The organism is Brachybacterium alimentarium (genome assembly GCF_002332425.1).
GTDB classification, from domain to species: domain Bacteria; phylum Actinomycetota; class Actinomycetes; order Actinomycetales; family Dermabacteraceae; genus Brachybacterium; species Brachybacterium alimentarium.
Window position 1 is genome coordinate 1 of the sequence record NZ_NRGS01000019.1, and the last position, 113880, is coordinate 113880.

The 113880-nt window shown below is 70.3% G+C and carries 96 protein-coding genes and 1 pseudogene; 48 read left to right on the forward strand and 49 right to left on the reverse strand.

The window, feature by feature from the left end:
* The 3 genes and pseudogenes from CIK71_RS11425 to CIK71_RS11435 all read left to right on the forward strand — a co-directional run.
* Positions 1–1171 (forward strand): HNH endonuclease signature motif containing protein (locus CIK71_RS11425; RefSeq protein WP_141393716.1); only part of this gene is annotated, 1171 nt, incomplete at its 5' end.
* A gap of 274 nt (positions 1172–1445) precedes the next feature.
* Complete coding sequence (locus tag CIK71_RS11430) at positions 1446–3521, forward strand: oxidoreductase (RefSeq protein ID WP_096165810.1); 2076 nt, start codon at positions 1446–1448, stop codon at positions 3519–3521.
* A 131-nt stretch (positions 3522–3652) separates the two neighbouring features.
* Positions 3653–4110: pseudogene (locus tag CIK71_RS11435) on the forward strand (nucleoside deaminase).
* A 38-nt stretch (positions 4111–4148) separates the two neighbouring features.
* On the opposite strand, the gene CIK71_RS11440 reads toward CIK71_RS11435, so the two are convergent.
* Positions 4149–6095: a penicillin-binding transpeptidase domain-containing protein gene (locus CIK71_RS11440; RefSeq protein WP_096165811.1), complete on the reverse strand. Its 1947-nt coding sequence runs from the start codon at positions 6093–6095 to the stop codon at positions 4149–4151.
* Positions 6096–6140: 45 nt separating this feature from the next.
* On the opposite strand from CIK71_RS11440, the gene CIK71_RS11445 reads away from it, so the two are divergent.
* From CIK71_RS11445 to CIK71_RS11485, 9 genes are all read left to right on the forward strand, one after another.
* Positions 6141–7052: a PfkB family carbohydrate kinase gene (locus tag CIK71_RS11445; RefSeq protein WP_096165812.1), complete on the forward strand. Its 912-nt coding sequence runs from the start codon at positions 6141–6143 to the stop codon at positions 7050–7052.
* Positions 7053–7178: 126 nt separating this feature from the next.
* Positions 7179–7697, forward strand: a complete 519-nt coding sequence (locus tag CIK71_RS11450) for a glutathione peroxidase (RefSeq protein ID WP_096165813.1) — start codon at positions 7179–7181, stop codon at positions 7695–7697.
* A gap of 59 nt (positions 7698–7756) precedes the next feature.
* On the forward strand, positions 7757–8887 hold the full coding sequence (locus tag CIK71_RS11455) for an SPFH domain-containing protein (protein ID WP_096165814.1): 1131 nt from the start codon (positions 7757–7759) through the stop codon (positions 8885–8887).
* 10 nt (positions 8888–8897) lie between these two features.
* Complete coding sequence (locus tag CIK71_RS11460) at positions 8898–10370, forward strand: arylsulfatase (RefSeq protein WP_096165815.1); 1473 nt, start codon at positions 8898–8900, stop codon at positions 10368–10370.
* Between the two features lie 134 nt (positions 10371–10504).
* Positions 10505–11632, forward strand: a complete 1128-nt coding sequence (locus CIK71_RS11465) for a hypothetical protein (protein WP_245857516.1) — start codon at positions 10505–10507, stop codon at positions 11630–11632.
* 20 nt (positions 11633–11652) lie between these two features.
* Positions 11653–12171 carry a hypothetical protein gene (locus tag CIK71_RS17740; RefSeq protein WP_096165816.1) on the forward strand — a complete coding sequence of 173 codons (519 nt, stop codon included), beginning with the start codon at positions 11653–11655 and terminating at the stop codon, positions 12169–12171.
* Between the two features lie 86 nt (positions 12172–12257).
* Complete coding sequence (locus CIK71_RS11475) at positions 12258–14957, forward strand: PD-(D/E)XK nuclease family protein (RefSeq protein ID WP_096165817.1); 2700 nt, start codon at positions 12258–12260, stop codon at positions 14955–14957.
* Positions 14954–18232: a UvrD-helicase domain-containing protein gene (locus CIK71_RS11480; RefSeq protein ID WP_096165818.1), complete on the forward strand. Its 3279-nt coding sequence runs from the start codon at positions 14954–14956 to the stop codon at positions 18230–18232. The genes CIK71_RS11475 and CIK71_RS11480 overlap by 4 nt, the downstream gene beginning before the upstream one ends.
* Positions 18216–18872: a nucleoside/nucleotide kinase family protein gene (locus tag CIK71_RS11485; RefSeq protein WP_096165819.1), complete on the forward strand. Its 657-nt coding sequence runs from the start codon at positions 18216–18218 to the stop codon at positions 18870–18872. The genes CIK71_RS11480 and CIK71_RS11485 overlap by 17 nt, the downstream gene beginning before the upstream one ends.
* Before the next feature lie 62 nt (positions 18873–18934).
* Here CIK71_RS11485 and CIK71_RS11490 read toward each other — a convergent pair whose 3' ends face one another.
* From CIK71_RS11490 to CIK71_RS11515, 6 genes are all read right to left on the reverse strand, one after another.
* On the reverse strand, positions 18935–22522 hold the full coding sequence (locus tag CIK71_RS11490; protein WP_096165820.1) for a beta-galactosidase: 3588 nt from the start codon (positions 22520–22522) through the stop codon (positions 18935–18937).
* A 75-nt stretch (positions 22523–22597) separates the two neighbouring features.
* A complete protein-coding gene (locus CIK71_RS11495) occupies positions 22598–23095 on the reverse strand; it encodes an FBP domain-containing protein (protein ID WP_096165821.1) in 498 nt (165 codons plus the stop codon).
* Between the two features lie 257 nt (positions 23096–23352).
* Positions 23353–24237 carry an aldo/keto reductase gene (locus CIK71_RS11500; RefSeq protein WP_096165822.1) on the reverse strand — a complete coding sequence of 295 codons (885 nt, stop codon included), beginning with the start codon at positions 24235–24237 and terminating at the stop codon, positions 23353–23355.
* A gap of 9 nt (positions 24238–24246) precedes the next feature.
* Positions 24247–25299, reverse strand: coding sequence for a LacI family DNA-binding transcriptional regulator (locus tag CIK71_RS11505; RefSeq protein WP_096165823.1), 1053 nt, complete (start codon positions 25297–25299; stop codon positions 24247–24249).
* 35 nt (positions 25300–25334) lie between these two features.
* Positions 25335–26984, reverse strand: a complete 1650-nt coding sequence (locus tag CIK71_RS11510; protein ID WP_241963998.1) for a fucose isomerase — start codon at positions 26982–26984, stop codon at positions 25335–25337.
* Positions 26985–27010: 26 nt separating this feature from the next.
* The gene (locus tag CIK71_RS11515; protein WP_096165824.1) at positions 27011–28144 is read right to left on the reverse strand and encodes a glycoside hydrolase family 172 protein; all 1134 of its coding nucleotides are present in this window, start codon (positions 28142–28144) and stop codon (positions 27011–27013) included.
* A gap of 325 nt (positions 28145–28469) precedes the next feature.
* Here CIK71_RS11515 and CIK71_RS11520 point away from each other — a divergent pair, with 325 nt between their 5' ends.
* The 5 genes from CIK71_RS11520 to CIK71_RS18180 all read left to right on the forward strand — a co-directional run bounded on the left by CIK71_RS11520 (position 28470) and on the right by CIK71_RS18180 (position 33310).
* A complete protein-coding gene (locus tag CIK71_RS11520) occupies positions 28470–29819 on the forward strand; it encodes an ABC transporter substrate-binding protein (protein WP_096165825.1) in 1350 nt (449 codons plus the stop codon).
* Positions 29820–29822: 3 nt separating this feature from the next.
* Positions 29823–30752 (forward strand): carbohydrate ABC transporter permease, encoded by a 930-nt coding sequence (locus tag CIK71_RS11525; RefSeq protein WP_241963992.1) that lies wholly within the window; start codon positions 29823–29825, stop codon positions 30750–30752.
* A 3-nt stretch (positions 30753–30755) separates the two neighbouring features.
* Entirely contained in the window at positions 30756–31652 is an 897-nt protein-coding gene (locus tag CIK71_RS11530; RefSeq protein ID WP_096165826.1) for a carbohydrate ABC transporter permease, read from the forward strand.
* 264 nt (positions 31653–31916) lie between these two features.
* On the forward strand, positions 31917–32861 hold the full coding sequence (locus CIK71_RS18175) for an ABC transporter substrate-binding protein (protein WP_176485623.1): 945 nt from the start codon (positions 31917–31919) through the stop codon (positions 32859–32861).
* Positions 32789–33310, forward strand: a complete 522-nt coding sequence (locus CIK71_RS18180; protein ID WP_158541934.1) for an extracellular solute-binding protein — start codon at positions 32789–32791, stop codon at positions 33308–33310. Before CIK71_RS18175 ends, CIK71_RS18180 begins: the two co-directional genes overlap by 73 nt.
* 397 nt (positions 33311–33707) lie before the next feature.
* Here CIK71_RS18180 and CIK71_RS11540 read toward each other — a convergent pair whose 3' ends face one another.
* The 5 genes from CIK71_RS11540 to CIK71_RS11560 form a co-directional block, all read right to left on the reverse strand.
* Positions 33708–34427, reverse strand: coding sequence for a PepSY domain-containing protein (locus CIK71_RS11540; protein ID WP_096165827.1), 720 nt, complete (start codon positions 34425–34427; stop codon positions 33708–33710).
* 291 nt (positions 34428–34718) lie between these two features.
* Entirely contained in the window at positions 34719–35663 is a 945-nt protein-coding gene (locus tag CIK71_RS11545) for a phosphotransferase family protein (RefSeq protein ID WP_096165828.1), read from the reverse strand.
* Between the two features lie 177 nt (positions 35664–35840).
* Positions 35841–36590 (reverse strand): SDR family oxidoreductase, encoded by a 750-nt coding sequence (locus tag CIK71_RS11550; RefSeq protein ID WP_096165829.1) that lies wholly within the window; start codon positions 36588–36590, stop codon positions 35841–35843.
* A gap of 35 nt (positions 36591–36625) precedes the next feature.
* On the reverse strand, positions 36626–37732 hold the full coding sequence (locus tag CIK71_RS11555) for an enolase C-terminal domain-like protein (protein ID WP_096165830.1): 1107 nt from the start codon (positions 37730–37732) through the stop codon (positions 36626–36628).
* Complete coding sequence (locus CIK71_RS11560) at positions 37729–38586, reverse strand: glycoside hydrolase family protein (protein ID WP_176485624.1); 858 nt, start codon at positions 38584–38586, stop codon at positions 37729–37731. The genes CIK71_RS11555 and CIK71_RS11560 overlap by 4 nt, the downstream gene beginning before the upstream one ends.
* A gap of 529 nt (positions 38587–39115) precedes the next feature.
* Between CIK71_RS11560 and CIK71_RS11565 the strand changes: the two genes are divergently transcribed.
* Positions 39116–40435: a DUF4185 domain-containing protein gene (locus CIK71_RS11565; protein ID WP_096165832.1), complete on the forward strand. Its 1320-nt coding sequence runs from the start codon at positions 39116–39118 to the stop codon at positions 40433–40435.
* Between the two features lie 4 nt (positions 40436–40439).
* On the opposite strand, the gene CIK71_RS11570 is transcribed toward CIK71_RS11565, so the two are convergent.
* The gene (locus tag CIK71_RS11570; RefSeq protein WP_096165833.1) at positions 40440–41015 is read right to left on the reverse strand and encodes a helix-turn-helix domain-containing protein; all 576 of its coding nucleotides are present in this window, start codon (positions 41013–41015) and stop codon (positions 40440–40442) included.
* 163 nt (positions 41016–41178) lie between these two features.
* Between CIK71_RS11570 and CIK71_RS11575 the strand changes: the two genes are divergently transcribed.
* Positions 41179–42492: an MFS transporter gene (locus CIK71_RS11575; protein WP_241963991.1), complete on the forward strand. Its 1314-nt coding sequence runs from the start codon at positions 41179–41181 to the stop codon at positions 42490–42492.
* Between the two features lie 99 nt (positions 42493–42591).
* On the opposite strand, the gene CIK71_RS11580 is transcribed toward CIK71_RS11575, so the two are convergent.
* The 6 genes from CIK71_RS11580 to CIK71_RS11605 all read right to left on the reverse strand — a co-directional run bounded on the left by CIK71_RS11580 (position 42592) and on the right by CIK71_RS11605 (position 50209).
* On the reverse strand, positions 42592–44427 hold the full coding sequence (locus CIK71_RS11580) for a glycoside hydrolase family 3 protein (RefSeq protein ID WP_096165834.1): 1836 nt from the start codon (positions 44425–44427) through the stop codon (positions 42592–42594).
* A gap of 10 nt (positions 44428–44437) precedes the next feature.
* Positions 44438–45805, reverse strand: coding sequence for an exo-beta-N-acetylmuramidase NamZ family protein (locus tag CIK71_RS11585; RefSeq protein WP_245857519.1), 1368 nt, complete (start codon positions 45803–45805; stop codon positions 44438–44440).
* Between the two features lie 156 nt (positions 45806–45961).
* Positions 45962–46384, reverse strand: coding sequence for an RbsD/FucU domain-containing protein (locus tag CIK71_RS11590; protein ID WP_096165836.1), 423 nt, complete (start codon positions 46382–46384; stop codon positions 45962–45964).
* A 140-nt stretch (positions 46385–46524) separates the two neighbouring features.
* Positions 46525–47496 carry an ABC transporter substrate-binding protein gene (locus CIK71_RS11595; RefSeq protein WP_096165837.1) on the reverse strand — a complete coding sequence of 324 codons (972 nt, stop codon included), beginning with the start codon at positions 47494–47496 and terminating at the stop codon, positions 46525–46527.
* Between the two features lie 173 nt (positions 47497–47669).
* Complete coding sequence (locus CIK71_RS11600; protein ID WP_096165838.1) at positions 47670–48689, reverse strand: ABC transporter permease; 1020 nt, start codon at positions 48687–48689, stop codon at positions 47670–47672.
* Positions 48686–50209, reverse strand: a complete 1524-nt coding sequence (locus CIK71_RS11605; RefSeq protein ID WP_176485625.1) for a sugar ABC transporter ATP-binding protein — start codon at positions 50207–50209, stop codon at positions 48686–48688. The genes CIK71_RS11600 and CIK71_RS11605 overlap by 4 nt, the downstream gene beginning before the upstream one ends.
* A gap of 576 nt (positions 50210–50785) precedes the next feature.
* Between CIK71_RS11605 and CIK71_RS11610 the strand changes: the two genes are divergently transcribed.
* Complete coding sequence (locus CIK71_RS11610; RefSeq protein ID WP_096165903.1) at positions 50786–51724, forward strand: formylglycine-generating enzyme family protein; 939 nt, start codon at positions 50786–50788, stop codon at positions 51722–51724.
* Positions 51725–51833: 109 nt separating this feature from the next.
* Here the strand turns inward: CIK71_RS11610 and CIK71_RS11615 are convergent, their stop codons facing one another.
* Entirely contained in the window at positions 51834–52475 is a 642-nt protein-coding gene (locus CIK71_RS11615) for a TetR/AcrR family transcriptional regulator (protein WP_096165839.1), read from the reverse strand.
* A gap of 112 nt (positions 52476–52587) precedes the next feature.
* The gene (locus CIK71_RS11620) at positions 52588–53928 is read right to left on the reverse strand and encodes an MFS transporter (protein WP_176485626.1); all 1341 of its coding nucleotides are present in this window, start codon (positions 53926–53928) and stop codon (positions 52588–52590) included.
* Positions 53929–54196: 268 nt separating this feature from the next.
* On the opposite strand from CIK71_RS11620, the gene CIK71_RS11625 reads away from it, so the two are divergent.
* Entirely contained in the window at positions 54197–54406 is a 210-nt protein-coding gene (locus tag CIK71_RS11625) for a hypothetical protein (RefSeq protein ID WP_241963986.1), read from the forward strand.
* A gap of 41 nt (positions 54407–54447) precedes the next feature.
* Here CIK71_RS11625 and CIK71_RS11630 read toward each other — a convergent pair whose 3' ends face one another.
* The 5 genes from CIK71_RS11630 to CIK71_RS11650 all read right to left on the reverse strand — a co-directional run bounded on the left by CIK71_RS11630 (position 54448) and on the right by CIK71_RS11650 (position 59320).
* A complete protein-coding gene (locus CIK71_RS11630) occupies positions 54448–55431 on the reverse strand; it encodes a S66 family peptidase (protein WP_096165842.1) in 984 nt (327 codons plus the stop codon).
* A gap of 34 nt (positions 55432–55465) precedes the next feature.
* Complete coding sequence (locus tag CIK71_RS11635; protein WP_176485627.1) at positions 55466–56023, reverse strand: GNAT family N-acetyltransferase; 558 nt, start codon at positions 56021–56023, stop codon at positions 55466–55468.
* Between the two features lie 83 nt (positions 56024–56106).
* Positions 56107–57393, reverse strand: a complete 1287-nt coding sequence (locus CIK71_RS11640; protein WP_096165904.1) for an alpha/beta fold hydrolase — start codon at positions 57391–57393, stop codon at positions 56107–56109.
* Positions 57394–57398: 5 nt separating this feature from the next.
* Positions 57399–58457 (reverse strand): LacI family DNA-binding transcriptional regulator, encoded by a 1059-nt coding sequence (locus tag CIK71_RS11645; protein ID WP_096165844.1) that lies wholly within the window; start codon positions 58455–58457, stop codon positions 57399–57401.
* On the reverse strand, positions 58454–59320 hold the full coding sequence (locus CIK71_RS11650) for a DeoR/GlpR family DNA-binding transcription regulator (RefSeq protein WP_096165845.1): 867 nt from the start codon (positions 59318–59320) through the stop codon (positions 58454–58456). The genes CIK71_RS11645 and CIK71_RS11650 overlap by 4 nt, the downstream gene beginning before the upstream one ends.
* Before the next feature lie 293 nt (positions 59321–59613).
* Here CIK71_RS11650 and CIK71_RS11655 point away from each other — a divergent pair, with 293 nt between their 5' ends.
* From CIK71_RS11655 to CIK71_RS11670, 4 genes are read left to right on the forward strand one after another with little or no spacing between them, the layout of a single operon-like run.
* A complete protein-coding gene (locus CIK71_RS11655; protein ID WP_096165846.1) occupies positions 59614–60537 on the forward strand; it encodes an SIS domain-containing protein in 924 nt (307 codons plus the stop codon).
* A 20-nt stretch (positions 60538–60557) separates the two neighbouring features.
* Positions 60558–61523 (forward strand): ROK family protein, encoded by a 966-nt coding sequence (locus CIK71_RS11660; protein WP_176485629.1) that lies wholly within the window; start codon positions 60558–60560, stop codon positions 61521–61523.
* Positions 61520–62533, forward strand: a complete 1014-nt coding sequence (locus CIK71_RS11665; RefSeq protein ID WP_096165848.1) for a 1-phosphofructokinase family hexose kinase — start codon at positions 61520–61522, stop codon at positions 62531–62533. Before CIK71_RS11660 ends, CIK71_RS11665 begins: the two co-directional genes overlap by 4 nt.
* Positions 62524–63378, forward strand: a complete 855-nt coding sequence (locus CIK71_RS11670; RefSeq protein ID WP_096165849.1) for a class II fructose-bisphosphate aldolase — start codon at positions 62524–62526, stop codon at positions 63376–63378. Before CIK71_RS11665 ends, CIK71_RS11670 begins: the two co-directional genes overlap by 10 nt.
* Positions 63379–63389: 11 nt before the next feature.
* Here CIK71_RS11670 and CIK71_RS11675 read toward each other — a convergent pair whose 3' ends face one another.
* Positions 63390–64130: a GAP family protein gene (locus CIK71_RS11675; RefSeq protein ID WP_096165905.1), complete on the reverse strand. Its 741-nt coding sequence runs from the start codon at positions 64128–64130 to the stop codon at positions 63390–63392.
* 102 nt (positions 64131–64232) lie between these two features.
* On the opposite strand from CIK71_RS11675, the gene CIK71_RS11680 reads away from it, so the two are divergent.
* The 4 genes from CIK71_RS11680 to CIK71_RS11695 all read left to right on the forward strand — a co-directional run bounded on the left by CIK71_RS11680 (position 64233) and on the right by CIK71_RS11695 (position 68873).
* Entirely contained in the window at positions 64233–65663 is a 1431-nt protein-coding gene (locus CIK71_RS11680) for a sensor histidine kinase (protein WP_096165850.1), read from the forward strand.
* Entirely contained in the window at positions 65660–66496 is an 837-nt protein-coding gene (locus tag CIK71_RS11685; RefSeq protein ID WP_245857522.1) for a response regulator, read from the forward strand. The genes CIK71_RS11680 and CIK71_RS11685 overlap by 4 nt, the downstream gene beginning before the upstream one ends.
* Before the next feature lie 365 nt (positions 66497–66861).
* Positions 66862–68430, forward strand: coding sequence for an MDR family MFS transporter (locus tag CIK71_RS11690; RefSeq protein ID WP_096165852.1), 1569 nt, complete (start codon positions 66862–66864; stop codon positions 68428–68430).
* A 251-nt stretch (positions 68431–68681) separates the two neighbouring features.
* On the forward strand, positions 68682–68873 hold the full coding sequence (locus tag CIK71_RS11695; RefSeq protein ID WP_096165853.1) for a hypothetical protein: 192 nt from the start codon (positions 68682–68684) through the stop codon (positions 68871–68873).
* Between the two features lie 12 nt (positions 68874–68885).
* Here CIK71_RS11695 and CIK71_RS11700 read toward each other — a convergent pair whose 3' ends face one another.
* Together CIK71_RS11700 and CIK71_RS11705 are read right to left on the reverse strand one after the other, a co-directional pair.
* Positions 68886–70304 carry a DUF1990 domain-containing protein gene (locus tag CIK71_RS11700; RefSeq protein ID WP_176485630.1) on the reverse strand — a complete coding sequence of 473 codons (1419 nt, stop codon included), beginning with the start codon at positions 70302–70304 and terminating at the stop codon, positions 68886–68888.
* Positions 70305–71004: 700 nt separating this feature from the next.
* Positions 71005–72138: a 3-deoxy-7-phosphoheptulonate synthase gene (locus CIK71_RS11705; RefSeq protein WP_096165855.1), complete on the reverse strand. Its 1134-nt coding sequence runs from the start codon at positions 72136–72138 to the stop codon at positions 71005–71007.
* A gap of 393 nt (positions 72139–72531) precedes the next feature.
* Here CIK71_RS11705 and CIK71_RS11710 point away from each other — a divergent pair, with 393 nt between their 5' ends.
* Positions 72532–74481 carry an aconitate hydratase gene (locus CIK71_RS11710; RefSeq protein ID WP_096165856.1) on the forward strand — a complete coding sequence of 650 codons (1950 nt, stop codon included), beginning with the start codon at positions 72532–72534 and terminating at the stop codon, positions 74479–74481.
* A 13-nt stretch (positions 74482–74494) separates the two neighbouring features.
* Here the strand turns inward: CIK71_RS11710 and CIK71_RS11715 are convergent, their stop codons facing one another.
* Positions 74495–75649, reverse strand: coding sequence for a methyltransferase (locus tag CIK71_RS11715; protein WP_096165857.1), 1155 nt, complete (start codon positions 75647–75649; stop codon positions 74495–74497).
* Positions 75650–75890: 241 nt separating this feature from the next.
* On the opposite strand from CIK71_RS11715, the gene CIK71_RS11720 reads away from it, so the two are divergent.
* Together CIK71_RS11720 and CIK71_RS11725 are read left to right on the forward strand one after the other, a co-directional pair.
* Complete coding sequence (locus CIK71_RS11720) at positions 75891–76097, forward strand: CsbD family protein (RefSeq protein ID WP_096165858.1); 207 nt, start codon at positions 75891–75893, stop codon at positions 76095–76097.
* Between the two features lie 128 nt (positions 76098–76225).
* The gene (locus CIK71_RS11725; protein ID WP_096165859.1) at positions 76226–76930 is read left to right on the forward strand and encodes a dihydrofolate reductase family protein; all 705 of its coding nucleotides are present in this window, start codon (positions 76226–76228) and stop codon (positions 76928–76930) included.
* A gap of 139 nt (positions 76931–77069) precedes the next feature.
* Here CIK71_RS11725 and CIK71_RS11730 read toward each other — a convergent pair whose 3' ends face one another.
* From CIK71_RS11730 to CIK71_RS11750, 5 genes are all read right to left on the reverse strand, one after another.
* Positions 77070–78005, reverse strand: a complete 936-nt coding sequence (locus CIK71_RS11730; protein WP_176485631.1) for a sugar-binding transcriptional regulator — start codon at positions 78003–78005, stop codon at positions 77070–77072.
* A 76-nt stretch (positions 78006–78081) separates the two neighbouring features.
* Positions 78082–78819: a glycerophosphodiester phosphodiesterase gene (locus CIK71_RS11735; protein WP_141393717.1), complete on the reverse strand. Its 738-nt coding sequence runs from the start codon at positions 78817–78819 to the stop codon at positions 78082–78084.
* Positions 78820–78837: 18 nt separating this feature from the next.
* Positions 78838–80235 (reverse strand): ABC transporter substrate-binding protein, encoded by a 1398-nt coding sequence (locus tag CIK71_RS11740; RefSeq protein ID WP_096165862.1) that lies wholly within the window; start codon positions 80233–80235, stop codon positions 78838–78840.
* A 29-nt stretch (positions 80236–80264) separates the two neighbouring features.
* Positions 80265–81206 carry a carbohydrate ABC transporter permease gene (locus CIK71_RS11745; RefSeq protein WP_217990171.1) on the reverse strand — a complete coding sequence of 314 codons (942 nt, stop codon included), beginning with the start codon at positions 81204–81206 and terminating at the stop codon, positions 80265–80267.
* On the reverse strand, positions 81206–82165 hold the full coding sequence (locus CIK71_RS11750; protein ID WP_096165863.1) for a carbohydrate ABC transporter permease: 960 nt from the start codon (positions 82163–82165) through the stop codon (positions 81206–81208). The genes CIK71_RS11745 and CIK71_RS11750 overlap by 1 nt, the downstream gene beginning before the upstream one ends.
* A 596-nt stretch (positions 82166–82761) precedes the next feature.
* Here CIK71_RS11750 and CIK71_RS11760 point away from each other — a divergent pair.
* The gene (locus tag CIK71_RS11760) at positions 82762–83220 is read left to right on the forward strand and encodes a hypothetical protein (protein WP_176485632.1); all 459 of its coding nucleotides are present in this window, start codon (positions 82762–82764) and stop codon (positions 83218–83220) included.
* A gap of 128 nt (positions 83221–83348) precedes the next feature.
* Complete coding sequence (locus tag CIK71_RS11765; RefSeq protein WP_096165865.1) at positions 83349–84110, forward strand: SDR family NAD(P)-dependent oxidoreductase; 762 nt, start codon at positions 83349–83351, stop codon at positions 84108–84110.
* Between the two features lie 86 nt (positions 84111–84196).
* On the opposite strand, the gene CIK71_RS11770 is transcribed toward CIK71_RS11765, so the two are convergent.
* The 4 genes from CIK71_RS11770 to CIK71_RS11785 form a co-directional block, all read right to left on the reverse strand.
* A complete protein-coding gene (locus CIK71_RS11770; protein WP_096165866.1) occupies positions 84197–84811 on the reverse strand; it encodes a hypothetical protein in 615 nt (204 codons plus the stop codon).
* Between the two features lie 190 nt (positions 84812–85001).
* Positions 85002–85319 (reverse strand): hypothetical protein, encoded by a 318-nt coding sequence (locus CIK71_RS11775; protein ID WP_096165907.1) that lies wholly within the window; start codon positions 85317–85319, stop codon positions 85002–85004.
* A 70-nt stretch (positions 85320–85389) separates the two neighbouring features.
* The gene (locus CIK71_RS11780) at positions 85390–86283 is read right to left on the reverse strand and encodes an alpha/beta hydrolase (protein WP_096165867.1); all 894 of its coding nucleotides are present in this window, start codon (positions 86281–86283) and stop codon (positions 85390–85392) included.
* 198 nt (positions 86284–86481) lie between these two features.
* Positions 86482–87360: a hypothetical protein gene (locus CIK71_RS11785; protein ID WP_141393718.1), complete on the reverse strand. Its 879-nt coding sequence runs from the start codon at positions 87358–87360 to the stop codon at positions 86482–86484.
* Between the two features lie 579 nt (positions 87361–87939).
* Between CIK71_RS11785 and CIK71_RS11790 the strand changes: the two genes are divergently transcribed.
* From CIK71_RS11790 to CIK71_RS11815, 6 genes are all read left to right on the forward strand, one after another.
* Positions 87940–88773 carry a sensor histidine kinase gene (locus tag CIK71_RS11790; protein WP_096165869.1) on the forward strand — a complete coding sequence of 278 codons (834 nt, stop codon included), beginning with the start codon at positions 87940–87942 and terminating at the stop codon, positions 88771–88773.
* Complete coding sequence (locus CIK71_RS11795; protein ID WP_096165870.1) at positions 88766–89512, forward strand: response regulator transcription factor; 747 nt, start codon at positions 88766–88768, stop codon at positions 89510–89512. The genes CIK71_RS11790 and CIK71_RS11795 overlap by 8 nt, the downstream gene beginning before the upstream one ends.
* A 153-nt stretch (positions 89513–89665) precedes the next feature.
* Positions 89666–91090 carry an MFS transporter gene (locus CIK71_RS11800; protein WP_096165871.1) on the forward strand — a complete coding sequence of 475 codons (1425 nt, stop codon included), beginning with the start codon at positions 89666–89668 and terminating at the stop codon, positions 91088–91090.
* A 24-nt stretch (positions 91091–91114) separates the two neighbouring features.
* Positions 91115–92149 carry an ABC transporter substrate-binding protein gene (locus CIK71_RS11805; RefSeq protein ID WP_096165872.1) on the forward strand — a complete coding sequence of 345 codons (1035 nt, stop codon included), beginning with the start codon at positions 91115–91117 and terminating at the stop codon, positions 92147–92149.
* Between the two features lie 398 nt (positions 92150–92547).
* Positions 92548–93759 carry an ABC transporter permease gene (locus CIK71_RS11810; protein WP_141393719.1) on the forward strand — a complete coding sequence of 404 codons (1212 nt, stop codon included), beginning with the start codon at positions 92548–92550 and terminating at the stop codon, positions 93757–93759.
* Positions 93756–94817 (forward strand): ABC transporter ATP-binding protein, encoded by a 1062-nt coding sequence (locus CIK71_RS11815; protein WP_096165874.1) that lies wholly within the window; start codon positions 93756–93758, stop codon positions 94815–94817. Before CIK71_RS11810 ends, CIK71_RS11815 begins: the two co-directional genes overlap by 4 nt.
* A 52-nt stretch (positions 94818–94869) precedes the next feature.
* On the opposite strand, the gene CIK71_RS11820 is transcribed toward CIK71_RS11815, so the two are convergent.
* Positions 94870–95736 (reverse strand): arylamine N-acetyltransferase family protein, encoded by an 867-nt coding sequence (locus CIK71_RS11820; protein WP_096165875.1) that lies wholly within the window; start codon positions 95734–95736, stop codon positions 94870–94872.
* A gap of 321 nt (positions 95737–96057) precedes the next feature.
* On the opposite strand from CIK71_RS11820, the gene CIK71_RS11825 reads away from it, so the two are divergent.
* Entirely contained in the window at positions 96058–97476 is a 1419-nt protein-coding gene (locus CIK71_RS11825; protein ID WP_245857525.1) for an FAD-binding oxidoreductase, read from the forward strand.
* A 105-nt stretch (positions 97477–97581) separates the two neighbouring features.
* Here the strand turns inward: CIK71_RS11825 and CIK71_RS11830 are convergent, their stop codons facing one another.
* The 4 genes from CIK71_RS11830 to CIK71_RS18225 all read right to left on the reverse strand — a co-directional run bounded on the left by CIK71_RS11830 (position 97582) and on the right by CIK71_RS18225 (position 100969).
* On the reverse strand, positions 97582–98235 hold the full coding sequence (locus CIK71_RS11830) for a VOC family protein (RefSeq protein ID WP_096165876.1): 654 nt from the start codon (positions 98233–98235) through the stop codon (positions 97582–97584).
* A gap of 177 nt (positions 98236–98412) precedes the next feature.
* Positions 98413–100239 carry an ABC-ATPase domain-containing protein gene (locus tag CIK71_RS11835; protein WP_096165877.1) on the reverse strand — a complete coding sequence of 609 codons (1827 nt, stop codon included), beginning with the start codon at positions 100237–100239 and terminating at the stop codon, positions 98413–98415.
* 128 nt (positions 100240–100367) lie between these two features.
* Positions 100368–100811, reverse strand: coding sequence for a Fic family protein (locus tag CIK71_RS18050; RefSeq protein WP_176485633.1), 444 nt, complete (start codon positions 100809–100811; stop codon positions 100368–100370).
* Positions 100790–100969, reverse strand: a complete 180-nt coding sequence (locus CIK71_RS18225) for a Fic family protein (protein ID WP_338022875.1) — start codon at positions 100967–100969, stop codon at positions 100790–100792. Before CIK71_RS18225 ends, CIK71_RS18050 begins: the two co-directional genes overlap by 22 nt.
* Before the next feature lie 275 nt (positions 100970–101244).
* Here CIK71_RS18225 and CIK71_RS11845 point away from each other — a divergent pair, with 275 nt between their 5' ends.
* A complete protein-coding gene (locus CIK71_RS11845) occupies positions 101245–101922 on the forward strand; it encodes a YitT family protein (RefSeq protein ID WP_096165878.1) in 678 nt (225 codons plus the stop codon).
* Positions 101923–102008: 86 nt separating this feature from the next.
* Here the strand turns inward: CIK71_RS11845 and CIK71_RS11850 are convergent, their stop codons facing one another.
* The gene (locus CIK71_RS11850) at positions 102009–103439 is read right to left on the reverse strand and encodes a plasmid pRiA4b ORF-3 family protein (RefSeq protein WP_096165879.1); all 1431 of its coding nucleotides are present in this window, start codon (positions 103437–103439) and stop codon (positions 102009–102011) included.
* A 111-nt stretch (positions 103440–103550) separates the two neighbouring features.
* Here CIK71_RS11850 and add point away from each other — a divergent pair, with 111 nt between their 5' ends.
* Positions 103551–104564, forward strand: a complete 1014-nt coding sequence (add, locus tag CIK71_RS11855) for an adenosine deaminase (protein ID WP_096165880.1) — start codon at positions 103551–103553, stop codon at positions 104562–104564.
* Between the two features lie 87 nt (positions 104565–104651).
* On the opposite strand, the gene CIK71_RS11860 is transcribed toward add, so the two are convergent.
* Positions 104652–105512 carry an alpha/beta fold hydrolase gene (locus tag CIK71_RS11860; protein ID WP_096165881.1) on the reverse strand — a complete coding sequence of 287 codons (861 nt, stop codon included), beginning with the start codon at positions 105510–105512 and terminating at the stop codon, positions 104652–104654.
* 114 nt (positions 105513–105626) lie between these two features.
* Between CIK71_RS11860 and CIK71_RS11865 the strand changes: the two genes are divergently transcribed.
* Positions 105627–106136, forward strand: coding sequence for a CGNR zinc finger domain-containing protein (locus CIK71_RS11865; protein ID WP_096165882.1), 510 nt, complete (start codon positions 105627–105629; stop codon positions 106134–106136).
* Between the two features lie 49 nt (positions 106137–106185).
* Here the strand turns inward: CIK71_RS11865 and CIK71_RS11870 are convergent, their stop codons facing one another.
* The 3 genes from CIK71_RS11870 to CIK71_RS11875 form a co-directional block, all read right to left on the reverse strand.
* Positions 106186–107505, reverse strand: coding sequence for a sulfatase family protein (locus CIK71_RS11870; protein ID WP_096165883.1), 1320 nt, complete (start codon positions 107503–107505; stop codon positions 106186–106188).
* A gap of 2 nt (positions 107506–107507) precedes the next feature.
* Positions 107508–107660 carry a hypothetical protein gene (locus CIK71_RS17525; protein ID WP_176485634.1) on the reverse strand — a complete coding sequence of 51 codons (153 nt, stop codon included), beginning with the start codon at positions 107658–107660 and terminating at the stop codon, positions 107508–107510.
* Positions 107661–107846: 186 nt separating this feature from the next.
* The gene (locus CIK71_RS11875) at positions 107847–108929 is read right to left on the reverse strand and encodes a LacI family DNA-binding transcriptional regulator (protein ID WP_096165884.1); all 1083 of its coding nucleotides are present in this window, start codon (positions 108927–108929) and stop codon (positions 107847–107849) included.
* 292 nt (positions 108930–109221) lie between these two features.
* Here CIK71_RS11875 and CIK71_RS11880 point away from each other — a divergent pair, with 292 nt between their 5' ends.
* The 4 genes from CIK71_RS11880 (at position 109222) to CIK71_RS11895 (ending at position 113787) form a co-directional block, all read left to right on the forward strand.
* Positions 109222–110634 carry an FAD-dependent oxidoreductase gene (locus CIK71_RS11880; protein WP_096165885.1) on the forward strand — a complete coding sequence of 471 codons (1413 nt, stop codon included), beginning with the start codon at positions 109222–109224 and terminating at the stop codon, positions 110632–110634.
* A gap of 170 nt (positions 110635–110804) precedes the next feature.
* The gene (locus CIK71_RS11885; RefSeq protein WP_176485635.1) at positions 110805–111998 is read left to right on the forward strand and encodes an extracellular solute-binding protein; all 1194 of its coding nucleotides are present in this window, start codon (positions 110805–110807) and stop codon (positions 111996–111998) included.
* The gene (locus CIK71_RS11890) at positions 111995–112924 is read left to right on the forward strand and encodes a carbohydrate ABC transporter permease (protein ID WP_096165887.1); all 930 of its coding nucleotides are present in this window, start codon (positions 111995–111997) and stop codon (positions 112922–112924) included. Before CIK71_RS11885 ends, CIK71_RS11890 begins: the two co-directional genes overlap by 4 nt.
* Positions 112924–113787 carry a carbohydrate ABC transporter permease gene (locus tag CIK71_RS11895; RefSeq protein ID WP_176485636.1) on the forward strand — a complete coding sequence of 288 codons (864 nt, stop codon included), beginning with the start codon at positions 112924–112926 and terminating at the stop codon, positions 113785–113787. Before CIK71_RS11890 ends, CIK71_RS11895 begins: the two co-directional genes overlap by 1 nt.
* Positions 113788–113880: the final 93 nt, after the last annotated feature.

Here is a 113880-nt window from a genome sequence, read left to right on the forward strand (position 1 = left end):
CTCCTGGGACCTGGCCTCGATTTCCAGGGACCAGTTCGGTCGCCACCTCAACACCCTGGTCGCGATGGTCACCGCCGGCACGGTCCCCACGCCCCCGCGCATGCAGCGCCGGATCGACCTCGATGTCCACGGTCCCGCCGCGGGACTGGCCACCTTGTCGGTGACCGGACCGATCCTGGAGATCAAGGACCTCGCCCACCGCCTGGACACCTGCGCCCACACCCTCCAAGCAGCCCAGCGCCACGCCCTCGACCACGGTGACGAGGAGATCCCGTTCGACCTCGACGGGACCCTGCACACCCTGGGCAGGCCCCTGTCACTGGCCGCTCTGCGCTACGCGGTCCTCACCCACTCGCTGCTGGACATGGACCCGGTGCCCGCCCCGAAAACGTCCTACACCCTCCTGGTCACCGTCCCCGCACTGACCCTGCTGGGAGTGTCCAATGCTCCCGGGATGCTCGAAGGCGCGATCCCGGTCCCCGCCGACCAGGCGCGAGCCCTCGCCGCGGGACAGGCGGTATGGCAGCGGATCCTCACCGACCCCACCACCGGTGCCTACCTCCCGGTAGCTGCAGAGACATATACGCCGACCAAGCAGATGCGGCTCCAACTGCGTCTGCGCCACCCGGTCTGCGCCGCGCCCGGCTGCACCCGCCCCACCGTGCTCGCCGCGGAAGACGACCACATCGAGGAATACCACCACGCTCAACCCGCGCTCGGCGGCCCCACCACGCTGGACAACCTCCACCGCCTGTGCTGGCTGCACCACCAGATCAAAACCGACGGCCACATCGACCCCGAACGCCCCACGACCAGCGATGACCCGGAGATCACTCCCCCGCCACTCGGCCTGATCCCCGAACACCACCCCACCGTGTTCCCACCACTGGAGACCCAATGGGTGATCGACGCGGAGATCCGTGCCCGCACCCGCGAGGACACCGACCTGCTCACCCCCTTCCTCGCCCGCGCACTGGACCACGCCTGGACCACCCACCTCCGCGCCCACGACGACGCCCTCCGCACCGCCACCACCGAAGCCGCACGTCCCCGCCACGACCGGATCATCGAACAACGCCAACAGATCCACACCCGCCGACCCCTCACCCGCCGACACCCGAAATACCCCGACCCCACCCCCGACCACTACAACAACCCACCCCCATTCTGAGCACAGCTCTGCGTGCCGTGCCTGGGCCGTGCCGTCGTGCCGCGCCGTCGTGCCGCGCCGTGCCGCGCACTGTGCTGCGCGTCGCCGTGCCGCACTCCACATCGAGAATCGATCTAGGCACTGGCCTCGAGTGCCGCACGGGAGCACGAACTACCGCCTGGCCTCCGGCTTCACCGCACAGTTGATTACTACTCGGGAACTTCCGTCGGCACCACGCCATGCCGGAATCGGTGCGGAGGGGCCGAACCCGTCCGTACCCTGGCAGAATCGCCACATGTCGACGCCGCTTCCTCACCCCACCGGGCCTCGTTCGTTCCCGACGCTCCTCTCCCCGTTGGACCTGGGCCGCTTCGAGGTGCGAAACCGGATCGTCATGGGCTCGATGCACGTGGGGCTCGAGGACAAAGCGTCGGACGCGACGAAGCTCGCCGCCTACCTCGGCGAGCGCGCACGCGGCGGCGTCGGCCTGATCGTCACCGGTGGCTTCTCCCCCGATCGCACCGGACGCCTCACCCCGCGCGGCGCACAGGCCGACGAACACACCCTGCGGGGGCACGAGGTCATCACCCGCGAGGTCCACGAGGCCGACGGGCGGATCCTGCTCCAGCTGCTCCACGCCGGCCGCTATGCCTTCCACCCGCTGGCTGCCTCGTCCCGCCGCGGGAAGTCACCGCTGTCCCCCTTCCGTTCCCGCCGGCTCACCCGCCGGGGAGTCACCCGCACCATCGAGCACTTCGCCGAGGCCTCCCGTCTCGCGATCGAGGCGGGCTACGACGGCGTCGAGATCATGGGCTCCGAGGGCTACCTCCTGAACCAGTTCCTCGCCCCGGCCACCAACCGTCGCCGGGATCGCTGGGGCCGCGGCGCCGAGGGCCGTCGGGCGCTGCCGCTCGCGATCGCCGGTGCCGTACGCGAAGCGATCGGCGAGGATGCCCTGCTCAGCTACCGGATCTCGCTGTTGGACCTCGTGCCTGACGGACAGACCTGGGCGGAAACCGCTACGCTCGCTCGCGGCCTCACCGAGAAGGGCGTGGACGTGCTGTCCACCGGGATCGGCTGGCACGAGTCCCGAGTGCCCACGATCGTCACCTCCGTGCCTCGCGCGGCCTGGACCGAGCAGACCTCCCGCCTGCGCGAACTCGTCGACGTTCCCGTCGTCGCCTCGAACCGCATCCATGACCCGTCCGTCGCGGAGCAGATCCTCGCGGACGGGCAGGCCGACCTGATCTCCATGGCACGTCCCCTGCTGGCCGACCCGCACCTGCCCGCGAAGCTCGCCGACGGCCGCGCTGCGCAGGTCGTCGCGTGCATCTCCTGCAACCAGGCCTGCCTGGACAAGGTGTTCGACGGCAAGCGGGCCAGCTGCCTGGTCAACCCCCGCGCCGGGCACGAGACCGAACTGGTGCTGACCCCGGTGACGCAGCGCCGTGCCCGGAAGGTCGCCGTCGTCGGTGCCGGGCCCGCCGGGCTCGAGGCCGCCCTGGCCTCCGCCGAGCGCGGGCACGTCGTCACCCTCTACGAGGCCACCGGTGAGATCGGCGGGCAGCTGCGCCTGGCCGCCCGCATCCCCGGCAAGGAGGACTACGCCCAGGCCCTGCAGTCCTGGCGGATGCGACTGGCCGCGGCCGGCGTGGGCATCCGGTTGAACACTCGCCCCGAGGCGAGGGACCTGCTCGGATTCCACGACGTCATCCTCGCCACCGGCGTCACGCCGCGGGTCATCGAGCTCCCGGCCGACGGCGGACCCGAGGTCATCAGCTACGCGGACCTGCTCGAGGGGCGCGCCGAGGCCGGCGAGCGGGTCGCGATCATCGGGGCCGGCGGCATCGGCGTCGACGTCGCCGAGTACCTGACCGCTCCCCGTCCCTCCCCGACCCTCGACACCGCTGCCTGGAAGACCCACTGGGGCGTGGTCGATGCTGATCAGCAGCGCGGTGGCGTCGCCACGCGTCCCGCGCAGGTGGCCGACGACGGCCGTCTCGCCCGCGAGGTCCACCTGCTGCAGCGCAAGGAGACCCGGATCGGCGCCGGGCTGGGCCGTACCACCGGCTGGGTGCATCGTGCCGAGCTGCGCCACGCCGGAGTCCAGCAGCATCGCGGCGTCACCTATCACCACGTCGACGCCGATGGCCTGCACCTCACGGAGGACGAGCAGGAGACGGTGCTCGACGTGGACACGATCGTGGTCTGTGCCGGGCAGGTCAGCGTGCGGGACCTGGCCGACGAGATCCAGGAGGTGCGTCGCGGGCGGCTCCCCCGCGTGCACGTGATCGGTGGGGCCGACGTCGCCGCGGAACTGGATGCCGAGCGAGCCATCCGTCAGGCCGTGGAGGTCGCCGCAGGGCTGTGAGCCCGCAGAGCTCGAGCCCGCAACCGCAACCGCGACCGCACAGCCCGCAACCGCACCCGCATCCATGACCAGCGCCGTCGATTCGGCGGACCCCTGGACACGATGCCTGCGGTCCGGGAGGATCCTTCGGCATGAGCTCACCAGCAGAGTCCGACCTGCTCGCCCGCACTGTCGATCTGGCCACGGCGAACGTTGCCGCCGGGGGCGGACCGTTCGGCGCGATCGTGGCCACGGCCGACGGGCGTCTCGTCGAAGGGGTCAACCTGGTCAGCGCGATGCACGATCCCACCGCGCATGCCGAGGTGCAGGCGATCCGTGCCGCGTGCGCGGAGTTGGAGGCCGTCGAACTGCCTGGCGCGGTGCTCTTCGCGAGCTGCGAGCCGTGCCCGATGTGCCTGGCCACGGCGCTGTGGGCGCGCATCGACCGGGTGGTGTTCGCCGCCGGGCGGGGTTCGACGACGCCGCGTTCTACGAATACTTCGAGCGTCCCGGCCGCCACGCGCTGCTCCCCACGGAGCAGTTCCGCCATGCCGAGGCCGTCGCCCCCTTCGAGGCCTGGCGCGCCCACGAGGGGCGCACCGCATACTGAGCACGAGCACTGACCCGAACGCTGGTCAGCACCGCGGCTCACGCCCCCTCGAGCACCTCGCGAGCGATGGGTCCGGCGGTCGTGGAGCCGTAGCTGCCGTCCTCCACGAAGGCGGCGATCACGAGGTCCCCCTGAGCGACGATCACCCACGAATGGAGCTTCAGCTCGCCGTCCTCGTTCGTCCATTCGGCCGTACCGGTCTTGCCGATCACCGGGTCCCCGGGCAGGTCGGCGAAGTCACGGAGGCTGCCGTCGGTCACCACGCCTCGCAGCAGCTCCTGCATCTGGGCGGTCTCGTCCTCGGTGAGCGGGGAGTCGACCTCGGGCGCGGCTGACTCCGTGCCCGAGTCCGAATCTGAGTCCGAATCTGAGTCCGAATCTGAGTCCGCCAGGATCTTCGGCTGCACGGTCGCACCGTTCTGCACACTCGCCAGCACCACCGCCATGGCGAGCGGGGAGGCGAGCACGCGCCCCTGCCCCATCATCGCTGCGGCATGCTCGACGCCCTCATCCTCCGGGTCCACGGAGCCCATGAACGCCTCGAGGCCGGTGGGCGCGTCCTGACCGATCCCCAGAGTGGTCGCGGCATCGGCGAGCTGCTGCTGGTCGACGGTGTCGTACTCCAGCAGCATCGCGGTGTTGCAGGAGTGCGCGATCGCGTCGCGCAACGGCATCGACCCGAACAGATCCGGGGACATCGAATCAGCGTTCTTGAAGCTGCGGCCCTCGACGGTCGCCGTCTCCGGGCACTGGAGAGTGGTGTCCGGGGTGACCCCCGCGCGCAGCAGGGCCAGTGCGGTGACGGCCTTGAAGGTCGAGCCCGGGGCGTACTGGCCGACCAGGCCCACCGGATAGGACTGGCCCGTCGGCCCGAGGGCGGAGGCGAGCACCTCTCCGGTCGAGGGTCGCAGGGCGACCACCGCGGACGCCGAGTCCTCGTCGGCGATCGCCGACGTGGCCAGACGCTGCAGGTGATCGTCCAGGGTGGTGCGCACCTCGGTGCCGTCGACCGCGGCGACCTCGTGCAGCGAGCGCTCGGTGCCGGCGTCGGGGTCCACGGCGATCACCTTCGCACCGGCGGTGCCGACGAGGGCTTCGCGCTCGGCGGCGACGATCCCGCCGCTGGCCACGAGGTCCCCGGACTCGATCTCCCCGTCGGACTCCTCGACATCCTCGGCGCTGGCCTCCCGCAGGGCGCCGAGCACGCCGGGGGCGTAGTCGCGCTCGGTCGCGAGCGGCTGAGTCTTCTCCACCGCCCGGAAGCCGGCGACGTCCGCGGCATCATCGAGCGGGTAGTCGCCCTCGTCGGAGACCCGGATGGTGAGCGCGGGGACGAAGGCGTCGGGCCCGTAGTCGGCGACGGACTGCGCGAAGCGGTCCTCGTCGATGTCGAGCAGTCCGGCGAGCTCACGGGCGGAGGCCTCCGGGTCCGCGTCCTCGAGCTGGGTCTTGTCCAGGCCCAGCACCTTCACCTCGCCGGGCCCGTAGAGCTCCTTGCCGTCGCGATCGGTGACGGTGCCGAGCGTCGGGTCGACGGTCTTCAGATCGAGGTTCTCGCGGTCGCCGAGATCCGGCGCGAACACCTCGGGAGTGAGGTCCGCGGACCAGCCGTCCTCGCCTCGATGCAGGGTGGCCTCGGTGGTGTATTCCCAGGTACCGGCGTCATCGGGAAGGGTCCAGGTCCAGTCCAGGGTCGCAGTGCGCAGGCCGTCGTCGGCCGTGCCGGCATCGGCGAGCTCGACCTCGGGCGCGGCGCCGGTCGCCTCGATCAGCGGGCCCAGGATCCGGTCGTGCTCGGCGGTGTCGGTCTCAGAGGAGAAGTCGCCCTCGGGCAGCGCGTCGGCGAGCGCCTGCGCCTCCTCCTCGCCGTTGTCGGCGCGCTGTCGCCAGAGCAGACCGCCCACCACCAGGGCGGCGATCACCACCAGTGCGACGACGAGGATCACGGGGCCGCGGCGACGCGACCGGGATGCGGAGGAGTCCATGCGCACATGATCCCACCCCGATGCTCCCGACCCTAGACTCGGTCCATGCCCCGCGTGCTGCACACTGCCCAGGCTCTCGTCGACATCGTCCTCGAGATCGACGAGCTGCCCCCGCGCGGCGGCAATGCGAATGCGCAGAGCGAGCAGTGGTACGCCGGCGGCGCCGTGACCACGCTGGTCGCGGCCGCGCGCACGGGTGCCGAGTCCGTGCACGGCGGAGCGCACGGGACGGGCATCCATGGCGATCGGATCCGTGAGGCGCTCGCGGCCGACGGGGTGCGGCTGTCGGACCGGCCCCGCCAGGAGGCCGACACCGGCTACTGCACGGTCCTGCTCGAGCCGTCGGCTGAACGCACCTTCCTCACCGTCTACGGGGCCGAGCGCGATGTCACCGCCGCCTCCTTCGCCACGCTCGCTCCGCAGCCCGGTGATCTGCTGTGCCTCTCGGGCTACAGCCTGTTCGAGCCGACGCGCGAGCCGTTGCTGGAGTTCCTGGAGAGCGTGCCCGAGGGAGTCGAGGTGGTGCTCGATCCGGGCGCCCCGTTCGCGACCTTCCCGCGCGAGGTGCAGGAACGGGTGCTCGCTCGCACCACGGTGTGGACCTCCAACGCCGACGAGGCCCGCGCTCTGACCGGGCTCGAGGCCCTGGAGGACACGCCCGAGGCGCTGCGCCGACGGATCGGGGCCCATGCCGTCGTCATCGTGCGCGACGGGGAGCGCGGCTGCACCGTCTTCCACCACGGTCGCGGCACCGAGATCCCCGCCTTCCCCGTCACCGCGGTGGACACCAACGGGGCCGGGGACACCCACACCGGCGTGCTGCTGGCGGAGCGGGCCCTCGGTGCGGACTGGGAATCCGCCGCGACCCGGGCGAACGCCGCCGCCTCGATCGCCGTGACCCGCAAGGGCCCGCAGAGCAGCCCGACCCGCGCCGAGGTCGACGCGTTCCTGGCCTGACCGGCCCTCGCCCTTGCTCCCTCGCCCTGCTTCCTCGTCGCCGTGGAGGACGAGGTGAGGAGATGACCATGGAGTCCTCAGGACGCGGCCCTACGATAGACGCGAGCGACGAGAGGACTGGGCGCTATGGAGCAGGCAGCCGGGACGAGCGGACCCACCACCTTCCACGACTTCTGGGCCACGACCATCGACGGCGAGCGCCGCGAGATGAGCGAGTACCGGGGCCGACTGGTGCTCGTCGTCAACACCGCCACCCAGTGCGCCTTCACCCCGCAGCTCAAAGGGCTGCAGTCGCTCCAGGACGAGTTCTCCGAGCACGGCTTCACGGTGCTCGGCTTCCCTTCGGACCAGTTCCATCAGGATCCCGGAAGCGATGAGGACACGAAGGACGCGTGCACCTCGACCTACGACGTCACCTTCCCGCTGTTCTCCAAGATCGATGTGAACGGCCCCGGGGCGCATCCGCTGTGGCGGTGGATGCGCGAGCAGAAGGCCGGGGTGATGGGCGGGCGCATCGCCTGGAACTTCACGAAATTCCTCGTGGACGGCGACGGCAACGTGCAGCGTCGCTACGCACCTCCGGTGCCGCCCGTGCGGATCGCCTCGAGGATCCGGACCGAGCTGGGCCTGCGCGACGCGCACTGAGAGGGCCCCCGACCCTGTAGCGTGGGACACAACTTCTGCCCACTCGAAAGGGGTACCCCATGGAAGGCGTCGTCATCTTCCTGGTCGTCGCGGTCGTCGTGATCGTCGTCCTGATCATCCTGGCAGCACTGCTGTTCGGCGGTCTGCGCACGTCCATCATGTTCACCGTCCACTCCCGCGAAGCGGTGATCGTCGAACGCTTCGGCAAGTTCAAGCGCGTCGCGCACGCCGGCCTGAACTTCAAGGCACCGTTCGTCGACAACACGACCCGCCCGATCTCGTTGCGCGTGCAGCAGCTCGAGGTGAACATCGAGTCCAAGACCAAGGACAACGTGTTCGTCAACGTGCCGGTCGCGGTGCAGTACGTGATCAAGGAGGAGCAGGTCGTCGACGCGTACTACAAGCTCTCCAACGCCGAGGCGCAGATCCGCTCCTACGTGTTCGACACCGTGCGCTCGGCCCTGTCGAGCCTCGAGCTGGACGCGGCCTTCGAGTCGAAGGACGACATCGCCCACAGCGTCGAGCAGACCCTGTCGGCCCGCATGCACGAGTTCGGCTTCAACATCATCAACACCCTGGTCCAGGACATCTCCCCGGACCAGCGCGTGCGCGATTCGATGAACTCCATCAACGCCGCCCAGCGCGACCGCGTCGCCGCGCAGTCCCTCGCCGAGGCGGACAAGATCAAGCGCGTCACCCAGGCCGAGGCGGAAGCCGAGTCCAAGCGTCTGCAGGGTGAGGGCGTCGCCGCTCAGCGCAAGGCGATCGCCCTGGGCATCGCCGAGCAGTACGAGATGCTCCGCAAGGTCGGCATCGAGAACTCCGCCGAGCAGCTGCTGCTGATGACGCAGTACTTCGACACCATGCAGGACGTGGCCCGCAACGGCCGCTCCAACGTGCTCTACCTGCCCTCGAACCCCGGCGCCGTGGGCGGCATGGGCGACGAGATCCGCACCGCCATGCTGCAGTCGCAGGCCGCGGCCGAGGCGAGCCAGAACGCGGACGTCGCCGACGCCGACCAGCGCCAGCGGATCTCCGCCCAGCAGCTGCGCGATCAGGAGAAGGAGCGCGCCGATCGCGCGCGCTCCGACGCCGAGCAGCGGGCGCGCACGGCGCAGCACAAGGCGGGCGAGCAGGCTTCCGGCCAGACTCCGCCGTGGGCGCATCCCGGCTCCGCGAACCAGGGCTGATCCTCGCGGGATGAGTCGGCCGAACATCATCCTGGCGTGCGTCGACGAGATGCGGGCCGATGCGATGGGCGCCGCCGGCAACGAGCACATCGACACCCAGAACCTCGATGATCTCGCCGGCGGCGGCTACCGCTTCACACGCGCCTACTCGGCGACGCCCACCTGTGTCCCGGCACGGGTCGCGATGTTCACCGGGCAGTCGCCCGATCGTCACGGGCGCTACGGGTACCGGGAGGGCATCTCCTTCCCGGACGCGCACCCGGTGACCTTGCAGTCCACTCTGCGGGGCGCCGGGTACCAGGCGTTCGGGATCGGCAAGATGCACGTGTTCCCCGACCGTGCGCGCTGCGGCTTCGACGAGGTGCTGCTGCACGACGGGTTCCTGCACATCTCCCGGCGACTGACGCAGGGGCCGTCGGCCCAGATCGACGACTACGTCGACTTCCTGCGCCGCGAGACCGGGGACCCCCGGGCCGACTACCAGGAGACCGGGATCGGCTGCAATGCGATGACCGCCCGGCCATGGGAGCGCGAGGAACGCCTGCATCCCACCCGCTGGGTGGCCGACGAGTCGTTCCGCTTCCTCGAGCGGCGCGACCCCACCCGCCCCTTCTTCCTGTACATGTCCTTCCACCGGCCCCATGCACCCTTCGATCCGCCGGCCTGGCTGTGGGACAAGTACCGCGGCCGGGAGTTCCCGCCACGGCCGATGGGCGACTGGGTGGAGAGGTTCGACGAGCACCGCCGCGACTTCTCCTCCGAGGCGGAGTTCGGGGCGCAGAAGGAGAGCACCCATCAGCAGGTGCGCGCCGGCTATTACGGCTCGATCGAGTTCGTCGACCTGCAGCTGAACCGTCTGCGCGAGAAGCTCTCGGATCATGGCCTGCTCGAGGACACGGTCGTCGTGTTCGTCTCGGACCACGGCGACATGATGGGCGATCACGACATGTACCGGAAGTCGGTGGGCTACGAGGGCTCAGCCCGGATCCCCCTCGTGATGCACGTGCCGCCCCGCTGGCGCGAGGGCTGGGGCGCGCCCGGCGAGGTCTCGGCGATCGCCGAGCTGCGCGATCTCATGCCCACCCTGCTCGGCCTCGCCGGGGTCGAGGTGCCCGGCAGCGTGGACGGCCTGGATCTGCGGCCGACGACGGCGGGCGGCACCGGGCGGGAGCACCTGCACGGGGAGCATCTGATCGGCTCGTTGGGGCGGCACTCGATGCAGTGGATCCGCTCCCAGCGGTTCAAATACCTCTGGTTCTCCGGGGACGGGCACGAGCAGCTCTTCGACCTCGAGACGGATCCGCACGAGCTGCACGACCTCGCCGACGACCCCGGAGCTGCCGACGAGCTGGCCCGGCATCGGGAGATCCTGGTCCAGGAGCTGGAAGGACGCGAGGAGGGGTTCGTGCACGACGGACACCTCGTCGCGGGACGGACGCCGCAGTCCGAGGCCTCCTGGGTGCGGGAGCACGCGCGGCTCTGACCTCCTGAACCCGCCGGAGCCCGCCGGAGCCCGTCGAAGGTCGAGGGTCCCGTGGCGGAAAGATCGACTGCAGGCGGAGCGCGTGAGTGCCGTAGAGCGATGTGTCCTGCCTGCGCAGCTGGTGGAGTAGGGACATGAACGACTCCGCGCCGACAACGCCGTCCGACCCTGTGCCGCCCACTGCCGCTGCAGCTGCCGATGCCGATGCCGATGCCGCCCATGCTGCGGGTCCCGCCGATCCTTATGCTGCCGAGAAGAAGCTCGGACGCCTCGTCGCGGTCACCCTGGGATGGTGGGCCCACGGCGGGGTGCGCCTGCTGCTCGCCGTCGTGCTGCTCTACTACGGGGTCGCGAAGCTCGTGTTCGGCCAGTTCGGCCTCGCGGACACGGGCGACGCCCTCATCGCGCACGGCGAGATGAGCCCGATGGGGCTGCTGTGGCGGATGGCCGCGTTCTCCCCGCTGTTCCAGTTCCTCTCCGGCCTCGCGGAGTTCGGCGCCGGCCTGGCTCTGCTGTGGCGGCGCACGGTCCCCCTCGGGGCGGTGATCGGTGCCGCGTCCATGTCGCTCGTGCTGGTGCTGAACCTGGGCTACGACGTGATGGTCAAGACCCCTTCGCTCGTGTACCTGATCATGTCGCTGATCGTGCTGATCCCCTGGATTCCGCGGCTGGCCAGGGCGTTCCTGGGCCACGGCGCGATCGGTCGTGGGCCCGTGCCCAGGTTGGTGCCGTGGCGTCCGCTGGAGCGGGTCACGAACATCCTCGGACCGATCGCGGCGCTGGCGCTGGTCGCGCTCGTGAGCTGGGGCGTCAGCTCGATGTACCCCGAGCGCAGCACCGACGAGTCCGTGCCTGCCGGGGTCTGGGCCGTGCAGGAGGACTCTGCGGAGCCGGCCGGCCAGCTCGCCGAGGACACCCGCTGGAGCGCGATCGCCTTCGGCTCGACGATCGAAGGCGAGACCTCCCAGGTGCAGCTGCGCCGAGCGGACGGCGAGCTGCTGGCCGGCACCTACCAGCGCACCGACGAGAGCACCGTCCAGCTCGAGCTGGGGCCGCTGCGCGAGGAGGGCCAGCCCGTCACCGACTATCTCGAGCAGGCGACGACGTCGCTGACGCTGAGCATCGACGAGCGGAGCGACGGGACGCTGCACGTGACCGGTGAGGGCCAGGACCTGGTGCTGACCCCGGACGACTCGGGCACGACGCTCTACGACCGTGGATTCAGCTGGGGTGTGCGCCCGGATGATCCCTTCAACCGCTGACGTGCCTCTATGATCCGAGGATGACCGCTCCGGGCCCACGACCTCGTCGGATCTACGGAGTCCTGTGCCTGGTCGGCGCCCTGACCTGGGGCCTGGCGCTGATCCTGCTCGTGGTCGCCGGCATCAGCGGCCTCTACGCTGTCCTGCTGGGCGCCTCCGAGGCTCTCACCCCCTCCCCGGACGGACCCCAGGACGGCCGGGTCGTGACGGGCGTGATGATCGGGTCGATGGTGGGCGCGGTCGCGCTCGCCCTGATCACCCTGGTGCTGGATGCGGTGGTGGCGGTGTGCTCGGTGGGCCGGTTGCGCGCCGGGCGGGGCCGGGCGCCGGTGTCGATCCTCGCGCTCGTGGGCGTCGGAGCGGGCACCGTGCTGCCGCTGGCCCTGGGGGCGCTCGCGGTCGGCGCCCACGGCGCCGAGCTGTCACGGGTCGCCGGGACGCTGGGATGGCTGCTCGCCGCGGAACTGCTCGTGCTCGCACCGTGCGCGCGTCTGGGCCAGATGATCGGCGGGATCGTCGACGCGGCCGACCCGCGCTGATCAGGGCCTCGTGCGTCGGCCCTCTCCCCTACTGTGGTCCCGTGCGGCGGAACGTGCCGCTGTCATCTCGTGAAGGAGCCCGGACGATGCAGATCGAGTTCGGCTGGTCGCTGGACGGCACCTCCTGGGCGGATGCCGGCTCCGGCGGGGCCAGCGGCCAGGTGCGCATGGGCCCGCGAGGGCTGGTCGCGCTGCTGCAGACCCGCCTGGCGCTGACCCGTCCGTCGGTCGACCCCGCGGTGCGGATCGCGCAGTACGCGAGCGCGATCTCCGCGGCCCGGCACGAGTGGGTGCACGACTCCTTCGACGTCGATCCCTGGGCGACCGCCGCGACGATGCTGCACTGGCGCGATGCCGCCGTCGCAGCCGGGGCCCGCCTGCGCCCAGCGCCCGGTCTGCCCGCGCGGATCGACGCGCTGTGCGCGATCGAGGAGGTCGCCGAGCTCTCCCCCGGCGCGGCCGACGACCTCCGTGAACTGGTCGAACTGCTCGAGAGCCTCTCCGCGGACCCGTGGCCGCTGGGGATCGACGAGATCCGCTGCCAGGAGAGCCCGGAGACCCTCCCGGGAATGTGGCCGCGGCTGCTCAGGCTGCTCGCCGGGGCGGGCGTCGACGTGGTGACCGCGCACGACGCGCAATCCGGCAGGCCCGAACTGGTGCTGGTCGAGGCGGACGACGAATGGGCTGCCGCCGAGACCGCCGCCCGGTTCCTCGCCGGGCGCGACGGCGAGCCCGTCCACGTCCTCGCCACCGAGGACACCGTGCTGCTGGATCAGGAGCTGCGCCGCCGAGGGCAGGCCGCGATCGGGGTGGCGGGCGCCTCCGCGAACCGCACCAGCCTGCAGATCCTGCCGCTGTACCTCTCGATCGCGATCGCTCCGGTGGACGTGCAGCAGCTCGGCGCCTTCCTGGACCTGCGGGTGCTCGACGCCCCGGAGACGGATCGCGAGCCCATCGGCCTGGTGCCCTCACGGGTGCGCCGACGGTTCCTGGATGCGCTGGCCGCTGAGCCGGGCACCGGCGGTCCGGCCTGGGAGGCGGTGCTCACCGAGCTCGCCGCCGATCCCGAGGAGGCGGCGGCTCTCGAGATCGCCCGGGAGATCTCTGCCCTGGTCACCGACCCGATCAGTCCCGATCAGCTCACTCCCGCACGGCTGCGCGCGGCGACCTCCTGGCTCGGGACGCGGCTGCGCGCCCTCGGCCAGGGCGACCCCGGGCTGGTCCGGGCCGGGGCCCACCTGCAGACCTTCCTCGAGGTGCTCGACACCCTCGGCGAGGACCATGTGCTCCGTCCCCGCGAACTCTCCCAGATCGTGGAGTCCGCCGGAGGCCGCGCCGGTTCGCCGTTCGCCCGCCCCGAGGCGACGTCGGCCTGGACCGCGTGCACGCGCCCCGCCCAGCTGCGCGCGGACGGCGGGGACGTGCTGTGGTGGGGAGCGGATCGACAGGACGCGCAGACCGGGGTGACCTGGGATCCGCTCGAGATCACTGCGCTCGAGGGGCTCGGTGCGGTGCTGCTGGACCCCGCCGCTCTCGCCGCACTGGAGACCGACGCCGGGCTGAGAGCGCTGCTCGGCGCCGGGCGGTTGATCGTGGTCCGCACGCGCACGCGCACCGAGCAGGCCACGGCCCCGCATTCCCTGCTCGCCCACCTCGCCGCCGACCGGGCCGAGGCCGGGGAGGACGTCGCGAAGGTGCTCGCGCGGCATCTCGTGGACCCGCGCGAGGCGCTGGGCCCGGAGGGATGGTCGCTCGCCGGGTCGCGCCGGGAGGTGCGGGTTCCTCCGCCCGCGCCGCCGGTGGCGCGTCCGGACGACCTCACCAAGCAGGTCGATCCTGCACCCCACCTGGTGCCGCAGGCGCTGAGCTACTCCCAGGCGGAGAACCTGCTGGGCTGCCGGCAGAAGTGGACCTATCGCACCGGGCTCGGGATCCGGCCCGCGTCGGTCGCGAGCGTGCCCAGCGGCAACCAGATGATCGGCACCCTCGTGCACGCCGTCGTCGAGGAGCTGGTGAACGAGGGGACTGAGCGGGGCCGGACGGGTCCCCCGTCGGCCGCAGACATCGAGCGGACGCTCGACGCGCTGCTCCCCCAGCTCGCCTCGGAGCTGCTGCTGCCCGGCCGCGAGGTCGAGCTGACCACGATGCGCGAGACCTCCGTGCGCTCGCTCGAGGAGTTCTTCACCCGCCTGGCCGACGCGGGCCTGGTGATCACCTCGGTCGAGTCCCGCTTCGAGGAGCCGCTCACCCTGCACCTGCGCCGCGGCGACCTGGAGGTGCCGTTCCTGGGATTCCGCGACGTGCTCGCCGAGGATGCCTCCGGCCGCCCCACCGTCATCGACCTGAAGTGGACCGCCGCGGCGAAGAAATACCCCGAGCTGTTCGATGCCGGCGAGGCCCTGCAGCTGGCCTCCTACGCCTGGTCGCTGCACGACGACAGCGCCGACGTCGGCTACTTCCTGCTCAAGCAGGGCGAGTTCGTCTCCGCGAACCCGGCGCTGGATCCCCACGGCCGGCCCACGCTCGACATCGCGAAGGCCTGGTCGATGACCACCGAGGGCATCACCGAGGCGCTCGACGCGATCGGCGAGGGCACCGTCTCCGCGCAGTCCGGGCAGATCCTGCGGGATGCCGGGCAGGACCCGGGCACCCCGCGCCAGACCGCGAAGAAGACCTACGCCGCCGCCCAGGAGTCGGCGCGGGCCGAGGGCGGGATCGTGGTCGACGCCCGCTGCGACTTCTGCGACTTCTCCCTGCTGTGCGGCCTGAGAGGCGATGCATCATGAGCTTCACCCTGATCAACGCCTCTGCCGGCTCCGGCAAGACGTACACGCTGACGCGGCTGCTGGCCGAGCGCCTCGAGGAGGGACTGGACCCCTCGCAGGTCATCGCCACCACCTTCACCGTCAAAGCGGCCGACGAGCTCTCCCAGCGGGTGCGCTCCACGCTGCTGGACCGTCAGCAGGTCGAGGCCGCCCGCGGCATCGACAGCGCGCTGATCAGCACCGTGAACTCGGTCGCCGGGCGCCTGGTCACGGAATACGCACTGGATGCCGGGATCTCGCCCGACGTCCAGGTGCTCGACGACACCACGCAGAAGGCGACCTTCGCCGCGGCGATCGACCGCACCACCGCCGCCGCCGGAGTGCGCTGGGCGGCGATGCTGGCCCGCACCGAGCACGACGGCGACGAGAAGGACACCGGCTTCGCGTTCGCGCACCGGAAGCAGGCCTGGCGCGGTCGGGTCAAGGACGTCGCGGACACCGCTCGCACCAACCTGCTCAGCGCCGAGGACCTGCGCGCGGCGGCCCCCGCCTCCTGGGAGGAGTTCCGCGCCGCAGCGCACCTCCCCGAGCCCGGAGAGGACCTGCGCGGGCGCTGGCTGCACGAGCTGGGACAGCGGATCGGTGACTTCGCGCAGGACATCCAGGCCTCGGTCGATGAGTCCGGCGACCCCGTGAAGGGCGGGCCGATCGCTCCGCGGAGCGTGAACAAGGCGCGCACGGACCTCGAGGCGCTGCGTCGGACGGAGCGGACCCTGCGCGATCGCGACCGGGCGCCGTGGTCCAGCTGGCTGCGGCTGGCCGGCGGGACGTTCGGCGCCCCGGCCAAGAAGGCCCTGGAGCCGCTGGCCGCGGAGATCGAGGAGGGCTTCGCGCAGAACCCCGCCTGGCAGCAGGACCTGCAGGACCTCATCGCGCTCGTGCTCGACGTCGCCGCGGAGTCCCTCGAGGCGTACGAGACCTACAAGCGCGAGCTGGGACTGATCGACTTCATCGACCAGGAGGTGCGGGCCCTGCGTCTGCTCCAGGAGTCCCCTCGCGTGCGCGCATCGATCGCCTCGCGCTTCCGCCTGCTCGCCGTCGACGAGTTCCAGGACACCTCCCCCATCCAGCTCGCCCTGTTCCTCGAACTCTCCCAGCTCATCGAGGACAAGATCTGGGTGGGCGACCCCAAACAGGCGATCTACGGCTTCCGCGACGCCGATCCGCGCCTGATGCGGGACATCATCGACGCGCTCGAGGGCGGCGGCACCGTGTTCGGCACCGGCGAGGTGCAGAACCTCTCCCACTCGTGGCGCTCGCAGAAGCTGCTGGTGGACTTCTCCAACGCCGTGTTCGCCCCGGTGTTCGCACCCGACGGGGAGGGCCTGGAGAGGATCACCCTCTCGATCCCCGCCCCGCGGGAGTCGGCGGCGGGCAGCGGCATGCTCGAGGTCTGGGAGGCGACGAAGAACGACCGACGCGCGGTCTCCGCGCAGAAGCATGCGGCGATGATCGCCGAGCAGATCCGGCAGCGGATCGACCAGGGCGCCTTCACCCCCGGATCCACCGCGGTGCTGGTGCGCAGCAACGCCCAGCGGGCCTCCGTCGTCGCCGCCCTGCAGGAGCGCGGCGTGCCGACCGCCGGTGCCGCGCATCCGCTGCTCGCCACCCGGGAGGCGCAGATGGTGCGGGCGGCGCTCGCGGTCACCCTCGACGGCTCCGACACCCTCGCGCTGACCGAGCTGGTGACGCTGCTCGATGACCACGGCGCCCACCAGGACTGGTTCGCCCAGCTCACCGCCGCGCCGGACCGCGACGCACGCCGCGCCGTCTTCGCCAGCTGGTGGGACGACGACGTGCTCAGCGGGCTGCGGGAGGTGCGTCGCGCCTGCATCGGCTTCACCCCGGTCGAGATGATCAGCGCCCTGATCGACGCCCTGGACCTGCCGCAGCGGATCAAGCGCTGGAGCGGCCAGGGAGCACGCCGCCGCACCCTCGACGCACTGCGGGCGCTCGCGCACGAGACCACCGAGAGGCGCCGCGCGGAGGGATCCCCCATCACCCTCACCGGGCTGCGGTCCGAGCTCGATGCCTGGGAGGAGGGGCCCGACCTCTCCGCCCTGCCCGATGCGGTCTGGGTGGGCACCGTCCACGGCGCCAAGGGCCTGGAATGGGACCACGTCATCACCTATCTCGGGGGCCCGCCGAAGGAGCGCGATCACTCCAGCGGGGTGCTCGTCGCCTCCCCCGGCGCACTCGACGTCACCGCTCCGCTGTCCGGCCGCAGCCTGCGCTTCTGGCCGAAGGTCGCAGCTCCGGGCGAGGTGGTCGCGGATCTCGCGACCTCGGCGTTCGCGACCCGTCGGCGCGATGCGGAGGCCGAGGAGTCCGGGCGCGTGCACTACGTGGCGCTCACGCGCGCGGCCCGCACCTCCGTGCTCGCCGTGCCGGGTGCGGCGACGGTGCTGGACAGCCTGATCCAGGACGTCGATGGAACGGGCGACGGGATGCAGGACGGAGTCCACCTGGTGAGCTGGTCCGACGACGAGATCGCGGTGCACGGCACGGCGGCTCCCCTGCCGGCGACGGTGACCGCGGTGAACGTCGACGAGCTGCTCGAGGAGGAGCCGCAGCGCCTGCCGCCGAGCGGCGACCCCCTCGCGGCGAGCGATGTGCCGCTGCGCCCGAGCGGGGAGACGTCCGCGCGGGTCACGGGCCGCTTCCAGGCCTCCGCCGTCGGCTCCGACGATGCGCTCGGCGAAGTGCTCGAGCCGCAGAGCATCGGTCCGGTGCTCGTCCATGGCGGCGGGCAGCGCTGGGAGCGGGTCGGCGAAGCCGTGCACGCCTATCTCGCCCTGCCGCTGGAGCATCTCTCGGCGCAGCAGCGCACGGCCGCCGCCGAGCGCCTCCTGCAGCGCTGGGTGGTGACCCGCACGGTCGGCGCCCAGGTGCTGCTGGACGCCGGTGAGGCGTGGGCGCGCTTCCTCGCCGCGGAGTTCCCCGGCGCCGAGCAGCTCACCGAGCAGCCGATCACCTGGTGGAACGAGGACTCCCAGGTCATGGAGGGGTGGATCGACACCCTGCTGCGCCTGCCCGACGGCTCGATCGTGCTGGTGGACCACAAGACCTATCCCGGGGACGATCCCGTGGGGCATGTGCGCCGGGAATACCTGGGGCAGATGGCCACCTATGCGCGGGCGCTGGCCGCCTCCGGCACGGCCCCGGACCGGATCCTGGTGCACCTGCCGCTGCGGGGCCAGGTCGTCGAGGTGAGGCTGCATGACGTCGTGCGCTGAGGTGATCGCTGCGCAGGAGGCCATCCAGCGCGCACTGGTCCTGGTCGATGAGGCACGACGTTCGGGCACGCGGCGGCTGCTCGGGATCGCCGGGGCCCCGGGGGCCGGGAAGTCGACCCTCACGGAGCAGCTCGCCGCGCAGCTGCCGGAGGGGTCGTGCGTCGTGGTGCCGATGGACGGCTTCCACCTGGCCGACGTCGCGCTCGCTCGGCTGGGCCGGGCGCAGCGCAAGGGCGCCCCGGACACCTTCGACGCCGCGGGCTATGCGGCGCTGCTGCAGCGGATCCGCACCGCGATGCCGCAGGATCCATCGGTGTGGGCGCCGATGTTCGAGCGCGAGCTCGAGCAGCCGCTGGCCGGCGCGATCGAGGTGCCCGCCCAGGTGCCGCTCGTGATCACCGAGGGCAACTACCTCCTCGCCGAGGACGGCGCCTTCGCGCAGGTCCCCGCTCTGCTCGATGCCCGTTGGTTCGTCGAGACACCCGATCCGCTGCGCCACGAGCGGCTGATCGCCCGCCACGAGCGCTTCGGGAAGACCCCGCAGCAGGCGCGGGACTGGGCGCTGGGACCCGACGAGGCCAATGCCCGCCTGGTCGCCGCGACCCGCTCCCGCGCCGATGCCGTGGTGGAGCTGGGCTGACCCGTCGAGCCGGGCGCAGCTCATCGAGCCGGGCTGAGCTCATCGAGCCGGCACGGTCCATGTCACACCAGCGGCGGCGCGATCCCGATCGACCCGGTGCGGGCGAAGACCGGGACCAGCTCGATGGTCTCGGGGCCGGCGCCGGCCTCCTTCGCCGCCACCCAGACGGCGAGGGTGTTCATGCCCTGGTGCTCGAGCAGACCGGAGGGGATCGTGAACTCGGACTGCGGGCCGATGTCCCCGATGTAGAGGCCGACGTTCCAGCCGTTGACGTAGAGCACCGCCTGGCAGGCATCGCTGCGGCCGTCCTCGAAACGGGGTGAGCGCACCGCGAGGCGCCAGCCGGTGTCGACGCCGTCCGCCACGTCGAGCGTGAAGGAGGCGCGGTACCAGCGGATGCCGGCGGACTCCGCGGTCAGGGTGTCGGTCGGCTCCCACGCGGAGTCGTCGTGAGCGGGCAGATGCCAGCCGTGGCGCTCCCCGTGCAGCCCGCCCACGTTGTACAGCGTGCGCAGACCGTCCTCGCCCTCGGCACCCTGGATCCTCCAGGTGATCTCGCCGTCTGCCGGCAGGACGGCGTCGAACAGGCCGCGGTTCTGCTTGGAGAGACCGTCGTCGCTCCAGTCGAGGTTCTGCCCGAGGTTGTGGACGAGCACGCTGAGCACCGCGTCCTCACCCGGAACGGCGACGCCGTCAGGCAGGGCGAGGTTCTGGTCGGTGCCGTCGGCCGGGGCGGCGCCGACATAGGTGCCGTCGGCCCAGACCTGCAGGAAGGCGGGGGCCTTCCCCTGAGCGGGCTGGCCCGTGCCGCCGTTCCCGCGCAGCGTGATCTCCCGACCCGCGGCGGCGGTGAAGCGCGCCCGGTACCAGATGCTGCCCTCGTAGAAGCCGTAGTGGTTCGAGTCCAGGACCACGCCGCCGCGGCCCGGGCCCTGGTATTCCGTGGATCCCTCGGTGGAATCGGCGACCCTCCAGTCGGCGTCGTCGAAGTCGTCGGCGGCCTCCGGAGCCTCGTCGGCGACCTGGAAGGCGAGGTCCGGGACGGCGGGTACCGAGGGCTCAGGGAGCGTCCACGTGACGATGCCGTCCTTCGCGGAGCGGGAGGAGCCGTTGATCCGCACCCGGCGGATGCCGTCGGGCGCATCGATGCGCACCGCGGCGGCCTCGGTCGAGCCGATCACGAGATCCGCGTCGGCGCGGGAGAAGGCGACCGTGCGGGCCAGGCCCGCGCCCTCGACCACCACGTGCGCGTCGGCCGTGCCGGGGGTCGCGGTCATCCGGTCCGCGGGTCGTCCGCCGAGGAACCAGGTGGTGGCCGCCGCGTCACGGGAGAGCAGACGCAGCGCGAGCAGGCTCGGAGCCCCGGTGCCCTCAGAAGTGACCGGGGAGCCAGTGATCTCGACCTGGATCGGCTCGGCGGCGGGCGTGAGGTTCAGCCGGAGCTGACCGGTCTCGCCGTCCCAGACGGTCTCGACGCCGTCGGGTGCATCGACCTGCGGCTCGTCGGCGTAATGCAGGACGATCTCGGCCGGGTCGCCCGCGTGACCGATGAGGTGCTGCAGGTGGCCTCCGCGCCGCGGCAGGGTCGGACCGAAGGGCGCGGCCGTCGAATACAGCAGGCCGTGCTCCCCGACCACCATGTCCGCCACGAGGGTGAGGGCGTCGCGGCCGTGCAGATGCAGGAAGGCGTCCTCCTGCTGGGGCACGCGGGGCCAGCCCACCACGCCGTCCGGGATCTCCACATCCTCGTCGCCGGAGGTGCCCGGCAGGTCCAGCGCATCGAGGGTCACCACGGTGCCCTCCCCGCCGTCGGCCGGCTCTCCGAGGGCCTCGAGCACCAGGGTGTGCTCCCCCTCGGTGAGATCCTGCACCTGGTAGCTGATCTGCTGGGCGGGCTTGTTCTGCTCGGTGTCGACGTGGCTGGTGAAGGTGCCGTGCTCGGTCCCGTCCACGAGCACCCGCGCCCTGCCATGGTCGGTGCCGGTCGCGGTGATGACGTCCACCGCGGTGCCGGTGAAGGTCCAGCTCGCCGTGGCCCCCGCGGTCTCGGTGCGCATGAGCGTGCCGCCGGAGGCCGTGCCGTCCTCGACCTCGGTCCAGTCGCCCTCGTAGGTGATCGCGGGATCGCGGTCGTCCGCCGTCGGGCCGTCCTCGCCGGCGTCATCGGGGTCCCCCAGCACGAGCGCGGTCGCGAAGCGGGTGTCGGTCTCGTCGTTCGAATCGGCCAGGCGGAAGGCGAGCAGGCGCGGAGCGCCACCCTCGGTCGCCGCGGTGAGATCGTCCGTCGACAGACGCTGGTAGGCCTGGATCGCACCGCCGTCGAGCTCGGGCACCGGCTGCGGCGCGACCGGGGTCATCGAGGCGATCTGTCCGACGGCCTGCTGGAGGTAGCCCAGCTCCTTCTGCACCGCGAGCTTCTCGGTGAGCTCCCGGTCCTCGGTGATCGCGGCGCCGTAGTCGTAGCTCGTGAAGCCCGAGGACGGCGATCCGGTGTAACCGAGGTTCGTGCCGCCGAAGGCCATGTAGTAGTTGAACGCGGTGACACCGCCCGCGAGGTTCCGCACGCCCCACTGCCGGGTGAAGGCGGGGTCGGTGAACTCGTAGGCCTGATGGGAGTCGAAGGCGGCGCCCCACGGGGTGAAGGCCCCGCCCTGGGACTCGGTGATGAACTGCGGGGTGTCCGGGCTGATCTGGCGGTACCCCTCCTCCGACTCGCCGATGCGTGCCCTGTCCCCGCCCGCGTTGAAACCCAGCGGGTAGTGATCGTAGGCGTAGAAATCGGTGCCGTGCTTCTCGGTGTCCGCGAAGCGCCCGCCCATGCCGTAGTCGTTGTGGAACAGCGGCACGGTGATCCCGGTGGAGCGCACGTGATCGGACAGCGCGCGCAGGAACGCCGAGCGTTCCGCATCCTCGCTGATCAGCTCGTTCTCCACCTGGTACATGAGCACGCTGCCGCCGCCGTCGGTCACCTGATGGGCGGTGATGATCTCGTTGATCGCGCTCAGCCAGGCGCAGGAGTCCGCGAGGTTCTGCGGATCCGTCGAGCGCAGGCCGGCCGCCCGGTTGGTCATGTAGGCGGGCAAGCCGCCCATCGAGATCTCGGCGTTCACATAGGGGCCGGGGCGGGCGATGACGTAGAGCCCCTCCTCCGCCGCCATGGTCAGCAGCAGGTCCACGTCCTTGATCCCGCTGAAGTCGAACTCCCCGTCGGGCGCGGACTGGTGCAGCCCCCAGAAGAAGTAGAAGGAGACCGCCGTGAAGCCGGCCGCCTTGAGGATCTGCAGCAGGTCACGCCACTGCGCCGGGGCCGGCACTCGCCAGGGATGGATCTCGCCGGAGTAGAGGAGCAGGCGCTCGTCGTCCACCAGGAAGGAGTGCTCGTCCCAGGTGACCGTGTGCGCCCGCCCGTCGTTGCCGGGGAAGCGCGAGGTGCCGCGCAGAAGATCGGCGGTGGAGGCCCTCGCGTCGACCGCGGAGGGCACGCTCGGGGCGGCCGGCCCGCTCGGGGTGGACGGGGCGAGGGGCGCGGGCCCGGCCGCGAGGGCCGGACCCGCTGCGGTGCCGGCCACCGCGGCACCCGAGGCGCAGGCCCCCAGTCGCAGGAACCCCTTCCGGCTCAGAGCGGGCAGGGTCGGGCGCACTGGGGACATGCGGGAACTCCTCGTCGAGCGGTCGGGACTCGGACGTTAGCAGACCGCTGAACGTTTTACAGGAGTCTCGGGCAGTCAGCCGGCCATGACGGTGCGGGCGAAGCTCTCGGAGCGCTCCCGCAGCCTCTGGATCCGCTGCTCCCGATGGAAGGCGAGCAGGTGCTCGTCCTCCGTCTGCGATTCGAACGCCGTCGGCGCCCGGCGCACGTTGCGCGAGCACCGGAAGTCGGCGCACAGCCAGGTCCCGACGGTGTTGCCCCGTCGGCCGCCGGGGCCGCCGAGCGGCGCGACGAACGATGCGGCGTGGAGGCCGTCGACGATGTCCTCGCACCAGGCGCACATCATCTTCCGCGCGGCGGTCTTGTCGGAACCGCGCAGCATGATGCTCACGGGCTGGTCGTCGACCTCGAGCACCACGTAGTGCAGCTGGGGCCGACGGGAGTCCTGCCAGCCGAAGCATTCCAGCTCGTCCCAGCGGACGGCATCGAGCGACGGGATGGCGGCCCGCTTCGCGTCGCCCTTGCTGGCGTTGACGAAGGAGCTGCGGATCAGGTTTTCGGTCAGGGGAATCATGGGGGTGTCCTCACGACGGGCGCGCGGCAGCGTCCCGCATCCGGCGGGATCGCGCGGCGCGCAGGGAGTTCAGGAAGAGTGCGTGACGGCGTGCTGAGCACGCCGGGTCAGGCCGAGCAGGCCGCGTGGGCCGCCCCGCTTCCCGCAGGCGTCGTGCGCATGCTGTCTCCCTTTCGTCGTGGACGCGGCAACGCTACGCCCGCACGGGAACCTCGACAAGGGGATTCCCGTGCGGCGTGGCCCGCGAGACACCGGGATCAGGCGATGATCTGGTTCAGCTGCTCGAGATCCTCGGCGCTCAGCTCGAGGGTCATCGCGCGGGCGGAGTCGCTGATCGACTCGGGACGGCTCGCGCCGGGGATCGGGACGACGTGCTCTCCCAGCGAGAGCTCCCAGGCCAGGACCACCTGCTGCGGGCTCACACCGTGGGACTCGGCGATGCGCTGGATCTGCGGGAACCTCTCCCCCACCGCGCTCGCGCCGCCACCGGTGCCGCCCAGCGGGGACCACGGCACGAATGCGATGCCGTGCTCGCCGCAGTGCTCGAGCTCGCGGCGGCTGGTGTGGAAGAAGGTGGGTGAGAACTCGTTCTGCACGGCGGCCAGGCCCCCGTCGCCGAGCACCTCGAGGGCCACGTCGATCTCCTCGACGTTCGCGTTGGAGATGCCGATCTCGCGGATCAGCCCCTCCTCCTTCAGCGCGGCGAGCGCCTCGACGCCCTCGGCGTAGCGGATGCTGCGATCCGGGCGGTGCCAGTAATAGAGGTCCACCGAGTCGATCTCGAGGGCGGCGAGCGACTTCTCGAGCGCGGAGCGGAGATAGGAGGCGGAGCCGTCGCGGCCGCCGCCCTCGGCCGAGCGGGTGATGCCGCCCTTGGTCGCGAGGGTGACGGAGGAGCGATCCCCGCCCCAGCTGCGCAGCGCCTCGGCCACGAGCTCCTCGTTGTGGCCCATCGTGTCCCAGCTCGGGGCATAGATGTCAGCGGTGTCGAGGAGGGTCACGCCGGCGTCGAGCGCGGCATGGATCGTGGCCGTCGCACGATCGGCCAGGGCGGGCTCGCCGCGCCCCATGGACAGGGGCATGGCGCCGAGGCCCAGGGCGGAGACGGACAGGGAGCCGATACGGCGGGTGGGTGCAGTCATGCCCTCAGCCTAGGACGATGCGTGGCCTGCGTCACGAGGCGTCCAGGAGCCGTCGGTCCGCGGCCGCCGCCCACGCTGCGTGGATTCGCGCTCGATGATCTTCGAGCGCAGCAGCGTCGTGGAGGGCTCCTCGTCCGGATTGGCGATGCGCTGGCCGAGCATGCGTGCGGCGGCGCGGCTGGTGGCGCGCACCGGCTGATGGACGACGGAGACCGACGGGGTCACCAGACGGGTCCACAGGTCGTCGTCGGTCGCGAGCAGGGCCGGAGCGTCGTCCCGGCCGCGCATCGCCTCGAACGCCCCGGCGGACATCCGGTTGTTCGTGACATAGACGCAGTCGGCGTCGCCCTCCGCGAGGATCTGCGCCATCAGCGCCGCGCCGGACTCCAGCTGCAGGTCACCGCGCAGGACGACCGTCTCGTCGAGCTCGATCCCCGCCTCCCGCCAGGCGGCGAGATATCCACTGACGCGATCCTCGGTGGTGCGCAGCTGGGAGGGCCCGCCGATCACGGCCGGCCGGCGGTAGCCGCGCTCGTGGAGGTGGCGGGCGGCCTGGCGGCCGGCGTCGAGGTTGTCGGTGGCGACCAGGTCGGTGTTCGCCCCCTCGATCCAGCGGTCCACCAGCACCACCGGGATCCCCGCCTCGGTGAGCGGGGAGAGATCCGTGAGGGTGCTGTGCACCGGGACGAGCAGCACCCCGGAGACGTGACGGCCCACCAGCTGCGCGAAGCATTCCCGCTCGATCTCGAGATCGTCCTCGGTGTGTGCGATCGTCACCGACTGGTGATCGCCGCGCGCGATCCGTTCGACCTCGCTGATGATCTGCGTGAAGTACGGGTTCGCCGCGTCGGGCGCGACCACCGCGATCTGGGAGGTGCCGCCGCGCCGCAGCGAGCGCCCCATGGCGTTGGGCACGTAGCCCGTCGACCGCACGGCGGCACGCACCCGACGGGAGAGCTCCTTGTCGACGCTCGCGGCGCCGTTGATCACCCGGGAGACCGTCGCCGAGGAGACCCCGGCCGTCCGGGCGACATCCAGGATCGTGGGTCTCGGCGACACCATGGGGCTCCTCTTCACGCTCGGCACGAGCCGTCTGCTCAGTCTTCGACGATGACGGCGTCACCGCACAGATGCACGGTCACCCCGAGGCGGTGGAACAGCGCCGCCTTCGCAGAGAGCGCGCGATCGGCGGCGGCTGCGTCATCAGCGTAGACGAGCTGGGCGTGGTTGGCCTTGTGCCGTCCCATGAACTGGTCCCGGCTCACGCCGTGCAGCACGACGCTGGCGATCGGCCATTCGGGGTTCGTGGCCTCCTTGCGCCGACGGACCTCCTCCTCGGGCAGCTCGACGACGCTGCCGCGGCCGATGTCGACGTGCAGGATGTCGTCCTGCACGTAGACCCGGGACCAGACGATCTCGCCGGGCTTGGAGACGCCGTTGATCGTCGAGCCGCCGGCCGGGAAGAACTCCGGGCCCTGGCGCCAGCCCTCGGCGTCGGCATATCCGCCGGCGAAGTGGCTGGGCGGGACGGATCCGGAGATCTCGTAGACCCACACGTACTGCCCGTCGAACTCCTCCCCCCAGCGCACGTCGTGCAGCGTGGTGGCGGGATCCATGCCCATCGCGGTCCAGAGGCGATGGGTGACCAGGGCGTCGACCGCGACGCCCTCGTCGACCTCGTTGAAGTTCGGCAGGGCCTCGCCCTCCCACAGCACCCGGGAGCCGTCACGGCTGGTCACCGGCGGGCGCTGCACGTTGTTGAGCAGTCCTTCGACCAGGTCGGAGGCGGGGGTGACGTCCTTCAGGCCCTGCTGGTACTGGATACCCACAGCATCCAGGCCGAAGTCGTCGCTGATGCGCAGCGCCGCGATGTACATCGCGTACTGGCTGCGCAGCTGGGACTCGGTGAGCTCGGTGGCCTCATCGGTGCCCAGCCGGAACGTCATCCCGGCCTCACGCAGCCAGGCGCCGATGGCGTCGGCCTCCTCGTCGGTGACCGTCTGCATCTCGGCCCACAGCGCGGACTGGCTCAGGCGCTCCTTGTAGATGCCCAGGGGGTTGAGCATCTCGTCGTCGATGATCGCGTTGTACATGCCCATGCAGCCCTCGTCGAAGATCCCGATGATGGCCTTGTCGGCCATCAGCTGATCGGCGAGCGCGCGCCCCAGCTCGACCTCGGGAGTGCGGGGCAGGTGAGGCAGCGGGCGCACGTGGGACTCATCGTGGGCCAGCTCGCCGGTGGCGATCCAGGTGGCGATGCCCTCGCGGAAGAAGTCGTCGGTGCCGTCCACGGTCCAGAGCGTGGAGTATCCGCGACCCATCTTCGTCAGCCCGCCGTTGAGGTTCAGCAGGCCCACCAGTCCGGGCCACTCCGGGGCGAAGTTCGCGACGGTGAGGATCGGGCCTCGATGGGTGCGCAGGCCCGCGAGCACGTGGTGGCTGTACTGCCAGTTGGCGGTCGCGACGATCAGCGGGGCCTCGGGCGGGATGTCCTGGAAGACCTCCATGCCCATGCGCTGGGAGCGGATGAAGCCGTGACCGAACTCCGCGTCGGGCTCGAAGCCGCGCTGGACGGTCCATCCGGCCGCTTCGACGGCCTCGCCGACGAGCCGCTCGAGCTCCTGCTGGAAGGGCCAGGCGGGAACGTTCGCGCTCTCGCGCAGGTCGCCGCTGGGGATGAGGACGACGGTCCTGTCCGGAGCGGGGATCTCGTCGCGGACGGTGGGCATCTGGTAGGCGGCAGTCATGGTTCTCCCTGGTCGTGAGGCGGAGGTCAGGCGCGGGCGGGGCCGGCGGGACTGTGCGGTCCGGGGCCGGATCCGAGGTGGATCTCCATGGCGTCGAAGCTCGGCGCCTCGGGCCGGGCGGTCGCGGGCCGGTCGAGGTAGAAGATCGCGGTCGAGGCGATGTCGTCGCGCAGCGGCAGGTAGCGGCCGGCGCTCTTCCATCCCAGCGCCTGGATGTCGACGCGGGGCAGGCCCGTGGTGAAGTGGATCGGATCCGCCACGTGCCAGCGGTACATCCCGAAGCGCTGCTGGGCGATGTAGAGGCCGTCGGGCCGGATCACCTGCGGCGTCCCCAGATACGGGGTGGAGAAGGCGGTGTAGCCCTCACCGGGGACGTCGAAGTTCCAGGCGCCGCCGAAGTAGTCCTCGGTGCCGGTGCCGGCGATGGTGGGGAAGCCCGCCTCGGGATCGTCGTCGTCCAGGTAAAACTTGATCTCGCCCTCGCCCCACCAGCCGTTGGAGTGCACGCCCCAGGCGATGTAGGTGCCCACGTACTGACCCTGGCCCTCGATGCCCTCGAGCAGCACGTGCTCGGTCACCTCCGGAAGCGGGTCCGACCGGCGCCACTGGGCGTGGAAGTAGGCATCCTCGCCGTGGTCGCCGCCCAGCTCGTAGGTCACCTGGTAGTAGACGCGGGCGTCGGCGTCCGAGGTGTTCTCCAGGGTGAGCCGGGCTCCCTCCCGGAAGGGCATCGGCCAGTAGGAGTTGAAGCCGCCGTGCGGGTTCGCCGCGACCATCTGCGAGTCGACCTGGGCGAACACTCCCCAGCCGTTGGCGAAGAAGTCGCCATAGGGCACCTCGACCGCGGGCTCCTCGCTGCCGTCCCAGTAGGCACGCACCACGAGCTGGCGCCAGTGGTCGGTGTGGGTGGTGATCCAGATATGCGTGATGACACCGGCGGAATCGATGTCGGCGAGGGTGAAGGTCTCCCCCGCCTTCACGTCCACGCTCGGCGAGACCTTCCAGCCCTGACCCAGGTCCCGCGCCGCCTCGGCGCCGGTCCCCTCGGTGGCGCGGCCGCCTCCGGACGGCGAGCCGTCGAAGTTCTCGGGGCTGATGGAGCGGGTCCGCACGGGGCGCAGACGGGCGAGGGAGGAGAGGGATCGAACAGGACGAGTCACGGGGAACCCCTAGGAAGATCGACGTTGATCAGGAAACGTTTACCGGCACGATACGGAAGGTGTGGGCGACCGTCAACGGGCACATCGCCCAGGTGCGAGCAGGCATGGCACCACACCCACCGCACGTCATGCCATTGCGTCCTGTGACCGTTGACACGTTTCTCACTCGTGGATACATTGGCACGTAATCGTTTACCGCCCGTTTCCGACCGGCGGACCGCACACCGACGTGCGTCCCGTGAGATCCGTCCGCGCGCCTGGAGCTGCTCCGGATGACCCGCAGCTCCTGGCACGATCCGTCGGCACTGACACAAGGAGCAGCACCATGAAACGACGTACTCTCCTCTCCGCAGCGGGACTCTCCGCCACGGCCGCCTCGCTCGCCGCCTGCGGCAGCGGAACCCCCGGCCAGTCCAAGGACGACGCCGACGCGGCAGGAGACCGCACGCAGATCGAGTTCTGGCACCGCACGTTCACGCCGTTCGAGAACGAGTGGTACGCGGACATCGTCAAGCAGTACAACGACGCCCAGGACACGTACTTCGTCACGGACGTCGAGGTCCCGGCCGACGCCTGGGAGCAGCGCGTGAAGTCCGCCCAGGCCGCCGGCACCATGCCCGATGTCTACACCGACCCCTCCACGATGGACGAGGGAGCGCGGCTGGGACAGTTCCTCGCCCTCGACGACCTGCTCGACGCCGAGCAGCTGGACGACCTCACCGACCAGGCCAAGGAGCTCGTGACCGTCGACGGGAAGGTGTACGGATACCCGCTCCTGCTCGAGCCGCAGTCCGCCCTGTTCTGGAACAAGGAGATGTTCGAGGAGGCCGGCCTGGATCCCGAGAAGCCTCCGACCTCCTGGGACGAGCTCTACGAGACCTGCGAGAAGCTCCTCCCCGCCCTCCCCGATGGCACCTTCGCGCTGACCACCGCCGGTGACCAGGACACCTTCGCGTGGGCCACGGTGGGCCAGCAGTACCAGGTGTCCGGGCACTTCCCCATCACGGATGACTGGTCCGAGGCCGATACCGACGACCCGAAGTACGAGGAGCTGCTGGGCTTCTACAAGACGCTGCGGGAGAAGGGCTACATCCCCAAGCAGCCGCTGGGACCCTATGTCGAGGCGAAGGCCTACGGCGAGAAGAAGTGCGCCATGATGACCTCCGGCTCCTGGGCGTTCAGCGAGATCGCCTCGGACTACGAGGAGCTCCTGGACTCCACCGGCATCGCGCCGTTCCCGACCAGCGACGGAGACCTCTCGGACTCCGTGGCCACGCTGGGCAACTTCAAGTGGGTCATCGACGCCAAGACCGAGCAGCCCGAGGCCGCCGCGGACTTCGTGTCCTGGTGCCTCGCCGGGGACGTCGAGAACCTGGTGCCGTTCTTCGTCGGCACCCAGTTCACCAAGGCACCGGCCCGGCCCTCCGTCGCCGACGCCGTCCAGGCCGCCCCGGAGGCCGACGACGCACCGTGGTCCGCCGTGGTCAGCGAGGACATCGCGCCGGCCTCGATCTCCAATCCCTCCTACCCCTGGGACATCCTGCTCGCCATGGGCAAAGCCCTGGAGAAGGGGATGAACGGCGAGGATCCCGCCGCCGCGCTCAAGGCCGCCGGCACGGAGATCCAGAAGGTCATCGACCGCGAGGAGCTCGCGGGCAAGGCACCGCAGGACTGACCGGTGTCCACGACCGTCACGTCCCCGCCCCGCTCCGCGGACGGCACACCGCTGAGAGCACACCCTCCCCGCGATGACCGCATCGCGTTCCTGATGCTCGCACCGGTGCTGATCCTGCTGAGCATCTTCGTCATCGTGCCGACGATCTACGCGATCTACCTGAGCTTCTTCAACTGGAGCTTCTACCAGGACTCGGAGTTCGTCGGCCTGCGGAACTTCACCAACGCACTCACCGACCCGGAGTTCCGGGCCGCGATCCGGCGCGGAGTGCTGTTCGTGCTCATGACACTGCCCATCCAGCTGCTGCTGTCGTTCCTCATCGCGAGCTTCGTGACAGGGGTGGGCAAGCGCCTGGGCACCGCTCTGAAGATCTCCGTCTACATCCCGACGATCATCTCCGCGGTGATCACCTCGATCACATTCGCCCTGATCTATGAGTACTCCGGCGGTCTCCTCAATGCCGTCGTGGGCCTGGTCGGCATCGAGGACCAGGCCTGGATCGGCGACGTCCGACTGGCCCTGCCGGCGATCGCGGTGCCGGCGATCTGGATGGGCCTCGGTCTGATGACGCTGATCATGATCGCCGCGATGCTCGACGTCCCGGAGAGCTTCTACGAAGCGGCAGAGCTCGAAGGGGCGAACTGGTGGCAGCGCACCCTGTACATCACGATCCCCCAGATGAAGAACGTGCTGCTGTACCTGCTGATCACGGGCTTCGTGGCGGCGATCCAGCAGTACGAGCTGCCGCTGGTGATGACCGGCGGCGGTCCCCTCGACTCCACCACACTGCCCAACCTCTTCATCTTCAACCACTTCCGCGGGGACACCTACCAGGGCTATTCGATCGCGGCGGCGCTGCTGCTGTTCCTCGTCCTCGGAGCGATCTCCGCCCTGATCTTCCGCGTGCTGAGCTCCGAGAAGCTGGTGGACTGACCGATGACCCTCACCCACGAGCCCTCCGGCTCCACCGCCGTCACGTCGCCCCCGGTGGTCAGGCGCCGTCGCGCCCTCACTCCCACCAGAGTGCTGGCAGGCATGGTCCGCGTCGCGGTCGCCGTGCTCATCATCGGTGCGGCGCTGTTCCCGCTGGCCTGGATGGCGATCGCCGGCTTCAAGTCGAAGCAGGAGGTGGTGCGCACCCCGTTCCAGTTCTTCCCCGAGGTCTGGCGCCTGGAGAACTACCGGACGATCCTCGACGACCCCGCATTCGTGCGGACCCTGGCCATCACGGGGCTGGGCGCGGTGCTGTTCACCCTGCTGAGCCTCACCGTGAACTCCTTCGCCGCCTACGCCTTCGCGCGGTTGGACTTCCACTTCAAACGGGCCCTATGGGTGGTGGTCATCTCGACCATGTTCATCCCCGGCATGACCATCCTGCTGACCTCGTTCATCGTGGTCACGAAACTGCACATGCTGGACACGCTCGCCGTGCTGATCCTGCCCGGAGCCGCCGCCGCGGTGCATGTCTTCTTCATCCGCCAGTTCTACCTGAACATCCCGCGCAGCCTCGAGGAGGCCGCGATGATCGACGGCTGCGGCAAGTTCGAGATCTTCGTGAAGCTGTTCGTCCCGTTGTCGAAACCGCCGTTCGTCGTGGTCGGCATCACCTCGTTCCTGGTGTTCTGGAACGCCTACGTCTGGCCGGTCATGACGATCACCAGCCCGGATCTCTACCAGGTGCAGCAGTACCTCGCGACCTTCCGCTCCGAGCGCTCGAGCGAACTGGCGATGCTCATGGCCGGGTCCACGCTCGCCGCAGCGCCCGTGATCGTCCTGTTCCTGATCTTCCAGCGGCAGATCATCGCGAACATCAAGATGGCGGGGCTGAAGTAAGGGCATGCCCCGCGTCGCCGACGGGCCGATGGTGAGGCGCACACAGCACCGAGAACGCTGAAGCGCGCTCGGCAGGGAGCAGCAGGACGACACCGGCGTCCGTCCAGCGAACTCGTGCGTCTGTCTGCGGCCTATCCGGCACCGTCGCTGCTGGATAGCGTGAGAGACCGGACCGGTCTGTCCTCACCGGTCTGCCGTTCCCGTGGAAAGGCCGATGATGAACGTTCCTCACCGCCCGAGCGGCATGGCTCCCGAGGCTTCCCCATGATCGACCGGAGGGCATTCCTGCGCGCCCTCGCGGCCGGGGGCGCGGTCTCCGTGACCGGCGGGGCCATCACCGGATGCACCGATCGCCCCACCGGATCCGACCGGGATCCGAACACCGTGACCATGTGGGGCATCTGGGCGAGCGACGTGGACAAGGAAGCCGATGTCATCGAGGCCTTCACCGAGCAGAATCCCGGGATCACGGTGTCCGTCTCGCAGGTTCCCAGCAGCTCGCAGGGGGACGCCTCCTCGGTGATCACGTCCGTCCGCGGACGGACGGGACCGGACGTCTACTTCATGGGGCGATTCAGCGGCGCCGAGATGGCCTCCCTGGGCCTGCTCGAACCGATCGATGAGTTGATCCGGGAGCACGAGGGCGTCGAGCCCGAGGAGTTCATGGCGAACTGGGTGAAGTTCTCGACGGACGAGCTGCTCTACGACGGCCAGTGGTACGGCCTCCCGATGGACACGGACACCCGCGCCATGTACTACAACAAGGACCTCACCGACGAGGCCGGCGTGGACCCGGAGCTGCTCGACCCGGCGGGCGGACCGATGACGCTGGAGCAGATGTGGGAGATCAGCGACGCCTTCGATCTCCAGGACGAGCAGGGCACCTACGAGCGGATCACCTGGATCCCGTGGGACGGCGAAGCGTCGCTGATGATGTGGGCGATGGCCTCCGGAGTGAGGTTCTTCGACGACAGCACCTGCGGCATGACGCTCGATTCCCCGGAGATGCTGGACGTCGCGACCGAGTACGCGAGCTGGGTCGAGCGGCTCCAGTTCTCCCGGGTCGACGCCTCAAGGCGACGTACGAGCCGCCGAACGCCCCGCCGACGCAGACCTCTTTCTTCTCCGACCGGCAGATGTTCCAGATCTCCGGACCCTGGGGCGTGCAGGCCCAGCACGACTACAGGCCGGACATGCGCTACGGGGTGACCCACGTTCCCGTCGCCGACAGCGCGGACGATCCCTTCACCTGGGCCGGCGGATTCGGCCTCGCGATGCCGAAGGGCTCGAGCATGTCCGAGGCCGCCTGGAAGCTCATGACGTTCTACGCCGGCTACGAGGGACAGCGCATCCTCATGCCGCAGATCTCCCGGATCCCCACCAGCCTGGAGGCGGTCCAGGACGATCGGGCCTGGGATTCGAGCATCGAGTTCTTCGTCGAGATCATGGAGTTCGCCCGCTCCCGACCGCCATTGCCCGTCGGGACGAAGCTCTGGGACGCGATGATGATGATGCAGGACAGCCTCAACCAGCAGTCGCAGAGCCCCGACGAGGCGATCAAGACGGCCCAGGCCTATGTCGATCCCACGATGCAGCAGTTCTGTCCGGTCACGCTCCCCGACGGGTTCGGCGAACCGGACCCTCACTTCGACCGTTGATCCGTCGCACGCGCTCCCGACCTCCGACGGACGTCAGCGAAGAGCCACCAATAAGGGCGCGTCACCGACAGACCGTTCGTGAGAGGGCATCACCGATGGGCCGATGGTGAGGAAGCGTCACCGACAAGCCGACAGTGACGGGGCGTCGCCGACGGGCCGATGGTGAGGCGCACGGGCGATATAGCCAGATGACCTCACCAGCGGCCCGCCCGTGACACAGGAGCGCATCGCCCAGGCCCACGTCCCTCAGACCTGGCCCCAATCCGGCGCGCGACTGGGGGTACCGAGCAGCTGGACAGCCCGAGTGCCCAACAGTTGAGCGGTTGGGCGTTGGGCAGTGGGCGTGAGGCGAGAGGCGAGAGGCGAGAGGCGTGAGGCGTGAGGCGTGAGGCGAGGATCAGTCGACGGTGACGTCGCCGGTCTCGGCGTCGACGGTGGCCTCCTGCTCGTCCGCGCCGTCGGCGATGTCGAACTGGTACTGGATCATTCCGTCGTCATACTCGAGCTTCCAGCCGCGCAGCTCGCCGTCGCGCTCGGCCGTGGCGGCCTTGAGAGCGTCGTCGTACGTCATGGGATCGTTCAGGTCGATCGCCTTCTCCTGGTCATCGGTCGTCTCGCTCTCGTCGGCGACCACCTCACCGGTCACCGCGTCGATCACGACCTTGTGGTCCGTGGTGCCCGCCAGGATCTTCACGTCCCACTGCCAGGCGCTGTCGGACTCGTCGTAGTCGAGCTCGACGGCGTGCAGCGTGCCGTCGCCGACCTCGCCCTGCGCGGTCTCGACAGCGTCCTCCGCCTGGACCGGCGGCGCGTCGGTGCGCAGGTCCGTGTCGGGGCCGTAGTCGTCGGCGCTCGCGGAGGTGTCTCCGCCGGCGTCGCTGGCACCACCCGAGTCACTGGCACCACCGGAATCGCTGGCGCCCCCGGAGTCGCTGCTGCCGCTTGCGCCACTCATCCCCTCGTCGCCGCCGGCGTCGCTCTGGGTCGTCGAGGCGCCATCATCCGCGCCGCCACCGGAGTCGTCGGAGTCGCTGCTGCAGCCCACCGCGCCGACGGCGAGGATCCCGCTCGTGGCCACCAGGGCCGCCTTGCTCCACAGTCCGCGTCGTGTGGTCATCCGACTCTCCTCTCGCTGCGCCCGACGGTGCCGGACGGATTCAGTCACTGAATCGTGCTCTCGAGGCTACGTCCGATGCCTCCGAACGGGGAGGTGTGATCGGTGAGGGATCCGGGTGGGCACTGCGGTTCACGGCATGACCTGCATCGATGCAGAATCGATGAGGGCACGACGGTTCGTGACCGCCTGGTCCGTCAACAGGCGCGTGAGCGGGTCGCTGAACGCGCCCTTGAGCCGGTCCGTCGGCGGACCCGTGAGCCGGCCCGTGAGGCTCGAGCGGACTCCTCGCCGTTATTCCCAGCGCTCCCGGACGAGGGCGAGCAGGGAGTCGCGCCGCTGGATCCTGTGCTGCTGGAGCAGCGGCAGGCTCGGGTCGCGGGGCCAGCGGGAGGCGTCGACGAAGAAGCCGAGGATCCCTGCGAACACGTCGGAGCCCACCTGCCGCGGCAGGCCGTGGGCATCCAGCACGGCGTCGGCCCTGGCGTTCACGGCGAGCGTGCCGCCGACGTCTTCGACGGAGGAGAGCAGCTGGAGGGCGTCGGCGACCCGGCTGCCCCGTGAGGCCCACGCCCAGTCCACGATGCTCACCTCGCCCCCGTCGATGTGCCCGCCCCCGTCGACGATCAGGAGGTTGTCCGCACGCACGTCGGAGTGGCACAGGGTGTCGCCGTCCAGCGCGTGGATGCCGCGGCGGGCAGCGGCGCGCAGCTCGTCGAGCCGTGCGGCGAGCCAGGGGTCCAGACCCGTCGGCGGATCCTCGGCGACGCGGTCGAAGCCCAGCATGTCGGGACCGAGGGACTCCGCGACGCTCGGCAGGCCAGGTACCGGACAGGGAGTGGTCGCGTCCTGCAGGGCGTCGAACGCGGCGAGCACCTGGTCCAGCTGTGCAGGGTCCCAGGGCTCTGCAGGCAGTTCCCCCGGTGCTGCTTCGGTGACCAGGACGAACCACTCGTCCTGCTCGATGACCGCGACGAGTGCGGGCACCGGCGCCGCGTCCGGCATCTGCTCGAGCACGGTGGCCTCCGCCCGGTTCAGCCTCATCGAGCCGGGGTTGTCCTGCTCCCGCACCGCCTTCACGAAGAGGCGACGGCCCGCCGACGAACGCAGGATCTCCGCGCTGCTGGAGGAGAAGCCGCCCCGGCAGGAGTGCGTGCCCACCACGGGGCCGCCCAGGACCTCCTCGAGGCGTGCGCGCAACCGGTCAGGGAAGTCGGACCAGGTCAGGCGGAGCGTCATGGCCTCACCCTGGCACGGCCGGAAGCGGGCCGCACGGGAATATCCGGCGCTGGTCCCGCGCCGAGGGCCGACCCGCGGTCGTGGACCGCTGTGCGCGGCGGTGCTGGGCCGCGGGGGTTGACCACGGCTCCGGCTCCGACTCCGACTCCGACTCCGACTCCGACTAAGTCTCGAGGCTCAGCCGTGGGGCCGTGGCTCGTGCTCGGCGAGCCACTGCGCATAGGTGGGGCCGACGGCCGGCACCTCGGGCCCGGGCAGCATGCCGCCCTGGGCCATCGACGCGCTCGGCGTCACGCCGACGACGGCGGTGTCGTCCCCGCGGACGGCGAGCAGGCGCCGCGCCTGGTCCAGCGTGTTCTCGACCTGCGGCCCGGCGACCTGGACGAGCTCCTCGGGGCGCTCCTCCAGCGCGGCCCGGAGCAGCACGCGGGCGACCTCGCGGGTGTCGACGGGCTGGGAGGGCACGTCCATGATGGTCAGCTGGTCGCCCTCGCGCTGCAGCATGTTCCCCACGAAGTCGTGGAACTGGGTGGCCCGCACGGTCACCGGTCCGGGGCAATGCTCGCGCGCGGCCTGCTCGTGGGCGAGCTGGGCACGGTAGAACCCATAATCCTGCATGTGGTCGATCCCGATGATCGAGGTGACCACGGTGCGCGAGATCCCCGCGTCCATGGCGGCCGCGCCGAGGGTCTCCATCGCCCGGCCGAACCACTGCGTGGCCTCCGTCGCCTCGAGGGTGGGCGGCTTGACGCAGTCGATGATCACGTCGGCTCCGGCGAGCGCCGCGGGCAGGCCCTGCCCGGTCATGATGTCGATGCCTGTGGACCGGGCGACCTCCCGCACCTCGTGTCCGTCGGCGCGGGCTTTCTCGACGACTCTCGCTCCGAGCGTTCCCGTCGCTCCGACGACGGCGATGACCTGTGCCATTGCTGACTCCTCCCTCTGCGGCGCTGCCGGCGATCTCACCCGCTGAGCTCGAGGGCGAAGCCGGGCGTCGCTGGCAGCGTGATGCGTCCATCCTGCAACCGGTAGGCGGAGGCGTCGACCCCGTCGGTCGTGCCGGGCACCGATTCGACGACGTCGATGTTCCCCAGGCCTGCGGCGAGCTGCGCGGCATACAGGGTCTTCAACGGGTGACCCCAGGCGTGCGGCGAGGCGACCGCGCCGATCTCGTGGACGGTCGGCATGAGGCGACGCCAGGCGGTGAACCCGAAGGACAGGACGTCCATGAGCAGCACGTCCAGCAGTCCCTCACGGGCCAGGTCCAGCACGAGGCCGACATCGGGCTCGAACTCCCCGTCGGCCACCAGGACCTCCGATCCGTTGCGCGTCAGGTGCTCGCGCACGAGCGCGAGGCCGCTGCGGTGCTCGGCGAAGGGCTCTTCGATCCAGAAGAGGTCCCACTCCTGGGCCGTGTCGAGGAAGCGGACGGTCTGCTCCGGGCTGTAGCCGTCGTTCATGTCGACCATCAGCCGGGCTCCGGGATAGGCGGTGCGCACCGCCTGGAGGACCTCCAGGTCACGGTCGAATCCGGCGACCACCGGCATCCACCGGTTCCCGCGGCCGATCTTGAGCTTGAAGGCCCTGTACCCGGCCTCCCAGTCGGCCGCGCACGAGGCGAGCACCCCGGCCGTACCGCGCGGATCCTGCTCGGGGTCCAGGTCGTCGAAGTAGATCGCCCCGGAGTAGCAGTCCACGGCCAGCGCGCCATGGCCGCCGAGCATCCTGTGGACCGGGATTCCCAGGATCGTCGCGGCGAGGTCGTGGAGGGCGATGTCCAGCGGCAGCGCTCGCGGGGCGATCACCCCGACGGCGGGGTCGAAGATCTCTTCGAGCGGGAGGCCGATGCAGGCGCCGAGGTCGGGCTCGGGCCCCTCATAGATCCCCCACCCGCTCACCCCGGTGTCGGTGCGCACCGTGATCGCGAGGGCCCCGGGGCCGTCGCCGTGGGCGCCGAGGCGTGCGTTGCGGCCGATGGTGCGGGGATACCTGCTGCGCAGCGGAGCGCTGTCGACGGAGGTGATCCGGTGCCCGGTCAGGGCGTCGGCCGGGAGAGCTGCGGTGCTCATGCGCGCACCTCCAGGGGGCGGATCGTGAGACCGCCGCGATCCCAGCCGCCGCCGGTGATCCAGGTGCGGTCCCCGTCGGCGACGATCTCCGCGCAGTGCTCGTCCAGGTCCACGTCGAGCGCGCCGGAGTCCTCGAAGCGCAGCGGATCGGAGGAGCAGCAGGCGAGCGTGCGGTCATACTGGTCGGAGTCGCAGACGAACAGCACCCAGCGCTCCCCCGCGCGGATCACGAAGGGGGATTCGGTGGGGCCGCCGACGGTCCCGGACGCGGTCGAGCGATAGGCGACAACGGGCTCCGACCAGGTCAGAAGGTCTTCCGAGGTGCGCACGGCGACCTCGTGGAAGCCCCCGTCGGGCGCGGAGGTGCGCGTGTAGTACAGCAGCCAGCGCTGTCCGTCGCGCAGCACCATGGGGTCCCGTGCGTCGAACCCGTCGGTGAACAGCGCCGGCTCGTGCGGGGTCCAGGTGAACAGGTCCGCGCTGGTCGCGACCGTCATCCGATAGGCGGTGTGGTCCGCGGTGCCGCCCGCGTAGAACATCCAGTAAAGGTCCTCGTGGGCGATCACGTGCGGCGCCCAGACGTGGGTCTCGCCGATCTCCGGCCGTGCGTGGAGCACCGGGTCGTGGACGGTCCACGGGGCGCCCTCGAGGTCCGCCGCCGTGGCGTGGAGGAAGCGGTCCTCCCCCAGCGGGTCCGCCGGCTCGGGATGCCAGATCCCGAAGACGTGCCAGATGCCGTCAGCCGCGCGGATCAGCGTGTGGTCATTGATGTACCAGGGCTCCTCGGCCGACGGCGAGGCGTCGAGCAGGCGCCGCTTGGCGCCGGGGAGCAGACGGACGGGTGCAGCGGACACAGGGCTTCTCCAGGTCAGGGAGCGGTGGGGGTCAACGGGTGGATGGCGGGCCGGCGCCAGATCGGGGCCAGCAGGTTCTCGGTGAGCGCACGGTGGGCCGGGAGCCCGTGGGGATTGAAAGAAGGCCCTTCCTCTCCGGCATCGGAAGCGTCGTCGCGGGTCCCGGTGCGTCGTCGCCACCGGATCGGGGGCCTGCCCCCGTATCGACGAGATCGGACTCGTTCGGCACTCCATCGGTGACGAATCGTTTTCTCAGTGCATGAGAACCATAGGCGACCCTCGAAGGGCCAGTAAAGAGTGGTGGACCGCGTCTCCGGCGAGCCCGCATATGCCTGCTCTGCGCGGGATCGCCTCATCGACCGCATGACCTCGTGCGTTGCCCTGACAGCACCCATCGAGTTGTGGCGACGAATACTGGATGCCCTGCAGTGGGTCGCCGCCCGTCCGCGCGTAAACGTTTGCTGACAGGTGGCCGAACATCTACGCTGAACGCACCCGACGTGACGCCGACCACACCACTGGAGCTGTGATGACCCCCGCGCACCGTCCCCGACCCGACCGCTCTGCCGAGGAGCCCCTCGACTGCTCTGCTGACGGCTCCGTCAGCCCTCCCGAGGGTCGCCACGAGAACGCCCCGACCGATGGACTGCCCGCCGAGGACGAGGACGTCTCGCGCTCCTCGTTCCTGCGCGGCGGAGTCCTGGCACTGGGCGCCGGGTCGATCGGCGCGGCGGGCCTCGCCGCGTCGTTCGCCGCACCGCCGGCCGACGCGCACCCCCGGGATCGGGAGCGCCCCGCACGAGGAGGAAGCACCGGAGTGGACCCCAATCCTGACTATCAGCGACCCCGGATCACGCGCCTCGCGACGCTCACCGGACCGGAGAGGACCACACGGTTCCGGATGGACGCGACCGATCTGGGCGCTCCGGCGGTGACGCCCGACGGCCGCATCCTGATGATCTTCGGCGACACCTTCGAGGAGCCGAAGGTGGGCGGAGGCTGGTGGCGCTCCCCCGTCGGCCTCTATGCCGACCCCGACCGCCCGTTGGAGAAGGGCGTGGATTGGACCAGCGCCGTGGGCGGACGAACCGCCGAGCAGCTGGTCGAGTACGAGCACGACAGCGATCCGGTCTCCACGATCCTGCCCGGGGATGTGCTGACCATCGGCGACACCATGTACCTGTGGATGATGGTCAACCACGGCTTCGGAACGGTGGGGTCCACCGAGATCTGGACATCGACCGATTCCGGCGAGAGCTGGGAGCGCACCGCCGAGATGTTCCCCGGTGACCACCTCGAGGGCCGGTGCCAGCAGTGCACCTGGGCCCTGCATCCGACCGACGGTCACGTATACCTGCTCACGACCGGCTTCCAGCGGGACAAGGAGGCCATCCTGCAGCGCGTCCCCGCGGAGTCGATCCTGGACCCGGAGGCCTACGAGACCTGGGGGACGACGGGCGAGGGCGAGGAGCGCACCGGCTCCTGGGGCGCGGAGCCGACCGCTGCGGTCGACGGACAGGTGGGCGAGATGTGCCTGCGGATCGTCGAGGACTCGTGGGTCCTGACCTGGTTCAACTCCGGGCTGTACCGAGTGGACGTGCTGATCGCGGACTCCCCCGTGGGCCTCACGGAGTCGCCCTTCGGCGAGACCCTGCTGTGGGGCTGCAACTGGGACCAGGAGGACGACGAGCGCGTGGCGCAGCTGTACGGGCCCTATGTGCTGCCCGGCTCCACACTGGATGATCTGCACCTGGCGTGCTCGCAGTGGCGAACGGGGCCGGACTGGCCATACCACGTCGAACAGTTCCGAGTGGAGGGGCTCGGCGCCGGGATGCGGTCACTGGCGTGACGGGTCAGCCCGCGGAGCCCTTCGCGCGCGACTGCAGCGCGACCGAGGTGAACACGGCGCCCTGTCCGTCGCGAGCGCGATAGACGTACTCCTTGTCGGTGACCACCCGGCCGGAGCCGCCAGCTTCGATGACCCGGACGTCCGTGCCGATCACGACCTCGAGGGCGCCCTCGATGACATGGATCATCATGCCCGGGCTCGGCACTCCCGAGCCCCCGCGGCGCTCGTCGGCCCCCACGAGCCTCCACTTCCAGGTCTCCACGGAGAGCTGCTCGGTATCGATCGCGTCCAGCAGCACGGACCAGCTGCCGTTCTCGGTGCTCCACACCTCGATCCCGTCCGGGGCGGCGCCCTCACCGGCGCCCATGAGAGCGGCGAAGGTGGTGCCGAGCCCGGCGGCGACGCGATCCAGGGTCGAGACCGAGGGGTTGGCCTGACCGAGCTCGATCTGGGTGAGCATGCGGCGGCTGACGTCACTGCGCTCGGCCAGGGCGGCGACGCTGAGGTCCAGCTCCTGGCGCGCGGCGCGGATGCGGTCGCCGAGCTGAGCGACGACGGCAGGGCGCATTCCTCCGGTCATGACGCAGAGCCTATCCGGGGTGATGGGAACTATATTGCGCATGCGATGCGATGAGCACTATGTTGCTCAGAGCGGGCCCGCCCGATGCGGCGAGCCCGTCGCGTCTGCCTGTGCGCGCGCCCGCCCGGGCGCCGCCCCGTCCCTGTCGAAGGAGGTCCGTCCCATGCGTCGTCCCACCCCGGATACGCCCCTGCTGCGCTGGTTCGCCTCCTCGGGCCTCTTCGTGATGCCGCAGGCCGCGGCGCCGATCGCCTTCGCACTCGTCGCGCTGCCGCTGACCGGCGATGCCGCCAGCGGCGCCGCCATGATGCTCGCGATGACGCTCGCCCAGGTCGTGGGCGCTGTGCCGATCACCCGGTTCGGCCGACGCTTCTCCCCCGTGCCCTTCGTGCGCGTGCTCATCGGCCTGCGCACCCTCGCCCTGGTGGCGATCGCGGTGCTCGCCGGGATCGGAGCACCTTTCGCGCTCGTGGTGAGCGGTGCGGCGCTGGCCGGGCTCGTCAACGGCGCCGCCTTCGGAACCCTGCGTGCCGTGCTGAACCACCTGGTGCCCGCCTCGCGGCTGCCACGCGCGCTCGGGATCGCCGCGACCCTCAACGAGGTCACCTTCGTGGCGTCCCCGGTGCTCGCGGCAGCGCTCGGCGGGATCTCCCCGCAGGCAGCGGTCTGGTCGATGGTGGTGCTCGGGATGGGCCCGATGTTCCTGCTGCCCCGCGTCGCGAGCGCCACTGCGCCCGGCCCGGAGAGGCGGCGCAGCCGCATGCGCCTCACCCCGAGCATCGCCCTGTGGCTGACGTGCGCCGCGGCGAGCGCGGCCGCGATCTCCGCGATCGAGATCGGCGCCGTCTCGATGGCGGTGTCCTTCGGCCTGCCCGCCACATGGGGCGTGCTCTTCCCCGTCGCGCTGTGCGTGACCTCGATCTGCGGCGGGGTCTGGGTGAGCGTGCGCAACCGCGTGCCGCGTCGGCGCACCGTCCTGGCCTGGCTCGCGATCACCGCGCTCGGCGTGGCGTCGGTCGGGTTCGGCAACTCGGTGGCCGCCACCGTGGTGGGAGCGCTGCTCGTGGGCGCCGTGCTCGCACCGCTGGCCACCTACTATTCGCTGATCCTGGATCGCCTGGTGGATCCCGAGCACCGCGCCGAGGTGTTCGCGCTGCTGCGCACCGCGAGCGCGCTGGGCATCATCACCTCGAGCGCGCTCATCTCGCTGGTCTCGCTGCCGGCGACCTTCGCGGTGGTCATCACCATGATGACCGTGGTGCTGCTGCTGGCCGGCAGCGTGTTCACGACCGCCTGGGTGCAGGCCCGACGCCGCCGGCTCGCCCGCGAGGCCGACGCGCTGCGCGACCTCGAGCCCGACGCGAGCGTTCCGGGCGGACAGGACAGTCGGGCCGTTCACGGCGCGACGCCCGTCGGGCATCCCGACAGCACCGATCCCGAGCGGACCGCCGAGGAGCACGCGGGCATCCCCGGCTGATCCGGCGGGCGCTCCGGCCCAGGCAGGTCAAGCCCCGTCAGCACCTGCCCGAGCCGGTCGGCGCACGAACCGAGCCGGTCAGCGCGAGGCCTGAGCCGGTCAGCGCAGGCCGTGACCGAGCGGGTACGCCTCCCCCGTGCCGTCGGCCGTGGGGATCGCGACCGGGAGCCTCCCGCGCAGGCTGACGGTCCCGGCGAGGATCCCGGCCACGGCGCGGAGCGACGCATCAGAGTCGCCGTAGGCGGCGAGGGAGGCGTCGACCGGCCCGACGTGCACCACGTCGTAGGGGTTGCGCAGCGAGACGTGCACGACGGGCGCCTCCCCCGCGGCCAGCTCCGTCACCAGGGCCACCTGCTCGTCCGGCGTGGTGAACGCGGAGGACGAGGTGAACACCAGCACTGCGTCGGCCTCGGAAGCCGCCGTCGCCGCCTGGTCGATCTCTGCGGCGTCCATCGTCGGGGTCGCGGCGATGGTGGCCGCGAAGCCCTGATCCTCGAGGGCATCGGCGGCGACCCGGAGTTTCGCGTCGCTGCCCGCCCCGGTGACCAGCACCGCCGCTCCGGCCTCGAGCGGCAGGGTGCCGTCGTCGTCGGCGAGGAGGGTGAGGGAGTCCTCCGCGATGGACCGGGCGGAGCTCATCGCGCGTCGTGCGCCGACCGTGCCGGTCGCGGCGGCGGCATCGACCTCGACCCCCTGGAACAGTCCGCGACGAAGTTTCTGGGCGAGGATGCGGCGCACCGACGCGTCCAGACGTTCCTCGGTGATCTCGCCGCCGGCCACCGCGTCGCGCACGCCGCCGATCGCGGCGGCGAGGTCCGGCGGCATGAGCATCTGGTCCGCGCCGGCGAGGATCGCCTCGACCGGCACCCGGTCGTCGGAGAACAGCGTGCGCACGCCCTCCATGGCGAGGGAGTCGGTGACGATGACGCCGTCGTAGCCGAGCTCCTCGCGCAGCAGCCCGGTGAGGATCGGGTGCGAGAGGGTCGCGGGCACTCCGGAGTCGTCGAGCGCCGGGACCATGATGTGCGCGGTCATGATCGAGTCGATCCCCGCCTCGATCGCGGCGAGGAAGGGCGGCAGGTCCAGCTCGTCGAGCTGCTCGCGGGTGTGATCGATGACCGGCAGCCCCACATGGGAATCGGTCGCGGTGTCACCGTGGCCGGGGAAGTGCTTCGCGGCGGCCGAGCAGTTCGCCCCCTGCAGGCCCAGGATCTGGGCGGTGCCGAGGCGGGCGACCGCGGCCGGATCCGCGCCCAGGGAGCGCACTCCGATGACAGGATTCTGCGCTTCGACGTTGACGTCGACCACGGGGGCGAAGGCCTGGTGGAGGCCGGCGGCGCGCATCTCGGCGCCCACGATCTCCCCGGCCCGTCGGGCATGGGCCCGGGACCCCGTCGCGCCGAGGGCCATCGCTCCCGGCAGCGGCGTGGCAGGAGCGGGCAGGCGGTAGACGACGCCCCGCTCCTCGTCGGCGCTGATGAGCAGCGGGATCCCACCGGCGTCGAGCGCGGCGGCCTGCGCATCGTTCGAGAGCGTCGCGACCTGCTCGATGTCCTCGAGGTTCTCGCTCCAGGTGAAGTAGATGAGGCCGCCCACGTGGTGGGTGCGCACGATCTCGGCGATCGTGTCCACGCCGGTGGTGCTCGTGTTGGATTCGTGGGGCTCGTCCGCCGTGGCGCCGTATCCGACGGCCACGAACATCTGACCGATCTTCTGCTCGATGCTCAGGCCGGCGAGCAGCTCGTCGATCGGCTCCTCCTGCCGCCCGCCGTCGGCCCGGGCGGCAGCGGGCACCGCGAAGGCTCCCCCGGCGAGCGCGGCCGCGCCAAGCGCACGACGGGTGAGAAGGGTGCGATCCGCGGAGCCGGAGGGCGGGGCGGCGGAGGCCGAAGCGGGGGTCTGCGGGGTGCGAGGGTGAGGGATGCGGGGTGTCATGGGCTGCTCCTCAGTAGCGACGGTAGCGCTCGGTGGTCAGCTGGAAGCGGCGTGCATCGCGCCTCCACGCGGTGACGATGGATTCGGCGCTCTTGCCGGCCTCGAGCATCGTGCGGGTGCGCTTGGTGCCCGAGAGCTTGTCGATCCAGCACACGTCGTCCTCGGTGCGGCAGTCCTCCTCCTCGCGCCAGTCGACCTCGTCGACGTTCGCGAACAGCGCGGCGAGCACGTGGATGCCGGTGCGCACCGGCTCGTAGGCCGCGGCGTCGGTGACGTGCAGCTGCAGGCCGCCGCAGAACTCCCCGGCGTGCTTGGAGGTGGTGGGGGTGGCGAACATCGGTCGGTACAGCACGCCGGGCAGCTTCGCGGCCTGCAGATCGGCGATGATCGCGTCGACCTGGGCCTCCGTGATGAAGGGGGCGCCGAACCAGAGGAACGGGGTGGTGGTGCCGCGCCCCTCGGAGACGTTGATCGACTCGATCAGTCCGGTGCCGGCGTAGACCACGGCGGTGTCCGGGGTGGGGATGTTCGGGGAGGGCAGCACCCAGGGCAGCTCCTGGATGGGCGGGGCCGACGGGTCGTACCCGGTCATCTCGATGACCTCGAGGTCCACGGCCTTGTCGAGGAACTCGCCGTTGAACAGCGAGGCGAGCTCGCCGACGGTGAGGCCGTGGGTCTGGGGGATCTCCCGCAGACCCACGAAGGAGGACAGCTCGGGCTCGAGCAGGAAGCCCTCGATGCCGGTGCCCAGCGGGTTCGGGCGGTCCAGCACGATGAAGCGCTTGTCGTTCTCCCCCGCCGCCTCCATCGAGTAGTAGAGGGTCCAGATGTACGTGTAATAGCGGACGCCGACGTCCTGGATGTCGAAGATCAGCACGTCGACGTCCTCGAGCATCTCCGGCGTGGGCTTCTGGGTGTCGCCGTACAGCGAGCGCACCGGCAGGCCCGTCTTCTCGTCGACGTAGTCGCCGACGGATCCACCCGCGGGCTCGGCCCCGCGGACCCCGTGCTCGGGGCCGAACAGCGCGGTCAGCGTGAATCCGCCCTCCTCCTGCGCGGCGACCAGGATGTCGATCGTGGAGCGCAGCTCGCGATCGGCGCCGGTGGGGTTGGTGATGAGGCCGACGTTCGCATCGCGCAGGGTCTCCAGCGCCTCGGGCTCCTGGAGGCGTTCGACGCCGAGGGAGAAGTCCCCCTCAGCGGCGCGCCCGCCCCGTCCGGAGGGAGCGGCCTGGGCCGCACCGGCCGTGGCGAGCACCGCCCCGGCGGGCAGGGCGCCCAGGGAGGCGAGCACACGGCGGCGCCCCGGCTTCTTCCCGTCCTTGCCTGTGCGGTCCTGTCGGCTCTGGTCGCTCTGCTGCGGGGCTCGGTGCGTCACGGCGCGTTCCTCCGTCATCGTCGTCGGGTCTGGTCGCGCGCGGCGCCGAAGGCACCGCACCACGTCGTGCGGTGCACGCGGAAACGTTTTTCGGCGCTCTGCGCGCCCCGTCGACGCTAACAACGAAGCGTGCCGGTGACAACCGTCACACGCGGTTCAGGCGTCGTCGTCCCCCACCACGCCCTTGCGCAGCATGACGCAGCCGTACTTGCGGGTCTCCAGGGTGCGCAGCACCGCGAAGACCTCTCGGCCGCGATCGTAGAAGTCGAAGCGGTCGATCCATGCGATGCGGTCGGCTCGTGCGGCTGCGGCCTCCTGGATCTCGGCCTGCACCTCCTCGCCGGTGCCGGGCTCGGGCGTCATGAGGGTGACGGACGGGCCTGCGTACATGTCCACGGGCAGCACGGTGCGCACGGCGCGCACTGCCTCCGGTGAGGGGACGGCCAGATCGATCACGGGCACACCCATCGCATGAGAGGGGTAGTGGGCGTCGGTGACCAGCAGGGTGTCGTTGTGCCCCATGTGGTCGAGGAGCCGCAGCAGGTCGCCGGAGAGCAGGGGGTCGATGCCGGTGAGCATGGGTGGTGGGCCTTTCGGTGGAGTGGTGGGATCGCGGGAGAGCGGAAAGCGGAAAGCGGAGGGCGGGAGCAGGACCGCGAGCCGGTCGGAGCGGCCGGCCCGGCCAGTTCTGTCAGGCCGGCCGGGCCGGTCGGGGCCTCTCAGTCGTAGACCATCGCCTGGATCTCGTCGTCGTCGATGTTGTCGGCGTCGTACCAGTACGAGCCGGTGTCGGTGAACTCCTCGAGGTCCTCCCCCTTGACCGCGGAGATCGCGGCCTCGACCGTGAGGCGGCCGATGGACTGCGGATCCTGGGTGACGGCGCCGAGCATGACGCCGTCGCGGATCGCCTCCTGCTGCGCGGAGCCCGAGTCGAAGCCGACCACCTTGATCTCCTCGCCGCTCAGGCCGAGCTCCTTGACCGCGTTGACGACGCCGATCGCCGAGCCCTCGTTGGTGCCGTACATGCCCACCAGGTCGTTCGCGCCGATCATGGCCTTGGCGACGTCAGCGGACTTCAGATGGTCGCCGTCGCCGTACTGGATGTCGACGATCGCGATGTCGGGATTGTTCTCCTCGATGTACTCCACGAAGCCGTCGCGCCGGTCCACGCTGGTGGCGTTGATCTGGCTGTGCGCGACGATCGCGATCTCGCCCTTGCCGCCGATGGCCTCGGCGAGGTGCTCAGCGGCGATCGCCCCGGCGGCCTTGTTGTCCGTGGCTGCGAGGTTCTGGGAGTAGTCGCTGTCGCAGCCGGCGTCGAACTCGACGATCGGGATGTCCGCGCCCTCGGCTCTGTCGTAGAGAGGCACGCAGGCCTCGGGGTCCAGGGCCGCGAAGCAGATCGCATCGGGGGCGCGGTCGATGGCCGCCTGGAACATCTGCAGCTGGCTGTCGATCTCGGTCTCGGCGGCGGGGCCGTCGAAGCTGATGGTCACGCCGTGCTCCTCGGCGGCCTCCTCCGCGCCCTTCTTCACGGCCTGCCAGAACTGGTGCTGGAAGCCCTTGGAGATGAGGGCGATGTCGAGTGCGTCCTCACCGCCCTCACCGCCTCCGCGGTTGCAGGCGGACAGGGCGACGAGCAGGGGTGCGGCGGCGAGCGCCGTGATACCGGACCTTCGGGTGAACTCCATCGTGACTCCGATCCTCGGTGCCGGATCCGGCACCTCGTGGGTGGGGCGGGCTCCTCGCGTCGGTGCGGGAGGCCGGGTGCTGCGGGCTGGGGTGGGGCTGCGGGCGGTGGAACTGGTGGGGGTGACGGAGGTCGTGGCGGTGGTGCTCGTCGGACGCTCCTTCGGCCGGGGCCTCAGGCGGACCTCTTGTTGCGCAGGGTGTCGAAGAAGACCGCGAGGGCGATGACGATGCCGACCACGACGTTCTGCCACTCGGTCTGGATCGAGAGGATGCGCAGCCCGTTGATGAGGACGCTCATGATGAGCGCGCCGATCAGGGTGCCGGTGATCGAACCGCGGCCGCCCATCAGGGAGGTGCCGCCGATGATCACGGCGGCGATGGCCTGCAGCTCGTACCCCACGCCCAGCTGTGGCTGTGCGGAGCCCAGGCGGGAGGCCATCACCACGCCGGCGACACCCGTGAACAGGCCCGCGACGATGTAGATGATCAGCTTCCAGCGACGGGTGTCGATGCCGGACAGGCGCGCCGCCTCCTCGTTGGAGCCGATGGCCACGGTGATCCGGCCGAAGATCGTCTTGGACAGCAGGAACCAGGCGAGCGCGGCCACCAGGAACATGATCAGCACGGCGTTGGGGAGCCCCGGTATCAGCGTGCCGAGCGCGATGCTCTGGAAGGAGGGCACGTCGTTGAAGTAGATCGGGGAGACGCCGGAGATCACGAGGGCGAGGCCCTGGGCGATCATCATCATCGCGAGGGTGGCGATGAACGGAGGCAGCCCCAGTATCGCGACGTTGAGCCCGTTGAGCAGGCCGATCACTCCGCCTGTGAGGATTCCGAGCAGCACCGCGAGCGGCATCGGCAGCCCGAGGTCCACGGCGAAGATGCCTGTCATCACCGAGCACAGGGTCATGCCGGTCCCGATGGACAGGTCGATCCCGGCGGTGGTGATCACAAAGGTGGTGCCCAGCGCCAGGATGCCGATCACCGCGGTGGCCAGCAGCACACCGGAGATGTTCGACCAGGTCAGGAAGCGCGGGCTCGCCGCCCAGAAGAACAGGAGGAGGGCGATCAGGGTGCCGAAGGCGAGACCTTGCTGGAGCCAGGCCCTCCAGGCGGGAGTGGAGGGCGCGGCGGTCGTGCCGCCCGCTCTCGCCTCCGTGGCGACGGCTGCGCCGTTCTCGCTGCTGCTCATGCTGCGGCTCCTTCTGCGGCATCGAACCTCGTGGCGAGGTCCATGATCGAGTTCTGGGTGGCGTCCTCGCTGGCGAGGGTCCCGGTGATCCGGCCGTTGGCCATCACGACGATGCGATGGGACAGGCGGAGCACTTCGGGCAGCTCGCTGGAGATGACGATGATCGAGGTGCCGGTGGCGGCGAGCTTCTGGAGGAGCGTGTAGATCTCCTCCTTCGCGCCGACGTCGATGCCTCGGGTGGGCTCGTCGAAGATGAGGATGTCGCAGTCGCGCACCAGCCACTTGGCGATGACGACCTTCTGCTGGTTGCCTCCGGACAGGAGCTTCACGGGCTGCTCGACGTTCGGGGTCCGGGTGCGCAGGTCTTCCACGTGCTGCTGCGCGACGCGTCGGGCCCGACGGTCGTTCATGATCCCGAGCAGGCCCGAGAAGCGGCCGAGGGAGGCGGCGATGGTGTTGGTGGTGACGGACTGCTCGAGCAGCAGGCCGAGGCTCTTGCGGTCCTCGGAGAGGTATCCGATCCCGTGACGCACCGCGTCTGCGGGCTGACGGATCCGGGCCACGCGACCGTTGATCTCGACTCGCCCGCTGGTGGACGGGTCGGCGCCGATGATGGCCCGCGCGGTCTCGGTGCGCCCGGCGCCCATCAGGCCGGCGAAGCCGAGGATCTCCCCGCGGTGCAGCTCGAAGCCGACGTCCTTGAGCAGGGTCCTCGTGCTCAGTCCGTCGACCTTCAGCACCACGTCGCGACCGGCCGTGTCGAACGGCTCGGGCTTCGACCCGGTGTCGATCGTGCGGCCCACCATCATCTCGATGATCGTGGGCACATCGATCTCGTCGCGGTCCAGGGAGCCGATGTACTGGCCGTCCCGCAGCACGGTCACCCGGTCGGCGAGGCGCTTGAGCTCCTCCATCCGATGGGAGATGTAGATGATCCCGGTGCCGGAGGCGCGCAGGGACTCGATCAGCCCGAACAGGGTCTCCACCTCGGTGTCGGTCAGGGCGCTGGTGGGCTCGTCCATGATCAGCACTCGCGCGTCCACGGACAGCGCCTTGGCGATCTCGACCATCTGCTGGGCGGCGACCGTGAGGGTGGAGACCTTGGTGCGCGGATCCAGCTGGATGCCCAGATCGCCGAGCAGCGCGGCGGCCTGCCGGTTCAGGGCCTTCTCGTCGAGCATCAGGCCTCTGCGGGGCTCACGGCCGAGATAGATGTTCTGCGCGACCGTGAGGTCGGGCATCAGGTTCATCTCCTGGTGGATGATGCTGATCCCCAGCTCCTGGGCGTCGGCCGGCCCGGTGATGTCGACCTCGCGGCCGTCGACCGCGATCGTGCCTTCGTCCCGCGCATAGATGCCGGAGAGGATCTTCATGAGCGTGGACTTGCCGGCGCCGTTCTCGCCGACCAGCACGAGCACCTCCCCGGCGTCGAGCTGGAACTCGACGCCCTGGAGGGCTTTGACGCCCGGGAAGCTCTTGCTGATCCCGCGCACTTCGAGGAGAGGTGGTTCCACTGTCATCCCGCTTCATCGGAGGGGGCCGCTCACGCGTCTCCCTGCAGGAAGACACTGCAGGAAGACATCGGATCGTTGAGGTCCGGAAATGCCGGCCGGTGTGACGTGCACCCTAACGTAGCAAGGGATCGTTTACTCGCCAATACATCGAGGTCGCGGATCTGTGTTCATGCACTCAGATCCCTGAGGAGCCCCAGGTAGGCATCGGCGAGGGCGACACGGGCGCGCTTCGATCCGGCTCCTCCTCGGGAAGGGCCCTCCCTGGCCACGCGATGATCATCGAGGGATGTTTCCCAGAACCCTACGCGGACACATCGGAGGTGTTGCGGCATCCTTGCAGGTCGCGTCCAGTGCCGGACGACGTGAGGAGCCAGCACACTTCTCGTCAGCACGCTCCTCGTCAGCACCGTCCTCGCCGTACGGGGACGGCGGGTCAGCCGTCCCGGCCCGCGGCGGCATACGGTGGTCCGTATGACTGCCCCGCGCGATCGTCGCGACCCCACGCACGCCCCCGCCTCTGATGCCGCACCCGACGCCGCGCCCGCCGCCGTGGCGTCCTGCTGCGCCGCCGGGCGCGAATCGATGCATGGTGCCGAGCCTCCTTCGTCGGGCGGGGGCCTTGCCACTCGGCCGACGGCGTCGGCTCCCTCGACCTCTCATGCGTGGGCGGCTCCGACGGACGCCGTGCGCGCCCGCGCCGAGCGCGCGGTGACGATCGCTGCGGGCTCCTTCCGCATGGGCACCGAGGATCGGGACCGCAATCCTGGCGATGGCGAGTCCCCCGTGCGGTCCGTCGACCTGCCGGCATTCCGGATCGATCCGACCTGCGTGACCAACGCGGAGTTCGCCGCCTTCGTGGACGAGACCGGTTATGTCACCGAGGCCGAGGAGTTCGGCTGGTCCTTCGTGTTCGCCGCGCTGCTCGAGAAGGAGCTGCGCCGGGCGAGCCGCAAGCCTCCGGGGACGCCCTGGTGGCGCGCGGTCGAGGGCGCGCGCTGGGACCAGCCCGAGGGACCGGGATCGAACGTCGCCGAGCGCGCCGAACATCCCGTCGTGCACGTCTCGCTGCGGGACGCAGAGGCCTTCGCACAGTGGTGCGGGATGCGTCTGCCCCGGGAGGCGGAATGGGAGAAAGCGGCCCGTGGGGGCCTGGACCAGGCCCGCTACGCCTGGGGCGATGAGCTCACTCCCGGCGGTGAGCACCGCTGCAACATCTGGCAGGGTGCCTTCCCCGTGCGCAACACGCTCGAGGACGGATATCTCGCGACAGCGCCGGTGCGCTCGTTCCCTCCCAACGATTTCGGCCTGTACGAGGTGGCGGGGAACGTCTGGGAATGGTGCAGCGACCCCTGGACCACCGGACAGGCCTCCTCGATGACCGGCGACGTGCGCGTGATGCGGGGCGGCTCGTACCTGTGCCACGACTCGTACTGCAACCGCTATCGCGTCGCTGCGCGCAGTGCGACCGCGGCGGAGGATGCGAGTGGCAACAAGGGCTTCCGGCTCGCGGTCGACGTCTGACCTGGCGGCGCCTCGGCCGACGCAGCCGACGCAGTCGGCTCAGCCAGCGCAGCCAGCTCGGCCGACGCGACCAGCGCAGCCGGCTCGGCCGACGCGACCAGCAGCCGTCTCAGGCGCCCGCGGTGCTCCACTTCTGCTTGAGCTCCTCGACGTGCTCGGCCATGGCCGCACCCATGTCGATCTCCGGGTCCAGCAGCCACTGCACCTGCAGGCCGTCCATCAGAGCGACCGTCGTGCGAGCGATGCGCTCAGCAGGGGCGTCGGCCCGCACGTGGCCCTCGCGCTGTGCCGCTCGTATGCCGTCGACGAGCATCCCGACGACGACGGAGTAGTGGCCCAGCATCCATTCGTGCGCAGGATGCTCGGCCGTCGCGGCCTCGCCGATCATCGTGGTGTAGAGATGCACGAGCTGGCGCCTGCCCTGGTTCAGCTGCGCCACATGAGTCAGGTGCTCGAAATCGGCCCAGGGACCGTCGCCGAACGCCGCTCGCGGGTCGGAGTCCGCGGCGTCGCGGTGATCGAGCACCGCTCCGAGCAACGCCTTCTTCGAGGAGAAGTGATGGGCGAGACCGGAGGGCGAGATGCCGGCGGCCGCCGCGACCTGCGCCATCGAGGTCGCGGCGAAGCCCTGCCGGGCGATGAGGTCGATCGCCGCGCGCAATGCCGCCTCACGCACCACCGCCGAATCCTGGCCGCGCGGGCGCCCGGGGCGCCGGCGCACGGATCGCCCGTCGTGAGCAGCAGTGCTCATCGCTCTCCTCGGCTCATCGTTCTTCTCGGCTCGCGGCGTCCACCAGCTCCGGGACGACGAGGAACGGCCAGGACGAGGTGTCCCGTCCCAGCCGTGCCTTGTCAGACGCCCACTATTTCACGCCGCGGATGAACATCGTGAGGATCGCCCCGAAGAGGGCCGCGATGGCCGCGGCAACCAGCAGCGCCGTGAAGTCGGTGCCGCCTCCGAGCTTGGCGAGAAGAAACCCGCCGACGCCCGGCGCGAGCGATTGGGGCAGGGCGTTGGCCATGTTGAACACGCCCAGATCCTTGCCGGCGTTCTCGCGGTCCGGGAGCACCTCGAACACGAGGGCGAGATCGACGGCGAGGTACATGCCATAGGCGATACCCATGATCGCTTCGCACACGTAGAAGCCGGTGACGGTGTCGACGTGCAGGAGGCCGTAGGTGCCGATGCCGAAGACGAGGATCGAGACGGCGACCATGACCTTGCGTCGGCCGAGCTTGTCGGAGAGCCACCCGGCCAGCAGACCCGCGACCATCGAGGCCACGGTGTAGACCGTGACCCCGACGGCGACCGCAGCCGCTGCGGCCCCGGCGGAGAGACCGAGGTGGTTGGTCATGTAGAACAGGCGGAAGGTGATGAAGAGGTAGGACGCCAGGATGATGAGGAAGCGGCCCCACCAGGCCAGACCGAAGTCCGGGTGCTTCACCGGATTGGTCCAGAAGGTCGCGACGAGCTCTCGCAGGTTGAACGGATAGCGGTTCGCCTTGAGCACCGGCTCCGGGAGCATCAGGGCGTACACCGACACCAGGACCAGGCCCAGCACTGCCGGGACCATGAAGAGCAGCAGCATGTTGCTGGAGAAGGCGGCGCTCAGCCAGGTCGCGACCATGACCGCCGAGTTCTGCGCGATGCCGATCAGGCCGGAGGTCTTGCCGTACTGCTCGGCGGGCAGCTGATCCGCGACGGACGCGAGGAAGGCGGCGAAGGCGAGATTCGCGCAGGCCTGGGACAGGAACCACCCGATGGCCATCATGAGGGGGCCGGTGGCGAGGGCGATGAGCAGCAGCGAGAGCGTCAGGCCCATGATGCCGAGGACCATCCAGGGGCGGCGTCTGCCCAGACCGGAGGTGGTGCGGTCCGAGATGCGCCCGCCGAGCGCATTGAAGATGACCGCCGCGAGCGCACCGGGCGCGATGACCATCGCCGTCATCGCCACCTGCTCGGCCGCGTCCGTGGTGAGGGTCTGCGCCTTCAGCTGGATCGAGACCGTCGCCGGCCCGAGCAGGGCCACGTAGATGCCGAACTGAGCGAGCACGATGCCGGCGATGAACCAGATGGGGCGCTTGGCCTCGGGCTTGATCCCCAGGTGCGGGATCGGCAGCTTCGGCCCGATGCGGTTCGGGCTGCCCTCAAGGTCGATGGTCGGGTCCGGAGCGAAGCCCGCCCGGGGTTCCTGGATCGTCACGAGGTGGACTCCTTCGTCAGGGTTCGCGAGCACGCAGTGGGGCCTCGCATCAGTGCGGGCCGCACGGAACGGCCACGGCGAACATTATTAGTTGCATCGCACTAATAAGTCGAGCCGTTCCCGACCACTGGTCGACATCCACAAGTGGACACGGCCGTACACAGGCCTTTTGGGGACATTCAGTGAGTGAGGTCACTCATGCAGATCGTCATGCCGATCAGTCGATACCCCTGGAGAGCGGCGACGGCTGACTTCCCTGGGAGTCATCGTGCTCAGCCCGGAGACGATCAGCGAAGAGCTGACGCCCGCTCGACGGGCCGCGCTGGGCGAGCTGCATCTGAGAAGGATCGACCTGGCGGACGAGGTCCGCGTGGTGAGCGAAGCCGGCTACATCGGGTCCGCGACGCGACGCGAGATCGAGTACGCCCGGAAGAAGAACAAGGTCATCAGCTCGGTGGAGCCGGATCTCGACGTGTGAAGCCGGTTGGGCCCTCATACAGCCCGACCCGGTTCGCCCCCTTAGCCCTCCACGATCCGGAATCGAGCCTCGCTGCCGACGACCAACTCTGCCCGCCCGCCGATCGGCAGGGTGGCCAACGGCATAGTGTGTCCCACGTCGGCGCCGGCCAGCACGGACTTTCCGGCAAGTGCCGGTTGTCGCGCGATGATCTCCGCGAGAAGATCCCGCGTCACTCCGGATCGACGCTGGAACCGCCCGACGACGAGCCCCCGCACGCCGTCGGCATCCGGAAGCTGCAGCAGCGACGTGAGGTTGCGAGCGAACTCCGCGGCATCGCTCGCCGAGTCATCTTCCAGGACGAGCAGCGCGCCCTCGAGCGAAGGCATGTACGGGGTGCCTTGAAGCAGATTCAGTGTGCAGAGGTTCGTCCCGACCACGCGCCCCTCCGCTGACCCGGCCTGCAGCGTCCACCAGCCGCCGTCAGACTCGAGATGCCGGTCCTCCTGATCGAGGAACCAGAGATCGTCCGTCCACTCCTTCGAAGACTCGACCTCGAACGGCGCCCCCTCGAACAGCGCTCGATGAAACCCCGTCTGGGTCTGGGAGAAGTGGTCGCGCATGCCGAAGCTGGACCAGTGCGGGCCGCTGTAGGTCACGAGCCCCGCACGTTCCAGGACCGCACACTGCAAAGCAGTGATGTCAGAGTAGCCGCAGAGGATCTTGGGATTCGCGGCGAAGAGGTCGAAATCCAGGTGCGGGAGAAGCTCGTTGCTGTTGGTACCCCCGATGACCGTGAGAAGTGCGCGCACCTCCGGGTCCGCGACAGCCTCGTGCAGATCAGTGACCCGCGAGGCGATCGACGAGGAGCCGAAGGCATCGCGCTCATCGACGTGGCGTCCGTAGCTCAACCGCAATTCCATCGAGGCGAAGCGCTTCTCGATGATCGACGTGTGGTCGTGCTCCGTCACCCAGGAGCGAGAAAGAGACGGAGCGATCACTCGCACCAAGTCCCCCGGTTGCAGGAGGGGAGGGAATGTCGGCATAGGAGAAATCTATCCGGACGGCTCCACACATCGCTCAGCGTGGCTCAGCGAGGTCCGAGGTGCCGGTCGAAGCGGCCCGATCATGAGGGAACTGTTGAGAGGCATCCACGAATAACAGCTCGTCCTGCGCATCCCGCCCAGAGCTCAGAGGTCGCGACCACGCGACCTCACGGGCCAGCTGACCGCTTTGTCGGAACAAGCGAACCTGATGCGAGTCAGCCAGGACCTCCGCGAGGTCGCCGCGGTCAGCAGACTCGAACCCCAGTCCTTGCCAGAAGGGCCCCGAGCGCCGACTGAACAACCACGCCCTCGTAGAGCCCTCTTCAGCGGCACGCTCGAGCGCGAACATCGCGAGAGCGCGCCCCCGCCCACGAGACCGCTGGGCCGGGCTGACGGCCACACTGCGGATCAACGCATGGTGGCCGTCCCTGCTGACTTCGTAGCCCGTACTCCCGACGATCTCACCGCTCCGGTCACGCTCGACCCATAGCCTCACGCTCGACTCATCCAAGCCGCTCAACGTCAGATCGACCTCGCGCAAGAACGCGGTCAGAGCGCCAGCATCAGCCGGCCGGTACTGCCGAAGATTCACGCACCCAGTCAAACATCCGAAATCGCTCAGGCGCGAGGATCGACACGGCGCACTCTTCCGGGGCGCGCATCGCCCGCGGGGCGTCAGGCGGCGCGGCGGCCGGTGGCGAGGTCGAGCAGGTGGTCGATCACGCCCTGACCGCTCGCGCGCAGGCCGTTGTGCTCGTACTCGCTGGTCACCCAGGGGTGCACACCGCTCAGCATCTCGGCCGTGGCCAGCGAGTACTGCCGCGGCACATAGGCGTCCTCGAAGTAGACGGCCGCTGCGCCGGGCACGTCGGCCGCCCGCAGCGCCTGCTCGTCGTAGAGCCGCGGCCACTCGTGCTCGGCGAGCAGATCCGCGGCCTCGGCCCAGGGCGCGAGCTCGGGGTCCTCCGCGAACAGGTCGCGGTGGATGTGCTCGCCGGCCAGCAGGGTCGGATCCTCGCGCACGGCGTCAGGCATCATGCGGTCCGCGGTCCAGCGGGTCGCGACCCCGTCGGCCCAGCAGCTCTCGTGGATCACGGCGTACAGCGGATTGCGGCCGCCGAAGGGCAGGGCCGCGGCGAGGTCGTGCAGGAACGCCGGGGAGGCGGGGTCGAGGTCCAGCAGGTAGTGCAGGCGCTCCTGCCCGCCGGAGGCGCCGAGCAGGTGGCCCAGGCGGCGCAGACGCTCGACGCCCACGCGCTGGCCGTCCGGGAGGCGCAGGGTGCCGGACGCGGCGGAGTCGGCGAGGCGACGGAAGCGCTCGCGATCCTCGGGGAAGCGGGCCCAGTAGCGCTCGCTGCGGGTGATCATGCCGTCCCAGGTGGTGGCGTAGACGGCGTCCATATCGGGTCCCACCGTCGGCAGACCCCCGGTGAACAGGGCCTTGTCGACGCTGCCGGCGTGAGCGCTGAGGTAGCGCAGGGCGGTGAAGCCGCCGAACGACTGCCCCAGCAGCGACCAGGCCTGCGCACCGAGATGCTCACGCAGCAGCTCGGCGTCATGGGCGATCGCGTCGGCCCGGAAGTGGGTGAGATAGGCGGCCTGCTGGGCGGCGGTCGCGTCGCGCAGGGTGGCGGCGCCGTCGATCGCGCCGTCCGGCAGCGGCGCGTCCAGGCCGACGGGGGCGGAGCGGCCGGTGCCGCGCTGGTCGAGCATGACCACCCGGTGGTCCCGCAGTGCGCGTGCGAGCCACGGCGGGGACGAAGCCTCCACGGGGCGCGGAGCCTCGGAGCCGGGGCCGCCCTGGAGGAAGACCAGGAAGGGGCGGTCCTGCCCGTCGGGTTCGGCCACGATGCGCGCGAACAGCTCGATCGTGGGCGAGTCCGACCGGGCGTGGTCCAGCGGCACCGGCAGCGTGAGGTCCGTGAGGTGCAGGCCGGGAAGGGTCCAGGTGGAGGAGGTCATCATGCTCATTCCTCGTCGTCCTCGTCGTGGGTGGTGGCGCCGTGGAAGAACTGCCACTCGAAGGTGTGCAGCTCTCCCTGGCGTTCGCCGCGGTGGCGGGCGGCGTCGACCACCACGGCGGAGATGCGGGCGAACACGTCGTCCACGCCGTAGTAGCTGATCGGGTCGAAGTACTCGGACTCGGCAGGCACGTCACCGATCGAGATGATCTCGAGGCTCCCGGGAACATCGATCCCCAGGCGCTCGGCGGCGGACTGCAGGGCCACCGCCTGGTACCCGGTGAAGCAGATGACGGCCTCGGGGCGGTCCGGGCCGGAGAGCCAGTCCAGGCTCGAGCGGTAGGTGTCCCGGGCGCCGATGGGGGTGAGGCGCACGTGCTTCTCCGGGCTCGGGTCCCCGTGCTCGCGAGCAGCATCGAGGAAGGCGAGCGCACGCGGGTGGGAGAACGTGTGCGACGCGCCACCGCCCAGCTCCGGTGCCAGCAGGTGCACCGTCGCGTGCCGGGCGCGCAGTCGGGCGAAGGCGTGAGCGATCGCTCGGTACGGGGTCGAGGAGATCACGTCGAAGCCGGCCGGTTCCATCTGCGCGGTGAACGCGACGATGCCGGTCTGTGTGGTGGCGGCCAGGCGGTGCACCCGCTCCGGTCCCTCCTCGACGAAGTCGACGCTGGTGATGAAGGCGGCGTCGGCCGAGGCTCCGGAGAGGTACTCGACCCAGCGCTCGTCGGCGAGGACCAGGGTGGACAGGTCGTGTGGGAGGGCGTCCTCCCGCACCTGCGTGGCCAGCTGCACGCCCCATGGATCATCCAGCGTGCCCAGCGCCAGCACGATGCCCCCGCCTCGGCCGGTGCGCATCGCCTGGGCGTTGCGGTTGGGAACGTACCCGAGGGCCTCGGCGGCCGCGCGCACCTTGGCCTTCGTGGCGGGTGAACCGGCGGAGCGGCTGCCGCCCCGCCCACTGAGCACGAACGAGGCGGTCGCGATCGAGACACCCGCCTCGCGGGCGACATCCGACAGGGTGATCGTCGCGCGATGGGGGGCGGGGACGGTGACGTCGCTGCTCATGCCTGCTCGGCCTCCTGGTGGGCGGGATCGAGGTCCGCGAGGTGGATCCGCACTCCGGACTCGCGCAGCGCCTCGAGCGCTGCGGGGTCCGCCGCGCTGTCGGTGACGAGGTCGTGGATCCCCGAGGCGGGGGTGATGCGCGCGAACGCGCTGGCACCGATCTTCTCCGCGTCGGCCACGACGACGACCCGGGTGGAGCGCTCCATGAGCCGGGCGCTGATCGAGGCCTCGGATTCATCATGGGTGACGGCGCCGTCGCGGGCGCTGACGGCGTTCACCCCGAGGAAGAGGGTGTCGATGCGGATCTGGGCGAGCAGCTGCTCGCCCCAGGATCCGACCAGCTCGAAGCTGGACTCGCGGACCACACCACCGGTGACGACGAGCTGCAGATGTTTGCGCACCGCGAGCTCCTGGGCGATGTTGATCGCGTTGGTGACCAGCACGGTGGGGCGCTCGGCCTCGCGGAACGAGGCCCGGGCGGCGAGCTCCTGGGCGAGGGCCGTGGTGGTGGTGCCGCCGTTCAGACCGATCACGGAGCCGGGGTCGACCAGACCCACCGCGCGGCGGGCGATCGCCTCCTTCGCGCCCGCATGGCGGGCGGCGCGGTAGCGCATCGGCAGCGAGCTGGCGTCGGGATTGGCGGAGGCGCCTCCGTGGGTGCGGATCACCAGCTGCTGGTCGGCGAGGGCGTCGAGATCGCGACGGGCGGTGGCCGGGGAGATACGGAGTGACGAGACCAGGTCGTCCACGCTCACGTGTCCGGCGTCGATGACGAGATCGAGCACCAGGTCCTGGCGGTGACGGCGCCCTCGTGCGCCTCGGGGGCCGGGATCGCCCGGAGCAGACTCCGGCACAGACTTCACCTGGTCCCCTCCTGGAGCATCTCGAGCGGCGTGCCGGTCCGGGGCCGCGGTCCCCGCATGCTACCGCTCGGCAGGCCAGGCCACTGGCTCTACGCGGGCAGGTCGCATGGTCGCCGCCCGAGAAGGGCGCGACCCTCAGATCAAAGTGATTGCTTTTGCTCGTTTAGGGCAGCTACAGTCAGGAACATGCATTTGGGGTGGGTTCGCCCGCCCACCTGACTCGTTCTGCCCGACTCGTTCTGCTCGATCCGTTCTGTTCGATCCGTTCTGCTCGATTCGTTCTGGGAGGCCCCATGACCACCTCGTCCGCCACCACCACCGCGGCCGTCCCGACCTCCGCCCTCACGGCGACCGAGTCGGAGCTGCGCTCGCAGCCGGAGACCTGGCGCCGCGCCCTCAAGGTGCTGCCGGAGGTGAGCGGCCGGTTGCCCCGGCCGGGCGAGCGGGTGCTGGTCGTCGGCTGCGGGACCTCATGGTTCATGGCCATGGCGTACGCGGCGCTGCGCGAGGCAGCCGGGCACGGGGTGACCGACGCGGTCACCGCGACCGAGGTCTCCCCCGCCCGCGAGTACGACCGGATCGTGGCGCTCTCCCGCTCCGGGACCACCACCGAGATCACCGCACTGCTGCGCGCGACGTCGACGCCCTCGGTGCTGATCACCGCCGTGGGCGAGGGGCCCGCCGCCGCGGAGGCGAGCTCCGAGATCGTGCTCGACTTCGCCGACGAGACCTCCGTGGTCCAGACCCGCTTCGCGACCACCGCGCTGGTGCTCCTGCGCGCCTCCCTCGGGGAGGACCTCTCCGCCGCGATCGCGGACGCCGAGCAGGTGCTGTCCTCCGAACCGGCCGACGAGCTGGTCACCGCCGAGCAGGTGACCTTCCTGGGCACGGGGTGGACCAAGGGCCTGGCGGACGAGGCGGCGCTGAAGATGCGCGAGGCCACCCAGTCCTGGACCGAGGCGTACTACGCGATGGAGTACCGCCACGGCCCGATCGCGATCGCCGAGCCGGGCCGCGTCGTCCACGTCTTCGGCGGCGCCCCCGACGGACTGCAGGACCAGGTCGCGGCGACCGGCGCGGACTGGGTCGCCTCCGAGGCCGACCCCCTGGCCCAGCTGGTGGCCGTGCACCTGTGGGCGGTGCGCCGCGCCGCGCATCGGGGCATGGATCCCGACTCCCCGCGCCACCTCACCCGCGCCGTCCATCTCGAGCCGTGACCGGCACCAGGAGCGATGCGGTGACCCGCGCGATCGGGGTCGACGTCGGCGGAACCCGCACCAAGATCGGCCTGGTCGGCTCCGACGGCTCGCTCGGCATCCCCTACTCCCTGCCCACCCCTGGCGACCCTCACGACCTGTGCGCGCTCATCGCACGGGAGACCGCCTCCGTGCGCACCCAGGCCGGGCTGGACGGCGAGGTGCCCGTCGGCATCGCCGTGCCGGGGATCCTCGACGAGGACCGAGAGGTGGTCGAGCTCGCCGTGAACCTCGGCTGGAAGGACCTCGAGCTCGGGGCGATGCTGCGGGAAGCGGTCGGTGCCCCGCTGGCCCTCGGTCACGACGTGCGCGCCGGCGGACTCGCCGAGGCCGCCTGGGGCGCCGGGCGGCTCTTCGCCCAGAGCACCACCACGCCGTCGCTGCCCCCGGTCGCCGACCTCCTCTTCGTCCCCATCGGCACCGGCATCGCCGCCGCCGTGGTGCACGACGGCGCCGTGTTCGGCGACCGCTTCACCGGGGAGATCGGCCAGGTGCTCGTCGAGGAGCCGTACACCGGGCAGAGGATGCGACTGGAGGAAGTGGCCTCCGCCTCCGCGATCGGTCGCCGCTACGCCGCGCTGGTCGATGCGGGCGAGGACCCGCTGGTGCTCACCGACGGCGGCCGGCCCGCGGCCCGCGCGGTGGTCGATGGCGCCCGCGACGGCGACCCACAGGCCGAGACCATCCTGTTCAGCGCGCTGGACACGCTCGGCCAGGCGCTGGCCACGATCATCTCGAGCGTGGGCACGCGTCCGGTGGTGATCGGCGGCGGTCTCGCCGAGGGCGGCTCCATCGTGCTGGAGACCCTGCGCTCCTCGATCGCGGCCCGGCTCGGTGTGGTGCCCGCTCCCCCGGTGCTGCCGTCCTCGCTCGGCATGTGGGCCGGCTGCCAGGGCGCGGGACTGCTGGGCATGATCCGCGCCCGACGCACGGAGCCCGTCGGATGATCCTCGCCCTCACCCCGAACCCCGCCCTGGATCTCACCTACGAGGTGGACTCGATCGCCGCCTTCGCCGAGCACCGCGTGCGCCGCGTGCATGCGGCTCCCGGCGGCAAGGGTGTCAACGTGGCCCGGGTGCTCGCGCAGCTGGGACGACGGGCGCTGTGCGCGGGCCCGCTCGGCGGCGCGACCGGCGAGGAGATCCGTGACCTGCTGGTCGCGGCCGACGGGGTGTGGCAGGCCTGGACCCCGATCTCCGGCAGCAGCCGGCGCACGGTCACCGTCGTCGCGCCCGACGGCGCGACCGGGTTCCACGAGCCGGGACCCGCCCTCTCCTCCGCCGAGTGCTCGCAGCTGAAGGAGGACCTCCGCGCCCGGCTCTCCTCCGACGCTGCGCCGCAGAGCTCAGACACTGGGCCGCAGAGCTCCGACACCTGCCCGCAGCCCTCCGATGACGCACGACGGATCGTCGCGGTCACGCTGAGCGGGTCCCTGCCTCCCGGGCTCGACGGCGACCAGCTCGCCGGCCTCGTGCAGGCGTGCCGGGAGCACGAGCGACCGGTGCTGGTGGACACCTCGGGCCCGGCGCTGCTGGACGCCGCGCGCGCCGGGGCGGACGTGCTCAAGCCGAATCTCGGCGAAGCTCTCGCCGCGACCGGCGAGGACACCCCGCTGGCTGCGGCACGGGCCCTGCTCGGCCTCGGTGCCGGCACCGTCGTGTGCTCCCTCGGGGCCGACGGGATGCTCGGCGTGCACCGCGCCCCCGCGGGGGACGCCGCCTGGCAGGCCGCGCCGGCCGAGGCGATCAGCGGGAACCCCACGGGGGCGGGCGATTCCGTCGTGGCCGTGCTCGCGGCCCGCCTGCTCGTGGACGCGGATCCGCTGCCGGACGTCCTGCGCCATGCCGTCGCCGTGAGTGCGAGCGCCGTGACCTGCCCCGTCGCCGGGCAGATCGATCCCGGCCTCGCCGCGCAGCTCCTGCCCACCGTCTCGATCGAGGAGATCCCATGCCCCTGATCCCCCTGGCCCCCGCGGCCCGTGCCGCCCGTTCGCGCGGGGAGGGCCTCGCCGCGTTCAACGTGGTCCATGTGGAGAACGCCGAGGCCTTCGCGTCGGCCGCTGCTCGCGCCGGCAGCCCGGTGGTGCTGCAGATCAGCCAGAACGCCGCCCGCTATCACGGCGGGCTCGCCCCGATCGGGCTGGCCACCCTCGAGATCGCGCGGGCCGCGGAGGCCGACGTCGTGGTCCACCTCGACCACGCCGACGATCTCGACCTCGTGCGCGAGGCGCTGGACCTCGGCGTCAGCTCGATCATGTACGACGGCTCGAAGCTGCCCGATGAGGAGAACCGGGCCCGCACCGCAGAGGTGGTGCGGGCGGCACATGACCTCGGGGTGAGCGTCGAGGCGGAGCTCGGCGAGGTGGGCGGGAAGGACGGCGTGCACTCCCCCACCGCCCGCACGGACCCGGCCGAGGCCGCCCGCTTCGTCGCGGACACCGGGGTGGACCTGCTCGCCGTCGCCGTCGGCACCTCCCATGCGATGACCGAGCGCACCGCGCTGCTCGACCTCGCACTGATCGAGGAGATCGCCTCCGCCGTGGAGGTGCCGCTGGTGCTGCACGGCTCCTCGGGCGTGGCCGACGCCGACATCCAGGCCGCGATCCGCGCGGGGATGACAAAGATCAACGTCTCCACCCATCTGAACACCGTGTTCACCGGAGCCGTGCGGGAGCTGCTGGAGACGAATCCGGACGTGGTGGACACCCGCACGTGGATGCGGGCGGGGCGCGAGGCGGGCGCCGAGGAGGCGGCGCGGCTGATGACCCTGTTCCGGGACGCGAAGGCGGGGGTGCCCGCCTGAGAGGGCGGCTGCTACTGCCCGGTGAACAGGCTCAGCGCCGGGCCGAGGGTGTTCAGCAGGATGATCACGCCGACGATCCCCACGGCCCAGGAGAAGGCACTGGAGGCGTGCCGCACCGACCAGTCATGGGCCCGATCGAGGAAGGCGTCGGCCCGGCCGCCGAGCGCGGCACGGACTCCGCACAGCGCAGCGCCGGGCACGATCATCACCGCGCAGTAGCCCACGAGTATGAGGGCTCCGTGGCCCAGCCCGACGCCCATGTCGGCGATGATCCCCATCGCGGCGAGGTACGGGATCATCGAGGCCGCCTCGATGACGCCGGCCAGCAGCGCGAGACCGATCAGCAGCGACGGACGGCCCGAGGCACGACGGGCCCGCTCCGTCCACTTCCGCGCCGAGGCCTCGGGATCACCGCCGCGCTTCGCGACCGCCTTGGGGTCGATGCGGAAGGACCACCACAGCAGGAAGCCGCCGAGCAGTGCGAGCGCGAGCATCACCACCGGGGAGTCCAGCAGGTGTCCGAAGGACTCGATCAGCGGCAGCAGCCCGGCCAGCAGGGCGATGCCCAGCGCCAGGTAGAACACGCCGATCACCGCCAGATAGAGCAGGGTGCGGCCCGCGATACGCAGTGCCCCTCCCTGCCCCACCACGAGCAGGATCACAGGGATGACCAGTGTGCCCATCGAGGTGGAGTCCACGAGGGCGAGGAGGACCAGACCCAGGGGTCCGGCGGCATCGGGCAGTGAGTCCATGGGATCCATGGTTCCGCGAGCGCCCGTCGGCCGTCCTCCTCCCAAGGTGCCGACTGCGCCCGTTGGAGCGCTCCCGCGCCCGCGGCCACGTAGCCTCAGAGCATGTTCGCCGACCCGCTCGAGGCCCGCGCGCACGCCTCGGCGCCCGCGCGCCGGCGGATCACGCGCCGCGATGTGCTCATGACCGCCGGCTACGCCGCGATCGTGCTGCTGCTCGCCGCCATGGGCGCACGCAACTCAGGGTTCCTCGAGAGCTGGGACGGCTGGCCGCTCTGGACCTCGGTGCTCCTGCTGCTGGTGGCCAGCGCGAGCCTGCTGTGGAGGCGACGCCTCCCGCTGCTCCCCCTCGTCGTGGCGGGCCCGTTGGCACTGGCCGAGGTGATCGTGGGCGGGCAGGTCGCCGCCTACATGCTGCTCTTCGAGGCCTTCTTCGAACCGATCATGCACGGCTCCATGCGCCTGGCCCGCCGCACCACGGGCATCGCCATCGGCCTCGCCGTGAGCGCCCTGCTGGTCGCCGCCGGGCTCGGCGCCTCGGGACCGATGCTGCTGGTCGTGGTGCTGATCGCGACGCTGATGGTCTCCACTCCGCTGCTGTGGGGCTGGGAGGTGCGCCATCACCGCGACGCGCGCGTCAGCGCCGAGACCCTCGCCGCCGTGGAGCATGAGCTCGCCGCCACCCGCGCCGCCCACGCCGTGGAGACCGAACGCCGCACGATCGCCCACGACCTGCACGACGTGATCGCCGGGCACCTCAGCGCCGTCTCCCTGCACACCAATCTCGCCGCCTCCCTCGAGCAGCCCGAAGCGCGCGACCGCTCCCTGCTCACCGCCCGCGACTCCGCGCACGCGGCCCTGAGGGACCTGCGCTCGATGATCGGGGTGCTCTCCACGGAGCACTCCGCCGAGCTCCCCTCCGTCACCCTGGACTGGCCGTCGCTCACCGCGCGCCTGCACGGTCGCGATCCCGACGCGTCCGTGAGCATCGCCCCGGAGGTGGAGGACCCCTCCCGGGTGGAGCCGTCGGTGCAGGCCGCACTGCTGCGCATCGCCGCTGAGGCCTCCACCAATGCGGTGCGCCATGGGCTCGCCCCGATCACGCTCGCGGTGCGTGTGGAGGACGAGCTGGTGACGTTCGAGCTCACGAACCGTCGAGCCGAGTCCACGGTGCCGGGCTCCGGTGTGGGCCGCGGCGCGATCGCCCATCGAGCCACCGCGGTGGGCGGCAGCGCGACCTCCGGACCGGCCCCCGACGACGGTCCGGACGCCGGCAGCTGGCGCGTGCTCGCGCTTCTGCCGACGCGTGCCGTGGGAAGCGAGCGCCCGCCGGAGCCCGACGCGAGCCGTGGGCTCGAGCCCCGCGCCGCTGGTTCCTCCCCCTCCTCGCTCTCCTCCCCCGCCCCGCTCTCCGACATCCCCACGCGCGACGGCTTCGCGCGCGACCGGACCGGGCGCGACCGAACCGGGCGCGACCGGACCGGGCACGACGCCGCGACGACATCCCCCTCGACGAATCAGGAGGTCACACCGTGAACGACGCCTCGACGCCCATCCGCGTGCTGGTGGCGGACGACCACCCCGCCGTGCGCTCGGGCCTGGTGGCTCTGCTGGACTCCGCGGCGGACATCACCGTGATCGCCGAGGCGGCCGACGGCGAAACCGCGGTCACCGCCGCCCGCGAGCACCGCCCGGACGTGGTCCTCACCGATGTCCGCATGCCGGGCGCCACCGGTATCGAGATCACTCCGCGCCTGCGCGAGACCGGCGCGAACGTACTGGTGATCTCCGGTTTCGATCTCGACGACTATGTGCTCGGAGCACTGGCGGCAGGGGCCGACGGATACCTCGTGAAGTCCGAGGACCCCCAGCGGATCCTCGCCGCCGTGCGAGACGTGCACCGAGGCGATGCGGTGCTCTCTGCCGCAGCGACCCGAGCCGTGGTGGGCGCGCTGCGGGATCGGGGCGCAGGAACGGGTGCGGCTCGAGAACAGCAGACGACGAGCGGACCGGAGGGACGGGGCCGGGCCGCCGTGAGGGACGCGCCTGGGCGGCACCGCCCGCACGGGGCTGAGTATGAGAGCGACCGGAACGGGGCTGAGGTGGAGAGCGCGGAGAGGACAGAGACCTCAGCGTTCGGCGGGGGCGGCCGGTCAATCGCCGCTGCCCAGGAGCCTGCACCCTCGTTCACCCCTCGTGAGGAGGACGTCCTCGCATTGGTCGCGCAGGGCCTGTCCAACCAGCAGATCGCCTCGCACCTGTTCATCGAGATCACGACGGTGAAGTCTCATCTCTCCCATGCGCTCATGAAGCTGCAGCTGGACTCCCGGGTGCAGGCGGCGCTGTGGTGGCAGCAGCACCGGCCCTGACGTCTCGCAGCCCCGCACTGCCGCGCTCCCGCACTACCGCACTACCGCACTCCCGCGTCCTCGCACTCCCGCACTCCCGCGCCCTCGCGCCGTGCCTGTACCGGCCCTCACGGACAAGTGCGCGGAGGCGTGCCCGGACCGGTGGCGCGAACCGGGAATGTGGGAGCCGGGCGCGGCGTTGAGGGATGCGTACAGCACATTCCCTACGGGCGAAACCTGCACTCCATGCAAGAATCGTCCGGGTCGCGGGTCCTGCCCGTCGGCCCCACCGGAGGGTGACCTGAGTATGCTGCCCCACTGCGCACGCGGGCGTCCTCACTGGTCCCGGCCCTCCGGTCCCTCGATGCAGAAAGCATGCCACCCCTATGACCTCCACCCGTCAGCCCACGGGCGAGTTCCCCGCGGTCGACGCACCCGGGATCATCGCCGGAGGCGCCGCCTCCGCGGACGCCGAGTACGCCACCCGCGAGGGCGCCGACAATCCTGACACGACCGTCCGGGACGGCCGTGCCCCGGCGTCCTACAAGGTCGCCCCGATCATCGCGGTCCTGGTCGTCTCCGCGTTCGTGATGATCCTCAACGAGACCCTGCTGTCGGTCGCACTGCCCACTCTGATGGCGGACCTGTCGATCACTGCGGTGACCGCGCAGTGGCTCTCCACGGGCTTCATGCTCACCATGGCCGTCGTCATCCCCACCACCGGCTTCCTCATGAAGCGGCTCTCGGTGCGGGCCGTGTTCATCACCGCGATGCTGCTGTTCCTGGTCGGCACCGCGATCGCCATGCTCGCCCCGACCTTCCCCGTGCTGCTCGCAGCCCGCGTCGTCCAGGCCGCCGGCACCGCCATGGTGCTGCCGCTGCTGATGACCACGATCCTCGCGCTCGTCCCGATCACCGCCCGCGGCCTGGTGATGGGCCTGGTGGGCGTGGTCATCTCGGCCGCCCCGGCCCTCGGCCCCTCCATCTCCGGATTCATCCTGCAGAACTGGACGTGGCACTACCTGTTCGTGATGATGCTGCCGATCATCGTGATCGCCCTGGTCATCGGCCTGATCTTCATGCGCAACTACACCGAGCCCGAGAAGGTGCGGCTGGACGTCGTCTCCGTGATCCTCTCCGCGATCGGCTTCGGCGGCGTGATCTACGCGCTGGCCTCGATCAGCCAGATCGTCGAGGGCGAGGCCCGCCTGGTGCCGCTGCTCGTCGCCGCGGTCGGCGTGATCTCTCTCGCCGTGTTCACTGCGCGTCAGGTGCGCATGCACGCCACCGGCAAGGAGCCCCTGCTGGACCTGCGCCCCCTGAAGGTGCGCACCTTCTCGGTGTCCGTGCTGGTGATCCTGCTGGGCTTCGCGACCATGCTCGGCACCGTCGTGGCGCTGCCGCTGTACATGACCGGTTCGCTGGGCATGTCCACGCTCGACGTGGGCCTGACGATGCTGCCCGGCGCGGCAGCCTCGGGGGTGCTCGGGCCGCTCGTCGGCACTCTGTACGACCGGGTGGGACCGCGCCCGATCGTGGTGCCCGGCGCCGCGCTGATGGCGCTCGTGAGCTGGCTCGAGGTGCTCCTGCTCGATGCCGACTCCTCGCAGGGCCTGATCATCGCGCTGAACGTGCCGCTGGGCATCGGCATGGCCATGGTCATGACGCCGCTGATGGCACTGTCCCTCGGGTCGCTGCCGCGCACTCTGTACGGGCACGGTTCCGCCATCCTCAACACCCTGCAGCAGCTCGCGGGTGCGCTCGGCACGGCCGTGTTCATCGCCCTGCTCACCCTCGGCTCCGTCGTCGCGGCAGAATCCGGAGCGTCCGCGACCATCGCCCAGGCCAGCGGCGCCTCCTGGGCGTTCGCCTTCGGCGGCGTCATGACCACGATCGCCGTGGTGCTCGGCGCGACGCTCAAGAGCAACCCGGCTGAGGTCGAGCAGGCCGCCTGAGTCTCTCAGCGCCCGGCACGGCCGTGAGGACGTCCGGTCCTCACCACCTTTCGGTCCTCTGCACAGCCTCACCGCCCGTACGGCGTCGAGGTCGTGCAGGGGGCCGAATGCTTGCAGGTCGCACTCACGGTTCTCGACGCCGTTGCCGCGCCCGACCGCGCCCGACCACGCCCCGCCCGGCCCGGCCGTGCGAGACGGCTCGGACGTGCGAGACGATGGCCGTCCGATCCGAGCGAAGAGGGCGTGACCAGATGGCGGACCGTGCTAAATATCTGACGCTCGTCGTCGCGCTCTACGCCGTGGGGATGTGCGTCCTCGTCGCAGCGGTCGCCGCTCTCTTCGACCGCGAGTTCCTGGAGGTCACGGTGAACCTCGCACCGGCCCTCGTCATCTGCTTCCTCGGCGTGATCATCCACGGCCTGCGTCACGACCTCGACTCGTGACGGCCGGGCCGGCTACCGCCGCGCGGGCAGGGAGAGCGCCCGCAGATAGCGCCGCGTGATGATCTCCTGGGCGATCCGGGAGAGGGGTGCGCCGAGCCGGGCGTACCAGGTGGCGGGCTTCGAGACGACGTCGAGATGGAAGCGCACAGTGCCGGTCGCGGTGCGAGTCACGGTGAACTGCTCGATCCCGGATTCCGGGTGCCCGGGCAGCGTGCCGTAGGCGAAGCCGGCGCGATCCGGCTCGTCGATCACCCACAGCACACGGCAGGGCACGGTGATGCGAAGCGGCCCGATCCCCACGCGCAGGTGCACCTCGGCCCCCGGCGCGGCAGGGGTGTGCGAGGCCGCGACCTGGAGCCCTGACCGACGATGCACCAACCAGCTGCGCACGGCAGAGCTCGCCCGCTCGAAGTCCATGTCGGTCACCGCAGCGCTGCGGTGCATCAGGCGGTATCCCTCCGGCGGGTTCTCCAGGGCATCGAGCGGAGCCGTGATCGCCCGTTCCGGGTCCACGAGGGTGGCATAGCTCGTCAGCGTCCCGGAGCGTCCGGGCCGGAGTCGATTGATCCGCGTTTCCAGAGGAACCGGCAGAACAGCGAGCATGATGTCCAGCAGCCGCGTCGGCCAGGGCTCCCGCAGCATCTCCTCCGTCCAGGAGGAGTCCATCGGATCGATCGGTGGGCACAGCTCCCGCGGCGTCCAGCCGTCGGCCCACGGACCGGCTGTGACCTGGATCGGTTCCTCGAGGTCGTCCCGGCCGCTGCCGCTCGAGGCGCCGAAGGAGGTGCGCTCGCTGTGGGAATCGGACGTCACGACGGCCTCGAAGGAGCCGTCGACGATCGAGAGGATGGTCCGATCGAGCTCCTCGAGCAGCTCGCGGGAGCCGGCATCGCAGGCGTCGCACAGGCAGTCGGTGTCCTGGGCGACCACGGCGGGCTCCCCGACGCCGACGACGAGGTCCGGGACCTCCGCGTCGCCTGCGCCGAGGTCGGTGCTGCCGGCGGCGTCGTCCGGGGCGGTGCGGGCGAGCACGAGCGGCTGCGCTCCTGGCCGACGAGGGCGCAGCACGGTGGTTCGATAGCGGTCCGCGAACGGTTCCAGGACCCAGCCGACCTGTGCGCCGTCCATGGTCTCGACCGGGTCGGCCCACCCACGCGCGATGAGCACCTGGGTCCAGGCTTCGGCGCGGGCCCACAGGATCCGGTACTTGCCGGGGTCCAGGCAGCGGCTGTACTCCCCGTCGTGGCTGTCGCGACGCTCACCATCGGTCCCGAGATGCGGGTCCTCCCATCCGGGGGTGTCGGCGCCGGTCACCGCGAAGGCTGCCTCGACGTCGTCGAGCAGCGTGATGACCTGCTCGCTCAGGGGCTCGTCGGCGTATGTCGGATCGCCCTCGGCGGTGAGCACAGGATCGCCCTCGGCAGCGGGCATAGGGTCACGCTCGGCAGCGGGCATGGCGCCGCCCTCGCCAGCAAGTGTGGGGCCAACCTTAGCCGCACGCATGGGGCCGCCCCCGGCAGCAGGCATGGGTTCACGCTCGGAAGCCCGCATGGGACCGCTCTCGGCGCCTTCCCGGAGGGCTTCGTTCAGCTCATGCCACCAGAGCGGCGCGGACGGGGAGGTCATCCTGCGAACGTACAGCGAAGCACGCACAGGGCTCCACATCTTTGCAGTGGCCGAGCTGCGGCTCGTTCCGCCCGGGCGCGTTTCCCTGCACCCGCTCGCCCCGACCGCGCACTTCCCTGCGCCAGCCGGCCCGGCCCGGCCCGCGCGTTTCCCTGCGCCAGCTCGCCTCAACGCGCACCCGATCGCCTCTACCCCGGGGAAGTAGGCGGAATAGCACCGTCTCAACGCCTATTTCCCCGGGGTGCTCAGGCCGGTCGCGCCAGCCGCTCCACGCGCAGCCAGGTCGGCCGCGCCAGCCGCTCCACGCGCAGCCAGGCCGGTCGCGCCAGCCGCTCCACGCGCAGCCAGGCCGGCCGCGCCACGCACGGGCCGACCAGCTGCTCCGTGCACGGCCCGACCAGCCGCTCCGCGCGCAGCCAGGCCAGCCTCTCCGCGCATGGCCCCGCTGGCCAGCTGCTCCGCGCACAGCCGGGCCAGCCGTGCCGCGCGCAGCCCGGCGCGCAGGTCAGCTCCTGTCACGGCGTCGCCGGACTCCCCCGGCGAGCGCCCGCAGCACACCCTCGGTGGTCTCCCATGCCATGCACTTGTCGGTCACCGACTGGCCGCGCACGAGCCCGTCGGGGCCCGAGTCCACGTCGAGGGTCTGCGCGCCGGCGACGAGGTTGCTCTCGAGCATGACCCCGGCGACCGCTGCGCCGTCCACCGCGATCTGGTCGGCGAGCATCGTGGCGACCTCGGCCTGGCGCACGTGGTCCTTGCCGGAGTTGCCGTGGCTGGCGTCGATCACGAGCCGCGCCGGCAGACCCTGCGCGGCGAGGCGGTCGGCGGCGGTGCGCACCGGCGCCGGGCCCCAGTTCGGGCCGTCGGTCCCGCCTCGGAGGATCAGGTTCGCGTCGGCGTTGCCGGTGGTGGAGACCAGGCTCGCCCGCCCGTCGGCCCCGATCCCGAGGAAGGACTGCGGTGCCGAGGCCGCCGCGACCGCGTCGAGCGCGACCTGGATGGCTCCGTCGGTGCCGTTCTTGAAGCCGATCGGCATCGACAGTCCCGAGGCGAGCTGGCGGTGGATCTGGGATTCGGTGGTGCGGGCCCCGATCGCACCCCAGCTGATGAGATCCGCGATGTACTGCGGGCTGATCGGTTCGAGGAACTCGGTGGCGCAGGGCAGGCCGAGCGCGGTCACCTCGCGCAGGAAAGCACGGGCCGTGCGCAGGCCGCCCTCGATGTCGTGGCTGCCGTTGAGGTGCGGGTCGTTGATCAGACCCTTCCAGCCGATGGTGGTGCGCGGCTTCTCGAAGTAGGTGCGCATCACCAGCAGCAGGTCATCGCCCATCTCCGCCTGGACGCCGGCGAGCAGGCGGGCGTAGTCGAGCCCGGCCTCGGGGTCGTGGATGGAGCAGGGGCCGACGACCACCAGCAGGCGGTCGTCCTCGCCGGAGAGCACCGCTCGGACGGCGTCGCGGTGGCCTGCGATCTGGTCGGCGTGCTCCGGTCGCAGGGGCAGCTCGGCGAGCAGCTCGTGCGGGGTGGGCAGCGGCGTGAGGCTCGAGATGTGCCGGTCGGACGTGCTGACCGGGGCCGACGAGGTGGGATCCTGCGAGGCGCTGGCCTGCGCGGTGGATGCGGTGTCGAGAATCGTCATGGGTCCTGTCCTTGGGGAGGGGCGGACCCGATGCTCAGAGCCCGCCGGGAATGGCGAAGGGCAGAGCGGATGCTCTGCCCTGGCGGCTCTGAAGGGGTGGGGACGCTATGGCATCGCCGGCCCCTCCAGGGCCGACTTCGCATAGGTAAACCACCGATTCATCATGCGGGGACTGTACCCCGGATGCGCGTCCTGTCGAATCGACAGGTCATCGGGTGGTCCCGCAGCACATCGCGCACGGTGCTCGGCGCCTCGTGGCCCGACCTCTCGGTCCGGCTCGGAAACACGGCAGGACAGCCTCCGATCCTGGGCAGACCAGGAGAAACGGCCTATGGTGGAGGAAGGGTCCATCGCCGGACCGGCGGGGACCGTCGTTCATTGGAGGGTAGTCCCATGCCGAGCACCATCGCTCAGAAGCTCATCGCCTCTCACCTCGTCGATGGCGATCTCGCCCCCGGGTCCGAGATCGGCCTGAAGGTCGACCAGACCCTCACCCAGGACGCCACCGGCACCATGGTGATGCTGGAGCTCGAAGCGATGGGGCTGGACCGGATCCGCACCGAGCTGTCGGTCCAGTACGTCGACCACAACCTGTTGCAGACCGACGAGAAGAACCCCGACGACCACCTCTTCCTGCAGTCCGCGGCCGAACGGTACGGGCTGTGGTTCTCCAAGGCCGGCAACGGCGTCTCCCACCCGGTGCACCAGGCTCACTTCGGCCGCCCCGGCGCGACGCTGATCGGCTCGGACTCCCACACCTGCGCGGCCGGAGCCCTCGGCATGCTCGCGATCGGCGTGGGCGGCCTGGAGATCGCGATGGCGATGGCCGGCCAGCCGCTGTACGTGACAATGCCGGAGATCTGGGGCGTGGAGCTGACCGGCGAGCTGCCGGACTGGGTCTCCGCGAAGGACGTGGTGCTGGAGATGCTGCGCCGCCACGGCGTCAGCGGCGGCGTGGGCCGCATCATCGAGTACCACGGCGAGGGCCTGAAGCAGCTCACCGCGATGGACCGCCACGTCATCGCGAACATGGGCGCGGAGCTGGGCGCCACCGCGACGGTGTTCCCGGCCGACGACGCCGTGCGCGACTACCTCACCGCCGTCGGCCGCGCCGACGAGTTCGAGCGCTGGGAGGCCGACGAGGGTGCCCAGTACGACCTCACCGAGCACATCGACCTCTCCTCCCTCGAGCCGCTGATCGCGAAGCCCTCCTCCCCCGGCAACGTGGTGACCGTCGCCGAGGCCGCGGGCGAGGAGGTCTTCCAGGTGGTCGTGGGCTCTTCGGCCAACCCCGGGCTGCGGGACTTCGCGGCGGTCGCCGAGATCCTCGATGGCCAGCAGAGCCATTCCGAGGTGTCGGTGGACATCAACCCCACCTCCCGCGAGGTGCTCGCCGACCTCATCACCGGCGGCTGGCTCACCTCGCTGGTGAGCGCCGGCGCCCGGATCCACCAGTCCGGCTGCATGGGCTGCATCGGCATGGGGCAGGCGCCGGCGAGCGGCCGCAACTCCCTGCGCACCATGCCGCGGAACTTCCCCGGCCGCTCGGGCACGGAGGAGGACGCCGTGTGGCTGTGCTCCCCCGAGACCGCAGCCGCAGCGGCGCTGACCGGGAAGATCACCGATCCGCGCACCCTCACGGAGACGCACGGCATCGCCGCTCCGCACCCGCGCATGCCCGATCGCTACGCGCACATCCCGGACATGCTCCTCGCTCCCCTGCCTGCCGAGGAGGCGGCGAAGGTCGAGCTGGTGAAGGGACCGAACATCTCCTCCCTGCCGGACTTCGCCCCGCTCGAGGACCACCTCGAGGTCCCGGCGATCCTGGTGATGGGCGACGACGTCTCCACCGACGAGATCCTGCAGGCCGGCTCCCGGGTGCTGCCCTTCCGCAGCAACATCCCGAAGATCTCCGACTTCGCCTTCACCCGCATCGATCCCGAATATCCCGCGCGGGCCAAGGCCACCGAAGGCGGGCACGTCGTGATCGCGGGGAAGAACTACGGGCAGGGCTCCTCGCGCGAGCACGCGGTGATCGCCCCGCGGTACCTGGGCCTGAAGGCCGTGATCGCGGTGAGCTTCGCGCGGATCCACTGGCAGAACCTCGCCAACTTCGGGATCCTCGCCCTCGAGTTCGACGATCCGGCGGATCTCGAGCAGATCACGCGCGACGACGTGGTGGTGCTCGACGGCGTGCATGAGGCGCTGCAGAGCGGCACGCAGCTGACCGCGACGATCGGCGGCCGCGAGGTGGGGGTCCACCACCGGCTCTCGGATCGCCAGGTGGAGATGATCCTGGCCGGCGGGCGCATCCCGCTCGCCGCCCGCGAAGTGACGAGCTGAGCGGGGCCGAGCGTCAGCGTCGGGTCGCCCCGGCGGCCTTCGCCGCCGGGGCGACCCGCAGGCGCCACAGCGTGGTGATCTCCTGGCGGCGGGCCGCGTGCAGCACGTCCTTGGGGTCATCGGCCCGGGAATGCCGGGCCGGGGTCGAGTCGGTGTCGACGACCTCCAGCCCGGACCGACGGAACATCTCCCTCAGCTGCTCGCGGCTGCGCAGGCCCAGGTGCTCGGCGAGGTCGGAGAGCACCAGCCAGCCCTCGCCGCCCGGCCGCAGGTGCTCGCCGAGCCCCTCGAGGAAGCGGCTGAGCATGCTCGAGCGCTCGTCGTAGATCGCCAGCTCGAGAGCGGACGTCGGCTCGCCCGGCAGCCAGGGCGGATTGCAGACGATCAGATCCGCCCGGCCCGGCGGGAAGAGGTCCGTCTCCAGCACCGAGACGCTGTCCTCCAGGCCCAGGCGCTGCATGTTCTCCTTCGCGCACTCCACCGCGCGGGAGTTGATGTCCGTGGCGACCACGCGGGCCGCACCGCGCTTGGCGAGGATCGCGGCCAGAACGCCGGTGCCCGTGCCGAGATCCACGGCGTCCGCTCCCCCCGGCACCTCGGGCATCGGGGCCCGGGCCACCAGGTCGACGTACTCGGACCGCGAGGGCGAGAACACGCTGTGGCGCGGGTGGACGCGCGCGCCGAGCGCCGGGACGGGCACTCCCTGCTGGTGCCATTGGTAGGCGCTGAGCACACCCTGCAGCTCGGTGAGCGAGACCAGGGTGCGCTCCTCCAGCTCCCCGTACGCCTCCCGGCAGGCGTCGGAGACGTCCGGAGCGCGCCGCAGGGAGAGCCGTGCGCCGGGTTCGAGGAGCACGACGATCCCGCCGAGCACTTCGGCCCGTTCGGCGCGCTCGGCGCGATGCGCGCGGAACAGCGCAGCGATGTCGAGGTTCTTGGAGATCACCCGGTGATCGATGCGGCGCGAGACCGCCTTCAGCAGCTGCCGGGCACCGTGGAAATCGCCTCGCCACAACAGTCCGCTGCCGCCGCGCAGGCGGCGCAGGGCGGCGTTCGCGGTGAGGAAGTCGTTCACGATCTCGACGCGCGCGGGCGGCGGGGCGCCGTTCTCGGAGCGCCAGCGCGCCGACTGCTCGACACCGTTCTCGGACCAGCTGACCATGGACATACGGATCCTCCCAGGACGCCGAGCAAGATCTCCCGTCCGGCCGTCCATCATCTCAGAGTTCCCGCGCCGCCGTGCCGGTTGCGCATCCCGGCAGGCCCGAGCGGGTGACTGCCCCGCTTCTGCGGCCGGAACGACCGAAAGGTCTGTCGCGGGCGCCTCGTGGTTCCTATACTCGGCGTCACGCACGGAATTCGGCATCACGCACGGAATCCGTGGTCACCTCAACACCGGGAGGTATTCGATGAACACTGATGACAAGTTCGAGAACGCGAAGGACAAGGTCGGCGGCCAGGCCAAGGAAGGCCTCGGCAAGGTCACCGGTGACAAGGAGACCCAGGCCGAGGGCCAGGCCCAGCAGGGCAAGGCCGACGCCAAGGACAAGCTCCAGGACGCCCGCGACACCGTGAAGGGTGCGATCGACGGCGTCTTCGGCAACAAGGACAAGTGACCTGCGAGAACGCATGATCTGCGCCGACCGGACCTCCGGCGCGCTCTGATCCGAGGGCGGCTCCACCTGGTGGGGCCGCCCTCGTCGTCCCCGGAAGGTCGGACCCGCCCCTCGACAGGAAGTGCGCGATGACGCCACGAGAGCAGGACCAGCACAGCCATTCCCTGCACAGCCGACCTCAGCGAGTCCGGGTCCAACAGTTCGGTGTCTCCCTCGACGGCATCGGCGCCGGCGAGGACCAGACGCTCGAGCGCCCCTTCGGCAGGGGACGCTTCGGAGACATCGACCCCGGCGAGCTGTTCCGCTGGGCGGGCGCGACCGCGAGCTGGACGCTGCGCACCGAGCCGGGCGGGTCACGCGGCCTGGAGGACTACCTCCTGCGCGACTACAGCCACGGGATCGGTGCCGAGATCATGGGCCGCAACAAGTTCGGCCCGGTGCGCGGCCCGTGGCCCGATGAGGACTGGACGGGCTGGTGGGGCGATGAGCCCCCGTTCCGCTGCCCCGTCTTCGTGCTCACCCACCATCGGCGACCCTCGTTCACGCTCGCCGACACCACGTTCCACTTCCTCGACGCCACCCCGCAAGAGGCGCTGCAGCAGGCGCTCACGGCGGCCGACGGGAAGGACGTGCGCATCGGAGGCGGGGTCTCCACGGTCCGCCAGTTCTTGGACGCCGACCTCATCGACGAGATGCACGTGGCGATCGCTCCGCTCGAGTTCGGCAGCGGCCTGAAGCTGTGGGACGCCCCGGAGGACCTCACCGACCGCTTCCACCTGGAGAAGATCCCTGCCCCCAGCGGCGCCACGCACTGCTTCTTCTGGCGGCGGTGAGCACCCGGAGCCACCTCGCGACGAAGTGAGCGACGAAGTGAGCGACGGGGTGAGCGACGAGGTGAGCGACGGGGAGCGGCGACGGGTGGGCGCGGGGATAGAGGCTGGCACGGAGGCAGTGACGCCTGCCGCGTGATGCTCAGCCGTCCGCGGCGAGCGCGAGCTCGGCCGAGCGGACGTCGGTGATGATCACGTGCGCGAGGCCGGCACGGAGGGTGGCGAGCACTCCGCGCTGCTTCCCCTCTCCCCCGCCGATCGCGACCCGCAACGGCACCGCGCGCAACTCCGCCTCGGGGATGCCGATGAACCGACCCTCGAGCCCGGGGACGCTGCGCCCGTAGATGTCCAGCAGGGTGGTGCCGAACTCGGCCACCACGCCGCGCTCCTCGAAGGCCTCCCGTTCCCCGTTCTCGGCGAGGACCTGCGCGAGCAGCGAGGAATCGGGCCAGCCGCCGATGGTGAGGAAGGCTTTGCGGACGTGGCGGAACCGCGCCGTCGTCTCCTTGATCGCCGGGTGGCGGAGGATCGGCGTCGCCTCCGGGTCGATGAGGATCGGCACGTACAGGGGCGCCGTCGCTGCGCCTGTCGCGCGGCCGATGTTGGAGATGACCTCGACGCCCTCCTCCAGGCGCGGCCAGCCGATGCCCGTCAGCTGGACCACGTCGGCGCTCGGGAGGGCCTCGATCTCCCGGGAGGCGAGCACGAGCGTGCGGCCCGGCGCGAAGCCGAGCACGTCGTCCTCCTGCACGGTCTCGCGGATCAAGCGGGCGGTGACCGAGGCGATCACCTCGCGCACCTCGGCGTCGTCCGTGGACCGGGTGGCCACCACCAGCGCGGACTGCAGGCCGAAGCGCTGGGCGAGCTGCGCCGAGAGATCCACGTCGATCGGCACGGACACCGTCGGGCGCACCTCGATCAGCCCCAGGTCACGGGCGCGTCGCACCATGCGTGCGGTGACGAAGCGCGACTTGCCGATCTCCTCGGCGATGTCGTTGACGGGGCGCCCGTGGGCGAGGTTCTGCATGGCGACGTAGACGTGCAGGATCTGCTGGTCCAGGGGCATCTGCGCGCTCATACGGGCATGGTAGTTCCGCGTCCGGGCAGGCGACGGGGGCGGGAGATCATCCACGGGGCACTCTCGGCGCCGACCGTCAGGCAGCGCCCTCCTGCACCTGACGCAGCCAGTCCTGAGCCAGCTCGGGGTCGTCGGCCGTGACGCCGTCGGCCCCGAAGCGCACCGCATCGCGCATGTTCTCCAGCGAGCGCATCGGCCACAGGTGCAGCTCGAGCCCGCGCTCCTTAATCTCGCGGACGTGCTCGTCGGTGAGGCCGCCGAAGCCGAGGCACAGGCGGCTCGCGCCGGTGTGCTCGACCAGGCCCTGCCAGCCGCCGTCGAACTGCTCGGCCTTGGTCATGTCGTGGCGGATCACGCCGCATGGGACCCCGGGGATCAGCTCGGCGGCCTCGCGCAGCGCGCCCTCCTTGAAGCTCGTGAGCATCGTGCGCTGCGCCTGCTCGGGGTGGCTCTCGAAGTAGCGCGCGAGGTAGGGCACGGTCTCCGGGGCTTTGATCTCGAGCTGGATGAAGGTGCTGGTGGCGTCGTACATCTCAGCGAGGGTCACCACTCCGTGACCGGAGTCGAGCACGACCTCGCGCAGCTGCGCGAGGGTCAGCTCCCCAACCGGCCCGCGGTCGCGGGCGGAGTCGTCCCCGGCGGTGCGATCCAGCGTCCCGTCGTGCAGCAGGAACAGGTGCTCGTCGGCGCTGAGGCGCACATCCAGCTCGATCTCGTCGACCCCGATCCGCTCGGCCAGCGCGTAGCCCTCCAGGCTGTTCTCCGGCGCATGCGCCATCGCTCCGCGGTGCCCCACGATCAGCGGCTTCCTCATCGTCTCGCTCACTGCGCGTCACTCTCCCACTCGTTGTTCGTACTTCTCCCGGACCCGGTCGATCGCGGGTTCCAGCTCCTTCTCCATCCGTGTCAGCACCTTCTCGGCGTCCTCGCCGGCCGAGTAGACGGACTGGATGGCGTTCTGTGCCTCGACGATCGTCTCGGGGACGTAGCGTCGGGCGATGTCGGGGCCCTGGGCGATCTCCAGCTGGTCGATGCCCACCTGGTAGCGGGGATCCTCCTTCGAGCGCGCCGCGATCTCGTCGGACTCGATCGCGTCCTTGGTGCACGGCACGTAGCCGCTGCCCAGCGTCCAGTCCACGGAGGCCTGCCCGGTGCTGAGGAACTTGATGACCTCCCAGGCGGCCTGCTTCCTCTCGACCGACGCATACTTCATGATCGACAGCCCGCCGCCACCGGTGGGCACGCCCGCGGCGACCTCCTGCGGGAGGAACCCGCAGCCGAAGTCGAAGGTCGCGGCCTCCTTGATCCCGGAGAGCGTGCCGGTGGACTGCAGCAGGGTGGCGCAGGCTCCGGAGGAGAAGTCGCCGGTGCCGTCGGCCGCGAGATAGCCGGAGCCGTCCTCGTGGATGAACTTCCGGTCGTACTCGAGGGCGGCGATCGAGGCGTCGGTGGTCAGCGTCATGTCCAGGCCGTCGGAGTAGGCGCCGCCGAAGGCCCAGATCGACCCCTGGAAGTACCAGTCGTCGCCGCCGAGGTAGGCGCGCATGGCGACCGTGTTGCCCTGGAACTCGAAGCCGGTGACCTCACGGCCCCATTCGGCCCACTCGGTGTAGGTCTCGGGAGCACGGTCCGGCAGGCCCACCGCATCGAAGATCTCGCGGTTGTAGTAGAACAGCGGCGTCGAGCGGCCGAAGGGCACCCACCAGATGTCGTCCTTGACGGTGCCCTCGGCGAGGAACCGCTCGTGGAACTCGTCGGTGTCGAACGAGGAGTCGAAGTATCCCTTGAGCGGTTCGAGCACCTCGGCGAGGTAGAAGCGGTTCCACACCACGTCGCTGAACACGACGATGTCCGGCACCTGACGTGCCTGCAGGCTCGCGGAGAGCTTGGACTCCACGCCCTCGTAGCTGTCGAAGATCTGCACTTCGACGTAGATGTCGTCCTGGGCGGCGTGGAAGGCGTCGATGTTGGCCTGGATCACCTCGGCGTTGTGCGCGGTGTAGGCGCTCCAGATCACCACCCGCTGGCGGTCCGCGAACTCGTCGGGGACCTCGCCGCCGGGCTGTTCGAGCACGAGCCCCTCGGTGTCGCCCAGGCCGAAGCAGCCGGTGAGCATCGGGGCCCCGGCGGCCAGGAGTCCGGCGCCGAGCAGCTGCCGGCGCGAGGGGCCGCCGAGGCTCGCCGGGGTGCGGAGGCGGGTGGAGCGCCCGCGGGAACGGGTGGAAGGCATGGCTCTCCTCGAAGGACGGATCACGGTGCTCAACGGCCGTTTCCGGCGGCGGCGCCGGTGAGCCCGGAGACGATGTAGCGCTGAGCGCACAGGAAGACCAGCAGCATCGGCAGCACGACGATGAGGGTGCCGGACATCAGCACGCCCCAGTTCGTGAGGCCGTCGTTGGACTTGAGGTACATCAGGCCGATGGGCAGGGTGCGCATGTTCACCGAGTTGGTGATGATCAGCGGCCACACGAAGTTGTTCCACTCATCGATCACGGCCACCAGGGCGACGGTGGCGACCGCCGGGATCGACATCGGCAGCGTGAAGGAGAGCAGGCGGCGCAGGTGGCCGCAGCCGTCGACCTCCGCCGCCTCGAACACCTCCGCGGGCAGCGACATGAAGTGCTGTCGCAGCAGGAACGTGCCGAAGGCCGAGGCAACACCGGGCAGGATCAGGCCCGCATAGGTGTTGATCAGGCCGAGGTTGCCCATGGTGATGTAGTTGACCAGCAGCGTCACGTGGCCGGGGACCATCAGCGCGCCGAGCATGATCACGAACAGCCATTTCTTGCCCGGGAAGGGCAGGAACGCGAAGGCGTAGGCCGCGAAGATCGCCAGCAGCACCTTCAGCGTCGCACCCACCACGGTGACGATCAGCGAGTTCTTGATGAAGGCGCCGAAGGGGGCGATCCGCCAGGCCTCGCGCATGTTGTCGACGGTGAGCTCGCTGGGCAGCCACTTCATGGGCCAGGAGTAGATGTCGCCGTTGGTCTTGAACGAGGTCGACAGCAGCATGTACAGCGGGATCAGGAAGACCAGCCCCACGGCGAGCAGCAGCAGGTAGCCCCACCAGGTGCGCTTGAGGGTGCTGGGCCGACGCCGGGTGCCGCGGCGGGTGACCCCGCCGCCCGGGCCCCCGTCGGCCGGGGGCTCCCCGGAGGATCCTCCGGGGGTCGAGGAGCGGGTGATCAGCGGGCTCGCCATCAGTAATGCACCTTCTTCTCGACGAACCGGAACTGCAGGACGGTGATGAGCATGAGCAGCACGAACATCACGGTGCCGGCCGCGGCGGAGAGGCCGACGTTCGAGCGCACGAACGCCTGCTCGTAGATGAACCAGCTCAGCGTGGTGGTCGCGGAGGCGGGGCCGCCGTTGGTCATCACCGCGATGAGGTCGAACGCCTGGAACGCCCCGATGGTCTGGGTGATCACCAGGAAGAACGTGGTGGGCGAGAGCAGCGGCAGGATGACCCGGGTGAAGGTCTGGAAGGAGCTGGCGCCGTCGAGCTTGGCCGCCTCGAGCACGTCCGTGGGCAGGCCCTGGATGCCGGCGAGGTAGACGATCGACACGAAGCCGACGCCCTTCCAGATCGACACGATCAGCAGGGCGGGCAGCGCCCAGTTCGCGTCGGTGGTCCAGCTCGGGGACTCGGCGCCCAGGAGGTTGAACGCCACGCGGGCCAGGCCGTAGTTGGGGTCGAAGATGAACAGCCAGACCACGGCGATCGCGGCCCCGGAGACCACGTGCGGGGTGAACACGATGCCGGTGACCACTGAGGTGCCGGGCAGCTTCTTGGAGAACAGCGCGGCCAGCAGCACGCCGAGCAGCAGGCTGATGCCCACCACCACCACGACCCACACCAGGGACACCCACAGCACCTTGTGGAACGACGGCGAGGCCAGCATCGAGGTGTAGTTCGTCAGCCCCACGAACAGCGGCTCCGGTGAGATGAAGTCCCAGTTGGTGAGGCTCAGGTAGAGGTTCGCGACGATCGGCCAGTAGGCGAAGACCGCGATCAGCGCGAGGTTCGGGAAGGCGAACAGGGCGAACAGGGCGTAGCCGCGGCGGCGCCGGGAGCGGTGGGCGGGGCGGTCCGACGCCCTCGCAGTCGGCGCCGCCGGCGCTGCGGGACGGGACGCCTCGGCACGGAGGTCGATGCTCATGGCTGCACTCCTGCGAGGACTGCGGGGGTTGCCGGGGTTGCCGAAGCTGCGGGGGCTGCCGGGACGGGGACATCGCCCCTCCCGAGTGCGCCGGTCCTGAGGGCCCCGCCCTCAAGACTCTGGATCGCGAGACTCTGGATCGCGAGGGTCCGGAGTTCGAGGATCCCGTTCTCCGGCATCACCAGGGAACAGTTCGAGGTCATGGATCGTCCTTCCGGAGCGGCAACACTCCTGCCGACTGCGGCCCGTCGTACCGTGTGGGCCCGGTCACGTCGAGAACCAGCGTAACGGCGTCGCTCCGACGTGCCAGCCCAACGCTCTTATGTGCACCGAGGACTTCGTGAGGAGTTCACTCGGAGTTCTCCGGGGCTCCGGGTGTCCGGGTGTCCGGGTTTCCGGGGCTTGGGGCCTTCCGGTCTCCGGATCTCCAGACGGGGGCATTGCAGCGGTCCGAGCGGTCGAACTCCTTGGGAAGTCCTCCCGAAGTCCCTACGGTGGGAGGAAGAAGGTGCCGTACCCCGGGCCGGGCAGACGAGTCGCCGGTCGAGACCCGGAGCGGCGTCCCGTGCCGGCCGCCGAGCGAGGGGAGGACGACCATGCGCGACGAACACCGACAGCACGCACCTGCTTTCCCCTCCCATTGCGAAGTGCACGGATGCCACGAGCGCCCCCAGGAATGGTTCGAGACCGGGGGCCTCACCTTCGACGTCTGCCTCACGCATGGACTGCAGCTGCGCGCCGGAGAGGCGTTCACCGCGACCTCGGAGGAGGTCTTCCTGGGTTCGGAGGCGGCCTCGGATCTGCTGAGCACTCGCGCTCTGCCCACGGCGACCGGGACGGTCCTGACTCTCGTGCTGGGGCATCACGGCGTGGCGGATCAGGAGGTGCCGATCAGCATCACTCCGCAGACCCGGAAGACCCTGCTGCGGATCCTGCGTCCGGACCATGCCGGTGCGTCGGCCGACGGCGAGGGCGGCGGCGCCGAGGCCGACGGGGAGGAGCACCGCTCCGGGTCGAGCCGGCGCTCGGAGTCCCACGACCGTCGGCGTCGCTGAGCACCCGACGCCGACGCGCCGGCCGGGCCGACGGGCGGGGTGACCGGGCCAGCCGGTGAGCCGCGCCCCTGGCAGTACCGGCATGGGGCATGGTGGAAGCGTTCACGCACCCCACGAGAGGAATCGCCATGACAGGCGCACTGGTCACCGGAGCATCCCGCGGGATCGGGCGGGCCACGGCGATCGCGCTCAGCGAGCGCGGTGAGCGCGTCGCCGTGCACTACGGCGCGGACTCCGCCGGCGGGCAGGAGACCCTGGACCTGCTGCACGGGAGCGGCCACGTGCTCGTGGCGGGCGACCTCTCCGACCCCGAGAGCGCCCGGGCCGTCGTCGAGGAGGCCGCACGGGGCCTCGGACAGATCGACATCCTGGTCAACAACGCCGGGATCGCGCCCGGCCCGAGCACCGATCACGGGGTGGAGTCGACCGACTACGACGCTTGGCAGCAGCGCTTCGCCCGGATGATCGACGTGGACCTCACGGCGCCGGCGAACCTCACCTACCTGGTGGCACGCTCCCTCATCGCCCGCAGCGCTCCCGGGGTGGTCGTCAACGTCGGCTCGCGCGGCGCGTTCCGCGGCGAACCGGACGCCCCCGCCTACGGGGCGGCGAAGGCCGGGCTGCACGCCTTCGGCCAGTCGATGGCGGTCGCTCTGGCCCCGCACGGCATCGCCGTGGCATCGGTGGCGCCGGGCTTCATCGGCACGGAGCGCCAGCGGGACAAGCTCGAGGGAGCAGGCGGGGACGCTCTGCGGGCGCAGAGTCCGTTCGGTCGCGTGGGGACGGCCGACGAGGTCGCCTCGGCGATCCTCTACCTCACGTCCCCCGGCGCGCAGTGGGCCTCGGGCGCGGTGCTGGACCTCAACGGGGCCTCCCACCTGCGCACCTGACTGCCGCTTCCCCACGAAGGACCCGCGGACCGCGTGCGGACCGGCGGGTCATCGCGTCGGCGAAGGCAGTCGTCGTTCCGGCGATATCAGTCGTCGTCGCCCTGCAGGCAGGTCACGGTGCCGTCGACCACGGCGCCCCCGATGCTCGCCTCGTCGAAGCTCACGGTGCCGTCCTCGGCCGTGATGTCTGCCGTCGAGCTGCTCTTCTCGGGCTCGCCCCGATTGTTCATCTTGACCATGGCGAACTCGCCCGGGGTGACCTTGACCATCGGCAGACCGGACTGACTCTTGATCACGACGTTCCGGATCGAGCCGCCTCCCCCACTGCAGCGCACGATGTCCGGCGTGATCTCCGCGTCCTCACCGTCCAGCGAGATCGTCAGGGTGTCCGTCGCCGTGTCCGGTTCCTCGGCCGTCTCCGAGTCATCGCCCGCATCCGCGTCCGCGCCCGAGTCCTCGCCCTTCGGGTCATCCGCCGACTCGCCGGCGGACTCCTCGGCGTCGGCCCCGTCGGCAGAGTCCGAGTCAGCGCCCCCGTCGGAGGGGGCGGGGTCCTCGGACGATTCGACGGCCGGGTTGGAGTCGGCACCGCCGTCGCTGCCGGGCGCATCGGTCCCGTCCTGCGCCTGTCCGCAGGCGGCGAGCGTGAAGGTCAGTGCGGCGGCTGCGGTGGCGCAGCGGAGGAGGATCGAACGAGTCATGATCGACGTATAGCACGGCCGGCTCCTGCTCAGCATTCCGCTCCCCGGTGCTTCGGCTCTCCGGGTGAGGGACGCCCCAACCGGGGCGGGAGCTGGAGCGGCTCAGCCGGGGTTCGAGCATCTGGTCCCGGCGGCGACGTCGGCCGGGACCTACGGCGCGGATACAGCCGAAAGGCGCGTCGGCTCAGACTCAGATGTCGTCCTCGTAGGCGGGGCCTCCCTCATTTTCCCAGTTCTCGATCCGCTTCACGTTGCGCGCCGAGAACTTGCGGCGCACCCCGTATCCGCCGTCGGCATCCTCGGCGATGAACTGGGCACCGTAGTGCTCCAGCGTCGCCCAGAGCTCGGCGAGCTGGTCGCTGTCGAGATCGATGACGCCCCGTTCGAAGCTCCGCAGCTGGTCGGGCTCCACGCCGGCCCGCTGAGCGATCAGGTCGGGGGAGATCTGCGTGAGGGCGCGAGCGGCCCGGGCGAGATCACCGGTGAGCAGAGGAAGTGAGTGTTCCATGCCACCATTCTCGCCGACCATTCGTGGAAGTCCAGCGGGAAGCGGTCCGGCTCTTCCGTGCCGGCCCTGCTCAGCCGATCGCGCCGACGGTCGCCTGCGCTATCCGCTCGTAGACGGGCAGCACGGCCTCACGCGAGTCACCGAGAATATTGAAGCCGTGCCCGACGTCGGGCAGGTCGATGTGCTCCAGGAGTGCACCGTCGGCCTCCAGTCTCGCGGCATAGCGGACGGCCTCCTCGCGGAGGATGTCCCTCTGCGCCGTGACCACCAGGGCCGGCGCAATGCCGGTGAGCGAGGCGGTGTCGCGCGTGCCCGCAGGCGAGCAGAGGCGATCCGCGCGCTGCGCCTCCTCGGGGCAGTAGACGCGGTCGAAGATCGGCCCCATCCGTGCCAGGAACGCCTCCTTGCCCGCAGTCCTCTTGCGACGGGCAGGCACGGTGAGATCCAGCGCCGGATACATCAGCACCTGCAGGGAGACGCGCGGCCCACCGTTCTCGAGAGCGAGACGGGAGGCGCCGGCGGCGAGCGATCCGCCGGCGGACTGGCCACCGATCGCGATCTTGGCGCCATTCCAAGGGCGGCCGGGCTCCGCCGCCCAGAGCGCCGCGTCGTAGGCCTGCTCGACAGGGCCCGGGAACCGCAGCTGCGGGGCGGGCGTGTAGTCGATGTTCACGACGCTCACCTCGGCGGTGGCCGCGACGAAACGGCACAGCGCATCGTCCTGCTCCGGATGGCGCATCACGAAGCCGCCGCCGTGCAGGTTCAGGTAGACCCCCGCGCCGCTCGGGCCGCCGGGCGGTGAGTACAGCACGGCCGGGATCTCTCCGTGCCGCGTGGGGATCGTGAGGGACTCAGTGCGAGCCGGCAGCTCCTCGAACGCGATCTCGGGAGCGATGCGGGGCGCTCCCGGCGCACGCTGGGCGAGCTTGGCGAGGGCATCGGCGAGACGCCGCGGAACGGCCATGTGGGCTCCTGTTCTGGGTGAGCAAGGCAGGGATCACGAGCTCTCCGAGCGTACTGGTCGAGCATGCGCGTGATGACGGGGGCCAGGGTGAGAGCCGCCGCGCAGGTGCTCGGCCAGAACGGAACCGGTCCGCCGGCGTCGGTGTGTGCGTCCTACTGCAGGCCGGTCCCGCTGCGTGCGCGTTCCAACCGCTCGTCCTTACTGCTGGGAGCCCGAGCCTCCCTGCGCTGACCCGCCGCTTCCGCCGTCCGTGGTCGTGCCGCTCCCCTGCGGTGCGGAGTCGCCGTTCTGCTCGGCCGGGGCCTGGGTCTGCTGCGGGGCGTCGCCCTCGTCCTGTGTGGAGCGGTCGTCCTGCTGCGTGTCCGTGTCGTCGGTGGTGCTGTCCGGTTGCTCGGTCGCAGGAGCGCCGTCCTCCTGCTGCTCTGTGCCGGTGCCGTCCTGCTGATCGCGGTCGGTCGTCGAGGAGTCATCGCGCGGCGCGACCGTGTCGTTGCCGGTGACGGACCGCTGGATCTGCCCCGTGCCCGGGGAGAGCTCTGTGCCGAGCACGCGCTGGATGCCGAAGACGGCGGCGAGACCGACCAGGGCGATCACCGCGGCCAGAACGGCGATCTTCACGATCCTGCGCTGACGCGAGGGGGCGTCGTCGGGCGCGCTCCCTGCCGAGAGATCCCCGAGCCCGAGAGCAGCGGCGTCACGGTCGCGATCCACGGCCCGCGAGCCGGTGCGCGAGGAGTGGACGCTCTGCGAGCGCGCGGGCGCAGCGAGCTTCGGGCCCTTGGCGGCGACCTTCTTCAACGTCAGCCGGCTGCGGTTGACGGAATCGGTGTAGAGGGCGAGCGCGGTCGCCGAGACCACGGACGTGAGTGCGGCTCCGACGACGGTGCCGGCGATCCCGAGCTGGCCGCCGACGACGGTCGCCGTGGCGGCGGCCGCACCGCTGGCCACGAGACCTGTGGGCGAGAGCTTCTTGACCTGCAGCTCCGAGTCCTCGCCCGAGCGCCCGCCGGATGCCGGACGCTCCGGATCCTCGGGCGCAGCAGGAGGACGGGCGGAGTGATGCGCAGAGGAGGCCATGAAGCTCATCCTGGTCGGATGGTTCCGAGTTCCCCCTGACTATCCTCAGAGCTGGCTGGGAGACAGACATATTGCCCGCTGACCTGCGGTGACACCCGAGATGGTGAGTGTCACAGGCAGTGTTGCCGGTCTCTTCGGTCCGGAGTTCGGTCTGGACGGAGATCGGCGCAGGCCATTGCGCCCTTCCAGAGCCGCGCGCATGCTGGCCAGCTGATGACCGGACGTCATCGATGCCTGCCGGGGCCTGGGGATACCGGTGGTGCGCTGGCCGAGCGGGAGAGGACGCGGTGCGCTGGGTCGAATACACGAACTACGCCGGCGATACCGAGATGACCCGACTGCGCGTGGCCGACGGGATCGACGAGCCGCGAGCGGTGCCGATCTGGGGCATCGGCAACGAGGTGTAAGGGCCGTGGGAGATGGGCCATTGCAGCGCCGAGCAGTATGCGCAGAGGCGCAGCAGGCCGGTAATACAGTTGTGCGCGTCTCGTCGACGAGACCGGGCCGGTGAACGGGATGGTCGCTGGCTGATCCGAGCTGGCGTCGCCGCCCGACGGCATCCACGAATACCCTTGCCACATGTCAGGCGACGTGCTTCAGCTCGCAGGGTGGCAGCTCGCCGCCCTGCTGCTGGCCGTCCTCCTGCTGGGAGCTCTCGTCGGCGGCGGAGCAATAGCCCTGGGTGAGCGCCAGCGGTCGAGGTCGCCGGGCGGCCACAAGAAGTCCGGAACGGGCCCTCCTGAGAAGCACTCCGCCCGAGTCCTCTCCCACGAGATCCGCACTCCCCTCACACTGGTGAAGGGTGCTGCCGATCTGCTCGCAGAGGAGACCCCCGGGCCGTTGAACTCCACACAGCGCTACTTCGTCGACACGATCGTGGACAACACCTCTCTGGTGGTGAGCATGGCCGAGGACTTCCTTCTCGAAGCCAGACTGGACGCCGGCAGGCCGACGCTGGACCGCACTGCGGTCGACATCCGCGCACTGGTCCGAGAGACGGTGCTGGAACTGAGGCGGATCAGGAGCACGCCCCTCCATCTGGACAGCAGGGGCGGCCCCCTCGTCCTGGACGTCGACCGCGCGATGATCCGGCAGGTGCTGTGGAATCTGATCAACAACGCAGTCCGCCACGCAGGGCCCGAGGCCGAAGTGACTGTTCGAGTGGACGTGACCACCGAAGGAACCACCATTGCCGTCTCCGACGACGGAGCGGGGATGAGCCCGGATCAACGCGCGGATCTGTTCGCTCCGGAGACCAGCGGCCACCCTCAGGGCACCGGGCTCGGCATGGGAGTGATCCGCCAGATCGTCGACGCGCACGATGGACGCGTCGTCATCGATTCGTTCATACGCCGTGGCACTCGCATCCTGGTGGTGCTGCCTTGGCCCTCGCAGGAGGAGAGCCATGACTGACCCCACGATCTCGCCGAAGGGAGACGCCCCCTTGGTGCTCGTCGTCGACGACGAAGTGCAGATGACAGCGATCATCTCGTTCGCTCTGGAGACTCAAGGGCTTCGCACCCTCACTGCGCCCGACGCTCCTTCGGCACGCACGCTGCTCGAGGCCGAACCGATCGAACTCGTCGTACTCGACGTCATGCTGCCGGGCGAGAGCGGCATCGACCTGTGCAGATCATTGCGGGACACATCTGACGTGCCGGTCATCCTCCTCACGGCGCTCGGCGAGGTGGACGACCGCGTCGCCGGCCTCACTGCGGGTGCGGACGACTACCTCACGAAGCCGTTCAGCCCACGCGAGCTCGCACTGCGGGCGCAGGCGATTCTGCGACGCTCCACCGGTTCGACGATGCTCACCGGCCCTACCGGCCAGGTGCTGCAGTGCGGTGCTCTCCGCGTGGACCGTGAACGAGGCAGCGCGAGCTGGGACGGCGTCGACCTCGACCTGCCGGAGACCGAGCTGCGGCTGCTGGGCCGCCTCGCGCAGGATGCGGGCCGTGCCGTTCCTCTGCGCACGCTTCTCCAGGAGGTCTGGGGCACGAGCCGCGCTGAAGGAGGCCGCGACATGGTGAAATCGATGATCTACCGGCTTCGCCAGCAGATGCGTGCCCAGGGCGCCCCCACAGACCTCATCGAGGCCGTCCGCGGCCAGGGGTACCGGGTTCGGGTCCTCCCCGCGAATCACCCGCGCTGATCTCGTCACCGATCGTCACCGAACGCCACCCCACGGTTACCTCGATCTCGGCAGGCTGATGGGCACGGGCGTGAGTGCTGCAACGAAGCACGAGCCCTGGGGAGACCCGGGGCTTTCCTGTCGCCCGTTCCTCCCCGATGACGAAGGAGAACGATGACTGCCCCCACGAAGCGCCGCGGGTTCCTCTCGGCCCCACCGCCGAAGCCGCGCCTCGATGACGCAGAGGTGAAGCGGCTCTATCCCCGCCGCCGCGTGAATGTGTTCCTCGGGATCTTCCTCGGCTATGCCGGGTTCTATCTGATCCGGAACAACGTCTCGCTCGTGGCGCCGCTCCTGATGGAGGACAAGGGGCTGAGCACCCTCGGCATCGGCCTGATCGCCAATGCCGTGCTCTTCGCCTACGGGCTCTCGAAGTTCTTCATGGCCACGGTCTCGGACCGTTCCAACGCCCGCTATTTCCTTCCCATCGGGCTCGCCCTCTCGGCGCTGACCAACCTCTTCGTCGCTTTCGTGCCGTGGGTCTCCGGGACCATCGCTGTCTTCGCCACGGTGATGTTCATCAACGGCTGGTTCCAGGGCATGGGATGGCCGGCCTCGGGGCGGGTGCTCGTCCACTGGTTCTCGACCAATGAGCGAGGATGGAAGACGTCCATCTGGAACACCGCGCACAATGTGGGCGCAGCCGGCCTGGGCGTCGCAGCGGCAGCGGCCTTGGCCTGGACCGCAGACGATTGGCGCGCTGCTTTCTGGTTCCCGGCAGTCATCGCCCTGGCCGTCGCCGTCGTCGCGTTCTTCCTGATCCGCGACACCCCGGAATCCGAAGGCCTGCCACCCATCGAGGAGCATCGCGACGACCCCGCGAAGGTCGAGATCGACGAAGACTCCGACGAACAGCCGTCCATGTGGCAGTTCATCCTCAAGCATGTCCTCACCAGCCGAGTGATCGTGCTGCTGGCGGTCGCCAACGTCTTCGTCTATGCACTGCGTTACGGAGTGCTGAACTGGATCACCGTCTACCTCGCGGACACTCGCGGGGCGGAGGTCTCCGACGGCATCACGGGCTTCGTGGTGTTCGAGCTCGCCGGCATCGTCGGCACCCTCCTGTGCGGCTGGGTCTCGGACACGCTCTTCCGCGGATACCGTGCCGGCACCGGCATGCTGTTCATGGCTCTGACGGCAGTGGCACTCGTCGCCTACTGGCAGGTGCCCGTCTCCGCTCCTCTCTGGATCTCGATCGCCCTGGTAGCGGTCATCGGCGGCCTCATCTACGGCCCGGTCATGCTCATCGGTCTGCAGGCCATCGATCTCTCGCCACGCCAGGTCGCTGGGACTGCGGCCGGCTTCACCGGGCTTTTCGGGTACCTGCTGGGCGCGACGCTCGCGTCCTCCGGCGTGGGCCTGATGGTGCAAGAGTTCGGCTGGGACGTCTCGTTCGCCGTCCTGACAGCGTGCGCACTGCTCGTCGTCGGCATCATGTGGCTGATCGGCAAGGACGAGAAGGTGCTGATGCGGGCTCGCGAGGAGAAGCGCCTGGCCGCTGAAGCAGCGGCGGCCGACGGCACCGCCTCCGAGAGCTGAGGACTGGCCTACGCTCAGGGAGTCATGACTACTCCCCGTCGCTCACCGCGCGCCACCTGTGCGCTGCTGGTGCTCGCACTGCTCGCACTCGTCGGCTGCACGGCGAGCGACGGGGACTGGCCCGTGGACCACGACCTCGCAGTTCTCTGCTCCAATGACGCCGAGATCTGCCGGGCGTGGACCCGAACGTTCTCGGAGCGCACCGGGTACGACGTGACCACCGTGCGACTGCCCACTTCGGAGGCGCTCGAGCGCATCCGCCATGGCGAGGACCTCCCCGAGTTCGACGTCTGGCACGGAGGCGGCTCCGAGATGTACGTCGAAGCCGCCGACGAAGGCCTGCTCGCCTCCTACCGTTCCGGGGAGTCCGAAGGAATCCCCGCCGCCTTTCAGGACACCGAGAACCGCTGGAGCGGCGTGTACTCCTCGATGTTGGCCTTCTGCGTGGCGCCGCAGGCGGTCGCGGAACTCGGGACCGACATCCCTCACACCTGGGACGACCTGCTCGACCCTGCCTTGAAGGGACAGATCAGCACGGCGTCACCCCGAACCTCCGGGACCGCCTACACGGCGATGTCGCTGCAGATCGACCGACTCGGCGCGGACGCCGGTCGCGGATACCTCGCAGACCTCTACGGGCAGGTCCTCCAATTCACACGATCCGGTACTGCGCCTGCACAGGTGGTGGCACGCGGCGAGGCCGCCGTCGCCATCACCTTCGCGCCCTACTGCGACGCCGCGCGCGCCGACGGCAGCCAGGTCGACGTGGTGCTTCCCGACGACGCGACAGAGTACGAGGTCGGGGCGGTCGCCGTGCTCGCCGATGCACCGCATCCTGAGGCCGCTCGGGACTACCTCGACTTCGCGCTCTCGGCCGATGGGCAGCAAGCCGGCGCGACGAGCGGCATCGAACAGATCCCGACCCGGTCGGACCTGCCCGACAACCTTGCTGAGATCCTGGCAGATGGCTCCTATCCGGTGATCGGCGCCTCGCTCACCGAGCGCTCCGCACGACGGGACGCACTCCTGGCGTGGTTCTCGGAAGAGGTCGAGCGGTGAGCCGCATCTGGTACCGCTGGGCAGCGGCCTCCTCCCTCGTCATCTGCAGTGCGGGAGCGGTGCTCGTCGTCGGCTGGCCGGTGCTGCGCATGCTGGCGGAAGCGATCTCAGCCGTGGCGACTACCCGAGCCTTTCCCGGGCTCGGGCACACGATGGCGGTCTCCTCTGCACTCGCTCTCACGGTGACCGTGATCGGCACCGTGCTGGCCTTTGCCCTGGCTCTGACCGCCCGCACGCTCCGCCCGGGGTGGAGACACCTGCTCGACGCAGTCCTCGGCGGGCTCCTGCTGGTGCCTCCCTACGTCGTCGCAGCATCGGTCGTCGCCGTCGGCGGGCGGGCAGGCCTGCTCACCGCGATGCTTCCCGATGTCTACGGAGGCCTGGGAATGACGTCTGCGATGGTCGTGGCGCACCTTCCGATCCCTTATCTGACGATCAGAATGGCTTGGCGCGTGGTGGACCCCCGGCTGGTCGAGATGGGAAGGGTCAACGGCGCGCGCGCCGCGACGGTGGTCCGTCTCGTCCTGCTGCCGCCCTTGCGCAGGCCACTCGCGATCGCGGCCGCGCTGCTGTTCGTCTCTGCTCTGTCGGACCCGTCGATCCCCGCTGTACTGCGCGGCCGGGTGCCGACACTCGCGCACACCGCCTACATCGAAGTGATCGCCTGGGGTGGAGAGGGCACTGCTGCCCTCATCGCCGTCCTGCTCACCCTGCCCGTTCTTCCCGTCCTGCTGGCGCTGTGGCGCGGACGCGATCCGAACGCGCTCGCCGACCATTGGCAGGGGCTCAGCCCCAGCCCCAGGCTCGTACTGCCCCGTTCGGTCCTCGTGCAGGCCTGTCGGGCGCTGAGTGTCCTCGTCCTGGCCATCGTGCTGACGCTGGCGCTGGCTGCACTGATCACGATGTTCCGGGCGAGAGGATCGTTGCTCACACCGATGATGATGGGCGCCATCGGTTCGACCGTGCGATATGCGGTGGCAGCGCTTCTCCTGTCGGTCCCGGTGGGTCTGATGACGGCGTGGGCCTCCGGTCGAGGGAGCACGCGGCTCGCCCGCAACGTCGATCTTCTCCAGACGTCATTGCTGCTGATGCCCGGCACGACCCTCGGCATCGCCATCTTCCTGGCCTACGGGCTCGGGACGCGCACGCCTCTCGGAGAGCTGCCGGCGCTGGTCGGCGGCGCGTCGCTCGCATCCGGGTCTGTGGCGATCGTGGCCGTCTTCATGGCACCGGCCGTGCCGATGGTGCACTTGGCCGCACGTGCCGGGCAACGCCAGGTTCCCGTCCCCGTGCTCGAGACCGCCAGGGTGCTCGGTGCCGGCCGGCGACGTGTCGCCGTCGGCCTCTTCCTGCCGCAGACCGGAGCGCTTGTCGCCGCAACCGGGGCCGCCGTGGTCGCGCGGAACATCGTGTCGGTCGCCCCCGTGGTCTTCGTGTCCACGCCTGATGCGCCGATGGTGGCTTCTTTCGCTCTCGACCTGCTCGATCGAGCTGCGCTTGAGCAGACTTTCGCTCTTGCTGCGGTCGTCGCCCTCCTGGTGGGCGGGGCGAGCGCTCTGGTGGCTGGTGCAAGTGCCACAGTTCTCGGAGCACGCAGGAGGCCCGCATGACAGCACACTCCGGACTGCATCTGAGCGGAGTCGCCGGGGTCGATCTGCAGGTTCACCCCGGCGAGATGGTGGCGCTGATCGGCCCGTCGGGCTCCGGGAAGACCACTCTGCTGCGACGCGTCGCAGGACTCGAGCCGCTCCCGGCAGGCACGGTGTCCATCAGCGGCCGCGACATGGCGCGGGTGCCGGTGGAGCATCGGCCTGCGACGATGATGTTCGAGACTCCGGTGCTGTTCCCTCAGCTCACGGTCTCGGGGAACATCGCGTTCGCGGTAGGGCGTGGCGACGGGGGGCTCTCGGCGGCGGACGCACTCGACGTGGCCCTGACGTCCTTGGACCTCCGCACGCTTGCCGATCGCCTTCCCCACGAGCTCTCCGCCGGTCAGCGTCAGCGGGTCGCGCTCGCTCGGGCCCTCGTCCGCCAGCCCAGAGTGATGCTGTTCGACGAGCCTCTCGCGCATGTGGATCCTGCCGCTCGTGGCGGGTTGCTCCAGGAGATCTCGCGGATACACCGGCGAATGGGCAGCGCATCTCTGCTCGTCACCCATGACTGGTCTGACGCTCTCGCCGTGGCCGACCGTATCGCCGTGATGCGGGACGGGGTGATCGTGCAGGTCGACACTCCACGCGAGGTCTACTCCCATCCGGCGAGCGCCTGGATCGCCACTCGCGTCGGCATACCCAATTTCTTGTCCGCACAGGTCGACGGCCTCGTCGAAGACCAGGACGGGCACCGCGTGCGGGTGAGCATCCTGGGGGCGCACTGGGACGTCCCCGCATCGTCTGAACTGCGACGCGTGGGAGAGCGCTGCATCGTGCTCGGGCACCCCCACGCGTTCACGATGGTGCGAGTCGCGGACCGCCGAGACGTCGATCCCCGGCTCGGTCACGTCCTCGCGACGACCTTCGGCGGCGACCACGTCGACCATGACGTCGAGACCGACGCGGGGACACTCGTCATCCGCCGTCCGCTGGGCCCGAGGGACGAGCCCTGGCCTCCGGGAACGGCGGTCGAGGTCGGTCTCCTCCCCGAGGCCGTATGGGCGGTCGCGGGGTGAAGAAAAAAGGGCGGCGGTGATGGAAACGGCCGCGGACAGTGGGTCGGCGAGCTCAGGCCCTCTCGCGCAGTCTCTCGCCGAGCGCCTGCGCGGTCGAGGCGTCCATCGGCACGCCGAGGTCTGCCACGGCGTCGACGGCCTGGCTCGCGATGAGCTCCTCGTGCAGGGTCCGCTGACCGGGGCGGCGGATCGTGCGAGCAGCGCTGGTGACCGTGACATGCCCGTCCTCGACGAAGCGACTCACCACGAGCTGTGACTGGAACGGACCGGAGCCCGGCATCGTCGAGGTGATGTGGTGACCGCCGGTCACGTCGGCCGGCATGACCGGCAGCTGATCGGTGACGTGCTGGAGATCCTCGCCGCGCCGCAGCTCCCACTGCTCCATGTCTCCGGCGTCACCGGCGTCACCGATCCGGGAGAAGTGCATCGACAGGGCCCCGAACCATTCCTCGCGCCGGGCTCCGTCCTCACGCAGGAGCGGGCCGGTGAGCGAGAGGCCGAAGCCGGGATCCATCACCCACCACCGGCCGTCCAGCTCTACGTCCAGCGACATGTGGGTGCGGCTGTTGGTCGCGGAATGGACACGGCCCAGCCGGCGCCGCACCGACATCCCGAGCCGCTCGAGCACCCCAGCCATCAGCTGGACGTGCTCGAAGCAGTAGCCGCCCACGCCCTCGTGCAGCATCCGGCGGGCCACGGTCCCTGGGTCGACCCCGGGGTGGCGCCCCAGGAGCACGTCGATGTTGCTGAAGGGGAAGGTGCGCACGTGCGCAAGGTGGATGCGTTCGAGGAGATCGAGATCTGGGGCGTCCTCCGCTGCGCCCAGCTCGGCCTCCACCCCGATCCGCTCCAGGTAGAGGGCAGGATCGAACTCTCCGATGCCCCAGTCGACGCCGTGCTCCGATGCAAAATGGCTCACGCCCCGAGCGTCTCACGCCGGGGAGGAGCGTGGCGATGCCCCGTGGCTGCGGTGAGCGTCAGCCGCCACGATGGTGCTCAGCGAATCCTGTCAGCAGGCACCAGCCCCAGGTGAGCGGGAAGGAGCACAAGGAGCACATGGTCCGCTGCGCATAGCCCTCGGAACGGTCGATGCGGACCACCGTACAGGCCCCACGCGCGCGACGACCGCGCGGTCCGGAACGGGCCGAAGGTCCGTCGGATCGCCCCGGACGACGGCATAGTGTCGACAGCACCACCCCTGGGCACCCCGCGCCCAGCGGCCCTCGGAGAGGAGACAGGCATGGCGATGACGGCACCGCGGGACCCGGCCCCCGATGCGCGGCCGGCTCTCGAACGGCTGCGCGCGCGCCTCGAGGGCACTCTGCTCGAGCCGGGCGAGCCCGGCTACGACGCCGCCCGCGCGGTCTGGAACGGCATGATCGACCGGTTCCCGCGAGCGATCGTGCGCGCCGGCTCCGTGGCGGACATCGCCCCCACGGTGGAGGTCGCCCGGGAGACCGGGCTTCGCCTCGCGGTGCGCGGCGGGGGCCACAACATGGCGGGCCACGGCACCGTCGATGACGGGATCGTGCTGGATCTCGGCGGTCTCACCTCCGTGGAGGTCGATCCGAGCACGTCCCTGGTGACGGTCGCGCCCGGTGCGCGCGGCGCCGACGTGGACGCGGCGACCAGCGTGCACGGGCTCGCGGTGCCGCTGGGTGCGGTGAGCCTGCCCGGCGTCGCCGGCCTGACCCTCGGTGGCGGCGTCGGCTGGCTGACACGACCTGCGGGCCTGGCGCTGGACCGCCTGGTGCAGGCGGAGGTGGTCACTGCCGACGGGCGGCGCCTGGAGGCGAGCGCGGAGCAGAATCCTGAACTGTTCTGGGGGCTGCGCGGTGGCGGCGGGAACTTCGGGGTCGTCTCCTCGTTCACGTTCCGCGCGGTGCCGATACCGCCCGAGGTCCTCGGTGCGACGTTCTCCTATCGGCCCGAGCACTGGCGTCGGGCGCTGACGGCGTTCGAGCGGTGGAGCAGGCAGCTGCCCGATGAGCTGGCCTCGATCCTCACGCTCACGGTGCTGCCCGAGCGCCTCGGCAAGGGCGATGCGCCGTGGCTGCTGATCCGCTGCGCCTATGTCGGGGACGATCATCGCCGGGGGCAACGGATCCTGGGCCGGCTGCGTCGGGCCGCGCCGCCCGACGACGAGGAGGTGGGCCCGGTGGCCTGGCCTCGTTGGCAGAGCGCCCAGGACGACACCTTCCCGGCCGGTGCCCGCGGCTTCTGGCACAACGTGGCGTTCTCAGAGATGGACGAGGACGCCATCGACCAGATCGTCACGTACGCCGGAGGACTCACCAGGCGCGGGACCGGGATCGACATCCATCATCTCGGCGGCGTCTTCGCCCGGGTGCCGGAGGAGGCCACGGCCTTCCCCAATCGCTCCCCTCGCTTCTGGATGAGCATCTACGGCTTCTGGCGAGACCCCGCCGACGATGCCTCGCACCTCGCCTTCGCCCGCCGCTCCCAGGGCGCGATGAGGTTCCTCTCCGAGCGCGGTGAGTACGTCAACTTCCTGGGCCCCGAGGACTCCGGCCCGATCACCGACTTCACCCGCCGCGTCTACGGGGCGCAGAAGTACGCCCAGCTGGTGCGGGTCAAGCAGCGTTACGACCCGCAGAACCTGTTCCGCCAGAACCACAACGTGGGGCCGGAGGGCTAGAAACCGCCAGGAGCGCCGGGCCGACGGTCTCGTCGACGCCGGGCGTTCGCCCCGGCGGCGTGCTCCGCGTGAGCACGCCGCCGTCGATCGGGAGGCGGAGCCGCCTCAGATCTCGATCTCGCGGCCGTCCTCGGTGCGCAGCGTCAGCACGAAGCGCGAGCCGCGGCCCTCGTGGATCTCGGCGACGCCGTCGCCGAGGCCGAGCGCGTCGGTAGCCTTCTGCTGCGCCTCGGGCTTGACCTCGATGCGCTCGAAGGAGACCAGCTCGATCGACGGCAGGTCACCCACGAGGCCCGGGTGCTCGGTGGCGCCCCAGTCGATGAGGAAGGGCACGGCGAAGTTGCGGGGAGCCTGCGCCTGCGTGAGACGCCAGGTCAGCTCCGTGCCGTCCGGCGACTGGCGGGGGAGCTCCTCGACGTCGCCGGGGTCGAAGCCCTCGGCGCGGGCGCGCTCGACGACCTGATCGATGCCCTCGGGGTGCACGGCATAGGTGATGAGGGTGGGCTTCTTCAGACGGTTGATGCTGAAGGTCTTGGGCAGCTCCTCGTCCTCGCGGTCGGGGTCCGGACCGATCAGCTCGAGGTAGTGCGGGCGCGGCTCGCCGTTCACGGTGAGGGCGACCAGGGCGTTGGCGGTGCCGGTGGGATGGGTCCCTCCGGGCACGGGTGTGACACCGGTGAGCTCGCGGAACCAGTCGACGCTCTCGGCGAGGTCGGGACCGGCGATGACGATGTGGTCGAGCAGGTGGGGCAGGCTCATGAGAAGTCCTTCTTACGGGTGGGGGCTCGGGGGTATCGAGGAAGAGTTGGGGTGTGCTCAGCACGGGAAGGCGGTGCCTTCGGAATCTCGGACGGATTCGAGTGGCGGCGGCTTCGAGGGGTTCCGTGCCGCTGCGAGTCGGGGTGCGGTGATCCTGGCGCTGCACGGCTCTGCAGTCTAACGGTGCCCTCCGGTGGTCTGATCGTCGAGCCGGAGCCCCCGGTAGCGGTTCACGGCGGCGTGGACCTCGAGCGGGCGCGGCCGTGCGAGATGCCCCGGGTGCCCACGGTACGGGGAGAGCACGTCCAGGCCCTCGGCGTCGAGTCGGGCGAAGAGCGCGGTGATCTCCGCGCCGAGCGTGCGGCGGGTCCGGGGAGCGGGGCCCGGCTCCCCCAACCCGTCCGGCGCCCTCACGCCACTCGGCTCCCCCGCGGCGCCCGGATCCCCGGGCGCACCCGGCCCGCTCTGTGCGCCCGGGCCGTTCGGTGCGCCCGGCACGTTCTTCCCCTGCTCGTCGGCCAGACGATCCAGGGCGCAGGCGATGGCCTGTGTCTGGGCGGCGTCGACCAGCTGGGACACGGCGGAGAGATCGATGTGCTCGTGCCCGAAGCGGATGGCCCCGCGCCCGCGCGCCGTCGCGGGCTTCTTCTTCCCCGGCGGGTTCAGGGTTCCGTCGGCCGGAACCCTGCTGCGGGGCGCTGCGAACACGGTCGCGTCGGGCTGCGGTGATGGAGTGCCCGCGAGCTCGTGCGCCTGATCGGTGACGTCGTGGGGCACGTACTCGTCCAGAGCGATCACGTGGTCGGCGACGTCGAAGAAGGCACCGGACCCTCCGGCCACCAGCACGGTCGAGACGCCACGCTCGGTGAGCAGTGGGCGGACGCGTTCGACGAACGGGGTGATGGGTTCGCGCTCGGCGGGGATCAGGGCGCGCATACGCTCGTCGCGGATCATGAAGTTGGTCGCCGAGGTGTCCTCGTCGATGAGCAGCGCCGAGGCGCCGGCGTCGATCGCCTCGACGAGAGCGGCGGCCTGCGAGGTCGAGCCCGAGGCGTCGGCGGTGGAGAAGCTGCGGGTATCGATCCCGGACGGCAGGCCGCTGATGAAGGGCGAGATGTCGACCCCGGTCACGGCGCGACCGTCCTCGGCGCGGACGGCGGCGGCGTCGCCCCGGGTGATCACCCAGTCGCGGCCGTCGCCCGCGAGGTGCGGGTAGACGCCCCGTTCGAGGGCGCGCAGCAGCGTGGATTTGCCATGGTATCCGCCGCCGACGATGACCGTGACGCCTTCGGGGACACCCATCCCGCTCACATGGCGGCCGCTGGGCAGGTCGAACCCGACCCGCAGGGACTCCGGGCTGTGGAACGGGACCGCTCCCTCCGGGAGCGGGAGGTCGGAATCACCGGAGCGGCGAGGGAGGATCGAACCGTCGCCCACGAAGGCCACCAGTCGGTGGCCTTCCAGCTGGTCGCGCAGGGCCTCCTGGTCGCGATGCAGGTCCACGTGCGCGCGCAGAGCCTCAGCATCGAGCCGCGCATGGACCAGGGTTTCCTCGGCGATCTGCGGAAGGCTCTCGGTGAGCAGGCGGAGGGCAGACCGGCCGCGCACCCGGCGACCGGAGGCAGGAAGCTGGACGGTGATCCGCGCTTCGACGGCGTCGTCGGTGAGGGCGACGCTGGTGCGCTCGAGGACCTCCTGCTGCGGAGCCCCGACGCTGACGCCCTCGACCGACCGCAGGTCAGCGGCGACGGCCCGGGCCAGGAAGTCGGTGGTCGCGACCCGGCCATGGCGGTCATCGAGGAGGTCCTCGGGGATCCCGGCAGCGGTGCGGCCGACGATCAGGCGCATCAGGGACGGCGGGGCGAAGGGATCCACCTGCACGTGATCGACGACGAGACGGCACGAGCCGAGGTCGTAGCTGCCCCGCAGCTGCTTGTAGGAGCCGTATCCGCGGCCGTCGATCGAGGTCAGGAGCTGTTCGAGGGTGGCGGCATCTGCGGTCATCTGCGCATCCGGCCTTTCGCGCATCGGGGGCTGGTCGTCGACGATCTGCGGGCTCGTCCGTCGCCCGCGCGATCGTCGGTCACGTGCATCGTCAACAGTCCCTGCATCGTCTCAGCCACGCACGCCATTCAGAACTCGCCATCGAGCACCCGCAGGACGTCGTCGGACCGAAAGACCTCCGAGCGACGGTATCGACCCGTTCCAGGAACGAGGATTCCCCTGTCGACCAGCCTTTCCACCGCACAGTGCGCGGCCACTCGCGAGACACCCAGGTGATCGGCGATGAAGGCTGCTGTGACGACCGGCTGCTCGCGCAGCAGGGGCAGGATCCGCTGCGCTGACGAGCCGGAGCGCAGCCCACCTGCCTTCTCCTCGAGCAGGGCATCCAGGGCCCAAACCTTCTCTTGAACGCTGCGTACGTGCTCGCAGGCCTCTTCTGCCACGGCGGCGAAATAGCACACCCACTCGTCAAGCGCGGCGATGGCGTCGCCCGGGGAATCAGTACGGAACGCGCTGAGGCAATCCACGTACTCGCGTTCGCGGGCACGGATCACCGTGGAGATGGGCAGCACGCCGGCAGGAACACTCCCCCGCGTTCGAGCACTGCGTGCACGATCGCTCGCCCGGTTCGACCGTTGCCGTCCTCGAAGGGGTGGATGCTCTCGAACTGGACGTGGGCGATGGCGGCGAGGAGCAGCGGATGCCCCCTGACTCGTTCAGGTACTGACAGAGATCCTCGACCAGTGGCGCGACCAGACGGGGAGGGGGCGCGACGTGGTCAGCCCGGAGTGTGTCCCGCCCACCGATCCAGACGTCGACCTGGCGCAGCCCGGGCACCGCACCGCCCACGGCCAGGCCTCAGCGTGCTGCACACCGGCCGGTGTCCGAGACACTTTGACCAGCTGCAGAGTCTGCACACGGTCGGAGGGTCGCTCGCGGGCACGATCCGCTGCATGGTCCTGCGATCGGGCCGACCCGTCGACCTTGCGCCCCTACAGTTGCCGCATGCCTTCTGTGCCCGACCCCTCGGCGACCACCGCGGCCGACGTCCCCTCCGACTCCCCCGTCGGAGATACGCCGCCGATCGACGCGGTGATCCCGCACCGTCCCACCGAGGACGTGCTGGGGGTGCTCACCGGGACCTTCCTCGCCTCGCTCGGCCTGTACTTCCTGCAGACGGCGGGCGCCGTCACCGGCGGCACGGCGGGCCTGGCGCTGCTGCTCACGCATGCCCTGTCCACCCCGTTCGCGGTGCTGTTCGCGCTGGTGAACCTGCCGTTCTTCGCCCTAGCGTGGTGGAAGAAGGGATGGGTGTTCACGGTGAAGACGGCCATCTGCGTGGGGCTGATCTCCGTGTTCAGCCCGATCCACCCGCAGTTCCTCCCTCTGGACGAGGTGCCGCTGCCGTACGCGGTGATCGGCGGCAACCTGCTGGTGGGCGTGGGCCTGCTGATCATCTTCCGCCACGGCGCGAGCCTCGGCGGGTTCAACATCCTCGCCCTGATCCTCCAGGAGCGCGCGGGCCTGCGCGCCGGCTACGTGCAGATGGCCCTGGACGTCGCCGTCATCCTGCTGTCCCTGCTGGTGCTCGACATCCCTCGGGTGCTGCTCTCCGCCCTGGGCGGCGTGATCCTGAACGTGGTGCTCGCGCTGAATCATCGGCCGGGGCGGTATCGGGCGTGAGGTGAGGTGCGGGGCGCCCTCACGTCGTCGCCGTCGGCGTCGGAGCTGGTCGTCGCGGTCGAATCTCTCGTAGCCTGCCGTCGTAGTCAGTCCTCGGATCGGGCCGGTGCGAGGACCGTGGCGGCAAGGATCCGGGCGACGGACGAGAAGGACTCGAGGCCCGTGCCAGGCTCCCGCTTCTGCGCCGTGAGGCTGCGCAGAAGCGCGACGGCGGGAAGGTCTCGGATGCTCGAGAACCCGACCGGACCGTCGCCGACCCGCCATCCGCGCTGGGTGAGCTCCTCGCCGATATCGTCGAAGGAGACGTCCCGCCCGGGACGGGTGCTCGCCACATGGAGCAGCAGCAGCGCGGTCGCGTCGCGCGCGAAACCCGCTTTCTCCGGGATCAGCGACTCGACCAGCAGCTCCCATACGGTGCGAGGGTCCCTGGCCACGCCGGCGGCGCGACGGGTGGGCAGCAGCCTCCTCTTGAACTTGCGCAGCAGCTTCACGCTCTGGAGCGCCTCGCGCAGAGCGAGCACGTGGACTGCGAGGGTCTCCCGATTGTTCTTGCCGTACCAGGTGTCCTGATCGGGCACGATGTCGCTCGCCGCGACCACCACGTCCGGCGCCATGTAGCCCGCCTGGGTGAGGGGGATACCGCCGTCGTCCGCGCGATGTAGGAACCACAGCACAGGGCCCAGGGCCGTCTGGAGCTCGTCGTCCCCAGGGGCCTCTGGGGCACTGGCCACCTCGATGAGGCGCAGCGAGACCTCGAACGCGGCGGGCGTGCCCTCGAGCAGCGCGAGGACATCCGCGAGCGCCGGGTGCACCTCGTGCGTCGCTACGCCGCGCGCCTCTGCCTCGAGAGCCTGATTCAGCCCCTCGAGGTCGAAGTAGGAAGGATCCGGCAGCACCTCGGCGAGGCTCTCGGCATCGGTGATGCCGCCGCTGTCCTCCGGCGGGGCGGCGCGGCGGCCACCGATCGCCCGGGCCCGTGGCGTGTCCTCGGACGCCTCCCGCACGGACTCGACACGAATCTTCAGTTCCCAATCGTCCCCGTAGTCGTACACGTATCCGATCTGGTCCCCGGGCTGCTGCAACAGCTCGCCGAGGTGCACCTCATCGGCCGGGATCCCCTCGTCCTCACCCTCGTCGACGTCGAACGGGCACAGGAACAGCTGGGAGGTCCGATCGAAGGGGTGGCCCCCCGCGGCGAAGCGCCAGAGGTGGTAGCCCGCCCAGCCGAATGCGACCTGGAGCATGTCGTGGACCTCGGCGAGGGTGAGGTCACTGCGAAGCTCGAGCCGACGCCAGATGGGCGGGGCCGCGTGGTGGAGGTCAACGCGCACCGTGATCGCCTGGCAGGTCGATGGCGCCGGACGCCGCAGGTCAGGGCGACCTGCTCGAGGGGCGGCGATGGTTGCGGCACCCCTCAGCTGATCGACCACGGCGGGAAGGTCATCGGGTTCGAGCCCCGCGATGATCTCGCGGAAGAGGGCCAGATCTGGATCGTCGGCTCCGGTTTCTGAGGTCATGCGGACATCGTACGAAGAAGAGGGTCGGCCAGATGGCGGGTGGCCGTCGGCTCCGACGCGTAGCCTTCGGGGCGAAGCAAGTTACCGAGCAGCGAAGGGCATCTCCCGACCATGACCAGCATCGACCGAGAGTTCATCGATTCCCTGCCCAAGGCGGAGCTGCATCTGCACATCGAGGGCACGCTGGAGCCGGAGCTGAAGCTGGAACTCGCCCGTCGCAACGGCGTGGAGATCGGGCAATCCACGGTCGAGGAGGTCCGCGCGACCTACGCGTTCACCGACCTCACGAGCTTCCTGTCGGTCTACTACCCGGCGATGGAGGTGCTGGTCACCGAGCAGGACTTCCATGACCTGGCCATCGCGTACCTGCGCCGCGCCGCGGCCGACGGCGTGGTCCGGGCCGAGATCTTCTTCGACCCGCAGGCGCACACCAGCCGCGGCGTCCCCTTCAGCACGGTCATCGACGGGCTGTGGTCCGCCGTCCAGGAAGCTCCCGCCCTGGGCGTGGACGCGGCCCTGATCATGTGCTTCCTGCGGGACCACAGCGCGGACTCCGCGCGCGAGACTCTGGAGGCCTCACTCCCCTACCGCGATCGCATCGTCGGCGTGGGCCTGGATTCCGACGAGCGCGGCAATCCGCCGGAGAAGTTCGCCGACGTGTTCGCCGCCGCGAAGGAGGCCGGCTACCGGCTGACGATGCACTGCGACATCGACCAGGAGCAGTCGATCGCGAACATCGCGACCGTCCTGCACTCCATCGGTGTGGAGCGCATCGACCACGGCACCAACATCCTGGAGGACCCTGCCCTCGTCGCCGAGGCGAAGCAGCACGGCATCGGCTTCACCTGCTGCCCGTTGTCGAACTCCTTCGTGACCGAGGAGATGAAGAGCCGCGAGATCGCCACGCTGCTGCGCGACGGCCTGAAGGTCTCCATCGCCTCCGATGACCCTGCCTACTTCGGCGGGTACGTCGGGGACAACATCGCGGCCCTCGCCGAGGCACAGCAGCTCTCCCGAGACGAGGTGGTCCAGCTGGCCCGCAATTCGCTCGAGATCAGCTGGGCCGACGACACCCGCATCCAGGAGTGGCTGCGCCGGCTGGAGAACGCCGCCTCGGCGAGGTGAGCGCGATGCCTCCGTCCCCCTCTTCGTCACCGGCGCTCGGCCGGCGCCGTGCGCGAACAGGATCGCGGCGGCCCGGCCGGCGACGCCTCAGAACGTCGAGCGCCACTCCCGAATGATGCGGACGACCTCGTCGAGGTGGGATTCGAGGAGGAAGTGACCGCCATCGAGGAGCTCGACGCGGGCGTGCGGGGCATCGCGCAGGAAGGCTCGCGCACCGTCGGGCCCGAAGATGAGGTCGTTGCGTCCCCAGACGGCGAGCACCGGAACGCCGCTCTCCCGCAGCCAGGCGTGCACCTCGGGGTAGAGCGACCGGTTGCTGGGGTAGTCGGCGAAGAGGGCGAGCTGAGCACGGTCCACACCGGGACGGGCGAACAGCGCGAGGTCGTGCTCCCACGCCTCGGGGGCGACCAGGCTCGGGTCGGGCACCCCGTGGAGGTATTGCCATTCCACGGCCTCCCGCCCCAGGGCGCTGCGCACCGCCGCCTCGTACTCGAGGGTCGGATGCTCGGCGTACGCCCAGACGGGACCCCAGAACTCCGGGACGAATCCGTCCTCATAGGCGTTCCCGTTCTGCGTGATCACACCGGCCACGGCGTGCGGATCGGCGAGCGCGAGGCGCCACCCGATCGGTGCCCCGTAGTCCTGGACGTAGAGGGTGTAGCGGTCGACGCCGAGGGTCTCGAGGAACGATCGGGTCACGTCCGCGAGATTGTCGAAGGTGTACTCGAACTCGTCGGCGGAGGGCGCCGAGGAGCGACCGTAGCCGATGTGGTCCGGCGCGATCACGCGGTACCGACCCGCGAGGGCAGGGATGAGGTGGCGGAACATGTGTGAGCTGGTGGGGAACCCGTGGAGCAGCAGGAGGACGGGCGCATCCTGCGGGCCGGCCTCGCGGTAGAAGACCTCCAGCCCGTCGACGACGACGATGCGGTGATGTACAGGAACCATGCCTAACCCCTTACGTGGTTGATACTGGTTAGCGTGACGCTAGCATGGGCTCACCAGGCGGGCCAGCCCGTGCGGGACGACGGCGAGCGAGACACGCTCGGGAGGAGGCACACGGTGATCGAGGACGAGGATCTGCTGCTGGAACTGCTGAACAGCACACCCGTGGTGGCGGGCCGGTCCACGGAGGCGCTGACCGGGGAGACCGCGCGCGCTTTCGCGAACCGTCATGCAGGCACCGGCTCCGCGCACGAACTGGCGGCCCTGCACAGGATGCGCAGCTGCTTGCAGGATGTCGTGCGCACGGTCGACGGCGCCGAGGACGCTCTGGCGGCTGCGCTTGAGGGCGCAGCGCTGCGTCCCGTCGTCACCGTGCACGGCATCGACTGGGACGTCGATGCGCCGGAGGATGACCGCCTCGCCGTCCGTGCAGCGCTCGCCTGGTCCCGCGCGCAGGAAACCGCGCCGGGTCGTCTCCGGCCCTGCGCCAATGACGAATGCGCCCTGTTCCTCCTGGACCGCAGCCGGCCGGGCACGGCCAAGTGGTGCTCGATGGCGGAATGCGGAAATCGCATGAAGGCTCGCGCCTTCGCGAACCGTCGGCGGAAACAGCGGCCGACGAGCTGAGCCGAGCACCAGGCGGATCGGAGCTCGGGCGATCAGGCACGGATGACCCTCACCCCGGGGCCTGCTCCTGCTCCCAGCGCGCGGCACGCTCCCGGTACGCCGTCAGATCCTGCTCCAGAGCCACTGCGATCTCCGGGACGTCGGCTGAGATGTCGACGCTCTCCTGCGGGTCCGCCTCGAGGTCGTACAGCGCCCGCTCCACGGTGGCCGGCGGATCCATGCCCTCCCGGGCATCCTCGACGAGCTTGTACCGCCCTCGGCGCACCGCGTACTGCCCCTGATAGGTCCAGATGACGCTGCGCTCAGGGAGCTCCTGATTCTCATCGCTCAGCGCATCGAGCAGAGAGATGCCATCGGCCTCCGAGAGCGCGGGCTCCGTGCCGTCGACGGCGTGCAGCACCGTTGGCAGAACGTCCATCATCACTCCCACCTGGTCGAACTCGGCGCCGGCGGGGAGGCGGGCGGGCCAGGAGACGATGCCGGGCACGCGGATGCCGCCCTCGAACACGGAGCCCTTCGACCCGCGCAAGCCTCCCGAGGAGCCGCCGGTGTAGGAGACCTCCTCGCCGTCGAGCCAGTTCCTGCTCTCGCGGGAGGGCCCGTTGTCCGAGCTCATCAGCACCAGCGTGTTCTCGCGGGTTCCGGACTCCTCGAGCGCACGGAGGATCTCCCCGACGGCGTCGTCCATCGCGGCGATCATCGCCGCCGTCTCCTGACGCCCGGGAGGAAGGTGCGCCACGCGCTCCATGTGCTCAGCGGGAGCGTGCATCGGGTAGTGGGGAGCGTTGAACGGGACGTAGCAGAAGAAGGGGCCCTCCGGTGCGGAACGGGCGATGAACTCGGAGGCCCGGTCGCCGATGACGGTGGTCAGGTACTCGCCGTTCCGCCACACCTCGTCCTCCCCGTCCCAGAGGTCGTGGACGGGGTTGTGGCCGCCCCAGTAGAAGATGTGGGAGTAGTAGTCCACGCAGCCTGCCCGGAACCCGAAGGTCTCGTCGAAGCCGTAATGGGCGGGCGCGTAATCGGAGTCCGCCCCGAGGTGCCACTTGCCGAAGAGTCCGGTGCGATAGCCACGGTCGCGCAGGTGTGACGCGAGGGTCGGCTGAGCAGGAAGGCCCGGGGTGTGCCGGGTACCGCCGAGGATCGATTCGACGCCGGCATGCGCGGGGTACTTGCCTGTCAGCAACGAGGCTCTGGACGGGGAGCACACCGGGGAGTTGGAGTACCACTGCGGGAGTTTGACCCCGTCCCGGCACAGGGCGTCCAGATGCGGGGTGGGGATGTCGTCGGCGCCGAAGCAGCCGAGGTCTCCCCAGCCGAGGTCATCGGCGTAGAGGATCACGACGTTCGGACGGCGGGTCTCGTGCATGGTCACTCCTTCACAGCTCCTGCGGTCATGCCGGCCACGAGCCGGCGCTGCAGGAGGGAGAACAGCAGGATGGTGGGCAGGGCGGCGAGCACCGAAGCGGCCATCACCACGCCCCAGTCGGTCCCGTACTCGCCGAAGAGTCCGGCGATCCCCACCTGCACGGTCTTCAGTGACGACGGCCGGGGATAGAACAACACTAGGCCGAAATGACCGCTGGCGAGAAGCGAGATCCCCCTGCTGCGGAGGCGTGCGCTTGCCGGGCATGACGGGACACGGCTCCACCCGCGAAAAGAGATGCGCCACTGCCTCACGATCTCCGGCGGCGAGCACCCATAGCAGGTTCACTCACGCGGCACTCCCGTTGAACTTCGCAGGATGAGCTGAGGTGGAGGCTCGCTGATGAACTCATCATGGGGGGCACGGGCTCCGTTGATCCCGGCACCGGCCTTTCCTCCCTGCCTGCTCGCACCCTTGGCTACGCGCGCATCGATCTCGTCGATCAACACCCGTGCGGCGGCGGCGCCGAGTGCCTGAAGAGGCAGTCTCACGGTGGTGAGCGCGACCGCAAGGTGCTCGAGGAACCATGAGTCATGGACCCCGACCACGGAGAGCTCACCCGGCACCGTGACTGCCGCATCTCGGAACCCCGACAGCACGCCCGCTGCGGTCACCGCGTTGGCGACCACCACCGCCGTCGGCAGCCGTGGTCGATCCAGCAGGTCCTCGGCTGCAGCACGCCCCGCCGCAGCGGACCACTCGGCGTGCATGACGTCCGCGGTCTCGACGAGTCCGGCCGTCTCGAGAGCACGGCAGTAGCCGGATTGACGACGGTCCGACGTCTCGGAGCCTGCCGGTCCCGCGATGAAGGTGATCTCTCGATGCCCGAGATCCAGCAGATGCTGCACGGCGAGCGCAGCCGCAGCGGCGTCGTCGACCCGCACTGTCGACACGGCGCCGCCGTGATCGGCGTTGACGAGCACCGCAGGTACCGAGCGGGAGACGGCTTCGAGCAGGAGATCCTCGTGGCCATACCCACTATGGAGGATCACGCCGTCCAGGCGTCCGCGAGCAAGGAAAGCGTGCAGCTGACTGTCGTTCTGCGTGAGCTCCTCCGCCTCGGCGAGCAGGGTCACGTACCCCGATTCGGCGCAGCGTGCCTGTGCGCCACGGAGCACATCAACATTGATCGGACTGTCCAGTCCGTGCATGACCAGGCCGATGGCGCCCGTCCGGGCACCCCGCAGCGATCGCGCCAAACTGTGCGGCACGTATCCGAGCCTCTGCGCGGCGATACGAACCCTCTCCCGAGTGTCCTCTCGGGCGCGGACGCTGGGATCAGCATTGAGCACCCGCGAGGCGATCGCCGGCGAGACGCCGGCCTCCTGCGCGACGTCGCGCAGCGTCGGGGAAGCGCCGGGAGTCATGGAAGCACCGTAACCGGATGTGGGGGTTGACACACCTCCATCATGCCACTACGTTTTTGGAAAATCGATTGTTCACCAATTGTTTCCCGCCTCGCCCGCCGAAGTGCGCGGTGCGACCCAGGCAGTTCAGCGGGCGGGCCATCCCTTCCTCGCCGGCCATCGGCCTCGAGGAGTCCCTGGCCGCACCTCGCGGTCAGGGCTGCCCGAGCCACTCACCCGTCCGAACCTCTCGAAGCGCCTTTCTCGAGGCGCCCTACCGAATCCCGAGCACCACAGGAGCTGGAAGACCACCATGCGACCCGCATTGCGCGAGAAAACGACCGACTACGACGTGGCGGTGATCGGTGGCGGACCCGGCGGTCTGCCGGCCGCCATCGCCGCCGCCAGAGACGGTGCCCGCACCGTCCTCGTCGAACGCACGGCCGCGCTCGGCGGCGCCGCTGCCTCCGGGCTCGGCATCCTCGGCTACCTGGACCGGTCCGGGAACAAGGCACTGGGCGGCATCGCCCAGGAAGTGATCGATCGGCTGATGGCGATCGGCGGCTCACCGGGGCACTTCCGCTGCCCGGTGCACAACTCGATCACTCCGGTCTCGCCTGATCTCGTGAAGATCGTGGCTGTGCAGATGTGCCAGGAGGCCGGAGTCGACATCCTCTTCGAGCATGAGCTGCTCGAGGTCGATGTCGATGAGTCCGGCACGATGCGCTCCGTCACTGTGTACGGGAAGCTCATGATGACCCGGATCAGCGCGAAGGTGTTCATCGACGGCACGGGAGACGGTGACGTCGCCTACCTGGCCGGGGTCCCGCACACCCTCGGCCAGGACGGCACGCAGACCATGCAGCCCTCCACTCTCATGTTCACCGTGACGAACTTCGACCTCGAGCGCTTCTGGGACTTCCTCGACGAGCACCCCGAGGAGATGGGGATCAAGGAGGCTTACGCCGCGGGGTACGACGTCGACTTCCTGCGCCGCACCCGCGGCCACTGCTACATCGGGCTGACGGCCCGCGTCGCGAGCGCCCGTGAGGCAGGAGCCTTCACGATTCCCCGCAACCAGTTCATCTACATTGCCACCGCCTCGGAGCGTCTGCTCGCGATCAACACCTCTCGGGTGATCCGGATCGACGCCTCCGACCCGGTCGAGCTGTCCAAGGGCCTGGAGACCGGCTACTCCCAGGTCTGGGAGCTCGTGCAGTTCATGCGCGAGAACATGCCCGGATTCGAGGAGGTGGAGATCTCACAGATCGCTCCGGCACTGGGCATCAGGGAGACCCGTCACTTCGCCGGCGAGGAACGGCTGACGATGGACTCGCTCTACTCGGAGGCCACGAGCGAACGCGCGATCGCACTGTCGGCCTACAACATCGACGTCCACTCCGGGACCGGCGACGGCATCGACCTGCACGTGGTCGAGCATCCCTTCGGCATCCCCTTCGGTGCACTGCTGCCCCAGGCCGTGGACGGACTGCTGCTGAGCGGTCGCACCATCTCCGTCGACTCGACGGTGTTCGCCGCGGCCCGGGTGATGGGCACCTGCATGGCGATTGCCGAGGCCGCGGGGATCGCTGCCGCGCTGGCCGTCCGCGACGGCGGCGCTCCCAAGGACGTCGATGTCGTGGAGCTGCGCGAGGAGCTCGGGGCGAAGGGCGCCATCCTGCCGGGAGCACGCGCTCCCCAGCCCGCCGGAGCGGTCGCTCCCTGATCCGCGATGCCTACCGCCGGGCCTCGCCCGGGGGCTCCTGAGAGGAGACGACGATGTCTGCACCACCACCCACCACCCGACGGCGGTTCCTGGTCGGAGCGCCTGCAGCGCTTGCGGTCGGCGCCGCGAGCGCATGCGGTGGCAGCCGATCAGCGCCGAATGAGCTGACCATGTGGACGTTCCTCGACCCAGCCGGGAAAAGCGGCCGTGAGCGAGTGCTCGCCTCCCTGCTCGAATCCTACGAGGAGAGGACGGGCATCCACGTCCAGGTCGAGGTGCAGCAGTGGGACACGATGACCCAGCAGTTCCTCGCCGCCGATGTCAGCTCCAGCGCACCGGACATCATGTGGCTCGCCCTCGATCAGGTCGCTACAGCCGTCGAGCAGGGCGCGCTCGCGGACCTGAGCACCCTCGCCTTCGGAGACCTTCCGGACGAGCAGCTCGCCGATCTTCGGGACGTCTATTGGGACTCCATGGAGCATGAGGACGGCTCTGTCTACGGGGTGGTGCACTCGCGGAACTACTTCGGGATCCTGTACCGCGCGGATCTGTTGGCCGCAGCAGGCGCGGATCCAGCCGAGATCTTCACCTGGGACGACCTCGAGACCACGGCCGGGCAGCTGAGGGCTCCCTCCGCGGGAAGATGGGGACTGGCGCAAGCCTTCGCGACGTCCTTCGCCGACCCCCAGATCCTCGCCGCCCGGATCATGGAGCTGCAGGGGTCGATGTTCACTGCCGACGGGGCCCCGCAGTGGTCCACTCCACCCGGCGTGGACGCGTTGGGGTTCCAGTCCGCGTTCATCACCGATGCGCACGTGACGTCACAGGATTCGGTGCGGCTGACCGCGGAGGACCTCTACGAGCTCTTCTCCGCCGGGCAGGCATCGATGATCAACGGGGCGAGTTCTCGTGTCGCCGAGATGCAGGAGCAGGTCGGGGCCGAGAACGTTGGCTTCCTGCACTATCCCTCGCAGACAGGCGACTCGCCGTCCCCCGGCAATCTCGCGGGGTGGTCCGTCGGTGTATGGGCCGGGAGCGAGAAGGCCGAGCAAGCCGCGGACTTCGTCGCGCACCTCTCCAGCCCGGAGGCCGACGAGCTGTGGCTGCTCGAGGGCCAGCAGCCTCCTCTCTACTCCTCGACCGCCGCGGTGAACAGCGACTTCCTCGCAGAGCCCGAGAACTCCTTCCTGACCACCGTCCTCGAGGGCACCCGGGAGTTCGGCTGGCTGCCGCCGCTGACCGCCGCGACGGTGGGTTGGAGAGAAGCACTCAACGGTGCGGTGCAGAAGGTCCTGCTTGGCCAGAGCACTGCCGCCGACGCAATGGAGGCGGCCGAGCTGGAGTTCGGGGGTGGACGGCGATGACCGAAGCGACCCTGCGGCCCTCCTCCGCGCGGAGCTCAGGAGCGAGCGGTTCGGCGGTTGCGCCCCGTCGGCAGCGCCGCGACCTGTTCGGTCTGCTCTACATCGCGCCGGTGATGCTCGTGCTGCTGGTGGTGCTGATCCTTCCGGCGCTCTTCGCCGTGGTCTACAGCCTGCTGGAGCTGAAGTCCGTGCGGCCCGTCGGTTTCGCGGGTCTGGAGAACTATCGGGAGGTGTTCAGCAACCCAGCGATCGCGGCAGTGCTGGTACGGACCCTGGTCTTTGCGGTGATCACCGTGGCGCTGACGCTCGCCGTCGCGCTCGCAGTGGCGGTGTTCCTGGACCGGCTCACCGCTCGGCGAGCGACCCTCGTGCAGATCCTCGTAATCCTGCCCTGGGTCATCTCCACCATCGTCGGGGCGCTCCTGTTCCGATGGTTCTTCGTCACTGATATCAGCCCCGGCGTGTATCTGCTCAGCCAACTGGGCATCGAGGCAAAGCCCTTGACCGATCCGACGCTGTCGATGATCTCGCTGATCCTGGTCGCGATGTGGCGCACCCTCGGGTTCGCCGTCCTGTTGCTTATCGCCGGGCTCAAAGCAGTTCCCGGCGAGTTCTACGAGGCGGCGACCGTGGACGGGGCCTCCGGCTGGCAGCAGTTCCGACTGATCACACTACCCATGATCAAGACTTCGCTGACAATCACCACGGTCGTTCTCACCATGAGCAACCTCAACAATGTAGAAGCGCCCCTGGTGACCACGGGCGGTGGGCCGGGCGAGGCGACCCAGATCCTGCCCCTGACCATCTACCAGCAGGCATTCACCCACTTCGACTTCGCTGGCGGCGCTGCACTGGCCGCGGTCGCGCTGGTGCTGAACGTGGGACTGGTGTTCGCGTACCTGCGACTGGCGAAATGGAGTGTGTGATGACCGTCCGGACTGCAGATCCCCGGCCCCGAGGGGCCGACGCGCGCACTCTGCGCATCGTCCTGCTGGGGTGCGCGGCGCTGGTGATGCTGGTGAACGTGGCTCCCGTGCTGTGGGGTGTCGCCACCTCGGTGAAGCCCGCCGAAGAGATCTTCACCTTCCCGCCCACCCTGCTTGGCGGCTTCACCACGGAGCACTACGCACAGGTTCTCGACGGCTCGTTCGTACGCAACCTGATGAACAGCCTGGCCTACGCCATGACGGCAACCGCGGTGGCGGTGGCGATCGGCGCCTTCGCCGCCTATGCCTTCGACCGCTTCCGTTTTCCCTGTCGTCAGATGCTGTTCGGGGTGATCGTCGCGTGCGTGCCGCTGTCGATGGGTGCTGCGGTGCTGGTGATCCCTAACTACCTGTACTTCGCCACCCTGGGCCTGCTCGATACGCCGGTGATCCTGCCCCTGCTGTATCTGGGCTACAACCTGCCGATGGCGGTATGGATCCTCAAGGGAGCAATGGAGGGGATCCCGGTGGAGCTCGATGAGGCGGCGACGATCGACGGCGCGTCACGTTTGCGCACCTTCGCCTCGGTGATCCTGCCGCTGTGCCGCCCGAGCATGGCCGCAGCGAGCCTGTTCGTGTTCATCGGTGCCTGGAACGAGTTCGTGGCCGGATCGGTCATGGTCAACTCCTCGGAGTACCGCCCCGTCCAGGTCGCTGTCTATCAGTTCATCAGCGCCTTCGGACGCCAGTGGGGGCCTCTCACCGCGAGCGCCGCATTGGCGCTGCTGCCGGTGCTGATCCTCGTGACGCTCTTCGGGCGGCATCTGGTGGCCGGGATGATGCGTGGTGCGGTGAAGGGGTGAGGCCGAAGCGGGACAGATCACGGTGCCGACGCCGCCCCGGTCCTCGCCGGGCGGCGCGGCGCATGTCCACCTCTCTCTGTAAGGCGCTGATCC

Excerpts from the sequence above, each read along its gene's own strand:
- CIK71_RS11565 (WP_096165832.1), top strand. The coding sequence starts at position 39,116 with ATGACCCCCGCGCACCGTCCCCGACCCGACCGCTCTGCCGAGGAGCCC.
- CIK71_RS11740 (WP_096165862.1), bottom strand. The coding sequence starts at position 80,235 with ATGCCTTCCACCCGTTCCCGCGGGCGCTCCACCCGCCTCCGCACCCCG.
- CIK71_RS11600 (WP_096165838.1), bottom strand. The coding sequence starts at position 48,689 with ATGAGCAGCAGCGAGAACGGCGCAGCCGTCGCCACGGAGGCGAGAGCG.
- CIK71_RS17740 (WP_096165816.1), top strand. The coding sequence starts at position 11,653 with ATGACCGCTCCGGGCCCACGACCTCGTCGGATCTACGGAGTCCTGTGC.
- CIK71_RS11720 (WP_096165858.1), top strand. The coding sequence starts at position 75,891 with ATGAACACTGATGACAAGTTCGAGAACGCGAAGGACAAGGTCGGCGGC.
- CIK71_RS11750 (WP_096165863.1), bottom strand. The coding sequence starts at position 82,165 with ATGAGCATCGACCTCCGTGCCGAGGCGTCCCGTCCCGCAGCGCCGGCG.
- CIK71_RS11555 (WP_096165830.1), bottom strand. The coding sequence starts at position 37,732 with ATGAGCACCGCAGCTCTCCCGGCCGACGCCCTGACCGGGCACCGGATC.
- CIK71_RS11845 (WP_096165878.1), top strand. The coding sequence starts at position 101,245 with ATGCCTTCTGTGCCCGACCCCTCGGCGACCACCGCGGCCGACGTCCCC.
- CIK71_RS11725 (WP_096165859.1), top strand. The coding sequence starts at position 76,226 with ATGACGCCACGAGAGCAGGACCAGCACAGCCATTCCCTGCACAGCCGA.
- CIK71_RS11570 (WP_096165833.1), bottom strand. The coding sequence starts at position 41,015 with ATGACCGGAGGAATGCGCCCTGCCGTCGTCGCTCAGCTCGGCGACCGC.
- CIK71_RS11765 (WP_096165865.1), top strand. The coding sequence starts at position 83,349 with ATGACAGGCGCACTGGTCACCGGAGCATCCCGCGGGATCGGGCGGGCC.
- CIK71_RS11530 (WP_096165826.1), top strand. The coding sequence starts at position 30,756 with ATGACCCTCACCCACGAGCCCTCCGGCTCCACCGCCGTCACGTCGCCC.
- CIK71_RS11785 (WP_141393718.1), bottom strand. The coding sequence starts at position 87,360 with ATGGCCTCCTCTGCGCATCACTCCGCCCGTCCTCCTGCTGCGCCCGAG.
- CIK71_RS11830 (WP_096165876.1), bottom strand. The coding sequence starts at position 98,235 with ATGAGCCTGCCCCACCTGCTCGACCACATCGTCATCGCCGGTCCCGAC.
- CIK71_RS11540 (WP_096165827.1), bottom strand. The coding sequence starts at position 34,427 with ATGACCACACGACGCGGACTGTGGAGCAAGGCGGCCCTGGTGGCCACG.
- CIK71_RS11545 (WP_096165828.1), bottom strand. The coding sequence starts at position 35,663 with ATGACGCTCCGCCTGACCTGGTCCGACTTCCCTGACCGGTTGCGCGCA.
- CIK71_RS11630 (WP_096165842.1), bottom strand. The coding sequence starts at position 55,431 with ATGCCGACATTCCCTCCCCTCCTGCAACCGGGGGACTTGGTGCGAGTG.
- CIK71_RS11475 (WP_096165817.1), top strand. The coding sequence starts at position 12,258 with ATGCAGATCGAGTTCGGCTGGTCGCTGGACGGCACCTCCTGGGCGGAT.
- CIK71_RS11880 (WP_096165885.1), top strand. The coding sequence starts at position 109,222 with ATGCGACCCGCATTGCGCGAGAAAACGACCGACTACGACGTGGCGGTG.
- CIK71_RS11780 (WP_096165867.1), bottom strand. The coding sequence starts at position 86,283 with ATGGCCGTTCCGCGGCGTCTCGCCGATGCCCTCGCCAAGCTCGCCCAG.
- CIK71_RS18180 (WP_158541934.1), top strand. The coding sequence starts at position 32,789 with ATGTTCCAGATCTCCGGACCCTGGGGCGTGCAGGCCCAGCACGACTAC.
- CIK71_RS11590 (WP_096165836.1), bottom strand. The coding sequence starts at position 46,384 with ATGCTCACCGGCATCGACCCCCTGCTCTCCGGCGACCTGCTGCGGCTC.
- CIK71_RS11495 (WP_096165821.1), bottom strand. The coding sequence starts at position 23,095 with ATGATTCCCCTGACCGAAAACCTGATCCGCAGCTCCTTCGTCAACGCC.
- CIK71_RS11465 (WP_245857516.1), top strand. The coding sequence starts at position 10,505 with ATGAACGACTCCGCGCCGACAACGCCGTCCGACCCTGTGCCGCCCACT.
- CIK71_RS11485 (WP_096165819.1), top strand. The coding sequence starts at position 18,216 with ATGACGTCGTGCGCTGAGGTGATCGCTGCGCAGGAGGCCATCCAGCGC.
- CIK71_RS11505 (WP_096165823.1), bottom strand. The coding sequence starts at position 25,299 with ATGGTGTCGCCGAGACCCACGATCCTGGATGTCGCCCGGACGGCCGGG.
- CIK71_RS11735 (WP_141393717.1), bottom strand. The coding sequence starts at position 78,819 with ATGAGGAAGCCGCTGATCGTGGGGCACCGCGGAGCGATGGCGCATGCG.
- CIK71_RS11450 (WP_096165813.1), top strand. The coding sequence starts at position 7,179 with ATGGAGCAGGCAGCCGGGACGAGCGGACCCACCACCTTCCACGACTTC.
- CIK71_RS11640 (WP_096165904.1), bottom strand. The coding sequence starts at position 57,393 with ATGACCTCCTCCACCTGGACCCTTCCCGGCCTGCACCTCACGGACCTC.
- CIK71_RS11690 (WP_096165852.1), top strand. The coding sequence starts at position 66,862 with ATGACCTCCACCCGTCAGCCCACGGGCGAGTTCCCCGCGGTCGACGCA.
- CIK71_RS11595 (WP_096165837.1), bottom strand. The coding sequence starts at position 47,496 with ATGGAGTTCACCCGAAGGTCCGGTATCACGGCGCTCGCCGCCGCACCC.
- CIK71_RS11810 (WP_141393719.1), top strand. The coding sequence starts at position 92,548 with ATGGTCGTGGCGCACCTTCCGATCCCTTATCTGACGATCAGAATGGCT.
- CIK71_RS11790 (WP_096165869.1), top strand. The coding sequence starts at position 87,940 with ATGTCAGGCGACGTGCTTCAGCTCGCAGGGTGGCAGCTCGCCGCCCTG.
- CIK71_RS11440 (WP_096165811.1), bottom strand. The coding sequence starts at position 6,095 with ATGGACTCCTCCGCATCCCGGTCGCGTCGCCGCGGCCCCGTGATCCTC.
- CIK71_RS11510 (WP_241963998.1), bottom strand. The coding sequence starts at position 26,984 with ATGACTGCCGCCTACCAGATGCCCACCGTCCGCGACGAGATCCCCGCT.
- CIK71_RS11805 (WP_096165872.1), top strand. The coding sequence starts at position 91,115 with ATGACTACTCCCCGTCGCTCACCGCGCGCCACCTGTGCGCTGCTGGTG.
- CIK71_RS11760 (WP_176485632.1), top strand. The coding sequence starts at position 82,762 with ATGCGCGACGAACACCGACAGCACGCACCTGCTTTCCCCTCCCATTGC.
- CIK71_RS11580 (WP_096165834.1), bottom strand. The coding sequence starts at position 44,427 with ATGACACCCCGCATCCCTCACCCTCGCACCCCGCAGACCCCCGCTTCG.
- CIK71_RS11550 (WP_096165829.1), bottom strand. The coding sequence starts at position 36,590 with ATGGCACAGGTCATCGCCGTCGTCGGAGCGACGGGAACGCTCGGAGCG.
- CIK71_RS11655 (WP_096165846.1), top strand. The coding sequence starts at position 59,614 with ATGACCACCTCGTCCGCCACCACCACCGCGGCCGTCCCGACCTCCGCC.
- CIK71_RS11895 (WP_176485636.1), top strand. The coding sequence starts at position 112,924 with ATGACCGTCCGGACTGCAGATCCCCGGCCCCGAGGGGCCGACGCGCGC.
- CIK71_RS11455 (WP_096165814.1), top strand. The coding sequence starts at position 7,757 with ATGGAAGGCGTCGTCATCTTCCTGGTCGTCGCGGTCGTCGTGATCGTC.
- CIK71_RS11770 (WP_096165866.1), bottom strand. The coding sequence starts at position 84,811 with ATGACTCGTTCGATCCTCCTCCGCTGCGCCACCGCAGCCGCCGCACTG.
- CIK71_RS11705 (WP_096165855.1), bottom strand. The coding sequence starts at position 72,138 with ATGACGATTCTCGACACCGCATCCACCGCGCAGGCCAGCGCCTCGCAG.
- CIK71_RS11675 (WP_096165905.1), bottom strand. The coding sequence starts at position 64,130 with ATGGACTCACTGCCCGATGCCGCCGGACCCCTGGGTCTGGTCCTCCTC.
- CIK71_RS11490 (WP_096165820.1), bottom strand. The coding sequence starts at position 22,522 with ATGTCCCCAGTGCGCCCGACCCTGCCCGCTCTGAGCCGGAAGGGGTTC.
- CIK71_RS11715 (WP_096165857.1), bottom strand. The coding sequence starts at position 75,649 with ATGTCCATGGTCAGCTGGTCCGAGAACGGTGTCGAGCAGTCGGCGCGC.
- CIK71_RS11445 (WP_096165812.1), top strand. The coding sequence starts at position 6,141 with ATGCCCCGCGTGCTGCACACTGCCCAGGCTCTCGTCGACATCGTCCTC.
- CIK71_RS11430 (WP_096165810.1), top strand. The coding sequence starts at position 1,446 with ATGTCGACGCCGCTTCCTCACCCCACCGGGCCTCGTTCGTTCCCGACG.
- CIK71_RS11460 (WP_096165815.1), top strand. The coding sequence starts at position 8,898 with ATGAGTCGGCCGAACATCATCCTGGCGTGCGTCGACGAGATGCGGGCC.
- CIK71_RS11795 (WP_096165870.1), top strand. The coding sequence starts at position 88,766 with ATGACTGACCCCACGATCTCGCCGAAGGGAGACGCCCCCTTGGTGCTC.
- CIK71_RS11500 (WP_096165822.1), bottom strand. The coding sequence starts at position 24,237 with ATGACTGCACCCACCCGCCGTATCGGCTCCCTGTCCGTCTCCGCCCTG.
- CIK71_RS11860 (WP_096165881.1), bottom strand. The coding sequence starts at position 105,512 with ATGGTTCCTGTACATCACCGCATCGTCGTCGTCGACGGGCTGGAGGTC.
- CIK71_RS11670 (WP_096165849.1), top strand. The coding sequence starts at position 62,524 with ATGCCCCTGATCCCCCTGGCCCCCGCGGCCCGTGCCGCCCGTTCGCGC.
- CIK71_RS11520 (WP_096165825.1), top strand. The coding sequence starts at position 28,470 with ATGAAACGACGTACTCTCCTCTCCGCAGCGGGACTCTCCGCCACGGCC.
- CIK71_RS11870 (WP_096165883.1), bottom strand. The coding sequence starts at position 107,505 with ATGCACGAGACCCGCCGTCCGAACGTCGTGATCCTCTACGCCGATGAC.
- CIK71_RS11775 (WP_096165907.1), bottom strand. The coding sequence starts at position 85,319 with ATGGAACACTCACTTCCTCTGCTCACCGGTGATCTCGCCCGGGCCGCT.
- CIK71_RS11825 (WP_245857525.1), top strand. The coding sequence starts at position 96,058 with ATGGCGATGACGGCACCGCGGGACCCGGCCCCCGATGCGCGGCCGGCT.
- CIK71_RS11875 (WP_096165884.1), bottom strand. The coding sequence starts at position 108,929 with ATGACTCCCGGCGCTTCCCCGACGCTGCGCGACGTCGCGCAGGAGGCC.
- CIK71_RS11680 (WP_096165850.1), top strand. The coding sequence starts at position 64,233 with ATGTTCGCCGACCCGCTCGAGGCCCGCGCGCACGCCTCGGCGCCCGCG.
- CIK71_RS11700 (WP_176485630.1), bottom strand. The coding sequence starts at position 70,304 with ATGCCCGCTGCCGAGGGCGATCCTGTGCTCACCGCCGAGGGCGATCCG.
- CIK71_RS11695 (WP_096165853.1), top strand. The coding sequence starts at position 68,682 with ATGGCGGACCGTGCTAAATATCTGACGCTCGTCGTCGCGCTCTACGCC.
- CIK71_RS11575 (WP_241963991.1), top strand. The coding sequence starts at position 41,179 with ATGCGTCGTCCCACCCCGGATACGCCCCTGCTGCGCTGGTTCGCCTCC.
- CIK71_RS11605 (WP_176485625.1), bottom strand. The coding sequence starts at position 50,209 with ATGACAGTGGAACCACCTCTCCTCGAAGTGCGCGGGATCAGCAAGAGC.
- CIK71_RS11615 (WP_096165839.1), bottom strand. The coding sequence starts at position 52,475 with ATGAGCACTGCTGCTCACGACGGGCGATCCGTGCGCCGGCGCCCCGGG.
- CIK71_RS11480 (WP_096165818.1), top strand. The coding sequence starts at position 14,954 with ATGAGCTTCACCCTGATCAACGCCTCTGCCGGCTCCGGCAAGACGTAC.
- CIK71_RS11645 (WP_096165844.1), bottom strand. The coding sequence starts at position 58,457 with ATGAGCAGCGACGTCACCGTCCCCGCCCCCCATCGCGCGACGATCACC.
- add (WP_096165880.1), top strand. The coding sequence starts at position 103,551 with ATGACCAGCATCGACCGAGAGTTCATCGATTCCCTGCCCAAGGCGGAG.
- CIK71_RS11800 (WP_096165871.1), top strand. The coding sequence starts at position 89,666 with ATGACTGCCCCCACGAAGCGCCGCGGGTTCCTCTCGGCCCCACCGCCG.
- CIK71_RS11665 (WP_096165848.1), top strand. The coding sequence starts at position 61,520 with ATGATCCTCGCCCTCACCCCGAACCCCGCCCTGGATCTCACCTACGAG.
- CIK71_RS11815 (WP_096165874.1), top strand. The coding sequence starts at position 93,756 with ATGACAGCACACTCCGGACTGCATCTGAGCGGAGTCGCCGGGGTCGAT.
- CIK71_RS11890 (WP_096165887.1), top strand. The coding sequence starts at position 111,995 with ATGACCGAAGCGACCCTGCGGCCCTCCTCCGCGCGGAGCTCAGGAGCG.
- CIK71_RS11850 (WP_096165879.1), bottom strand. The coding sequence starts at position 103,439 with ATGACCTCAGAAACCGGAGCCGACGATCCAGATCTGGCCCTCTTCCGC.
- CIK71_RS18175 (WP_176485623.1), top strand. The coding sequence starts at position 31,917 with ATGATCGACCGGAGGGCATTCCTGCGCGCCCTCGCGGCCGGGGGCGCG.
- CIK71_RS11610 (WP_096165903.1), top strand. The coding sequence starts at position 50,786 with ATGCATGGTGCCGAGCCTCCTTCGTCGGGCGGGGGCCTTGCCACTCGG.
- CIK71_RS11745 (WP_217990171.1), bottom strand. The coding sequence starts at position 81,206 with ATGGCGAGCCCGCTGATCACCCGCTCCTCGACCCCCGGAGGATCCTCC.
- CIK71_RS11885 (WP_176485635.1), top strand. The coding sequence starts at position 110,805 with ATGTGGACGTTCCTCGACCCAGCCGGGAAAAGCGGCCGTGAGCGAGTG.
- CIK71_RS11730 (WP_176485631.1), bottom strand. The coding sequence starts at position 78,005 with ATGAGCGCGCAGATGCCCCTGGACCAGCAGATCCTGCACGTCTACGTC.
- CIK71_RS11710 (WP_096165856.1), top strand. The coding sequence starts at position 72,532 with ATGCCGAGCACCATCGCTCAGAAGCTCATCGCCTCTCACCTCGTCGAT.
- CIK71_RS11835 (WP_096165877.1), bottom strand. The coding sequence starts at position 100,239 with ATGACCGCAGATGCCGCCACCCTCGAACAGCTCCTGACCTCGATCGAC.